This window comes from Streptomyces sp. NPDC017940, assembly GCF_044328435.1.
Taxonomy (GTDB): domain Bacteria; phylum Actinomycetota; class Actinomycetes; order Streptomycetales; family Streptomycetaceae; genus Streptomyces.
On the sequence record NZ_JBIRHJ010000003.1, the window covers coordinates 801,986 to 915,581 of the forward strand.

Annotated in this window: 99 protein-coding genes, 4 tRNA genes and 2 pseudogenes (2 of these 105 cut by a window edge); 26 read left to right on the top strand and 79 right to left on the bottom strand. The window is 71.8% G+C overall.

Going from position 1 to position 113,596, the window contains the following annotated elements; translation table 11 throughout:
• The 8 genes from ACH4DX_RS13610 to ACH4DX_RS13645 all read right to left on the bottom strand — a co-directional run.
• Positions 1-831: the 5' portion of an LppX_LprAFG lipoprotein gene (locus ACH4DX_RS13610; RefSeq protein ID WP_398155139.1), read on the bottom strand. 30 nt of this gene lie to the left of the window's left edge; 831 of the gene's 861 nt are visible here — the first part of the coding sequence; its start codon is at positions 829-831; the stop codon falls past the left edge of the window.
• A gap of 239 nt (positions 832-1,070) precedes the next feature.
• A complete protein-coding gene (locus ACH4DX_RS13615) occupies positions 1,071-1,973 on the bottom strand; it encodes a hypothetical protein (RefSeq protein ID WP_398155140.1) in 903 nt (300 codons plus the stop codon).
• A 199-nt stretch (positions 1,974-2,172) separates the two neighbouring features.
• Positions 2,173-2,895 (bottom strand): 50S ribosomal protein L1, encoded by a 723-nt coding sequence (rplA, locus tag ACH4DX_RS13620; protein WP_398122125.1) that lies wholly within the window; start codon positions 2,893-2,895, stop codon positions 2,173-2,175.
• A 104-nt stretch (positions 2,896-2,999) separates the two neighbouring features.
• On the bottom strand, positions 3,000-3,434 hold the full coding sequence (rplK, locus tag ACH4DX_RS13625) for a 50S ribosomal protein L11 (protein ID WP_016645192.1): 435 nt from the start codon (positions 3,432-3,434) through the stop codon (positions 3,000-3,002).
• A gap of 194 nt (positions 3,435-3,628) precedes the next feature.
• Positions 3,629-4,156 carry a hypothetical protein gene (locus ACH4DX_RS13630; protein ID WP_398155276.1) on the bottom strand — a complete coding sequence of 176 codons (528 nt, stop codon included), beginning with the start codon at positions 4,154-4,156 and terminating at the stop codon, positions 3,629-3,631.
• Positions 4,157-4,464: 308 nt separating this feature from the next.
• The gene (gene nusG, locus ACH4DX_RS13635; protein WP_398155141.1) at positions 4,465-5,415 is read right to left on the bottom strand and encodes a transcription termination/antitermination protein NusG; all 951 of its coding nucleotides are present in this window, start codon (positions 5,413-5,415) and stop codon (positions 4,465-4,467) included.
• A 76-nt stretch (positions 5,416-5,491) separates the two neighbouring features.
• Positions 5,492-5,779 carry a preprotein translocase subunit SecE gene (gene secE, locus ACH4DX_RS13640; protein WP_030567222.1) on the bottom strand — a complete coding sequence of 96 codons (288 nt, stop codon included), beginning with the start codon at positions 5,777-5,779 and terminating at the stop codon, positions 5,492-5,494.
• Between the two features lie 106 nt (positions 5,780-5,885).
• Positions 5,886-5,958 (bottom strand) — tRNA-Trp (locus ACH4DX_RS13645).
• Between the two features lie 202 nt (positions 5,959-6,160).
• Here ACH4DX_RS13645 and ACH4DX_RS13650 point away from each other — a divergent pair.
• Both ACH4DX_RS13650 and ACH4DX_RS13655 read left to right on the top strand, forming a co-directional pair.
• Positions 6,161-7,387 carry a pyridoxal phosphate-dependent aminotransferase gene (locus tag ACH4DX_RS13650; RefSeq protein WP_398122128.1) on the top strand — a complete coding sequence of 409 codons (1,227 nt, stop codon included), beginning with the start codon at positions 6,161-6,163 and terminating at the stop codon, positions 7,385-7,387.
• Between the two features lie 153 nt (positions 7,388-7,540).
• Positions 7,541-8,560 carry an adenosine deaminase gene (locus tag ACH4DX_RS13655; protein WP_398122129.1) on the top strand — a complete coding sequence of 340 codons (1,020 nt, stop codon included), beginning with the start codon at positions 7,541-7,543 and terminating at the stop codon, positions 8,558-8,560.
• A 22-nt stretch (positions 8,561-8,582) separates the two neighbouring features.
• On the opposite strand, the gene ACH4DX_RS13660 is transcribed toward ACH4DX_RS13655, so the two are convergent.
• From ACH4DX_RS13660 to ACH4DX_RS13695, 8 genes and pseudogenes are all read right to left on the bottom strand, one after another.
• The gene (locus tag ACH4DX_RS13660) at positions 8,583-9,638 is read right to left on the bottom strand and encodes a UDP-N-acetylmuramate dehydrogenase (protein WP_398155142.1); all 1,056 of its coding nucleotides are present in this window, start codon (positions 9,636-9,638) and stop codon (positions 8,583-8,585) included.
• A gap of 183 nt (positions 9,639-9,821) precedes the next feature.
• Entirely contained in the window at positions 9,822-11,252 is a 1,431-nt protein-coding gene (locus ACH4DX_RS13665) for an MFS transporter (RefSeq protein WP_398155143.1), read from the bottom strand.
• Between the two features lie 210 nt (positions 11,253-11,462).
• Positions 11,463-12,041, bottom strand: coding sequence for a TetR/AcrR family transcriptional regulator (locus ACH4DX_RS13670; protein WP_398155144.1), 579 nt, complete (start codon positions 12,039-12,041; stop codon positions 11,463-11,465).
• Between the two features lie 159 nt (positions 12,042-12,200).
• Complete coding sequence (locus ACH4DX_RS13675; protein WP_398155145.1) at positions 12,201-12,629, bottom strand: MaoC family dehydratase; 429 nt, start codon at positions 12,627-12,629, stop codon at positions 12,201-12,203.
• A gap of 109 nt (positions 12,630-12,738) precedes the next feature.
• Positions 12,739-13,179, bottom strand: a pseudogene (locus ACH4DX_RS13680) (MaoC family dehydratase N-terminal domain-containing protein); the annotation flags it as partial.
• A 124-nt stretch (positions 13,180-13,303) separates the two neighbouring features.
• A complete protein-coding gene (gene rpmG, locus ACH4DX_RS13685) occupies positions 13,304-13,468 on the bottom strand; it encodes a 50S ribosomal protein L33 (protein ID WP_003956487.1) in 165 nt (54 codons plus the stop codon).
• Between the two features lie 88 nt (positions 13,469-13,556).
• Positions 13,557-13,629 (bottom strand) — tRNA-Met (locus tag ACH4DX_RS13690).
• A 49-nt stretch (positions 13,630-13,678) separates the two neighbouring features.
• A tRNA-Thr gene (locus ACH4DX_RS13695) sits at positions 13,679-13,751 on the bottom strand.
• A gap of 222 nt (positions 13,752-13,973) precedes the next feature.
• Here ACH4DX_RS13695 and ACH4DX_RS13700 point away from each other — a divergent pair.
• Positions 13,974-15,218 carry an amidohydrolase family protein gene (locus tag ACH4DX_RS13700; protein WP_398155146.1) on the top strand — a complete coding sequence of 415 codons (1,245 nt, stop codon included), beginning with the start codon at positions 13,974-13,976 and terminating at the stop codon, positions 15,216-15,218.
• A 148-nt stretch (positions 15,219-15,366) separates the two neighbouring features.
• Positions 15,367-16,023, top strand: coding sequence for an SDR family oxidoreductase (locus ACH4DX_RS13705; RefSeq protein ID WP_398122135.1), 657 nt, complete (start codon positions 15,367-15,369; stop codon positions 16,021-16,023).
• A gap of 34 nt (positions 16,024-16,057) precedes the next feature.
• Here the strand turns inward: ACH4DX_RS13705 and ACH4DX_RS13710 are convergent, their stop codons facing one another.
• The 3 genes from ACH4DX_RS13710 to ACH4DX_RS13720 all read right to left on the bottom strand — a co-directional run bounded on the left by ACH4DX_RS13710 (position 16,058) and on the right by ACH4DX_RS13720 (position 17,563).
• Positions 16,058-16,279, bottom strand: coding sequence for a hypothetical protein (locus ACH4DX_RS13710; RefSeq protein ID WP_398122136.1), 222 nt, complete (start codon positions 16,277-16,279; stop codon positions 16,058-16,060).
• An 87-nt stretch (positions 16,280-16,366) separates the two neighbouring features.
• Positions 16,367-17,140, bottom strand: coding sequence for a polysaccharide deacetylase family protein (locus tag ACH4DX_RS13715; RefSeq protein ID WP_398155147.1), 774 nt, complete (start codon positions 17,138-17,140; stop codon positions 16,367-16,369).
• 341 nt (positions 17,141-17,481) lie between these two features.
• Positions 17,482-17,563: transfer RNA gene (locus ACH4DX_RS13720), tRNA-Tyr, on the bottom strand.
• A 196-nt stretch (positions 17,564-17,759) separates the two neighbouring features.
• Here ACH4DX_RS13720 and ACH4DX_RS13725 point away from each other — a divergent pair.
• Both ACH4DX_RS13725 and ACH4DX_RS13730 read left to right on the top strand, forming a co-directional pair.
• The gene (locus ACH4DX_RS13725) at positions 17,760-18,248 is read left to right on the top strand and encodes a YajQ family cyclic di-GMP-binding protein (RefSeq protein ID WP_398122138.1); all 489 of its coding nucleotides are present in this window, start codon (positions 17,760-17,762) and stop codon (positions 18,246-18,248) included.
• A gap of 182 nt (positions 18,249-18,430) precedes the next feature.
• Positions 18,431-19,729 carry an APC family permease gene (locus ACH4DX_RS13730; protein ID WP_398155148.1) on the top strand — a complete coding sequence of 433 codons (1,299 nt, stop codon included), beginning with the start codon at positions 18,431-18,433 and terminating at the stop codon, positions 19,727-19,729.
• Positions 19,730-20,027: 298 nt separating this feature from the next.
• On the opposite strand, the pseudogene ACH4DX_RS13735 reads toward ACH4DX_RS13730, so the two are convergent.
• The 12 genes and pseudogenes from ACH4DX_RS13735 to ACH4DX_RS13790 all read right to left on the bottom strand — a co-directional run.
• Positions 20,028-20,408, bottom strand: a pseudogene (locus ACH4DX_RS13735) (YccF domain-containing protein); the annotation flags it as partial.
• On the bottom strand, positions 20,405-21,268 hold the full coding sequence (gene htpX / locus ACH4DX_RS13740; protein WP_398155149.1) for a zinc metalloprotease HtpX: 864 nt from the start codon (positions 21,266-21,268) through the stop codon (positions 20,405-20,407). The pseudogene ACH4DX_RS13735 and the gene htpX, both read right to left, overlap by 4 nt.
• Before the next feature lie 216 nt (positions 21,269-21,484).
• Positions 21,485-23,050, bottom strand: a complete 1,566-nt coding sequence (locus ACH4DX_RS13745) for an NADH-quinone oxidoreductase subunit N (protein ID WP_398155150.1) — start codon at positions 23,048-23,050, stop codon at positions 21,485-21,487.
• Positions 23,050-24,855 carry an NADH-quinone oxidoreductase subunit M gene (locus tag ACH4DX_RS13750; protein WP_398155151.1) on the bottom strand — a complete coding sequence of 602 codons (1,806 nt, stop codon included), beginning with the start codon at positions 24,853-24,855 and terminating at the stop codon, positions 23,050-23,052. Before ACH4DX_RS13750 ends, ACH4DX_RS13745 begins: the two co-directional genes overlap by 1 nt.
• 30 nt (positions 24,856-24,885) lie before the next feature.
• Complete coding sequence (locus tag ACH4DX_RS13755; RefSeq protein ID WP_398155152.1) at positions 24,886-26,880, bottom strand: NADH-quinone oxidoreductase subunit L; 1,995 nt, start codon at positions 26,878-26,880, stop codon at positions 24,886-24,888.
• Positions 26,877-27,287, bottom strand: coding sequence for an NADH-quinone oxidoreductase subunit NuoK (gene nuoK / locus ACH4DX_RS13760; protein WP_398155153.1), 411 nt, complete (start codon positions 27,285-27,287; stop codon positions 26,877-26,879). The genes ACH4DX_RS13755 and nuoK (ACH4DX_RS13760) overlap by 4 nt, the downstream gene beginning before the upstream one ends.
• The gene (locus ACH4DX_RS13765; RefSeq protein WP_398155154.1) at positions 27,287-27,916 is read right to left on the bottom strand and encodes an NADH-quinone oxidoreductase subunit J; all 630 of its coding nucleotides are present in this window, start codon (positions 27,914-27,916) and stop codon (positions 27,287-27,289) included. Before ACH4DX_RS13765 ends, nuoK (ACH4DX_RS13760) begins: the two co-directional genes overlap by 1 nt.
• Entirely contained in the window at positions 27,913-28,494 is a 582-nt protein-coding gene (locus ACH4DX_RS13770; RefSeq protein ID WP_398122146.1) for a NuoI/complex I 23 kDa subunit family protein, read from the bottom strand. Before ACH4DX_RS13770 ends, ACH4DX_RS13765 begins: the two co-directional genes overlap by 4 nt.
• Positions 28,494-29,462 carry an NADH-quinone oxidoreductase subunit H gene (locus ACH4DX_RS13775; protein ID WP_398122147.1) on the bottom strand — a complete coding sequence of 323 codons (969 nt, stop codon included), beginning with the start codon at positions 29,460-29,462 and terminating at the stop codon, positions 28,494-28,496. The genes ACH4DX_RS13770 and ACH4DX_RS13775 overlap by 1 nt, the downstream gene beginning before the upstream one ends.
• Positions 29,459-30,730, bottom strand: coding sequence for an NADH-quinone oxidoreductase subunit C (locus ACH4DX_RS13780; protein WP_398155155.1), 1,272 nt, complete (start codon positions 30,728-30,730; stop codon positions 29,459-29,461). The genes ACH4DX_RS13775 and ACH4DX_RS13780 overlap by 4 nt, the downstream gene beginning before the upstream one ends.
• Positions 30,727-31,443, bottom strand: coding sequence for an NADH-quinone oxidoreductase subunit B (locus ACH4DX_RS13785; RefSeq protein ID WP_398122149.1), 717 nt, complete (start codon positions 31,441-31,443; stop codon positions 30,727-30,729). Before ACH4DX_RS13785 ends, ACH4DX_RS13780 begins: the two co-directional genes overlap by 4 nt.
• Positions 31,434-31,829: an NADH-quinone oxidoreductase subunit A gene (locus ACH4DX_RS13790; RefSeq protein ID WP_398122150.1), complete on the bottom strand. Its 396-nt coding sequence runs from the start codon at positions 31,827-31,829 to the stop codon at positions 31,434-31,436. Before ACH4DX_RS13790 ends, ACH4DX_RS13785 begins: the two co-directional genes overlap by 10 nt.
• 415 nt (positions 31,830-32,244) lie before the next feature.
• On the opposite strand from ACH4DX_RS13790, the gene ACH4DX_RS13795 reads away from it, so the two are divergent.
• The 6 genes from ACH4DX_RS13795 (at position 32,245) to rarD (ending at position 40,895) form a co-directional block, all read left to right on the top strand.
• The gene (locus ACH4DX_RS13795) at positions 32,245-33,447 is read left to right on the top strand and encodes a sensor histidine kinase (protein WP_398122151.1); all 1,203 of its coding nucleotides are present in this window, start codon (positions 32,245-32,247) and stop codon (positions 33,445-33,447) included.
• Positions 33,448-33,774: 327 nt separating this feature from the next.
• Complete coding sequence (locus ACH4DX_RS13800) at positions 33,775-35,112, top strand: sensor histidine kinase (protein WP_398155156.1); 1,338 nt, start codon at positions 33,775-33,777, stop codon at positions 35,110-35,112.
• A 496-nt stretch (positions 35,113-35,608) separates the two neighbouring features.
• Positions 35,609-36,268 carry a LuxR C-terminal-related transcriptional regulator gene (locus ACH4DX_RS13805; protein WP_398122270.1) on the top strand — a complete coding sequence of 220 codons (660 nt, stop codon included), beginning with the start codon at positions 35,609-35,611 and terminating at the stop codon, positions 36,266-36,268.
• A gap of 353 nt (positions 36,269-36,621) precedes the next feature.
• Entirely contained in the window at positions 36,622-38,565 is a 1,944-nt protein-coding gene (locus ACH4DX_RS13810; protein ID WP_398155157.1) for a 2-oxoacid:acceptor oxidoreductase subunit alpha, read from the top strand.
• Positions 38,558-39,640 carry a 2-oxoacid:ferredoxin oxidoreductase subunit beta gene (locus tag ACH4DX_RS13815; protein WP_398155158.1) on the top strand — a complete coding sequence of 361 codons (1,083 nt, stop codon included), beginning with the start codon at positions 38,558-38,560 and terminating at the stop codon, positions 39,638-39,640. Before ACH4DX_RS13810 ends, ACH4DX_RS13815 begins: the two co-directional genes overlap by 8 nt.
• 238 nt (positions 39,641-39,878) lie before the next feature.
• Positions 39,879-40,895, top strand: a complete 1,017-nt coding sequence (gene rarD, locus ACH4DX_RS13820) for an EamA family transporter RarD (protein WP_398155159.1) — start codon at positions 39,879-39,881, stop codon at positions 40,893-40,895.
• Between the two features lie 9 nt (positions 40,896-40,904).
• Here the strand turns inward: rarD and ACH4DX_RS13825 are convergent, their stop codons facing one another.
• Complete coding sequence (locus ACH4DX_RS13825; RefSeq protein ID WP_398155160.1) at positions 40,905-41,819, bottom strand: NAD(P)H-binding protein; 915 nt, start codon at positions 41,817-41,819, stop codon at positions 40,905-40,907.
• Positions 41,820-41,899: 80 nt separating this feature from the next.
• Between ACH4DX_RS13825 and ACH4DX_RS13830 the strand changes: the two genes are divergently transcribed.
• Positions 41,900-42,769: an AraC family transcriptional regulator gene (locus tag ACH4DX_RS13830; RefSeq protein WP_398122157.1), complete on the top strand. Its 870-nt coding sequence runs from the start codon at positions 41,900-41,902 to the stop codon at positions 42,767-42,769.
• Here ACH4DX_RS13830 and ACH4DX_RS13835 read toward each other — a convergent pair.
• Complete coding sequence (locus tag ACH4DX_RS13835; protein WP_398155161.1) at positions 42,709-44,364, bottom strand: MFS transporter; 1,656 nt, start codon at positions 44,362-44,364, stop codon at positions 42,709-42,711. The genes ACH4DX_RS13830 and ACH4DX_RS13835 overlap by 61 nt on opposite strands.
• 106 nt (positions 44,365-44,470) lie before the next feature.
• Between ACH4DX_RS13835 and ACH4DX_RS13840 the strand changes: the two genes are divergently transcribed.
• On the top strand, positions 44,471-45,001 hold the full coding sequence (locus ACH4DX_RS13840) for a winged helix-turn-helix transcriptional regulator (protein WP_398155162.1): 531 nt from the start codon (positions 44,471-44,473) through the stop codon (positions 44,999-45,001).
• 51 nt (positions 45,002-45,052) lie between these two features.
• Here the strand turns inward: ACH4DX_RS13840 and ACH4DX_RS13845 are convergent, their stop codons facing one another.
• Entirely contained in the window at positions 45,053-45,622 is a 570-nt protein-coding gene (locus ACH4DX_RS13845; protein ID WP_398155277.1) for a CGNR zinc finger domain-containing protein, read from the bottom strand.
• Positions 45,623-45,733: 111 nt separating this feature from the next.
• Between ACH4DX_RS13845 and ACH4DX_RS13850 the strand changes: the two genes are divergently transcribed.
• Positions 45,734-46,183 (top strand): VOC family protein, encoded by a 450-nt coding sequence (locus ACH4DX_RS13850; protein ID WP_398122160.1) that lies wholly within the window; start codon positions 45,734-45,736, stop codon positions 46,181-46,183.
• A 62-nt stretch (positions 46,184-46,245) separates the two neighbouring features.
• On the opposite strand, the gene ACH4DX_RS13855 is transcribed toward ACH4DX_RS13850, so the two are convergent.
• On the bottom strand, positions 46,246-46,680 hold the full coding sequence (locus ACH4DX_RS13855; RefSeq protein WP_398155278.1) for a cupin domain-containing protein: 435 nt from the start codon (positions 46,678-46,680) through the stop codon (positions 46,246-46,248).
• Positions 46,681-46,749: 69 nt separating this feature from the next.
• Here ACH4DX_RS13855 and ACH4DX_RS13860 point away from each other — a divergent pair, with 69 nt between their 5' ends.
• The 4 genes from ACH4DX_RS13860 to ACH4DX_RS13875 all read left to right on the top strand — a co-directional run bounded on the left by ACH4DX_RS13860 (position 46,750) and on the right by ACH4DX_RS13875 (position 51,202).
• Complete coding sequence (locus tag ACH4DX_RS13860) at positions 46,750-47,724, top strand: helix-turn-helix domain-containing protein (protein ID WP_398155163.1); 975 nt, start codon at positions 46,750-46,752, stop codon at positions 47,722-47,724.
• A 136-nt stretch (positions 47,725-47,860) separates the two neighbouring features.
• The gene (locus ACH4DX_RS13865; protein WP_398155164.1) at positions 47,861-49,327 is read left to right on the top strand and encodes a hypothetical protein; all 1,467 of its coding nucleotides are present in this window, start codon (positions 47,861-47,863) and stop codon (positions 49,325-49,327) included.
• Positions 49,328-49,493: 166 nt separating this feature from the next.
• A complete protein-coding gene (locus tag ACH4DX_RS13870) occupies positions 49,494-50,459 on the top strand; it encodes a M28 family metallopeptidase (protein ID WP_398122163.1) in 966 nt (321 codons plus the stop codon).
• A gap of 128 nt (positions 50,460-50,587) precedes the next feature.
• Positions 50,588-51,202 carry a flavodoxin family protein gene (locus tag ACH4DX_RS13875; protein WP_398155165.1) on the top strand — a complete coding sequence of 205 codons (615 nt, stop codon included), beginning with the start codon at positions 50,588-50,590 and terminating at the stop codon, positions 51,200-51,202.
• A gap of 8 nt (positions 51,203-51,210) precedes the next feature.
• Here ACH4DX_RS13875 and ACH4DX_RS13880 read toward each other — a convergent pair whose 3' ends face one another.
• The 7 genes from ACH4DX_RS13880 to ACH4DX_RS13910 form a co-directional block, all read right to left on the bottom strand.
• Complete coding sequence (locus ACH4DX_RS13880) at positions 51,211-52,224, bottom strand: ABC transporter permease (RefSeq protein ID WP_398155166.1); 1,014 nt, start codon at positions 52,222-52,224, stop codon at positions 51,211-51,213.
• A complete protein-coding gene (locus ACH4DX_RS13885) occupies positions 52,211-53,176 on the bottom strand; it encodes an ABC transporter ATP-binding protein (RefSeq protein ID WP_398155167.1) in 966 nt (321 codons plus the stop codon). The genes ACH4DX_RS13880 and ACH4DX_RS13885 overlap by 14 nt, the downstream gene beginning before the upstream one ends.
• Before the next feature lie 316 nt (positions 53,177-53,492).
• On the bottom strand, positions 53,493-54,752 hold the full coding sequence (locus ACH4DX_RS13890) for an outer membrane lipoprotein carrier protein LolA (RefSeq protein WP_398155168.1): 1,260 nt from the start codon (positions 54,750-54,752) through the stop codon (positions 53,493-53,495).
• A gap of 386 nt (positions 54,753-55,138) precedes the next feature.
• Positions 55,139-55,573 (bottom strand): DUF3455 domain-containing protein, encoded by a 435-nt coding sequence (locus tag ACH4DX_RS13895; protein ID WP_398155169.1) that lies wholly within the window; start codon positions 55,571-55,573, stop codon positions 55,139-55,141.
• A gap of 678 nt (positions 55,574-56,251) precedes the next feature.
• Positions 56,252-57,262 (bottom strand): polyprenyl synthetase family protein, encoded by a 1,011-nt coding sequence (locus ACH4DX_RS13900; protein ID WP_398155170.1) that lies wholly within the window; start codon positions 57,260-57,262, stop codon positions 56,252-56,254.
• Between the two features lie 376 nt (positions 57,263-57,638).
• Positions 57,639-58,451, bottom strand: a complete 813-nt coding sequence (locus tag ACH4DX_RS13905) for an HAD family hydrolase (protein ID WP_398122170.1) — start codon at positions 58,449-58,451, stop codon at positions 57,639-57,641.
• Between the two features lie 407 nt (positions 58,452-58,858).
• The gene (locus ACH4DX_RS13910; RefSeq protein ID WP_398122171.1) at positions 58,859-59,995 is read right to left on the bottom strand and encodes a hypothetical protein; all 1,137 of its coding nucleotides are present in this window, start codon (positions 59,993-59,995) and stop codon (positions 58,859-58,861) included.
• Positions 59,996-60,141: 146 nt separating this feature from the next.
• Between ACH4DX_RS13910 and ACH4DX_RS13915 the strand changes: the two genes are divergently transcribed.
• A complete protein-coding gene (locus ACH4DX_RS13915; RefSeq protein ID WP_398122172.1) occupies positions 60,142-60,648 on the top strand; it encodes a MarR family winged helix-turn-helix transcriptional regulator in 507 nt (168 codons plus the stop codon).
• Positions 60,649-60,672: 24 nt separating this feature from the next.
• On the opposite strand, the gene ACH4DX_RS13920 is transcribed toward ACH4DX_RS13915, so the two are convergent.
• Positions 60,673-61,923 carry an FAD-dependent oxidoreductase gene (locus ACH4DX_RS13920; RefSeq protein WP_398155171.1) on the bottom strand — a complete coding sequence of 417 codons (1,251 nt, stop codon included), beginning with the start codon at positions 61,921-61,923 and terminating at the stop codon, positions 60,673-60,675.
• A 288-nt stretch (positions 61,924-62,211) separates the two neighbouring features.
• Here ACH4DX_RS13920 and fahA point away from each other — a divergent pair, with 288 nt between their 5' ends.
• The gene (gene fahA / locus ACH4DX_RS13925; protein ID WP_398155172.1) at positions 62,212-63,459 is read left to right on the top strand and encodes a fumarylacetoacetase; all 1,248 of its coding nucleotides are present in this window, start codon (positions 62,212-62,214) and stop codon (positions 63,457-63,459) included.
• Positions 63,460-63,661: 202 nt separating this feature from the next.
• On the opposite strand, the gene recQ is transcribed toward fahA, so the two are convergent.
• The 15 genes from recQ to ACH4DX_RS14000 all read right to left on the bottom strand — a co-directional run bounded on the left by recQ (position 63,662) and on the right by ACH4DX_RS14000 (position 82,257).
• The gene (gene recQ, locus ACH4DX_RS13930) at positions 63,662-65,671 is read right to left on the bottom strand and encodes a DNA helicase RecQ (RefSeq protein ID WP_398155173.1); all 2,010 of its coding nucleotides are present in this window, start codon (positions 65,669-65,671) and stop codon (positions 63,662-63,664) included.
• 271 nt (positions 65,672-65,942) lie between these two features.
• Positions 65,943-67,592, bottom strand: coding sequence for an NADH-quinone oxidoreductase subunit NuoN (gene nuoN, locus ACH4DX_RS13935; protein ID WP_398122175.1), 1,650 nt, complete (start codon positions 67,590-67,592; stop codon positions 65,943-65,945).
• The gene (locus ACH4DX_RS13940) at positions 67,589-69,160 is read right to left on the bottom strand and encodes an NADH-quinone oxidoreductase subunit M (protein WP_398155174.1); all 1,572 of its coding nucleotides are present in this window, start codon (positions 69,158-69,160) and stop codon (positions 67,589-67,591) included. The genes nuoN and ACH4DX_RS13940 overlap by 4 nt, the downstream gene beginning before the upstream one ends.
• Before the next feature lie 5 nt (positions 69,161-69,165).
• Positions 69,166-71,118: an NADH-quinone oxidoreductase subunit L gene (gene nuoL, locus ACH4DX_RS13945; protein WP_398155175.1), complete on the bottom strand. Its 1,953-nt coding sequence runs from the start codon at positions 71,116-71,118 to the stop codon at positions 69,166-69,168.
• 15 nt (positions 71,119-71,133) lie between these two features.
• A complete protein-coding gene (nuoK, locus tag ACH4DX_RS13950) occupies positions 71,134-71,433 on the bottom strand; it encodes an NADH-quinone oxidoreductase subunit NuoK (RefSeq protein WP_398122178.1) in 300 nt (99 codons plus the stop codon).
• Positions 71,430-72,323, bottom strand: coding sequence for an NADH-quinone oxidoreductase subunit J (locus ACH4DX_RS13955; protein ID WP_398122179.1), 894 nt, complete (start codon positions 72,321-72,323; stop codon positions 71,430-71,432). The genes nuoK (ACH4DX_RS13950) and ACH4DX_RS13955 overlap by 4 nt, the downstream gene beginning before the upstream one ends.
• A complete protein-coding gene (nuoI, locus tag ACH4DX_RS13960; RefSeq protein ID WP_398155176.1) occupies positions 72,320-73,096 on the bottom strand; it encodes an NADH-quinone oxidoreductase subunit NuoI in 777 nt (258 codons plus the stop codon). Before nuoI ends, ACH4DX_RS13955 begins: the two co-directional genes overlap by 4 nt.
• The gene (gene nuoH / locus ACH4DX_RS13965; protein WP_398122181.1) at positions 73,089-74,477 is read right to left on the bottom strand and encodes an NADH-quinone oxidoreductase subunit NuoH; all 1,389 of its coding nucleotides are present in this window, start codon (positions 74,475-74,477) and stop codon (positions 73,089-73,091) included. Before nuoH ends, nuoI begins: the two co-directional genes overlap by 8 nt.
• Entirely contained in the window at positions 74,477-76,990 is a 2,514-nt protein-coding gene (locus tag ACH4DX_RS13970; RefSeq protein WP_398155177.1) for an NADH-quinone oxidoreductase subunit G, read from the bottom strand. Before ACH4DX_RS13970 ends, nuoH begins: the two co-directional genes overlap by 1 nt.
• Positions 76,987-78,375 (bottom strand): NADH-quinone oxidoreductase subunit NuoF, encoded by a 1,389-nt coding sequence (gene nuoF, locus ACH4DX_RS13975; protein WP_398122183.1) that lies wholly within the window; start codon positions 78,373-78,375, stop codon positions 76,987-76,989. Before nuoF ends, ACH4DX_RS13970 begins: the two co-directional genes overlap by 4 nt.
• A complete protein-coding gene (nuoE, locus tag ACH4DX_RS13980; protein WP_398122184.1) occupies positions 78,375-79,232 on the bottom strand; it encodes an NADH-quinone oxidoreductase subunit NuoE in 858 nt (285 codons plus the stop codon). The genes nuoF and nuoE overlap by 1 nt, the downstream gene beginning before the upstream one ends.
• Positions 79,229-80,563 (bottom strand): NADH-quinone oxidoreductase subunit D, encoded by a 1,335-nt coding sequence (locus ACH4DX_RS13985; RefSeq protein ID WP_398122185.1) that lies wholly within the window; start codon positions 80,561-80,563, stop codon positions 79,229-79,231. Before ACH4DX_RS13985 ends, nuoE begins: the two co-directional genes overlap by 4 nt.
• Positions 80,563-81,315 carry an NADH-quinone oxidoreductase subunit C gene (locus tag ACH4DX_RS13990; protein WP_398122186.1) on the bottom strand — a complete coding sequence of 251 codons (753 nt, stop codon included), beginning with the start codon at positions 81,313-81,315 and terminating at the stop codon, positions 80,563-80,565. The genes ACH4DX_RS13985 and ACH4DX_RS13990 overlap by 1 nt, the downstream gene beginning before the upstream one ends.
• Positions 81,312-81,866: an NADH-quinone oxidoreductase subunit B family protein gene (locus ACH4DX_RS13995; protein ID WP_006133126.1), complete on the bottom strand. Its 555-nt coding sequence runs from the start codon at positions 81,864-81,866 to the stop codon at positions 81,312-81,314. Before ACH4DX_RS13995 ends, ACH4DX_RS13990 begins: the two co-directional genes overlap by 4 nt.
• A 31-nt stretch (positions 81,867-81,897) precedes the next feature.
• Positions 81,898-82,257 (bottom strand): NADH-quinone oxidoreductase subunit A, encoded by a 360-nt coding sequence (locus ACH4DX_RS14000; RefSeq protein WP_003992243.1) that lies wholly within the window; start codon positions 82,255-82,257, stop codon positions 81,898-81,900.
• Positions 82,258-83,097: 840 nt separating this feature from the next.
• On the opposite strand from ACH4DX_RS14000, the gene ACH4DX_RS14005 reads away from it, so the two are divergent.
• Positions 83,098-83,961, top strand: coding sequence for a C40 family peptidase (locus ACH4DX_RS14005; RefSeq protein WP_398155178.1), 864 nt, complete (start codon positions 83,098-83,100; stop codon positions 83,959-83,961).
• Positions 83,962-84,222: 261 nt separating this feature from the next.
• Here ACH4DX_RS14005 and ACH4DX_RS14010 read toward each other — a convergent pair whose 3' ends face one another.
• Positions 84,223-85,506 carry a geranylgeranyl reductase family protein gene (locus ACH4DX_RS14010; protein WP_398155179.1) on the bottom strand — a complete coding sequence of 428 codons (1,284 nt, stop codon included), beginning with the start codon at positions 85,504-85,506 and terminating at the stop codon, positions 84,223-84,225.
• Positions 85,507-85,636: 130 nt separating this feature from the next.
• On the opposite strand from ACH4DX_RS14010, the gene ACH4DX_RS14015 reads away from it, so the two are divergent.
• Complete coding sequence (locus tag ACH4DX_RS14015; protein ID WP_398122189.1) at positions 85,637-86,167, top strand: GNAT family N-acetyltransferase; 531 nt, start codon at positions 85,637-85,639, stop codon at positions 86,165-86,167.
• Positions 86,168-86,267: 100 nt separating this feature from the next.
• On the opposite strand, the gene ACH4DX_RS14020 is transcribed toward ACH4DX_RS14015, so the two are convergent.
• The 15 genes from ACH4DX_RS14020 to ACH4DX_RS14090 form a co-directional block, all read right to left on the bottom strand.
• A complete protein-coding gene (locus ACH4DX_RS14020; protein ID WP_398155180.1) occupies positions 86,268-89,279 on the bottom strand; it encodes a hypothetical protein in 3,012 nt (1,003 codons plus the stop codon).
• Positions 89,280-89,604: 325 nt separating this feature from the next.
• Positions 89,605-90,300: a demethylmenaquinone methyltransferase gene (locus tag ACH4DX_RS14025; RefSeq protein WP_398122191.1), complete on the bottom strand. Its 696-nt coding sequence runs from the start codon at positions 90,298-90,300 to the stop codon at positions 89,605-89,607.
• Positions 90,301-90,483: 183 nt separating this feature from the next.
• Positions 90,484-91,044: a hypothetical protein gene (locus ACH4DX_RS14030; RefSeq protein ID WP_398155181.1), complete on the bottom strand. Its 561-nt coding sequence runs from the start codon at positions 91,042-91,044 to the stop codon at positions 90,484-90,486.
• 15 nt (positions 91,045-91,059) lie between these two features.
• Positions 91,060-92,259 (bottom strand): cyclic dehypoxanthinyl futalosine synthase, encoded by a 1,200-nt coding sequence (mqnC, locus tag ACH4DX_RS14035; protein ID WP_398155182.1) that lies wholly within the window; start codon positions 92,257-92,259, stop codon positions 91,060-91,062.
• 92 nt (positions 92,260-92,351) lie between these two features.
• Positions 92,352-93,080, bottom strand: coding sequence for a prepilin peptidase (locus tag ACH4DX_RS14040; protein WP_398122194.1), 729 nt, complete (start codon positions 93,078-93,080; stop codon positions 92,352-92,354).
• 495 nt (positions 93,081-93,575) lie between these two features.
• Entirely contained in the window at positions 93,576-96,683 is a 3,108-nt protein-coding gene (locus tag ACH4DX_RS14045) for a BTAD domain-containing putative transcriptional regulator (RefSeq protein WP_398155183.1), read from the bottom strand.
• Between the two features lie 233 nt (positions 96,684-96,916).
• Positions 96,917-97,384: a TadE/TadG family type IV pilus assembly protein gene (locus tag ACH4DX_RS14050; RefSeq protein WP_398155184.1), complete on the bottom strand. Its 468-nt coding sequence runs from the start codon at positions 97,382-97,384 to the stop codon at positions 96,917-96,919.
• Positions 97,381-97,911: a TadE/TadG family type IV pilus assembly protein gene (locus ACH4DX_RS14055; RefSeq protein WP_398155185.1), complete on the bottom strand. Its 531-nt coding sequence runs from the start codon at positions 97,909-97,911 to the stop codon at positions 97,381-97,383. The genes ACH4DX_RS14050 and ACH4DX_RS14055 overlap by 4 nt, the downstream gene beginning before the upstream one ends.
• Entirely contained in the window at positions 97,911-98,471 is a 561-nt protein-coding gene (locus ACH4DX_RS14060) for a TadE family protein (protein WP_398155186.1), read from the bottom strand. The genes ACH4DX_RS14055 and ACH4DX_RS14060 overlap by 1 nt, the downstream gene beginning before the upstream one ends.
• A 19-nt stretch (positions 98,472-98,490) precedes the next feature.
• Complete coding sequence (locus tag ACH4DX_RS14065; RefSeq protein ID WP_398155187.1) at positions 98,491-98,742, bottom strand: hypothetical protein; 252 nt, start codon at positions 98,740-98,742, stop codon at positions 98,491-98,493.
• A 75-nt stretch (positions 98,743-98,817) separates the two neighbouring features.
• Positions 98,818-99,747: a type II secretion system F family protein gene (locus tag ACH4DX_RS14070; protein WP_398155188.1), complete on the bottom strand. Its 930-nt coding sequence runs from the start codon at positions 99,745-99,747 to the stop codon at positions 98,818-98,820.
• Entirely contained in the window at positions 99,744-100,706 is a 963-nt protein-coding gene (locus ACH4DX_RS14075) for a type II secretion system F family protein (protein WP_398122201.1), read from the bottom strand. Before ACH4DX_RS14075 ends, ACH4DX_RS14070 begins: the two co-directional genes overlap by 4 nt.
• A gap of 7 nt (positions 100,707-100,713) precedes the next feature.
• Positions 100,714-102,021 carry a CpaF family protein gene (locus tag ACH4DX_RS14080; protein WP_398155189.1) on the bottom strand — a complete coding sequence of 436 codons (1,308 nt, stop codon included), beginning with the start codon at positions 102,019-102,021 and terminating at the stop codon, positions 100,714-100,716.
• A complete protein-coding gene (locus ACH4DX_RS14085) occupies positions 102,018-102,845 on the bottom strand; it encodes a hypothetical protein (RefSeq protein WP_398155190.1) in 828 nt (275 codons plus the stop codon). The genes ACH4DX_RS14080 and ACH4DX_RS14085 overlap by 4 nt, the downstream gene beginning before the upstream one ends.
• Positions 102,846-102,862: 17 nt before the next feature.
• Positions 102,863-103,591, bottom strand: coding sequence for a hypothetical protein (locus ACH4DX_RS14090; protein WP_398155191.1), 729 nt, complete (start codon positions 103,589-103,591; stop codon positions 102,863-102,865).
• A gap of 667 nt (positions 103,592-104,258) precedes the next feature.
• On the opposite strand from ACH4DX_RS14090, the gene ACH4DX_RS14095 reads away from it, so the two are divergent.
• Positions 104,259-105,143 (top strand): S1 family peptidase, encoded by an 885-nt coding sequence (locus ACH4DX_RS14095; RefSeq protein ID WP_398155192.1) that lies wholly within the window; start codon positions 104,259-104,261, stop codon positions 105,141-105,143.
• 78 nt (positions 105,144-105,221) lie between these two features.
• Here ACH4DX_RS14095 and ACH4DX_RS14100 read toward each other — a convergent pair whose 3' ends face one another.
• From ACH4DX_RS14100 to ACH4DX_RS14120, 5 genes are all read right to left on the bottom strand, one after another.
• The gene (locus ACH4DX_RS14100) at positions 105,222-105,743 is read right to left on the bottom strand and encodes a DinB family protein (RefSeq protein WP_398122274.1); all 522 of its coding nucleotides are present in this window, start codon (positions 105,741-105,743) and stop codon (positions 105,222-105,224) included.
• Positions 105,733-106,257: a hypothetical protein gene (locus ACH4DX_RS14105; protein WP_398155193.1), complete on the bottom strand. Its 525-nt coding sequence runs from the start codon at positions 106,255-106,257 to the stop codon at positions 105,733-105,735. The genes ACH4DX_RS14100 and ACH4DX_RS14105 overlap by 11 nt, the downstream gene beginning before the upstream one ends.
• Before the next feature lie 144 nt (positions 106,258-106,401).
• Positions 106,402-106,884, bottom strand: coding sequence for a hypothetical protein (locus ACH4DX_RS14110; RefSeq protein ID WP_398155194.1), 483 nt, complete (start codon positions 106,882-106,884; stop codon positions 106,402-106,404).
• A gap of 135 nt (positions 106,885-107,019) precedes the next feature.
• Positions 107,020-108,258 carry a mucin-2 gene (locus tag ACH4DX_RS14115; RefSeq protein ID WP_398155195.1) on the bottom strand — a complete coding sequence of 413 codons (1,239 nt, stop codon included), beginning with the start codon at positions 108,256-108,258 and terminating at the stop codon, positions 107,020-107,022.
• A 117-nt stretch (positions 108,259-108,375) separates the two neighbouring features.
• Positions 108,376-109,185 (bottom strand): hypothetical protein, encoded by an 810-nt coding sequence (locus ACH4DX_RS14120; protein ID WP_398155196.1) that lies wholly within the window; start codon positions 109,183-109,185, stop codon positions 108,376-108,378.
• A 395-nt stretch (positions 109,186-109,580) separates the two neighbouring features.
• On the opposite strand from ACH4DX_RS14120, the gene ACH4DX_RS14125 reads away from it, so the two are divergent.
• On the top strand, positions 109,581-109,841 hold the full coding sequence (locus tag ACH4DX_RS14125) for a hypothetical protein (RefSeq protein ID WP_398155197.1): 261 nt from the start codon (positions 109,581-109,583) through the stop codon (positions 109,839-109,841).
• Positions 109,842-109,993: 152 nt separating this feature from the next.
• Positions 109,994-113,596, top strand: partial view of an FtsK/SpoIIIE domain-containing protein gene (locus ACH4DX_RS14130; protein ID WP_398155198.1) — the 5' portion only. The gene runs 951 nt beyond the window's last position; the window shows 3,603 of its 4,554 coding nt (coding positions 1-3,603); the start codon lies at positions 109,994-109,996; the stop codon falls past the right edge of the window.

The following is a 113,596-nucleotide window of genomic DNA, read 5'->3' on the forward strand; positions in this document are numbered from 1 at the left end:
GAGGTCCATGACCTGGCTCTTCGGCGGCGCGGTGACCTTCACGGGCTTGTTGTAGTCGAGGAACGTGATGGTCATGTCGAGGGGGCCCTTGTTGCCCTTGCCCTGGGCGCGGAACTGCTTGGTGTGGTCCTCGCCGTCGATCCACATGTCCATCGTGAGCTTCTCGACGCCCATGTCCTCGTACTCCTTGAGGCTCTTCTCGCGGCGCTTCTTGGTGGCCGCGTCCTCGTCCTTCAGGAGCTCACGCATCCGGTCCAGCGTGACCGTGCCCTTGTAGTGGGTGGTCTCGACGCCCTCGATCTTCTCGGTGCCGACCTTCTTCAGGTCGTCGGAGCCGGTCAGGAGCGTGGACTGGTCGGCCGGGTTGTTGTCCGCCTGGGCGGAGAGCGAGCTGCCGTCCTGCTTGGCGGTGCCCTTGCCCTTGGTGTGGGCGAACTTGATCCAGCGCTTGCCGTCCATCTCCTTGGCGGCCTCCTTGCCGCCGCCGAGGTAGATGGCGCCGTCGACGAGGCGGATCTCCGCCTTCTCCGGGCCCTGGGAGGGCGCGCTCATCTTCATGCTCATGGCGAGCGGCTCGGTGCTCATCGCCGCCTCGGCCTGGACCCGGCCGTCGCCCGGGACGCTGCCCCGCATGCGGAAGCTGAACGAGGTCAGCTTCTCGGTCTTGTCCGCGGCCTTCTTCACGGCCGCCGCGGGCGCCATGTCGCCCCCGGCCTTGTCCGCCTTGTCGGACTTCTCCGAACCACAGCTGACAGCGCCCCCGGCGAGCAGCAGGGCGGCCAGCGCGGCGCCTGCGGTTCTCCTGTGTCCCGTACGTACGGAAATGCTCATGACCCCACCCCTGGAACATTTGATCTACTTATTGCGGTGCGCTGACATTACCTGAACGTAAGGGTCTCCTCGACGAGAGGCTGCCCGGAGGGCTGGGGGCGCCCTGTCGGGGGCGCGGGGAACTGCGCGCTCGGCGCGCGACAAGCCGCAGACGCGCCTGCCGAGTCGCTCGGCAGACGCGTCTGCGGGTCCTTCGTGGCTGGTCGCGCCCCTTGGGGGGCCGGAGGTGGGCCCCGGCGTCAGCCGCCGGTGCCGGGCTGCCGGTTCATGAGGTCTTGGAAGTCCGCGGTGTCGCCGGCGGGCGGCTCCTCGGCGGAGACCTCGGTGCCGTAGTCGCTGTAGTACGCGGTGGCGGAGAGCGTGCCGGTCCTCATCTCGCCGCGCTCGGTCTTCTTCACCAGCAGGTTCTCGTCGTCGACCCAGATGTCGACGGTCTCGGTGGTGACCCCGGCCTGCTCCAGCTGCTTCTTCATGTCGGCGAGTTGCGAGGTGCTGAGGGCCGAGCTGCGCTCCGCGAGCTTGGCCACGTCGACGGTGCCCGAGTAGTGCGTGGTGTTCACGCCCCGCACCTTCTCCTCGCCGACCTTCTTCACGTCACCGGAGGCGAGCAACATCTTCACCGACTGGTGCGGCGTGCTGTTCTGCATCGCGTCCTTCATGTACACGCCCGAGCCACCGCCGATCTTCTCCAGGTCGTCGTACGCGTACCGCACCCAGTGCTTGCCGCCTGCCTGGACGGCGAACTGCTCGCCCATCTTCGCGTAGTAGGCGTCGGGCAGATAGCGGGCCTGCATGGTGGTGCTGCCGGCCTGGCGCATGGTCTCCGCCATCTGGCCGCCGGTGTAGGTGATGGTCATGGTGCCGGAGAGGCCATCGGCCCACCCGAGGGTGCCCTCGGCCTTCATGGACATCGCCGAGCCCATGGTGGTCTCGGACGTGACCTTGGCGGAGTCCGCCTTGTCGGTGGTGTTCTCGATGGTGCGCAGTGCGGCTATCGGGTCGGCCTTCAGGGCCTTGCCGCCGTCGCCGGAGCGCTTGGAGCCGCCGGAGTCGTCCGACGAACCGCAGGCCGCCACTCCCCCGGTCAGGGCCGCCGCGGTCGCGATCGCCAGCGCCATGCGTCGCACAGTCGTGCCGTTCATGTCGTCCCACCCCTTGCGTCCATGCGAGCCGGCGCTCCGACGGCGTCCGCTCGTCCGCGTGTCCCGCGCGTGTCCACAACTCCGTACGGGCACGGCCCCTACGTATCTTCGAGCATGTACCCGGAAAACGGGACGGGCCCCGCACCCGGAAAGGTTGCGGGACCCGTCACATACGCGCCAGGCGCGGCTGTCGTCGGTGTCAGACGGCGGCCGGGTCCTCCTCGACGAGGAGGTTGCGGGTGCGGTTGGAGTCCAGCGGGATGCCGGGGCCCATCGTGGTGGTGAGGGCGGCCTTCTTGATGTACCGGCCCTTCGCGGCCGACGGCTTCAGACGGAGGACTTCCTCCAGGGCCGCGGCGTAGTTCTCCACCAGCTTGGTGTCGTCGAAGGACACCTTGCCGATGATGAAGTGCAGGTTCGAGTGCTTGTCGACGCGGAACTCGATCTTGCCGCCCTTGATGTCGTTGACAGCCTTCACGACGTCGGGGGTGACGGTGCCGGTCTTCGGGTTCGGCATCAGACCACGCGGACCGAGCACGCGGCCGAGGCGGCCGACCTTGCCCATGAGGTCCGGGGTGGCGACGACGGCGTCGAAGTCCAGGCGGCCCTTCGCTACCTCGTCGATGAGCTCGTCGGCGCCGACGATGTCGGCTCCAGCGGCTTCCGCGGCCGCAGCACGGTCACCGGTCGCGAAGACCAGGACCCGGGCGGTCTTGCCGGTGCCGTGCGGGAGGTTCACGGTGCCACGGACCATCTGGTCGGCCTTGCGCGGGTCGACACCCAGGCGGAAGGCGACCTCGACGGTGCCGTCGAACTTGGTCGCGGAGGTCTCCTTGGCGAGCCGGACGGCCTCGAGCGGGGCGTAGAGCTTGTCCCGGTCGATCTTGGCGTCCGCAGCGCGGAGAGTCTTGCTGCGCTTCACTTCTACTCCTGTGGTTCAGGTGGGGAGTTCGTGGTCCGGACCAGCGCCTGGCCCTGCCACTTCAGGTCACGGTGCCGACTGCGCGGCTCCGTCGGGAGCTGTGATCAGCCCTCGACCGTGATGCCCATGGAACGGGCGGTGCCGGCGATGATCTTCGACGCGGCGTCCAGGTCGTTCGCGTTGAGGTCGGGCATCTTGGTGGTGGCGATCTCGCGGACCTGCGCCTCGGTGATCTTGGCGACCTTGGTCTTGTGCGGCTCGCCGGAGCCCTTCTCCACGCCCGCGGCCTTGAGGATCATCTTGGCGGCCGGCGGCGTCTTGGTGATGAAGGTGAAGGAACGGTCCTCGTAGACCGTGATCTCCACCGGGATCACCCAGCCACGCTGCGACTCGGTCGCGGCGTTGTACGCCTTGCAGAACTCCATGATGTTCACGCCGTGCTGGCCCAGCGCGGGGCCGACCGGCGGGGCCGGGTTGGCTGCGCCGGCCTGGATCTGGAGCTTGATGAGCCCCGTGACCTTCTTCTTCTTGGGAGGCATAGCTCTCTCCGGGTCCTAGTGAGAGTGTTGAGCCCCATCCGAGACGATGATCGTCGTCGATAGTCGCGATCATTCGGATGGAGGCATACCGCACTACGATAACGGGTATCTCGGCGGGGCCCAAACCGATATCGGCAGGGGCCGCGGCCCCCGGCCTCCCGAGGACCGGGGCCCGCGCCCTTCGGTGGCCGCCGTCAGCAGCGCTTGGACGTCATCGCCTGGCCCGTGAGCGCGTCACCGGGCGCACGCAGCCGGCCGACGGCCGAGGTGCACTCGGCCGCCGTCTTGGCGGGCAGCGACCAGAACTCCTGGCCGTTGGTCTTGTTCCACCAGTCCTGGCCGACGATCTCGTCCCGCGCGTAGCTGTACACGCCGGTGCTGACGTCGTAGTCCTTGACCTTGTCGCGGAAGCTCTTCCACACCCAGACGTAGCCGTAGTTCGCCTTGCACGTCGGGCTGTAGAACTGCTTCACCGACGCGGCGTGGGCGCCGCCCCGGTCGATGTAGGCCGTGGCCCCGATCTGGTAGGCGTCGGAACAGACCCCCGCCGCCCGGGCCCTGACGCTCTTCGGGTTGCCCTCGGCCGAGGGGGCGGTCGACTGGGGAGCCGCCCTTCTGGCGTCGGGCGCGGGCGCGGGGCCGGTTCCCGCGAGGGCGGTGCCGGCCCCGAACAGGACGAAGGCGCAGGCAGAGGCAGCTATCGCGGTGTTGCGGGCACGCATCAGGTGTTCCCCCTTGCTCATCGGTTGAGTGCACCCGCCCCGTACCGCCGCAGAGCACCACAAATCGCCGCGCATGGCGACAGGAGTCTCCATAAGCGTGCTGAAGTGGTGTGGAGGAAGGGACCGGGCGTTTCCGTCTACAAGTGAGACAACCCGAAGCCCGGAATGGTTGTGGCGCAGGACACATTCACTGACCGTGTCCACGGAAAAGCCCCTGAGCTGCGGTTTCCCGCGGCCCAGGGGCTCCGTCCAGAGATCCTGCTGGATCAGTTCTTCTGCATCAGTTTTTCTGCATCAGTTCTTCTGAGTCAGTTCTTCTGGATCTGGTCGAAGCTCAGCTCGACCGGGGTCTCGCGGCCGAAGATCTCGACCAGGCCCTTGACCTTCTTCGAGTCGGCGTTGATCTCGTTGATCGTCGCCTGCAACGTGGCGAACGGGCCGTCGGTGACGGTGACCGAGTCGCCCACCTCGAAGTCCAGGACCTGGACCTCGACCTTGCGGGCCGGAGCCGGCTTGCCCTCGGCCTCCGCGGCCTCGCGGGCGGCCTTCTCCTCGGCCTCCGGGGCGAGCATCTTGACGATCTCGTCCAGGGTCAGCGGGTACGGGTCGTAGGCGTTGCCCACGAAGCCGGTGACGCCGGGGGTGTTGCGGACGACGCCCCAGGACTCGTTCGTCAGGTCCATGCGCACCAGGACGTAGCCGGGGAGCTTGTTCTGGCGAATGGTCTTGCGCTCGCCGTTCTTGATCTGCGCGACCTCTTCCTGCGGCACCTCGGCCTGGAAGATGAAGTCCTCGACGTTCAGCGAGACGGCGCGCTGCTCGAGGTTGGTCTTCACGCGGTTCTCGTAACCGGCGTACGTGTGGATGACGTACCACTCACCGGGCAGGCCGCGCAGCTCGTCGCGCAGGGCCGCGATCGGGTCGACGGGCTCGGCCGCCTCGACGGGGGCCTCGTCCTCGGCGTCCTCGGTCGCGTCGGCGTCGTCCGCTGCTTCGACGTCGTCGGCCGCGTCGGCGTCCTCGGCCGCTTCGGCGTCCTCGTCGGTCTCGGCGACCGGGGCGCCACCGGCGGCGGCCTCCTCGTCGGACTCCACGTGCAGAGCCGCCTCCTCGGCGGGCTCGCCCGCGGCGACGTCCGCAGCCTCGGCCTGGTCCGGCTCCTCGGCGTCCGCCGCCTCGACGATGTCGAGCTGGTCCTCCACGGACTCCGCGTGATCCGCGCGAGGCTCAACGGCGTCGTTCAGGTTCGGGTCAGACACGGTGGCTGCTTCTTCCTGGATACAAGGGGTGGAACACGCGAAAGGGGCGCCGGGTGCGGCGCCCTTCGCTCTCGGCTCAGCCGAAGATGTACTTGATGAGGTTGCTGAACCCATAGTCAATCACGGTCACGAGACCGATCATGATGACTACGAAGATGATCACGACCGTGGTGTACGTCGTGAGCTGGCTGCGCGTCGGCCAGACGACCTTGCGGAGCTCGGCGACAATCTGGCGGTAGAACAGCGCCAGTCGGCCCAGAGGGCCCTTCTTGCCGCGCTTTCCGCCCTTGCGCGCCTTCTTCTTGGAGTCCGGCGCCTCGTCCTGGGCATCAGGCATGTCGATGGAGCCCACGGCGTCCGTCACTCGTCTCACCTGATTCCGGGTCGTGGCCGTGCCGCGCCCGGTTGAGCCGCACGGCGGTGCATTGCAGTACGTACATGCGCACACATCCTGGCGAAGGTGTGTGTAGCAGGGCCGGAGGGACTTGAACCCCCAACCGCTGGTTTTGGAGACCAGTGCTCTACCAATTGAGCTACGACCCTTTGATTTCCCCCAACCTACAGCATCCGACCATGTGCACCGAGTGCGTTTGGCAGGAGCAGCCGTTGAGGGCCAACGACGAGTGAGTGTACGTGGTCCTGGGCGCCCCGTCGAACAGGATGGGGCCCGAGATGATCAGTGCTCGGTCCCCCGGTCCTGCAAACCCGTGTGCCGGGGGCGCTCGGGGTCTGGAACGATGGGCGCATGAGCGCTGTCACCCCTCCCACCGAGCGCCGGGTCTCCGCCCGAGTCGGCGCGATCTCCGAGTCCGCGACCCTCGCCGTCGACGCCAAGGCCAAGGCCCTCAAGGCCGCCGGGCGCCCGGTGATCGGTTTCGGCGCGGGCGAGCCGGACTTCCCGACCCCGGACTACATCGTCGAGGCCGCCGTCGAGGCCTGCAAGAACCCGAAGTTCCACCGCTACACGCCCGCGGGCGGCCTGCCCGAGCTGAAGGCCGCGATCGCCGCGAAGACGCTGCGCGACTCCGGGTACGAGCCCGAGGTCTCCGAGATCCTGGTGACCAACGGCGGCAAGCAGGCCATCTACGAGGCCTTCGCCGCGATCCTCGACCCGGGCGACGAGGTCATCGTCCCGGCGCCGTACTGGACGACGTACCCCGAGTCGATCCGCCTCGCCGGCGGTGTCCCCGTCGAGGTCGTCGCCGACGAGACCACCGGCTACCGCGTCTCCGTGGAGCAGCTGGAGGCCGCGCGCACGGAGCAGACCAAGGTCGTGCTCTTCGTGTCGCCGTCGAACCCGACGGGCGCCGTCTACAGCCGCGAGGACGCGGAGGCCATCGGCCGCTGGGCCCTGGAGCACGGCCTGTGGGTCATGACGGACGAGATCTACGAGCACCTCGTCTACGGAGACGCGCAGTTCACGTCCCTGCCCGCCCTGCTGCCCGAGCTCCGCGACAAGTGCGTCGTGGTCAACGGCGTCGCGAAGACGTACGCCATGACCGGCTGGCGGGTCGGGTGGGTCATCGGCCCGAAGGACGTGGTGAAGGCCGCGACGAACCTCCAGTCGCACGCCACGTCGAACGTCTCCAACGTCGCCCAGGCCGCCGCCCTCGCCGCCGTCTCCGGCGACCTGACGGCCGTCGACGCGATGCGTGCGGCCTTCGACCGGCGCCGCCGCACGATCGTGCGGATGCTGAACGAGATCGACGGCGTCCTGTGCCCGGAGCCCGAGGGCGCGTTCTACGTCTACCCCTCGGTGAAGGCTCTCGTCGGCAAGGAGATCCGCGGCAGCCGTCCGCGGAACACCGTCGAGCTCGCCGCGCTCATCCTGGAGGAGGCCGAGGTCGCGGTGGTCCCGGGTGAGGCCTTCGGCACCCCGGGGTACCTGCGGCTCTCGTACGCACTCGGCGACGAGGACCTGGTCGAGGGCGTCGCGCGCATCCAGAAGCTGCTGGCCGAGGCCCGCGACTGACGCACGTCTTGTTTCCGCGCCCCACGCGCGCGTGGACGGGCACCTACGAGTTTTCGTAGGTGCCCGTCTGTCCGTTCGGGGACGTACCCCTTGAAGGACTTCTTGGGGAGAAGCGGCTACCGGGACGGGCCGTCCGTACGGCAAGATCCTGGAATGGAGCGTGTACGAGACGTAAGAGAGCTGCCGAAGGCCCATCTGCACCTGCACTTCACCGGGTCGATGCGGCCCTCGACGCTGCTCGAGCTGGCCGACAAGCACGGGGTCCACCTGCCGGAGGCGCTGACGGGCGGTACGCCGCCGAAGCTGCGTGCCACCGACGAGCGGGGCTGGTTCCGCTTCCAGCGGCTCTACGACATGGCACGGTCCTGCCTGCGGGATCCCGAGGACATCCAGCGCCTGGTGCGGGAGGCGGCCGAGGAGGACATCAAGGACGGCTCGGGGTGGCTGGAGATCCAGGTCGACCCGACGTCGTACGCGCCCCGGCTCGGGGGCCTCATCCCGGCCCTGGAGATCATCCTGGACGCCGTGGAGAGCGCCTCGCGGGAGACCGGCCTGGGGATGCGCGTCCTGGTCGCGGCGAACCGCATGAAGCACCCCCTGGACGCGCGCACACTGGCCAGGCTCGCGGTGCGCTACGCCGACCGCGGGGTCGTCGGCTTCGGGCTCTCCAACGACGAGCGGCGCGGCATGGCGCGGGACTTCGACCGCGCCTTCGCCATCGCCCGGGAGGGCGGCCTGCTCGCTGCCCCGCACGGCGGCGAGCTGACCGGGCCCGCTTCGGTGCGGGACTGCCTCGACGACCTGCACGCGCGGCGCATCGGGCACGGGGTGCGGGCGGCGGAGGACCCGCGGCTGCTCAGGCAGCTCGCGGAGCGGGGCGTGACGTGCGAGGTGTGCCCGGCGTCCAACGTGGCGCTCGGGGTCTACGAGAAGCCCGAGGACGTGCCCCTGCGGACGCTGTTCGACGCCGGGGTGCCGATGGCGCTCGGCGCCGACGACCCGCTGCTCTTCGGCTCGCGCCTGGCCGCGCAGTACGAGATCGCGCGGCACGACCACGGCTTCGACGACTCCGAGCTGGCCGAGCTCGCACGGCAGTCGGTCCGCGCCTCGGCGGCGCCCACCGGTGTGCGGGAGAAGCTGCTCGCGGGCGTGGACCAGTGGCTGGCCGCCTGAGCGCGGGCGCCGGACGGGCCGCCTAGAGGCTGACGCCCACCGTCACCGGCTCGTTGACCAGCGTGACGCCGAAGGCCTCCCGCACGCCCGCGACCACCTCGCGGGCGAGGGCGAGCAGGTCCTCGGTGGTGGCGCCGCCGCGGTTGGTCAGGGCCAGCGTGTGCTTGGTGGAGATGCGGGCCGGGCCCTCGCCGTAGCCCTTGGTGAAGCCCGCCCTGTCGATGAGCCAGGCCGCGGAGGTCTTCACGCGGCCGTCCCCCGCGGGGAACGCGGGCGGTGCGGTGTCCGGGCCGAGCCGCTGCGCCACGCGCGCGCGGAAGGCGGCGAACTCCTCGGCCGTGAGGATCGGGTTGGTGAAGAACGACCCCGCCGACCAGCTGTCGTGGTCCTCGGGGTCGAGCACCATGCCCTTGCCCGCGCGCAGCTTCAGGACGGTCTCCCTGGCCGTGGCGGCGGGCACCCGCTCACCGGCCTCGACGCCGAGCGTGCGCGCGGTCTCCGGGTAGGCGATGGGGGCGCTCATCCCCGCCGCGTCCTCCAGCAGGAACCGTACCCGCAGGACCACGAACCGCTCGGGCTCGGCCTTGAAACGACTGTGGCGGTACGAGAAGTCGCACTCGGCGTTCGGAATCGTGACCGTCTCCCCGGCCTTCCGGTCGTACGCGACCACCTCGGTGATCGTCGAGGAGACCTCCTGGCCGTAGGCGCCCACGTTCTGGATGGGCGTCGCGCCCGCGGAGCCCGGGATCCCGGCCAGGCACTCGATGCCCGCGAGCCCCGCCTCGACGGTGCGCGCCACGGCGTCCGTCCACACCTCACCGGCCGCGAGCTCCAGCTCCGTGCCGTCGAGCTCGAAGCCGGTGGTGGCGATGCGCAGCGCGGTGCCGTCGAAGCCCTTGTCCCCGATGACCAGGTTCGACCCGCCGCCGATGATCAGCAGCGGGGTCCCGGCGTCGTCGGCCTCCCGGACGGCGGCGATCACCTCGCCGTCGGTCGTCGCGGTGACCAGGCGGGTCGCGGGCCCACCGAGCCGGAAGGTGGTCAGCGGGGCGAGGGGAGCGTCTTGGAGTACCTGCACACGCACCAGGGTACGGGCCGGTCCGCGGGCCCCCGGGCCGACCGCCTCGCCGCGCGCCCGACGAGCCGCACTCAGCTCGCCAACCGCAGGACGGGCCGCAATCAGCCCGTCCGGCGCCCGAGGACGAGGCCCGAAGGGCCGGAAAGCGGGGGAGAGGGGGCGCACCCCCAGATGAACCCCCAGTCACACGGAGGCAGGCACCCGCTTCTCGGCCGAGGCTTCGACACCCCCCGAGGCACCCCCGCGCCCGGGCAGAAGCGAGGCAGCAACGGCCGCAAGGCCGACGACCCCCGTGCCTACCCACAGCGCGGGCACGAGCCCGTCCACGAACGCCCGCGGCGCCCCGTATCCGCCCTGCGCGGAGAAGACCGAGGCCAGGACGGCGATGCCGAGCGCCCCGCCCACCTCGCGCAGCGCGTTGTTGGCGCCGGAAGCGATGCCCTGCTCGGCGGGCCGGACGCTGGCCATGACGAGGCTGGCGGCGGGCGCGAAGTACAGGGCCATGCCGATCCCGCTGAGGATCAGGGCGGGCAGCTGGGCGGCGTACGACACGTCGGGCGACAGGACGACGGCGAACCAGCCGAGTCCCACGGCCTGGAGCGCGAGCCCGACGGTGACGACCGGACGGCCGCCGACGCGGTCGGAGAGGTAGCCCGCGATCGGCGCGACGATCATCGGCATCCCGGTCCACGGGAGCATGCGCAGCCCCGCCTCGGTCGGCGAGTAGCCGAGCACCCCTTGCAGGAACTGGCTGAGCAGGAAGATCGAGCCGAACATCCCGACGAACATCAGCAGGCTGGCCGCGTTGATCGCCGAGAAGGCCCGGTTCCGGAAGAGCCGCATCGGGAGCATCGGGTTCTTGCTGCGGGCACCGTGGAGCACGAAGCCCGCGAGCAGCGCGCCGCCCGCGATCAGACCGGTGAGGACGGGGGTGCTGGACCAGCCGTCGATGTTGCCGCGGATCAGCGCGTAGACGATGCCGAACAGGCCGCCGCTGGCGAGGAGCGTGCCGGTGACGTCGAGCGGGCCGCCCGTGCCGTGGGACTCGGTGAGACGCGTCCGGGCGAGCGGCAGCAGCGCGAGGCCGAGCGGGACGTTCAGCCAGAAGATCCACTGCCAGGAGGCGTGTTCGGTGAGCGCGCCGCCGATGAGCGGCCCGCTGGCGACGGCGAGGCCGTTGACGGCACCCCAGATCCCGTACGCCATCCCGCGCTTGTGTGCCGGTACGGCGGCGGTGAGCAGGGTCAGGGTGAGCGGCATCATGATCGCGGCGCCGACGCCCTGGACCGCGCGGGCGGCGATCAGCTCCTCGATGCCGGACGCGAGAGCCGCCGCGGCGGAGGAGACGGTGAAGACGGCGAGGCCGATGCCGAAGAGCTTGCGCCGTCCGAACCTGTCCCCCAGGGCCGCGCCGAACATCAGCAGCACGGCGAAGGTGAGGGTGTAGGCGCTCACCGTCCACTCGAGGTCCTCCAGGCCACCGCCCAGGTCCTCGCGGATGGAGGGCAGCGCGGTGGTGACGACCAGGTTGTCGAGGGCCGCCATGAAACCGGCGACGCTCGTGATGACGAGGGCCCAGACGACTCCCCCGCGGTGTGCTGCTTGTTGTGACATCGCTCCCCCAGAGACTGCTTGTCAGGTTAGTAATTGATGACTAACTTTACTGGACACGCCGAACCGCCCGGCGAGACCCTTGCGCCACGGCAGCACCCTTTCCGAGCGGCGCGCCACCCTTGCGGGCGGCAACACTCTTTCCGGGCGGCACCGCCTATACGGACGGCAACACCCTTGCATCCGGCACCGCACTCGCGGACGGCACCGCACTCACTCGCGCGTCGGCCCGGACTCCCCCGCAGGCCGGTCGGGCAGATACAGCCCCTCCCAGACCCGGTGCTCGGCGGGGTAGCCCATGGCCGCCAGGACGTTGATCAGCATTCCGAACGCCATGAAGGTCGTCGTCTCCCGCACGTCGGCCCCGAGCGGCAGATGCGCGGCCTCCCAGATCTCCAGCCACCCGGCGCGCACCATCTCGCCGAACTCGTGGTCCCCGGCGGCCTCGGCGGCCGCCACGGCGACGTACGTCTGGAGCTGCATCTGGAGCTTGTCGGGATCGTCCGCGATGAGCTGCGAGTACGCGGTGGCCATGGCTTGCAGGGCCTCTTCGCCCGCCAGCCCTTCGCTCGCCCTCTCGAAGACCTTCCGGGTGTCCTCCAGGCAGCGCGCCGACGCCGCCAGGAAGATCGCTTTCTTGCTGGGGAAGAGCCGGAAGAGATACGGCTGCGAGACTCCGACGCGCTTGGCGATCGCCTCGGTCGACGTCCCGTAGTACCCACCGCGGGCGAACTCGCTCATCGCCGCGCGGATGACGCTCTCACGCCTCTCCTCTGCGCTCATCCTGACCATACGGCTAAGTTAGTACTCAGTCACTAACCAGGTCAAGGCCGAGTAAAGGGCGTCCGCCATGGCTGACGCCCCTTACTTCGGGTCTGTCCACCCGGTTGCTCCCACCGGCCCGGCTTTCACCGGCCCGGCTTCCACCGGCCCACCGGGGGCTTCCACCGGTCAGGCCAGGCGGACGATCGCCCGGGACATGCCGAGCACCTTCTGGTCGTCACTCTTCGCGAGAAGGTCGACGCGGACCTGCTTGTCGTCGAGTTTCGCCGTGACCTTGGCGCTGACCTCGATCGTCGCGCCCTTGTCGTCGTTCGGGACGACGACCGGCCTGGTGAAGCGCACCCCGTACTCGACGACGGCGCCGGGGTCACCCGTCCAGTCCGTGACCACGCGGATCGCCTCGGCCATGGTGAACATGCCGTGCGCGATGACGTCGGGCAGGCCGACTTCGAGGGCGAACTTCTCGTTCCAGTGGATCGGGTTGAAGTCGCCGGACGCGCCCGCGTACTGCACCAGCGTCGCCCGCGTCACGGGGAAGGACCGGGCCGGCAGTTCGGTGCCGACCTCGATGTCGTCGTATGCGATCTTCGCCGCCATCGTCTCAGGCCCCCTCTGCCGCGGTGTCGGACGTCTTGGCCGTGGCGTCGGCCGTCTTGGCCGTGGCGTCCGACGTCTTGGCCGTGGCGTCCGCCGCGGCCTTGCTGCCTGCCGCGCGGGCGACGAGCTTGGTCCAGGCGGTCACGACGTGCTCGCCCGCGGCGTCGTGGACCTCGCCGCGGATGTCCAGGATGTCGTTGCCCGCCATGGACTTGATGTTCTCGATGGTGGACGTCACCGTGAGCCGGTCGCCCGCGTGCACGGGACGCGTGTAGGCGAACTTCTGGTCGCCGTGCACGACCCGGCTGTAGTCGAGGCCGAGCTGGGGGTCGGAGATGACGAGACCCGCGGCCCGGTAGGTGATCGAGAACACGAAGGTCGGCGGGGCGACCACATCGGGGTGACCGAGGGCCTTGGCGGCCTGCGGGTCGGTGTACGCGGGATTGTCGTCCCCCACCGCGACCGCGAACTCGCGGATCTTCTCGCGGCCGACCTCATAGGGGTCGGTGGGCGGGTAGGACCGCCCCACGAAGGACTGGTCGAGCGCCATGGATCAGCACCTCCTGGCAGCTGTGTGGACAGGATGGACAGGCAGGATGGACAGGATGGACAGCGTGGAGAAACGACACGAGGCCGCCCCCGAGTGAACGGGGACGGCCTCGAGTACGAGCCTTTTATCGCGTTTCGCGGTGCGCGGTGTGCGAGTTGCAGCGCGGGCAGTGCTTCTTCATCTCAAGACGGTCCGGGTTGTTACGCCGGTTCTTCTTGGTGATGTAGTTCCGCTCCTTGCACTCCACGCAGGCCAGCGTGATCTTCGGGCGGACGTCTGTGGCAGCCACGTGAGTGCTCCTTGACGGACGGGTGGACGGATGAACGCATAAAAGAGTAGCCGATCGGAGGACCGACCCCACAATCGGCTACTGAGGGTAGCGGTGACCGGACTTGAACCGGTGACACAGCGATTATGAGCCGCTTGCTCTACCGACTGAGCTACACCGCTGCGATGCGCGTCCGCTCCTCGCCCGAGGGCGAGGAACCTGGCACATCAGAGCCCCAATGCGGAATCGAACCGCAGACCTTCTCCTTACCATGGAGACGCTCTACCGACTGAGCTATTGGGGCGAGCGATGAAGACATTACACGGTTGCCCGCCGATCGCCCAAATCCGTTTCGCCCGGGCCCTCCCTGGGGAACACACGGGCCCGGTTCGCGCCGCCTCACGCGTCTCACCAGCGATCATCCGGCACTCGCACCACACCGGTACGACTATTGCGTTCCTCCGCGGAGCGGGCCTGCCGCCGCCCTAGGCTCGATCCTGCCCCGCCCCCGAGCCCCAGGAGCACGATGCCTGACAGCCGGCCGGAGCAGCCTTCGTCGCCCGGCCCCCAGGAGGCGGACTCGCTGCTGCTCTGCGGGGCGCGGCTGACGGACGGCAGGACCGTGGACGTGCGGCTCGGTGGCGGCAGGATCGAGGCCGTCGGCACCGCGGGCAGCCTCACCGCCCAGGGCGCGCGCGTGGACCTGGCAGGACATCTCCTGCTGCCGGCCCCGGCGGAGCCGCACGCGCACAGCGACACCGCGCTGACCGCGCTCTGCGAGGGCCCGGTGCCGTATGGCGTCGCGGACGTGCAGCGGCGCGTCACCGAGGCCGCGCTGTTGCAGCTCGGGCACGGCGCGACGGCGCTGCGCTCGCATGTGCTGATCGGCGGCGTGCAGGGGCTCGACTCCCTGGAGGCGGTCCTCCAGGCCCGGCGTTCGCTGCGGGGGCTCGTCGACCTGTCCGTGGTGGCGGTGCCGCGGCTGCTGACCGGGGCGGCGGGCGCGGACGGTCTCGCGATGCTGCGGGACGCGGTGCAGATGGGCTCCTCCGTAGTGGGCGGTTGTCCCGACCTGGACCCCGATCCGACGGGGTACGTGGAGACGGTGCTCGATCTGGCCGCGGAGCACGGCTGCGCGGTGGATCTGCATACGGACGGCGGGGATCCGGCCCGTCTGGCGCGGCTCGCGGCGATGGCTGGCGGGTTGCGGCGGGTCGCGATCGGGCCGGGCGGCGGCCTCGGCCGGCTCCCGGCCGACGTGGCCGCGCGGACGGCGGAGCGCCTCGCGGCGGCCGGCGTGACCGTGGTGTGCCTGCCGCAGGGCGGCTGCGGGTGCGTGGAGGGCCGGGAGACGGCGCCCGCGGAGCTTCTGCGCCGGGCGGGGGTACGCCTCGCGGCGGGCAGCGGGGCGCTGCGGGACGTGGCGAACCCGGTGGGCCGGGGGGATCCGCTGGAGGCGGCGTTCCTGCTGGCGTCCCGTCACGGGCTGCGCCCCGAGGAGGCGTACGCGGCGGTCAGCACGGCGGCGCGGGCGGCACTCCACCTGCCGGAGGTCAGGGTGGAGGCGGGCTTCCCCGCCGAACTCCTCGCGGTGCGCGGCGACACACTCGCCGGTGCCCTCTCCCTGGCGTACAGCCGCATCGTCGTACACCGGGGGCGCGTGGTGGCACGGACGAGCGCGGTACGGGAGTACTGCGACTCCGCGGCGGCGGTGGCTCTCGAACTGCCGCGGCAGGGGGCGCTGGGGCGGCAGCCCGGGAGGGGGGCTTGAGGGGGTGGGCGGCGCCCCTCGGGGGCGCCTGGGGTTGCGTCCTCCGCCCGGGGCTGGGTGCCCTCCCAGCGGCCGATGCTTGCTGCATGTGGCCCGGTACGGGGCGTCCCTGCCGCGATCCCGCGCGGGCTGCCGTACGGTCGGGAGCATGCGCATTGTCATCGCTGGAGGTCATGGTCAGATCGCGCTGCGGCTCGAGCGTCTGCTCGCCGCGCGCGGTGACGAAGCCGCCGGGATCATCCGCAACTCCGCGCACGAGGCCGATCTGCGGGACGCGGGCGCCGAACCGGTGCTGTGCGACCTCGAGTCGGCGTCCGTGGACGAGGTGGCCCGGCACCTGGAGGGAGCCGACGCGGTCGTGTTCGCGGCGGGGGCTGGACCCGGTAGCGGGGTCGGCCGCAAGAACACCGTGGACCGGGACGCGGCCGTCCTGTTCGCGGACGCCGCTGAGCGGGCCGGGGTCCGCAGGTACGTCGTGGTGTCGTCGATGGGCTCGAACCCGGACCACCCCGGCGACGAGGTCTTCGACGCCTATCTGCGGGCCAAGGGCGAGGCCGACGCGTACGTACGCGGCCGGGCCGCCCTGGACTGGACGATCCTGCGGCCCGGCATGCTGACGGACGACGCGGGCACGGGCCTCGTGCGCCTGGAGGCCTCGACCGGCCGCGGCCCGGTCCCGCGCGACGACGTGGCGGCGGTGCTCGCCGAGCTCGTCGAGACCCCGGCGACGGCGGGCCTGACCCTGGAGCTGGTCAGCGGGTCGACACCGGTGTCGGTGGCGGTGAAGTCGGTGGCCGGGAACTGAGGCCGCCCGCGGCGTGGCGGGCGCCGGACGGCGCTCAGAACAGCGGCAATTGCCCCGGGAACTCCGGCACCACGTACCCGGCGAGCGTGGGCTGGACGCCGTCGAGCTGGGCGTGCTGGCGGGACCCCGGGCACGAGACGAGGTCGCCCGCGCCGCGGGGCCCGGGCGGATCGTGCCGGGCGAACCGCCCGCCCACGACCGCGATTTCACGACGGCACATGGGGCAGTGCCTGCGACGCGCTGAACTGGACGACATGAGCACAGTGTGCCCACACGCTCCGCGCGCAGCCGCGAAGGGCTCGTGATCGGCCCGGTGTCTCCCGTCCCGAGGCGGGGCCCGCGCTCAGCGCACCGGGAAGCCGAAGGAGTACCCCTGCTGCTTGAGCCGCGGGAGGATCCGGCGCAGGGCCTCGACGGTCTGGGTGCGGTCTCCGCCCGCGTCGTGGAAGAGAAGGGTCGGTCCGTTGGGCAGTTCCCGCTCGACGGTGGCGACGATGGCTTCCGTACCCGGCCGTTCGAAGTCCTTGGTGTCGACGTTCCAGCCGAGCGGGCGCATGCCGCGGGAAGCGGCGAGGTTGCGGCTGTACGGGGTGAAGGCTCCGCCGGGTGCCCGGTAGTACATCGGCCTGACGCCCCCGGACGCCTTCGTGATCATGCGTTCGGCGTCGAGTATCTGCCGGGACTGGTAGGCCTGGGAGTCCTTGTCCATGGCGGTGTTGTGCGACACGGAGTGGTCGCACAGCCGGTGCCCGGCCGCGACCACCTTCTTCACGATGTCCGGGTGGGCCTCGGCCTGCGTCCCCACCATGCAGAAGGTGGCCTTCACGTCGTACTGCCGCAGCAGGTCGAGCATGTGGGGGGTCCACTTGGGGTCGGGGCCGTCGTCGATGGTGATGTTGACGCCCCGCTTGCCGTTCTCCGAGGCGTGCGCGATGGTCGCAGAGACCGGCTCGGTGTCGTTGCCCGGCCCGGCCGGCGCGGTGGCCTCCGGCGAGGGTTCGTCCACGTCACCGGCCTGCGCGGTCCACACGGAGGCACCGGTGGCGAGCATCATCACCCCGAGCGCCGCCCCGATCACCTTGCCGTACCAGCCCCGCCCGCCACCGTGCCGTGCCATGTCCGCCCCTCTCATGCTGTCCCTCGCCCGTCCCCGGCCGCGTCACGGCCACCCGGCAGGACGGGGCACACGGGCCGGGGGATCCGCCCGTTACAGATCACGGACACATCCGGGAGCGTTCACGGACAACACCGGGCGGGCGGCGGCCGAAACCGTGCTGTTTGGCTCGTTCCCGAGCCGAGGAAACTGCACCGGAACTGCTCCGGAACCGCTCCGGGGTCCGGGCGTCACGGAGTGAGTCAGATCACCCGTTTTCGATTCCATCGAGAGATCGCCTCAGGGCACGCAAAGACCCCCTCCGCGCCTGCTTACTCACAGGTCGGAGGGGGTCTTTCTCAGCGTGGCGGCGCCAGGATTCGAACCTGGGAAGGCTGAGCCGGCAGATTTACAGTCTGCTCCCTTTGGCCGCTCGGGCACACCGCCGGGTTTGCTGCCCCACTCCGCTCGCGCGGCGCTCCGTGGCAACGACGTAAACGATACCTGATGCCCGGGGGTGCTTCGCCACCCGATTGACCCGCACCCCGCACGGGGGCAGTGGCTAGGCTTTGCGGATGCGGTCGGCGACTGAAGGCCGTGTACCCGCTGAGTACGCAGACACCGATACAAGGAGCCACAGGACATGGCCGACTCCAGTTTCGACATCGTCTCGAAGGTCGAGCGGCAGGAGGTCGACAACGCCCTCAACCAGACGGCCAAGGAGATCTCGCAGCGCTACGACTTCAAGAACGTCGGCGCCTCGATCTCCTGGTCGGGCGAGAAGATCTTGATGGAGGCGAACTCGGAGGACCGGGTCGGCGCGATCCTCGACGTCTTCCAGTCCAAGCTGATCAAGCGGGGCATCTCGCTGAAGGCGCTGGACGCGGGCGAGCCGCAGCTGTCGGGCAAGGAGTACAAGATCTTCGCGTCCATCGAGGAGGGCATCTCCCAGGAGAACGCGAAGAAGGTCGCGAAGATCATCCGCGACGAGGGGCCCAAGGGCGTCAAGGCGCAGGTCCAGGGCGAGGAGCTGCGCGTCAGCTCGAAGAGCCGTGACGACCTCCAGGCCGTGCAGGCCCTCCTCAAGGGGCAGGACTTCGACTTCGCCCTACAGTTCGTGAACTACCGGTAGGCGTTCGGTAGGCCGCCGGCCGGGCCTGCGCAGGCAACGGCACGTACGCGTGCGGACCGTCGCGGAGGGCGGGCACCCCCCGTCGGGTGCCCGCCCTTGCTGCTGGCCGCAGCGTGTGTTGTTCCCCTGAGGGACGTCGGGCGGGGCGCGGGCGGTTCCCCGGCGTCAGTAGGGTGCGGCGCATGACACAGCGGGAGGTGTCCGGGGGCGTCCCTGGGGCGGTCGGGTTGCGGCGGACCCTGGGGGTCTTCGACGCGGTGGTGATCGGGCTCGGCGCGATGGTCGGCGCCGGGGTCTTCGCCGTGCTCGGGCCCGCCGCGGAAGCGGCCGGTCCGGGGCTGCTGCTCGGGCTCGGTGTCGCGGCCGTCGTCGCGTACTGCAACGCCCTGGCGTCGGCCCGCCTCGCGGCGCGCTTCCCGGCGTCCGGCGGGACGTATGTGTACGGGCGTGAGCGGCTCGGGGAGTTCTGGGGCTACCTGGCCGGGTGGGCGTTCGTCGTGGGCAAGACGGCCTCGTGCGCGGCCATGGCGCTGACCGTGGGCACGTACGCGTGGCCGGAGCACGCGCACGCCGTCGCCGTGGCCGCCGTCCTGGGACTCACCGCCGTGAACTACGTGGGCGTGCGGAAGTCCCTCTGGCTGACGCGGGGCATCGTGGCGGTGGTGCTCGTGGTTCTTGCGGGGGTCGTCGGGGTCTGTCTGGGCGCCGACGGTTCGGGGACGTCCGGGGCCGACGGCGGGCTCTTCGATGTGGGCCTTCCGGACGGCGGCATCGGTGGCGTCCTCCAGGCCGCGGGGCTGCTCTTCTTCGCTTTCGCCGGGTACGCGCGCGTGGCGACGCTCGGCGAGGAGGTACGGGACCCGGCGCGCACCATTCCGCGGGCGGTGCCGCTGGCGCTCGGCATCGTCCTGTGCGTGTACGCGGCGGTGGCGGTGGCTGCGCTCTCGGTGCTCGGCGCGGACGGCCTGGCGGAGGCGTCGGCTCCGTTGGCGGACGCGGTGCGGGCGGCCGGGGCGCCGGGCCTCGTGCCCGTGGTGCGGGTGGGCGCGGCCGTGGCGGCGCTCGGCTCGCTGCTCGCGCTGATCCTGGGGGTGTCGCGTACGACGCTCGCGATGGCGCGGGACCGTCATCTGCCGGGCGCGCTCGCCGCCGTGCACCCGCGGTTCCGCGTGCCGTACCGGGCGGAGCTCGCGGTGGGCGCGGTGGTCGCGGTGCTCGTGGCGACGGTGGATGTGCGGGGCGCCATCGGCTTCTCGTCCTTCGGCGTCCTCGTGTACTACGCCGTCGCCAACGCTGCGGCGTGGACGCTCAGTTCCGCGCCCCTCGCGCGCGTGGGCCCGGTCGTGGGCCTCGTCGGCTGCGTGACGCTGGCGTTCGCCCTGCCGGGGGCCTCGGTGGTGGCGGGAGCGGCGGTGCTGGCGGTGGGGGTCGCGGCGTACGGGGTGCGGAAAGGGGTTGCGGGGCGGCGCCCTCCGGCCTGAAAGCGGGGTCGCGGGGCGCCGTCCTCCGGCCTGGAGCCGGGGCTTCGGGGCGCCGGTCCCCCGGCCTGAAGGCGCGGCTTCGGGGCGCCGATCCCCCGGCCTGAAGGCGCGGCTTCGGGGCGGCGCCCTTGCGCAGCCGGAAGCACTGCCCCTGCGGCGTGCGCGTGCGGGACTACCAGCCCCGCCCGTCCCCCGCGGGCCCCTGCGGCGGGTGCTGGCCGCCGTGCGGAGCCGGGCCGCCGGGCGCGGGTGCCGGGCCGCCCGGTGCGGTGGCGGGAGGGCCGAGCGGGCCCGCCGTGAACGGCTGGTCCGTGGGCACGATCTCGCGGCCGAGCGGCAGCAGCGAGATGGGGATCATCTTGAAGTTGGCGAGGCCCAGCGGGATGCCGATGATCGTGAGGCACAGCAACAGGCCGGTGAAGACATGGGCGAGGGCCAGCCACCAGCCCGCGAGGATCACCCACAGGACGTTGCCGATCAGCGACGCGGCGCCCGCGTCACGGCGCTCGACCGCCATCCGGCCGAAGGGCCACAGCGCGAACAGACCAATGCGGAAGGCGGCGAGGCCGAACGGGATGCCGATGATCGTGACGCAGAGCAGCACCCCGGCGAACAGGTAGAAGAGGCACATCCAGAGGCCGCTGAGGATGAGCCAGATGATGTTCAGAACTGTCTTCACTGCTGGCGACCTGCCATCTGCTCGAGCCGGGCGATGCGCTCCGCCATCGGCGGGTGGGTTGAGAACATCTTCGCCATACCCTGACCCGGCCGGAAGGGATTCGCAATCATCATGTGGCTCGCCGTCTCCAGGCGTGGCTCGGGGGGCAGCGGCAACTGCTTGGTCCCGGCGTCGAGTTTGCGCAGGGCGCTGGCGAGGGCCAGTGGGTCTCCGGTGAGCTGTGCTCCGGAGGCGTCGGCCTCGTACTCCCTGGAACGGCTGATGGCGAGCTGGATGATGGAGGCGGCGAGCGGGCCGAGCAGCATGATCAGCAGCATGCCGAAGATGCCGGGGCCCTCGTTGTCGTTCGAGCGGCCGACCGGAATCAGCCAGGCGAAGTTGACCAGAAACATGATGACGGAGGCGAGCGCGCCGGCGACCGACGAGATCAGGATGTCCCGGTTGTAGACGTGGCTCAGCTCGTGGCCGATGACTCCGCGCAGTTCGCGCGGGGTGAGCAGGCGCAGGATGCCGTCGGTGCAGCAGACCGCGGCGTTGCGCGGGTTGCGGCCGGTCGCGAAGGCGTTCGGGGCCTCGGTCGGCGAGATGTAGAGGCGGGGCATGGGCTGGCGGGCCTGGGTGGAGAGCTCGCGCACCATGCGGTAGAGCTCGGGGGCCTCGAACTCGCTCACCGGGCGGGCCCGCATCGCGCGCAGGGCCAGCTTGTCGCTGTTCCAGTACGCGTACGCGTTGGTGCCCAGGGCTACGACGAGCGCGACGAGCAGGCCCGTACGCCCGAAGAAGCTGCCGATGACGAGGATGAGTGCCGACAGTCCCCCGAGGAGTACGGCGGTCTTCAACCCGTTGGTCCGGCGGTGCACGGTACGCCCTCCTGGTGGTGCGCGGGGGAACCCTCTGCTTGCTGGTGCTTCCACTGTTCAGTGGACCCTCCCTCACTGGTCAACGCCAGGCGGGGGGTGCTAGTTCCCTTGTGCTCCCAGGAGCGGTGTGGGCCACCCGGGTGACGGCCACGCCGTACGCCGTGCGGCGTGTCGACAAGCCGTGCTCCGTGTGGGCCGGTGCCGCGGCGCGCGGGGTCAGCGCACGCCCTGCTCCGCGAACTGGAGCACCAGCTGCGGTGCTCCGGAGAGGGCGACGCCGAGCACGGCCGTCACGGCGATCGCCGCGGTGATCGGGACCGGGATCCGGTGCCGTACGGGTTCGCCCTCGGGGGCGCGGAAGAGGAGCGCCGTCCACTGGAGGTAGTAGTAGAGGGCGATCACCACGTTCACCGCCATGACGACGGCGAGCCAGCCGAGGCCCGCGTCGACCGCCGCCGAGAAGACGGTGACCTTCGCGAAGAGGCCGATGACGCCCGGCGGAAGACCGGCGAGGCACAGCAGGAAGAAGGCGAGGACCAGGGCCGACAGCGGGCTCCTCGCGTACAGGCCGCGGTAGTCGCTGACGCGGTTCAGCGCCTGCGTGCGGCCCACCAGGGCGGCCACGGCGAACGCTCCGAGGTTCACGGCGGCGTACATCAGGGCGTACGCGACGGTGGCGCCGGTGCTCTCCAGGACGTCGGTGCGGCGCTCGGCGTACCCGGCCGCCGCGATCGGCACCAGGAGGTAGCCCGCCTGTCCGACGGAGGACCAGGCGAGCAGCCGGACCGCGCTGTACGCGCGCGTGGACCGCTGGCGCAGGGCGGCGACGTTGCCTGCCGTCATCGTGAGGGCGGCGAGTGCGGCGAGTGCGGGGCCCCAGACGTCCGCGTACTCGGGGAAGGCGACGACGGTGACGAGGATCAGGCCGGTGAAGCCCACCGCCTTGCCGACGACCGAGAGGTACGCGGCTACGGGCAGGGGCGCGCCTACGTAGGTGTCGGGTACCCAGAAGTGGAACGGGACGGCGGCCACCTTGAAGGCGAAGCCGACGAGGGTGAGGACCACTCCCGTCCGGGCGAGGGTGTCCAGCTGTCCGTCGACGTTCCCGAGCTTCTCACCGAGTTCGGTGAGGTGCATGGTGCCGGTCGCGGCGTACACGAAGCTGACGCCGAGGAGGGTGACGGCTGTCGCCGTGACCGAGGAGAGGAAGAACTTCAGGGCCGCCTCGGAGGAGCGCTTGTCGCCGTGTTTGAGGCCGACGAGCGCGAAGGCGGGCAGGGAGGCGACCTCCAGGGCGACGACGAGGGTGGTCAGGTCGCGGGAGGCGGGCAGCAGGGCGGCGCCCGCCGCCGAGGAGAGCAGCAGGAACCAGTACTCCCCTTCGGGGAGTCCCTTCTCGGCGCTCCGCGCGTCCTTGAGGGTGGTCATCGACAGCAGGGCGGTCAGCAGTGCGCCGCCGATGACCAGGAGCTGGATGACGAGCGTGAACTCATCGACGGTGTAGCTGCACGCCGTGTCGCGCGGCCCGCTGAGGCAGAACGTCGAACGGGCCGCGCGGTCCGCGCCGGTCAGCGGCAGCAGGGAGAGGCCCGCCGCGGCGAGGCCCGCCAGCGAGAACCAGCCGAGCAGGTGCTTGTTGCGCTCGTGCAGGAACAGGTCGGCCACGAGCACGGCGAGGCCGAGGACCGCCACGATCGTCGGCGGCGCGACCGCGACCCAGTCGACGGACTGAATGACGCTCGCGGTGCTCTCGCTCGCGCTCGCGGTGCTTGCGGCGGTCACTACTTGCCTCCTGCGAGGAGCTGCTGGACGGCCGGGTCGGTGAGGCCGAGGAGGGCCGCGGGCCAGAGGCCGGCGAGGACGGTGAGGGCGACGAGCGGGGTCCAGGCGGCGAACTCGTACCCGTGGACGTCGGCGAGGCCGGGCGCGCGCTCGGCTGCGGGCGTCGTTCCCACGCTTCCGGGCGCCGCTTCAGTGCCTACCGGTGCCGCTCCCGCGCCTCCGGGTGCCGCTCCCGTGCCTGCGGGTGCCGCTCCCGTGCCTGCGGGTGCCGCTCCCACGCCTCCGGGTGCCGCTCCAGTGCTTGCGGGCGCCGAACTCGCGGTCCCGGTCGCGGAACTCGCGCCTGCGGGCACCGAACTCGCGCCCCCGGTCGCGGAACTCGCGGTCCCGGATGCCACCCCCGCGCTCCCAGGCGCGGGGCCCATGCAGACGCGGCGTACGACGATGAGCATGTACGCGGCCGTCAGCAGGGTGCCGAAGGCGGCGATCGCCATGAACGTGAGGAACGCGGGGCGGCTGAGGTCGCTCGCGGGCTTGAACGCGCCGAACAGCGCGAGCATCTCGCCCCAGAACCCGGCGAGCCCCGGCAGGCCGAGCGAGGCGACGGCGCCGAAGGCGAGCAGGCCGCCGAGGCGCGGAGCCCTGCCGTAGAGGGCGGCGCCCGAGCCCCCCGCGAGGGTGTCGAGGTCGCTGGTGCCCGTACGGTCCTTGAGCGCGCCGACCAGGAAGAACAGCAGGCCGGTGATGAGGCCGTGGGCGATGTTGGCGAACAGCGCGCCGTTCACGCCGGTCGGGCTCATCGTGGCGATGCCGAGCAGTACGAAGCCCATGTGGCCCACGGACGAGTACGCGATGAGGCGCTTGAGGTCGCCCTTGGCGCCGGGCCTGGCGAGGGCGAGGCAGGCCAGTGATCCGTAGATGATCCCGACGACGGCCAACGCGGCGAGGTAGGGCGCGAAGGTCTCCATGCCGTCCGGCGCGATCGGCAGCAGGATCCGGACGAACCCGTACGTACCCATCTTCAGCAGGACCCCGGCAAGCAGGACGGAGCCGACGGTCGGGGCGGCGGTGTGGGCGTCGGGCAGCCAGCTGTGCAGCGGCCACATCGGGGTCTTCACCGCGAGCCCGATCCCGATCGCCAGAACGGCGATGACCTGCACGGACGTGCTCAGCCGAGGGCCGTTGTCAGTGGTGAGTGCCACCATGTCGAATGTGTCGGCCCGCAGCCCGATGAGGAGCAGGCCGAGCAGCATCACGACGGAGCCGAGGAGGGTGTAGAGGATGAACTTCCAAGCCGCCTGCGTGCGTTCGGCGCCGCCCCAGCGGGCGATGAGGAAGTACATCGGGATGAGCACCATCTCGAACGCCAGGAAGAAAAGCAGCAGATCGAGGACGGCGAAGGTCGCGAGGGTGCCGGACTCGAGGACGAGGATCAGCGCGACGAATGCCTTGGGGGAAGGACCCTGCGGCATCTTGAAGTAGGAGTACAGCGCGCAGAGGAAGGTCAGCAGCGCGGTCAGGACCAGCAGGGGGAGGGAGATGCCGTCGATGCCGAGGTGGATGCGCACGTCGAGTGCGGGGATCCAGCTGATGTCGGTCGTGGCCTGCATCTTCGACGGATGGTCGTGGTCGAAGCCGAGCGCGAGGACGATCACGGCGACGAGGACGGCGCCGGTCACGGTCACACCGTGGCGGAGCACGGCCTGGTCGGGGGACTTCCCCTTCAGCCCGGGCGGAGCCGGGAGGAGAGCGGCCACGGCGCCGAGGAGCGGGCCGACGACGACCAACGCGAGAAGGAACTGCATCACTGACTCACTGATACCGATCACTGCTGCTCACGCTCCGGCGGTGGCGACGAGGACGGCGGCGACCGCCAGGACGACGGTGCCCGCGAGCAGCGCGCTCAGATAGGTCTGCACGTTGCCGGTCTGCGCGCGGCGGACGGCCACGCCGAGCCAGCGGGGTGCGGCGCCGGCGCCGCGGACGTACGTCTCGACGACCTCGCGGTCGAGGAAGCGCACCAGGCGGGCGCCCGCCTGGACGGGGCGGACGAACAGGGCCGCGTAGACCGCGTCGAGGCGGAAGCCTGCGGCGGCGTGGCGGTGCAGCGGGCCGAGCAGGAGCCGCCCGGGATCCGCCGGGTCGGGTGCGGCGGCAACGTCCCCGTAGGCGGAACTGCGGGTGGCGATGGCCTCGGCCTCGACCAGACCGGCGTCGCCGTCCCGGTGGGCGGCGACGGCGCCGATCGGGACCCGGGCGGCGAGCGAAGTGGTCTGCCGCCACGCGCCGTAGGTGACCAGGGCCCCCACGAGGGCGAAGCCGGTGCCGAGGACGGAGGTGGTGAGCGTAGGGGCGAGCTTGTGGCCGTCGAACCAGTCCGGGAGGACGCCGACGGTCACGCCGAAGGCGAGCGACGGCACGGCGAGCACCCACAGCACGGCGGTCATGGCGACGGGCTGCCTGCCGTGGTCGGGGGCCTCGGCTCCCCTGCCGTTGAACGCGAGGAGCCAGAGGCGGGTCGCGTAGGCGGCGGTGAGCAGGGCCGTGACCAGGCCGGCGACCAGGACGATCCAGCCTGCCGCGCCGGGGGGGGAACCGCTGTGCCCGGTGGCCGTGTGCTCGGCGGCGCCGAGGACGGCCTCCTTGGAGAAGAAGCCGCTGAAGGGCGGTACGGCGGCGAGCGCGAGGAGCGCCACGGTCATCGTCCAGTAGGCGTCGGGGACGCGGGCGCGCAGGTCCTTCATGCGGGACATCGCGGCCAGCGAGTTGGTGCCCGCGGCGTGGATGATCACGCCCGCGGCGAGGAACAGGAGCGCCTTGAAGGCGCCGTGCGCGAGGAGGTGGAAGACGGCGGCACCGCGGTCGCCGACGGCCAGGGCGCCGGTCATGTAGCCGAGCTGCCCGATCGTCGAGTACGCGAGGACGCGCTTGATGTCGTCCTGGGCGAGCGCGGCGAGCGCCGAGCCCGCCATGGTCACGGCGGCCATGACGGCGAGGACGACCAGGGCCGCCGCGGAGGCGGCGAAGACGGGGAGGAGCCGGGCGACGAAGTAGACACCGGCGGCGACCATCGTCGCGGCGTGGATGAGCGCGGAGACGGGCGTCGGGCCCGCCATCGCGTCGGGCAGCCAGGTGTGCAGCGGGAACTGGGCGGACTTGCCCGCGACGCCGGCGAGGAGCAGCAGCGCGATCAGCGTGGGGTGGTCCAGGCCGCCGTGCGCGACGGTGTCGAGGATGCGGGTGATCCGGAACGAGCCCGCGTCCGCGGCGAGGGCGAAGAGACCGATCAGGAAGGGGACGTCGCCGAGCTTGGTGACAAGGAAGGCCTTCAGGGAGGCGGCGCGCGCCTCGGGTGTCTCCCAGTAGTGGCCGACGAGGAAGTACGAGCAGATGCCCATGATCTCCCAGCCGACCAGGAGCACCATCAGGTCGCCGGAGTAGACGACGAGCAGCATCGCGGAGGTGAAGAGCGAGACGAGCGCGGCGTACGAGGGGTAGCGCGGGTCGTCGTGGAGGTAGGCCGTGGAGTAGATCTGCACGCAGGACGCGACGAGGCCGACGAGGACGGCGGCGAGGGCCGCGAAGCCGTCGATGTGCAGGGCGAGGTCGATGGGGACCGAGCCCGTGGGCGTGAGCTGGGTGGCCGCGTCGACGCCGGCGTCACCGCCCTGGCGCGCGGCCACGACGGCGGCGAGTGCGAGGGAGGTCAGCGCGGGCAGCACCGCGAGAGGCCGGGCGAGACCGGGGGCCGTACGGCCGAGCAGCAGGCCCGCGACCGCGCCGAGGAACGGCAGCAGGGGGACGAGGACGGCGAGGGTGGTCGTGGTCACGCGGTGGCCTCAGCCTTCTGCGACGCGTCGGTCCGCGCGGGCTCGTCGGCGGTGGCGCCCGCGGGACCGGGCATGTCGTCGGGGCCGGTGCCGTCGCCGGGGCGTTCGGCGGTGTCGCGGAGGTCGTCGACGGCGGAGGTGCCGCGGTTGCGGTACACGGCGAGGACGATCGCGAGGCCGATGCCGATCTCGGCGGCGGCGATGGCGATGGTGAACAGGGTCAGGGCCTGCCCGGCGTGCAGGGAGTCGCGGAGCCAGACGTCGAAGGCGACGAGGTTGAGGTTGACGGCGTTGAGCATCAGCTCGACGGACATCAGGACCAGGATCGCGTTGCGCCGGGCGAGCACTCCGTACAGGCCGACGCAGAACAGGAGGACGGCGAGGACGGCGGGATAGGCGAGGTGCATCAGCGCTGCTCCTTGTCGTCGGCGTCACGGGAACCGGCGGCCCGGGTCCCGACGTCACGGGAACCGGCGTCGGGGGATCCGGTGTCGGGGCGGGCCGCGTTCCTGCGGGACAGGACGATGGCGCCGACCAGTGCCGCGAGGAGCAGGACCGAGAGTGCCTCGAAGGGCAGGACCCAGTGCCGGAAGAGGATCGAGCCGGTGACGTCGGTGGTGCCCTGCGGCCGGTCGAGGTCGATCCACTGGGTGCGGAAGGCGTCCACGACGACCCAGACCAGGGCGGCGGCGGCTGCGAGCGCCACGGCGACGGCGACGGGCCTGTTGCCCGAGTCGGCGTCCGGGGAGCGGCCGATGGGCGCCCGGGTGAGCATCAGGCCGAAGAGGAGGAGGACGACGACGGAACCCACGTAGATGAGGACCTGGACCCAGGCGATGAACTCGGCGGTCAGGAGCAGGTACTCGACGGCGAGTCCGCCGAGCGCCACCACGAGCCAGAGCGCGGCGTGCACGAGCTGGCGGGTGGTGACGGTGACGACGGCGGCGCCGAGGGTGACGAGGCCGACGAGGACGAAGGCGATCTCGACGCCCGTCGGGGAGAGGAAGCCCTGGGGGGCGGTTGCGGCGACGTTCACGCGTCCCCCTCGGGGGCGGGCCCGGATTCCGGTCCGGGGGCTGCGGGTGCCTCCTGCGCTGCGGCCAGCTTCTCGGCGGCCTTGCGGGCGGCGGCGAGTTCCTTGGGTTCCTCGGCGGCGGGGTCGAGGGCGGGCGGGGCGGGGACGGTCCACATCCAGTCGCGGAGCTTGTCGCGCTCGTGGGTGAGTTCGCGGATGTCGGTCTCGGCGTACTCGAACTCCGGTGACCAGAACAGCGCGTCGAAGGGGCACACCTCGATGCAGATGCCGCAGTACATGCACAGGGAGAAGTCGATGGCGAAGCGGTCGAGGACGTTGCGGCTGCGCTCGCGGCCACCGGGCGCGGCGGCCGGGACCGTCTCCTTGTGGGAGTCGATGTAGATGCACCAGTCCGGGCACTCGCGGGCGCAGAGCATGCAGACCGTGCAGTTCTCCTCGAACAGGCCGATGACGCCGCGGGTGCGGGGCGGCAGTTCGGGCTGGACGTCGGGGTACTGCTCGGTGACGGTCTTCTTCGTCATGGTGCGCAGGGTGACGGCCAGGCCCTTGGCGAGGCCGCTCCCTGGGATCGGGGGCACTAGTCGATCGCCACCTTCACGATTCCGGTCAGCGCGATCTGCGCGAGGGCGAGCGGGACGAGGAGGGTCCAGGCGAGCTTCTGCAACTGGTCCTCGCGGAGCCGGGGGTAGCTGACGCGCAGCCAGATCACGACGAACGCGAGGACGGCGGTCTTCAGCAGGGTCCACACCCAGCCGAGCCCGTCGGCGCCCCAGGGACCGTGCCAGCCGCCCAGGAACAGGACGGTGGTCAGTCCGCACAGGACGACGATCCCGGCGTACTCGGCGAGCAGGAAGAGGGCGAAGCGCAGACCCGTGTACTCGGTGTACGCACCGAAGATGATCTCGGAGTCGGCGACCGGCATGTCGAAGGGCGGGCGCTGGAGTTCGGCGAGGCCCGCGACGAAGAAGACGAGGGCGCCGACGATCTGCCAGGGCAGCCACCACCACTCGAAGGCGTGCACGATGCCGGGCAGCGAGACCGTGCCCGCGGCCATCGCCACGGAGGCGGCGGCGAGGAGCATCGGGAGTTCGTAGGCGAGCAGTTGCGCGGCCGTGCGCAGGCCGCCGAGCAGGGAGAACTTGTTGGCCGACGCCCAGCCCGCCATCAGTGAGCCGAGGACCGATACGCCCATGACGGCGAGGACGAAGAAGATGCCCGCGTCGACGACCTCGCCGACGGCGCCCTCGCCCGGGCCGATCGGGATGGCGAGCAGGACGAGCAGATACGGCAGGAGCGCCACGGCCGGGGCGAGCTGGAAGATCCGCCGGTCGGCGCCGGCCGGGACGATGTCCTCCTTCTGGGCGAACTTGACGCCGTCGGCGACGAGCTGGGCCCAGCCGTGGAAACCGCCCGCGTACATGGGGCCGAGGCGGCCCTGCATGTGCGCCATGACCTTGTGCTCGGTCTGGCCGATGACCAGGGGCAGGGCGAGGAAGACGACGAAGACGACGAGGAGTCGCAGGGCGACGTCGAGGGCGTCGTTCACTGCGGGTCTCCTTGGCGGTTTTCGGGGGTTCCAGGGTTTTTGCGGGCTTCGGAGGCTTCCGGGGCTTCGGAGTCCTTGGGGTTCTCGGGGTTTCTGGGGTCTGTGGAGTTCTTGGGGCCCGTGGGGGCTTCCGGCTCGGGGGCGGAGTCGACCGCGGGCTCCGGGGCGGCCTCGGGCTCCGGGGCCGCCGCGGGACCGGACCCGGCAGGCGTCGTGCCCGTCGTGCCCGTCGTGCCCGTCGTGCCCGTCGTGTCGTCGAAGGCCGGGCGGGCGTGGTGCCACGGGGCGTCGGAGCTGCCGGAAGGGCGCTGCGGCTTGCCCGGTGCCGGGGTGGCCGGTGCCGGGGCCTCCGGTGCCGGGGGGGCCGTCGCGGGGGGCTCGCCCGTGCCCCGCTGCGAGGCGGAACCCGCGCTCGCGCTGCGCGCACGCCGTGGCCCGGCCGGGGCTGCGGGCGTCTCGGGGGCGGCGTCCGGGGCGGCGGGTGTCTCCGGGACGGCAGGTGTTTCCGGGACGGCGGGTGTTGTGGACGCCGGACCCGTAGGGGCGGAGCTGGTCTGGCTGGCCGACCCCTCGCTCGCGGAACGGGTACGCCGAGCCGGGCGCTCCCCGGCGGGACCCGCACCGGCGGCGCGTCCGGCACCCGCGGCGCGTCCAGCCCCCGCCGCACGGGCGGCGCCCCGCGCGGGCCGCGCCGGAGCAGCCGGGAGCTGTCCCTTCAGGGGGCCCCACTCGTTCGGGTCGGGCACACCGGGCGGCAGCATCTGGCGGCGCTTCGGGCCGCCGTGTTCGGACTCCCCCGGCTCCTTCGCACCGGGCCACGCCTTGGCGACCCGCGCGGCGAGCACGAAGTCCTTGCGCAGCGGGTGGCCTTCGAAGCCCTCGGGAAGGAGCAGCGGTACGAGGTGGGGGTGGCCGTCGAAGCGGACGCCGAACATCTCGTGGGTCTCGCGCTCGTGCCAGGCGGTGCCCGCGTACACGTCGACGGCGGTCGGCAGCACCGGGGCCTCGTGCGGCACCGTCGTGCGGACGAGCAGGCGCCGTACCGGGGCGAGGGCCACGACGTGGGCGGACACCCGGAATCCGGTGCCGGGTTCGTCGACGGCGCTGAGCCAGTCGAAGTAGGTGCAGCCGAGCGTGTCGCGGGCGGTGCGCAGGGCGTCGAGCCAGGAGGCCGCGGGGACGTCCACGGTCAGGACCTCGTACGCCTCCTCGACGGTCGCCTCCGCGCCGAACAAGTCCTCGACGGGAGCGGGCAGCCAGCCGGTCATCCGGCGTCCACCCCCGAAGCTCCAGGGGCTCCGGGGATCCCCGGGGCTCCCCCGGCGCCCGGGGCGGGCGGTGCGACGAGCCCGCTGCGCAGGGCCGCCGTCGACGGCCGGGAGCCGCCCCCCGCGTACCGCTCGCCGAGCGACTCCCGCGCGATCTTCTCCTGGAGCTTGATGATGCCCTGGAGCAGGGCTTCGGGGCGGGGCGGGCACCCGGGCACGTACACGTCGACGGGGATGATCTGGTCCACGCCCTTGGTGACGGAGTACGAGTCCCAGTAGGGGCCGCCGCAGTTGGAGCAGGCGCCGAAGGAGATGACGTACTTCGGTTCGGGCATCTGCTCGTAGAGACGCTTCACGGCGGGTGCCATCTTGTCGGTGACGGTGCCGGAGACGATCATCAGGTCGGCCTGGCGCGGCCCCGGCGCGAACGGGATCACGCCGAGGCGGATGAAGTCGTGCCGGGCCATGGAGGCGGCGATGAACTCGATGGCGCAGCAGGCGAGCCCGAAGTTGAACACCCACAGGCTGTAGCGACGGCCCCAGTTGAGGACGACCTTCATCGGCTCGGGGGCGAGGCGGGAGAGTACGCCGAGGCGCTTCGGCTCCGGCAGCAGCACGGGCTCGGCCGCGGCCGTCGCAGCCACCGCGGACTCCGTCACCGCCGGCGCCCCCGCGGGGTCCGCCGCCGGCGCGGGCTCCTGGTTCACGCCCATGTGAGGACGCCCTTCTTGTATGCGTACAGCAGGCCCACGGCGAGGAAGCCGAGGAAGATGAACATCTCGACGAGGGTCGCCGCGCCGTAGCCGGGCGCGGCGAAGACCGTCGCCCACGGGAAGAGGAAGATCGAGTCGACGGCGAAGATGACGTAGAGGAACGCGTAGACGTAGTAGCGGACCTGGGTGTGTGCCCAGCCCTCGCCGACCGGGTCGACGCCGCACTCGTAGGTGAGCAGCTTCTCCGGGGTCGGCACGACGGGCCGCAGCAGATGGCTCGCGCCGAAGGAGACGGCGACGAACAGCACCCCCACGACGGCGAGCAGCCCGACGACGGAGTACGACTCGAAGTAGCTCGCCGCGACGTCCGTGCGGTACGTCGTCACTGGCTCGTCACTGGCACGTCGGCCCCTCACTCCCGAAACTTCCGGCACTTACGGAACTCGCGATGCCGGGTGGTCCGGCTCACCCGGCTCACTCGGCTCGTCCGGCTCGTCCGTTCGACGCCCTGTACGGACGATCTGTACGCACGGGAGTCTAGGGCCTGCTAAAGGTGAGGTAAGCAGTCTGTCGGGGACGATGGCGCACAACCGTGGGTGAGCGGCCCGCCCGGCCCGGCGTCCGCGGGCCCGAGCGGCGCCGGACGGGGATCCGCGGGCCGCCGACGGGTTTGCGCGGGCACCGGACGGGATCCCGCAGGCGCCGGACGGGATTCCACAGGCGTCGGGTGGGGTTATCCCCAGTGCGATCGGGCGGCCCCCCTCATGGCGCCGACCCGGCGCGCCGGGCACTCTGTCCCGTATGACCGCAAGCACCACGCGCGCCCACGACGCGCCGCAGGGCCCGCCGCCTGCCCGTTTCGCCTTCGACGCGCACACCTGGAAGGAGATCGCGCACCTCCTGGTGAACCTGCCGATCGCCCTCGTCGGGTTCGTCTATGTGGTGACGGCGCTGTCCGTCGGCGCCCTCCTGTCCGTCACGGCGGTCGGTCTGCCGCTGCTCGCGCTCGGGCTCTTCGGGGCGCGGCTGCTCGGCAGGGGGGAGCGGGCGCGGGCGCGCGGGCTGCTCGGGGTGCGGATCGACGAGCCGAGCCCGATGCCGGGCCCGTCGAAGCGGTCCGGGAGCTTCCTCACCTGGCTGTGGTCGAGCCTCAAGGACCCGGTCGGCTGGCGGACGATGCTCTACTTCTTCATCCGACTGCCGTGGGGCGTGGTGACGTTCACGGTGATGGCCGTGGGTCTCTTCGTGCTGTGGCCGGTTCTTCCGTTCATCGCGCGGGGCCTCGCCAACGCCGACCGGGCGATGGTGCGCGGTCTGCTGTCGCGCTCGGACGAGCTGGAGCGCCGCATCGCGGAACTGGAGTCGGACCGGGGCGTGGTCGTGGACACCGCGGCGGCCGACCTGCGGCGCATCGAGCGGGACCTGCACGACGGCGCGCAGGCACGGCTCGTCGCCCTCGCCATGGGCCTCGGCCTCGCCAAGGAGAAGCTCCTGGAGGATCCGGACGCGGCGGCGGCGATGGTCGACGAGGCGCACGGCGAGGTGAAGCTGGCGCTTCAGGAGCTGCGGGACCTGGCGCGCGGCATCCATCCGGCGGTGCTCACCGACCGGGGGCTCGACGCGGCGCTCTCGTCGGTCGCCTCGCGCTGCACGGTGCCGGTGAAGGTGACCGCCGACCTGACGACCCGCCCGGCGGCCGCGATCGAGGGCATCGCCTACTTCACCGTCTCCGAGCTCTTGCAGAACGTGAGCAAGCACAGCGGTGCCCGGACGGCGAGCGTCGAGGTGTGGCGCTCCGACCAGCGGCTGCTCATACAGGTGTGGGACGACGGTCACGGCGGCGCGAGCCTGGACGGCGGCACGGGCATGGCGGGCCTCGCGGACCGGCTCGGCGCGGTGGACGGCCTGTTCGTCATCGACTCCCCGCAGGGTGGTCCGACGACCATCACGGCCGAGCTGCCGTGGCGGGACCGCGAGCCGGAGCAGGCCCGCGCGGGGGCCTGACGGGCCCCGCGCCAGGGGCGCGGGGAACTGCGCGCGCAACCAGGTGAAGGCCGCAGACGCGTCTGCGGGGCGACGCGGCAGGCGCGTCTGCGGGGCAACGCGGCGGGCGCGTCTGCGGGGCAACGCGTCAGACGTGTCTGCGGCTCTTCGTGTCTTCGTGCGCTGAGCGCGCAGTTCCCCGCGCCCCTTCCGGGGCCGCTCAGGCCCCCGCGCGAGGTAGGGAAAACCCCCGGTCGAAGAGGCCGACGTGCTCCATGGTCCCGGTGGCCGGGGGCGCGCATCCTGGACGTACAGGGTGATCAGCACGAGGAGAAACGGACGGCAGCGATGGCCACGGATTACGGACAGGGATATGCCCTCGGGGGCGGCGAGCGCGGTCGCGGGGCATTGCAGCGCCTGCCCGCCGCACTGCGGGCGCCCCTGGAGGGACGTACGTGGCGTGAGTTCCTGTACGTGCTGCTCTCGCTGCCGATCAGCATCGTCGGCTTCGTGTTCGCGGTGACGATGCTGTCGGTCGGCGCGGGCCTGCTGATCACGTTCGTGGGTGTCCCGGTGCTCGCCCTCGGCCTGGCCGCGCTGCGCGGCTTCGGCGCGCTGGAGCGGATCCGGGCGCGGACGCTGCTCGGTGTGGACGTCAGGACTCCGCACCCGTTGCAGGCCCGCGGCGGCTTCATGGCGTGGATGGGGGCGGTCCTCAAGAGCGGCGTCTCCTGGCGGCACGTCGTGTACGCGGTCCTGCACATGCCCTGGGCGGTCTTCTCGTTCGGGGTGACGGTGGTCTTCTGGACGTACGGCTGGGCGATGCTGACGTACCCGCTGTGGTTCTGGGTCTTCCCGATGCACGCGGGGCAGGACGGCATCCAGATCTACGGCGACGAGAGCCACCGGGTCTACCTGGACAACCCCTTCGAGATCGGGCTCACCTCGGCCACGGGCCTGCTCGTCACGCTGGCCACGCCCTGGATCATCCGCGCCCTGACGACGGTCGACCGGGTCATGGTCTTCGGTCTGCTCGGCCCTTCCCGGCTGGTGTCACGTGTCGTCGAGCTGGAGTCGGACCGGGGCGTGGTCGTGGACACCGCGGCGGCCGACCTGCGGCGCATCGAGCGGGACCTGCACGACGGCGCGCAGGCCCGGCTCGTCGCCCTCGCCATGGACCTCGGGCTCGCCAAGGAGAAGCTGGCCGAGGACCCGGAGGCGGCGGCCCGCATGGTCGACGAGGCGCACGGCGAGGTGAAGGTGGCCCTCCAGGAGCTGCGGGACCTGGCACGGGGCATCCATCCGGCCGTGCTCACCGACCGCGGGCTCGATGCCGCGCTCTCCGCGTTGTCCGCGCGGTGCACGGTGCCGGTGGACGTCGAGGTGGATCTGCCCGCGCGGCCCGCGGCGGCCATCGAGGGGATCGCCTACTTCACCGTGTCCGAACTGCTCCAGAACATCAGCAAGCACAGTGGGGCGCGGCGGGCCTCGGTGGATGTGTGGAAGGTCGACGGGCGGTTGATGCTTCAGGTCTTCGACGATGGGCGGGGTGGGGCTGATGCCTCGGTCGGGTCGGGGCTTGCCGGGCTCGGGGAGCGGCTCGATGCCGTGGACGGGATTCTGGTCGTCGAGTCGCCCGTGGGTGGGCCCACCCTGGTCACCGCCGAGTTGCCCTGGCGGGGCTGAGGTGGCGCGGGGGCGCGGGTGCGGTGCCCTTGTGCGGGTCGGCCCTCGCGGGGCGCCCCAGGCCCGCCCCTTTCCCGTAACCAGGGGCGCTGCGCCCCCTGGACCCCAGCCCTTTGTCGGCGCTCCGCGCCTCGTCCTCAAACGCCGGACGGGCTGAAAGATCCTCGTCGCACCGCCCGTCCGGAAGCTCGCCCCACAGGCTGAAAGAACCTCGCCGCGCTGCCCGTCCGGAAGGTCGCCCCACAGGCTGAAAGATCGTCGCCGCACCGCCCGCCTGGCAGCTCGCCCCACGGGCTGAGATCTCGCCACGCCACCCGCATGGGCCCCCACCCCGCAGGCCGAAACATGGCCGCTCAGGCTGAAAATGTTCGTGCGCCCCTGGGCGCACACCACTGTTCACGTCACCACGGCGCGGCCTCGTCCGAATGCTGGGATGCTGGTTCCTGTCAACGGGGCGGGAACAGGGCATGGGGGCCGGAACATCGTGGAGGACAAGGTGCGGGTGGTCATCGCCGAGGATTCAGTGCTGCTCAGGGAGGGCCTGACCCGGCTGCTGACCGACCGGGGGCATGATGTCGTCGCGGGGGTGGGCGACGCCGACGCGCTGATGAAGACGATCACCGAGCTCGCGGCGCAGGAGCTGCTGCCGGACGTGGTGGTCGCCGATGTGCGGATGCCGCCGACGCACACGGACGAGGGGGTGCGGGCGGCCGTGAAGCTGCGGGCGCGACATCCGGGGCTCGGGGTGCTCGTGCTGTCCCAGTACGTGGAGGAGCAGTACGCGACGGAGCTGCTCGCCGGGTCCAGCCGCGGCGTGGGGTATCTGCTGAAGGACCGGGTCGCCGAGGTGCGGGAGTTCGTGGACGCGGTGGTGCGGGTCGCGCGGGGCGGCACCGCGCTCGACCCGGAGGTCGTGGCCCAGCTGCTCGGCCGCAGCCGCAAGCAGGACGTCCTCGCGAACCTCACGCCGCGCGAGCGCGAGGTCCTGGGGCTGATGGCCGAGGGGCGCACGAACTCGGCGATCGCGCGGCAGCTGGTGGTCAGCGACGGCGCCGTGGAGAAGCACGTCAGCAACATCTTCCTGAAACTCGGCCTCTCGCCGAGCGACGGGGACCATCGACGGGTACTCGCGGTCCTGCGGTACCTCAACTCCTGACCGGAACCGAGGCCGGGACCGGGCGGGCCCGGCCGGGTCCGCCCCCGGCGCCGCGCCCGCCCCGGCCGGCCCGGACCCGGTCGGCCGCCGTCCCGCCACCGGGACACGACACCGCACCGCAGCAAGGTTCTAGGAGGACTCAGTCCCTCAACTAAAGGATGAGCGGAGAGCGTCTTCATGGAAGGCCGGGGGGCGAGGCACAGCATGACAAATCGGGGCATCCAGCTGTCTCAGAGGGACGTCCACCATACGAGCGGCCCTAAGAACGTGACCCTTACAGACGTAGGGTGGACCTTGGGAGCGCAGGGCGGCCTGCCGCTCCCGAGTCGCCGCCTCCAGGGAGGTCCAGTTCAGTGACCAGCCAGGTCAGTAGCCCGGCCGAGCAGGCCGACGAAGCCGACGGAGCAGTCGTCGGAGGGCAGCGCAGGCCCGCGGCAGGCGGGAAGGACGTGCGCCGCGTCGACCGGGTGATCATCCGGTTCGCGGGTGACTCCGGTGACGGCATGCAGCTCACGGGTGACCGTTTCACCTCCGAGACGGCGACCTTCGGCAACGACCTGTCGACGCTGCCGAACTTCCCCGCCGAGATCCGCGCGCCCGCCGGCACCCTGCCGGGCGTCTCCTCCTTCCAGCTGCACTTCGCCGACCACGACATCCTGACCCCGGGCGACGCGCCGAACGTCCTCGTCGCGATGAACCCCGCGGCCCTGAAGGCGAACATCGGGGACGTGCCGCGCGGTGCCGAGGTGATCGTCAACACGGACGAGTTCACCAAGCGCGCGATGCAGAAGGTGGGCTACGAGACCTCACCCCTGGAGGACGGCTCCCTGGACGGGTTCCAGGTGCACCCGGTGCCGCTGACGACGCTGACGGTCGAGGCGCTGAAGGAGTTCGACCTGTCGCGCAAGGACGCGGGCCGGTCGAAGAACATGTTCGCGCTCGGCCTCCTGTCGTGGATGTACCACCGGCCGACCGAGGGCACCGAGCGGTTCCTGAACACGAAGTTCGCCAAGAAGCCGGAGATCGCGGCGGCGAACATCGCGGCGTTCCGCGCGGGCTGGAACTTCGGCGAGACCACCGAGGACTTCGCGGTCAGCTACGAGGTGGCCCCGGCCGCCAGCGCGTTCCCCCCGGGCACGTACCGCAACATCTCCGGCAACCTCGCCCTGTCGTACGGCCTGATCGCCGCCGCGCGCCAGGCCGACCTGCCGCTCTACCTGGGCTCGTACCCGATCACACCGGCCTCGGACATCCTGCACGAGCTGTCCAAGCACAAGAACTTCGGTGTGCGCACCTTCCAGGCCGAGGACGAGATCGCCGGGATCGGCGCGGCCCTCGGCGCCGCCTTCGGCGGTTCGCTCGCGGTCACGACCACCTCGGGCCCCGGCGTGGCACTGAAATCGGAGACGATCGGGCTCGCGGTGTCCCTGGAGCTGCCGCTCCTGGTCGTCGACATCCAGCGCGGCGGCCCCTCCACGGGCCTGCCGACCAAGACCGAGCAGGCGGACCTGCTACAGGCGATGTACGGCCGCAACGGCGAGGCCCCGGTGCCGATCGTCGCGCCGCGCACCCCGGCGGACTGCTTCGACGCGGCCCTGGAGGCGGCCCGGATCGCGGTCACGTACCGCACGCCGGTCTTCCTGCTGTCCGACGGCTATCTGGCCAACGGCTCCGAGCCGTGGCGGATCCCGGAGACCGACGAACTGCCCGACCTGCGCACGCAGTTCGCCACCGGCACCAACCACACGCTCGAGGACGGCACCGAGGTCTTCTGGCCGTTCAAGCGTGACCCGCAGACCCTGGCCCGGCCCTGGGCGGTCCCCGGCACGCCGGGCCTCGAACACCGCATCGGCGGCATCGAGAAGCAGGACGGCACGGGCAACATCTCCTACGACCCGGCCAACCACGACTTCATGGTCCGCACCCGCCAGGCCAAGGTCGACGGCATCGAGGTGCCCGATCTCGAGGTCGGCGACGCGAGCGGCGACGCCCGTCTCCTCGTCCTCGGCTGGGGCTCGACGTACGGGCCGATCACGGCGGCGGTGCGGCGGCTGCGGGCCGCCGGGCAGAGCATCGCGCAGGCGCATCTGCGCCACCTCAACCCGTTCCCGCGGAATCTGGGCGAGGTCCTGAAGCGTTACGACAAGGTGGTGATCCCCGAGATGAACCTCGGTCAGCTCGCCACGCTGATCCGCGCCGAACACCTTGTGGACGCGGTCTCGTACAACCAGGTCAACGGCATGCCGTTCAAGGCCGAGCAGCTCGCCACGGCTCTCAAGGAGGCCATCGATGGCTGACACCACGCTCGAAGGGCCCACCGGCTCCGACACGCTCCTGAAGCTCGTGCCGAGGGCCGAGGGCAAGCAGTCGATGAAGGACTTCAAGTCCGACCAGGAAGTGCGCTGGTGCCCCGGCTGCGGCGACTACGCGGTCCTGGCCGCCGTGCAGGGCTTCATGCCCGAACTCGGCCTGGCCAAGGAGAACATCGTCTTCGTCTCCGGCATCGGCTGCTCCTCGCGCTTCCCGTACTACATGAACACGTACGGGATGCACTCCATCCACGGCCGCGCCCCGGCCATCGCCACCGGCCTGGCCTCCAGCAGGCGCGATCTGAGCGTCTGGGTGGTCACCGGTGACGGCGACGCGCTCTCCATCGGCGGCAACCACCTCATCCACGCCCTGCGCCGCAACGTGAACCTGAAGATCCTGCTGTTCAACAACCGGATCTACGGCCTCACCAAGGGCCAGTACTCCCCGACGTCCGAGGTCGGCAAGATCACGAAGTCGACGCCGATGGGCTCCCTGGACGCGCCCTTCAACCCGGTGTCCCTCGCGATCGGCGCGGAGGCCTCGTTCGTGGCCCGCACGGTCGACTCCGACCGCAAGCACCTCACGGAGGTCCTGCGCCAGGCCGCCGACCACAACGGCACGGCCCTGGTGGAGATCTACCAGAACTGCAACATCTTCAACGACGGCGCCTTCGAGGTCCTCAAGGACAAGCAGCAGGCCGAGGAGGCCGTGATCCGCCTGGAGCACGGCGCGCCGATCCGCTTCGGCACCGACGGTTCCAAGGGCGTCGTCCGCGACCCGGCCACCGGCGACCTGAAGGTCGTCGCGGTCACGCCCCAGAACGAGGCGGACCTCCTCGTCCACGACTCCCGCGCCGCGTCCCCGACGACGGCCTTCGCCCTGTCCCGGCTCGCCGACCCCGACACGCTGCACCACACGCCCATCGGCGTCTTCCGCGACGTGGACCGGCCCGTGTACGACACGCTGATGGCCGACCAGCTGGACACGGCCATCGAGCAGCACGGCAAGGGCGACCTCGCGGCGCTCCTCGCGGGCGGCGACACCTGGACGGTCGTCGGCTAGCCGCCGCCCGCCCCGTCTCGCGTCCGAGGCCCGGTCCTGCTCCGTCAGGGCCGGGCCTCGCCGTATGTGCGGGGCGGGCCCCCGGCGTACGTCCGGGCCGAGCCGCCGCCGTACGTCCGGGCCGCCGCGATCAGCGGGGGTGTCATGACCGTATGGCGATACGGACATGACAGCGGCCGTGCGGGGGCGCTACCTTCGTGCTCGGCAGCGTCGGGCGGCCGAGTACCGAGGAGGAGCCGTGACCCCAGCGCAGACGAGGGCGGAGGCACGCACAGGACTCCTGAACGGTTTCGCGGCGTACGGCATGTGGGGGCTCGTCCCCCTGTTCTGGCCGCTCCTCAAGCCGGCGAGCGCGGGCGAGATCCTGGCGCACCGGATGGCCTGGTCCCTGGTGGTGGTCGGCATCGCGCTGCTCGTCGTACGGCGCTGGGCGTGGGCGGGCGAGCTGCTGCGCCAGCCGCGCAAGCTGGGCCTGGTGACGATCGCCGCCGTGGTGATCACCATCAACTGGGGCGTCTACATCTGGGCCGTGAACGCGGGCCACGTCGTCGAGGCGTCCCTCGGCTACTTCATCAACCCGCTGGTCACCATCGCGATCGGCGTCCTGCTGCTCGGCGAGCGGCTGCGCCCCGTGCAGTGGGCCGCGGTCGGCGTCGGCGCCGCCTCCGTCCTCGTCCTCACCGTCGGCTACGGCCGCCCGCCCTGGATCTCCCTCTGCCTCGCCTTCTCCTTCGCGACGTACGGCCTGGTCAAGAAGAAGGTGAACCTCGGCGGCCTGGAGTCGCTCGCCGCCGAGACCGCCGTGCAGTTCCTGCCCGCCGTCGCCTTCCTGCTGTGGCTCGGCACCCAGGGGCAGGGGACCTTCGCCACCGAGGGGTTCGGGCACGGTGCGCTGCTCGCCGCGACCGGCGTGGTGACGGCGGCGCCGATGGTCTGCTTCGGTGCCGCCGCGATCCGGGTGCCGCTGTCGACGCTGGGGCTGCTCCAGTACCTGGCGCCCGTCTTCCAGTTCCTGTGCGGGATCCTGTACTTCCACGAGGAGATGCCGCCCGAGCGGTGGGCCGGGTTCGCCCTCGTGTGGCTGGCGCTCGCGCTGCTCACCTGGGACGCGCTGCGCACGGCCCGGCGGAACGCGGTGAAGCTGGCTGCCGCGCGGGTGGCGGCGGCCGCTGCCGCAGAGGACGCCGCGGCGGCCGTCGCCGCCGCGCAGGACGCCTCGCCGTCCGCGCGCGGCAAGCGGGAGCCCGCGGCCTGACGGCCGACCTCACGACCAGATTCCCGCCGCCACCGACTTCACGTACTCCGAGAAGTCACGGGGCTCGCGGCCGAGGATGTACCGGACGTCCGTCGTGGGCTCGGTGTTGTGCCCCTCGGAGAGGAAGACGTGGCCGTGGGCGAGCGAGCGGGCGGCCTCCTCCGGCATGCCGCCCGCGGTCAGGTCCGCCACGTACCGCTCCGCCGTGACCGCCTCGAAGCGCATCGGCCGCCCGGACACCGCCGATATCTCCGCCGTCACCTCGGCGAAGGTGAGCGCGCGGGGCCCGGAGAGCTCGTACGTACGGTAGGTGTGGCCCTCCTCGGTGAGCAGCGCGGCCATCACGTCCGCGACGTCCTCCACGTCGATGAACGGCTCCGCGACGGCACCCACCGGCAGGGTCAGCAGGCCCGCGCGCAGGGGCACCGCGTAGAGGTCCTCGGCGAAGTTCTGCGCGAAGCTGTTAGGCCTGATCAGCGTCCAGTCGACGTCGGCCTCGCGGACCGCGCGCTCCGCCTCGGCCAGGGACGGCTCGAACGCCATGCCGTACCGGTGGACGCCGCGGCCCGAGAGGACCACGAAGCGCCGCACGCCCGCCGCCTCGGCCTCCGCGACGAAGTCGGCGATCGGTTCCGGATCGGGCGGTGCGACCAGACCAAGGGCCCGCATGCCGTCCAGGGCGGACGCCCACGTGGCGCGGTCCATCCAGTCGAAGTGGGTCTCGGCGCTCCGGGACGCGGCGCGCACGATGCGCCCCGCGTCCCGGAGCCTTGCCACCACGCGGCGCCCCGTCTTGCCGGTGGCTCCGAGGACGAGCACGGGAGCGGCGGCGTTCTGCTCCCTCGTCCGTCCTGCGATCTGCTCCCTCGTCCGTCCTGCGGTCTGCTCCCTCGTCCGTCCTGCGGTCTGCTCTGCGGTCGTCATGGAGCAAGCCAACGTCCTTTGCCGCACGGGATACATGGGCATCCGTCTCCGGCGGATGGGTGTCCGTCTACCGTGGGGGGATGGACGCTCTGGGGGATCTGCTGCGAGGGGTACGCGCGGACGGCGCGCTGTTCGAACGGGCCGTCCAGGTCGGTCCGTGGGAGGTGGCGTGCGCCGGTGGTGCGGCGCTCGAACTGGTGGTGGTGGTGCGCGGCACGGCGCGCATCGTGATGTCGTCGGGTGAGTCGCGGGTCCTGCGCGGGCGTGACGCCGCGGTCGTCTGTACCACCGCGCCGTTCACGGTGTGCGCCGCCGACCCGGCCGCGGCCGAGAGCGAGCTGATCGCCGGGGCCTACCGGCTGGACGGCTCCGTCGGCCGACGGCTGATCGGCGCGCTGCCGCCGCTGCTCGTCGTACCGACCGGCGCGGAGAACGTGCCGGTGGTGGAGCTGATCGCCGCCGAGGTGGCCTCCGGCAAGCCGGGGCGCCAGTTCGTGCGGGACCGGATGTTCGACTGGATGCTGGCCTGCACCCTGAGCGGGTGGTTCGACCTGCCCGACGCCCGGCCGCCCGCCTGGTACTGCGCGCTCGGTGACGAGGTGGTGGGTCCCGCCCTGCGGGCCATGCACGACGAGCCGGCCAGGCCCTGGACGGTGGCGGCGCTCGCCGCGCGCGCCCAGATCTCGCGCGCGGCGTTCGCCAGGCAGTTCAGCGAACTGGTCGGCAGGCCCCCGATGGCGTACCTCACCGAGTGGCGCATGGCGCTCGCCGCCGAGCTGCTCGCCGAGCCGGGGGCGACAGTCGCCGCGGTGGCGGGGCAGGTGGGGTACGCCGACGGGTACGGCTTCAGCGACGCCTTCAAACGGATCCGGGGCATCGCGCCGAGCGCCTACCGCGCCTCGCTGGCCGCCGCGCGCACGTCCTCCGACTCGCTCGGGGCGGTGGGCTGACCGCCGCCCACGCCCGGCAGCGAGCCCCCGCCGCCCACGCCCGGCAGCGAGCCCCCGCCGCCCGCGACCGGCAGGGAAGCCCCGCTGCCCGTACCCGCCTCGGCCGTACCCGCCCCGGCCGCGCCCGTTGCGCCCCCGCCGGAACCGCCCCTGCCCGTCCCGCCGCGTACGCCGACCGCCGCGACGATCACGCCGAGGGCCGCCATGACCACCGGGACGACAAGGGCCCAGCGGAACGCCGACAGGTCCGTCCCGGCGCCCGGACCCGCGGCCGTGTGCGCGGCCCCCGGGTGCGAGTTCGCCGAGACCAGGCCCATGACGGCCGTCACCGCGGAGATCCCGATCGCGGCGCCGAACTGGGTGGCCGTCTGCAACAGACCGCTCGCCAGGCCCTGTTCGTGTTCGGCCACGCCGTCCGTCGCGGCGATCATCTGTGGCCCGAGCGTGAGCGCGAAGCCGATGCCCGCCAGGAGCAGCGTCGGGAACATCAGCAGGTACGGCCAGTCCATGCCGACCGGCAGGAACATGAGGTACGCCAGGAGCGCCAGGACGAAGCCGCCGAGGATCACGCGCGTGTTGCCGTACCGCCGCACGAGGCGTGGTGTGAGCGTCGGCGACAGGAACACGTCGCAGCCGAGGACGATCATCGCGACGGCGGCCTGCCAGGACGACCAGCCGCGCAGGTCCTGGAGGTAGAGCGTCAGGACGAGCTGGAAGCCCATGAAGGCCCCGAGGTACAGCAGCGACCCGAGCCCGGCCCGCACCACCGACCCCGTACGGAATATCCCGAGCCGTACGAGTGGCTGTGCCGCGCGCCGCTCGATCCCGACGAAGGCGGCCACGAGCAGCAGGCCCGCACTCAGGACGGCGACCGTGAACGGCCAGTCGTCGAGGCCGTGTTCGAGCCGGACGATGCCGAGGGCCAGGAGCAGCATGGCGCCCGCGGCCGCGGCCGATCCCGGCAGGTCGAAGCCCTTGAGCACGCTCACCGCCGGCGCCTGCGGTGCCTCCCCCGCCGTCGCTCCCGGCGCCTTCGCCTTCGCCTTCGGGATGAGGCGGAGCGCCCCCGCGAGGATCACGGCCGCGGCGAGCACCGGTGCGAAGAACACCCACTGCCAGCCGAGTGCGGTGAGCAGCCCGCCGACGACGAGGCCGAGCGAGAAGCCGCCCGCGGACGTCCCCGCGAAGATCAGCAGCGCCCGGTCGCGCTCGGGCCCCTCCGCGTACGAGGTGGTGATGATCGACATCGCGGCCGGTGTCATGAACGCCGCGGACACCCCCGTCATGAACCGGGCCACGAGCAGCATCCAGCCCTCGGTGGCGAACCCGCCGAGCCCGGAGAAGGCGATGAAGACCCCGAGCCAGGTGAGGAACATGCGCCGCCTGCCGAGGAGGTCGGCGGCGCGGCCGCCGAGCAGCGTGAAGCCCGCGTACCCGAGGACGTAGGCGCTGATCACCCAGGCCGATGTGCCGGTCGACAGGCCCAGGTCGGACCGGATGCTGGGGATCGCCACGGCGAGCATGGCGATGTCGGCGCCCTCCAGGAAGACCGTTCCGCAGAGGACCAGCAGCAATGCCCTGGCGCGGGCGCCCATGACGACTCCTTCGGCTGGGGTGGTGGGGTTACTCCGACGACGGCCGGTTCCTTCTTGTAACCATTGGCATCCTGCGGCAGCATCGGCAGCGGCGGAAGAAGGCACTTTGAAGTCACCGAGGCACTGCGAGGGCACCGTGGAGACCGAGGACACCGTGGAGAACGGGGGCGCTGTGGGGACCGGGGATCCCGGGGAGTACGGGGACACCGAGGAGTACGGGGACACCGAGGAGTACGGGGACAGCGATCCCTTTCAGTGGGACACCCGTGAGGACTGCCAGGTGCGGCAGATCCTGGACCGCGTGGCCGACAAGTGGTCGCTGCTCGTCATCGCGCTCCTGGAGCGGCGGTGTCTGCGCTTCACGGAGCTGCGGCGCGAGATCGACGGCATCAGCCAGCGCATGCTGACGGTCACGCTGCGCCAGCTGGAGCGGGACGGCCTCGTGCGGCGCACGGTGCACCCGGTGGTGCCGCCGCGCGTCGACTACGAACTCACGCCGCTCGGCGGCACGTTGCACCACACCATCCGGGCCCTGGTGACCTGGACGGAGGAGCACCAGTACGAGGTGGCGGCGGCGCGCTCGGCGTACGACGCGCGGGTCGCCGCCGGGGAAGCGGCGTCCGGGACACAGGCGTAGGGGCAGCCTCCGAGCGGGCAGGCCCGGGGAGGGCGCCCGGGGCCGGGGAGGCTAGGCCTTGGTGGCCCGGTGTGTCCGGGCCTTCGCCCTGTTCCCGCAGCGCTCCATCGCGCACCACCGCCGCCGGCCGGGGCGCGAGGTGTCCACGAAGAGCAGGAAGCAGTCGTGCGCGGCGCACTCGCGTACGCGGGAGGCGTGCGGGCCGGTGAAGAGGTCGACGGCGTCGCGGGCGACCGTCGAGAGGAGCCCGGTGGCGGTGGCGCCCGGCGCCCAGGCGCGGCTGCCGTCCGCCTCGATGCGGGCGGTGAGCGGAGGAGCGGCCGCGGCGTCGTTGAGCAGTTCCAGGTGCTGGGGGTCCCAGGGGCGGCCGTGGGCGTGGTCGGCCGTGAACAGGAACAGGGCGTCACGCAGCTCCCGCGCGCACGCCAGCTCCCCCTCGGTGACGGTCATTCCGGGGCAGGGCCCGACGCGGCTCCGGGCCGTCCACTCCAGCAGGTCCGCCGGAGCGTGCAGCGTCTCGAAGCGGGCGAAGGCGCCGGGGCCGCCCGTGGTGAGCAGCTCCAGACACAGCGCACCCGGATCGAACCGGTAGACCTGCCCGTCCGGCGGACGCATGACCATGCCCACGCCCGCACCCAAGTCCGCGCCCACGTCCGCACCGGCACCGGCCTTCGCCGCGTAGTCCGCTCCTCCTGTTGCCACGTAACCACTATAACCGGTTACGATGGCGCCATGACCCTGCACTGGAAACTCGTCATCGACGCGCAGGACCCGCACGCCCAGGCCGCCTTCTGGGGCGAGGCGCTGGGGTACGAGGTCGAGGACAACAGCGCCCTGATCGAGCGGCTGCTCGGCTTCGGCGCCGTCAGCGAGGCCGAGACCGTCGACTTCCGGGGGCGGCGCAGCTTCCGCGACCTCATCGCCGTACGGCATCCCGACGATCCGTACGACGAGGAGAACGGCACGGGCCTCGGTCGGCGGCTGCTCTTCCAGCGCGTACCGGAGCCGAAGGCCGGCAAGAACCGGCTGCACATCGACGTGCACTCCACGCCCGGCACCCGCGCGGAGGAACTGGCCCGCCTGGAGGCACTCGGTGCGACCGCGCTGCGCCACGTGGAGGAGGCGGGCACGGGCTGGGTGGTCCTCGCGGACCCGGAGGGGAACGAGTTCTGCCTGCACTGACGGAGTTCCGCCTGCTGCGCTGACGGAGTTCTGCCCGCACCGACGGGCGGGGGCCCGGTGCCTCAGAGGTCCAGGGCGTGGCCCGTCGTCGCGTCCACGCGGTCCGGGACCTCGTCGTGCCGGTCCCCGACCGTCAGCGTCCCGGTGGGCTCGAAGAGCAGGGCCGAGGCGCCGGAGCGCGCGATCGGCTTGTGCTCGGTGCCGCGCGGCACCGTGAAGACGGAGCCCTTCGACAGCGTGACGGTGCGCTCGCCCGAGGCATCGCGCAGGGCGATGTCCAGCTCGCCGTCCAGGACGAGGAAGAACTCGTCGGTGTCGTCGTGGACGTGCCAGATGTACTCGCCCTCCAACTTGGCGACGCGGACGTCGTAGTCGTTGACGTGGGTGACGATGCGGGGGCTCCACACGGCGTCGAAGGAGGCCAGGGCCTCGCTCAGGTCGACGGGGGCATGCCTGGGGGCGGGGGCGCTGTCGGTCACGGGTTCCTCGGGGGTCATGGGTTCATGGCGGGACATGGGCTCATCGTGGCCCTTGGCCCGGCACGCCACGAGTGCTAGAAATCGCATATGGCGCAAGAAAACTCGCACGGGGAGCGACCCCACCGCGTCGTCGCCCTGGTCGACGCGAACTCCAACCCCTTCGAGCTCGGCTGCGCCATCGAGGTCTTCGGTCTGCGCAGGCCCGAACTCGGCAGGGACCTCTACGACTTCACGCTGTGCTCGCCCGAGCCGCGCATCCTGATGCGGGACGGCTTCTTCACCCTCACCGGGGTCGCGCCGCTGGCGGCGGCCGAGACCGCGGACACCCTGATCGTGCCGAACCGGCCCGACACGGAGGTCCCACGCCGCCGGGCCGTCCTCGACGCGGTACGCCGGGCCCATGCGCGCGGCGCCCGGCTCGTCGGCTTTTGCAGCGGCGCGTTCACGCTGGCCGAGGCGGGGGTGCTCGACGGGCGCAGGGCGACCGCGCACTGGCAGTGGGCGGACGACTTCCGGCGCCGCTTTCCCGCCGTCCGCCTCGAAACGGACGTCCTCTTCGTCGACGACGGCGACATCCTCACCGCCGCGGGGAGCGCCGCCGCGCTCGACCTCGGGCTGCACATCGTGCGCCGTGACTTCGGGGCGGAGGTGGCCAACTCGGTCTCGCGGCGGCTCGTGTTCGCCGCGCACCGGGACGGCGGGCAGCGGCAGTTCGTGGAACGCCCCGTGCCCGAGGTGCGGGACGAGTCGCTCGGGCCGCTGCTCGCCTGGGCGCTCGAACGGCTCGGGGAGCCGCTCACGGTCGCGGGGCTCGCCGCGCGGGCGGCGGTCAGCCCGGCGACACTGCACCGGCGGTTCCGCGCGCAGCTCGGTACGACGCCGTTGGCGTGGTTGAACGGGGAGCGCACCGCGTTGGCCTGCCGCCTGATCGAGCGCGGCGAGGAGCGGCTCGACGTCGTCGCGCGCCGCAGTGGCCTCGGCACCGCGGCCAACCTCCGGGCCCGGCTCCGCCGTGAAACCGGCCTCACCCCTTCGGCCTACCGCCACCGCTTCGCCCTGTGAGCCCGGCGCCTCCCCCACCGCTTCGCCCTGTGACCCCGGCGCCTCCCCCACCGCGGCGCACCGGGCCGACCGGGCGCCACGCCCACGCCCCGGGGCCTGCCACCCTCCCGGACCCGAGATTTCCTACCGTGGACCCGTGACCGCCGTCGAGGACCGCACCCCGCCGAGGACAGAACGCACACGTCGCGACCGCGAACGGCGGGCGCGGCAGCTGCTCCTCGGCGTGTGCGCCCTGTTCGCCCTGGTGTCGGTGGCCCTCGTGCCCCTGGACCTGCGGCTCGGCTGGGACGAGATCGTCTACGCGAGCCGCTTCGGGCCCCACGAGCCCGGCGGGGCCCCGGGGAGCGTCCCGTTCAGCGCGCCCCGCACCCGGGGCGTACCCGTACTGATCGCGCCGGTGGCCGCGTGGAGCGACTCCGTGGTGCTGCTCCGGGTGTGGCTGACGGCACTCGCGACAGCCGCGCTGTACCTCGGCTTCGCACCCTGGCGGCGAGCCCTGCCCCGGTTCCCGGAGGCCGCGGGCGTCGCCGCCGCGCTGTACGGCAGCCTGTGGATCACGCTGTTCTACGCGGGCGCGGCGATGCCGAACCACTACACCGCCATGGGCGCGGCCGCCGCCGTGGGGCTGTTCCTGCGCCCGGGCCCTTCGCGCCCGCGTACGTACGCGGGCATCGCCGCCGGCCTCGCGCTCGCCGCCCTGATGCGGCCGAACGACGGCGTCGCCGTGGCCCTTCCGCTGCTCGCCGCCGCCGTCCTCGTGCCGCTGTGGCGCTCGCGCGGCCGGGCGCTCGCCGTGGCCGCGGGGGCCGCGGCCGGACTGCTGCCATGGGTGGTCGAGGCGTACGTTCGCTTCGGTGGCGTACGCGAACGCCTCGACGACGCCAGTGAGGTGCAGGGCGGGCTGCGGTTCACGGACTCCGCGCTGCACCAGTTCACCGCCATCGACGGGCCGCTGCTGTGCCGTCCGTGCACCGGCGACGGGGTGCGGGTGCCCGCGCTGTCGTGGTGGGTGCTGCTCGCCGTGTTCGTGCCCCTCGGTCTGTGGTCGGCGCGGCGGCTGCGGCGGACGGGGGCGGACGCGCTCCTCGCCGTGGCCGTGGGACTGTGCGCCGCGCTGCCGTACGTCCTCCTCGTGCCGTACACGACACCCCGGTTCCTGCTGCCCACGCACGCGCTGCTCGCGGTGCCCGCCGCGCTCGGGGTGCTCGCCGCGGTGCGGTGGGCCCGGCGGGTACGCGGACCGGTGCTCGCCGGGGGCGTGCTCGCGGTGGTGCTCGCGGGACACCTCGCCGTGCAGATCACCCTCACCTCCGGCAACACCCGTATCCAGGCGGCCGCGCGGCAGGACTGGCAGCGGGTGGCGGAGGTGCTGCACCGGCACGGCGTGCGGCCGCCCTGTGTGCTGCGGGGCAACACGACCGTGATCCCGCTGGCGTACGCGGCCGGATGCGAGGCCGCGCCGCGCGGCGACGGACGGCCGCCCTCCGCCCTCGTCCTGCGCGGGCACGCGCCGCCCGCCTGGGCTCGGGACTGGATCAGGGTCCCGGTGCCCGACACCTACTCGCCGGGCTGGGAAGTCCACGTGCCGCCCGGCTCACCCTGAACCAGCGATTCCGGCGCGGCGGCCACGTACCCAAATGTCCAGGGCGAACCGGTATGCGGAACAGCGCGTCCGGATCCCGCTCTTGACGTGAACTCAACACGTCGCCACCATCGGGCACTCCAGGCTCATTCGGGATTCAAACTCAACGGAAGCCGGAGCCCCCCACATGAGATTCTCCATGTCCGGACGCAGTGCGGCAGCGGCCGTCATAGCCGCCACCGCCCTCCTGACGACCAGTGCGATATCCACCGCGGCGACCGGGTCCCCCGGCACCGCCGCACCCCAGCGAGCGGCCGCCGCCCCGGACATCCCGGTGGCCAACGTGCGGGCGCACCTCTCGCAGTTCCAGTCCATCGCCTCCGCCAACGGCGGCAACCGCGCCCACGGCAGCGCGGGCTACAAGGCCTCCCTCGACTACGTCAAGGGCAAGCTGGACGCCGCCGGATTCACCACCACCGTGCAGCAGTTCACCAGCAGCGGCCGGACCGGCTACAACCTCATCGCCGACTGGCCCGGCGGCGACGCGAACCAGGTCATCATGGCCGGCGCCCACCTGGACAGCGTCAGCCGCGGCGCGGGCATCAACGACAACGCGTCGGGCTCCGCCGCCGTCCTCGAGACCGCCCTCGCGGTGTCCCGTGAGCAGTACAAGCCCACCAAGCACCTGCGGTTCGCCTGGTGGGGCGCCGAGGAGCTCGGCCTGGTCGGATCCACGTACCACGTCCGCAACCTGCCGGCCGCCGAGCGCACGAAGATCAAGGGCTATCTGAACTTCGACATGATCGGCTCGCCGAACCCGGGCTACTTCGTCTACGACGACGACCCCACCATCGAGCGGACCTTCAAGGCCTACTACTCCGGCCTGAACATCGGCACCGAGCCGGAGCGCGAGGGCGACGGCCGCTCCGACCACGCGCCGTTCAAGAACGCGGGCGTCCCGGTCGGCGGCGTCTTCACCGGCGCGAGCAACACCAAGACCTCCGCGCAGGCACAGAAGTGGGGCGGCACGGCGGGCCAGGCGTTCGACCGCTGCTACCACGCGTCGTGCGACACGACGGCGAACATCAACAGCACGGCGCTCGACCGCAACAGCGACGCGGTGGCATACGCGGTGTGGGGGCTGTCCTCCTAACCCCCGGGCCCGCCCTCCGGGTCCGCCCCGCGGGACCGCCCCCCGGGTGCCCTGGACGAGAATGCTTGCGCGTGCATATAGTGCAGACGCAAGCATTCGTCGTACGCAAGCACCCAGGGGGCATCACCATGACTCGCTCGTTCCTCTTCGTCCACGGCAGCGCCCGCCCGCGGGGCAACACCGAGATCCTGGCCCGCAAGGCGGCCGAGCAGCTGCCCCCCGACGTCGAGCAGCGCTGGATCGACCTGGCCGACCACCCGCTCCCGGACTTCCAGGACCTGCGGCACGACGACACCCGCCCCCGCGCCCGCCCCCGGCCCGACGGCGACACCGAGGCGCTGCTCCTGGACGCCACGCTCGCCGCGACGGACATCGTCATCGCCTCGCCGCTGTACTGGTACTCGGTGTCGGCCACCGTCAAGCGCTACCTCGACTACTGGGACGCCTGGCTCGAGGTGCCGGAGCTCGACTTCAAGAACACCCTCGCGGGCCGCACCCTGTGGGGCGTGACGGCCCTCGCGGACCGCAACGAGGCCGCCGCGGACCCGCTGGTCGGCACGTTGCGCAACACCGCCGCCTTCTTCCCCATGCGCTTCGGCGGCGTCCTGCTCGGCAACGGCACCCGGCCCGGCCACGTCCTGAACGACACCGAGGCCCTGGCCCGCGCCAAGACGTTCTTCGCCCGCGAGGACGTCCCGCTCGCCCGCTTCCCGTTCGGCGAGTCCTCGTACGAGGAGGAGTGAGCCGTGCGCTACGAGGCGATGTCCTTCGCCCCGAACCGCGCCCAGGCCGCCGAACCGAACACCCCTGCGTACAGCGCCTGGAGGCCGAGGTTCTTCACCAGGTCGTCCCAGTAGACGGGTTCGCGCATCAGGTCGGCGAAGGACAGCCAGTAGTGCGAGAACAGATACGGGTGGACCGCGTGCAGCTGGGGGATCTGGTCGACGATCTGGACGGTGATGAGCAGGCCGACGGTGGTCGCCATGGCGGCGATGCCGCTGCTCGTGAGCGTCGACACGAACAGGCCGAGGGCCGCCACGCCGATCAGTGAGGCGGCCACGACCAGGGCGATCAGCAGGGCGCGCAGCAGTCCGTCCGTGAAGCCGATCCGGGTTCCGGAGATCGTGGTGACCTCGCCGAGCGGGAAGAGCAGCGCTCCCACCGCGAGCGCGGATGTCGCCACGACCAGCGTCGCGACCAGGCAGAACGCCAGCGTGCTCGCGTACTTGGCGAGCAGGAGGCGGGTGCGGCCCGCGGGTGCGACGAGGAGGTAGCGCAGTGTTCCCGCGCTCGCCTCGCCCGCGATCGCGTCCCCGGAGACGACGCCGATCGCCATCGGCAGGAAGAACGGCAGCGTCGCGGCCAGCGCCGTGAAGACGAGGAAGAGGCCGTTGTTGGTGACCTGCGCGATGAACGCGGGGCCGCCTCCGCCGTCGGGTCCCCCGCCGCCCACCGAACCGCCGTCGCTCGTCTCGATCCTGACCGCGACGCCGACGAGCACGGGCACGGCGGCGAGCACCGCGAGCAGCGCGAGGGTGCGCCAGCGGCGGAAGGTGAGGGACAGCTCGCTGCGGAGCAGGCCGAAGGTCCAGGCGAGACGCACGGGCCGTCCACCGCTTCCCGGCGCGCTTCCCGGCCCTGTGCCCGGTTCTGGGCCGGGCCTTGTGCCCGGTCCTGTGCCCGCGCCCGCCGCCGCCCGCCCGTCCGGCCCGTCCGTCTCGGCGCCTGCCCGCCCGTCCGGCCCGGCCACCTCAGCCCGCGACATCGAAACCCTCTCCCGTCAGGGCGACGAACGCGTCCTCCAAGGAGGCCCGTTCGACGCCGAAGCCGCGGACGCGCACGCCCGCCTCGACCAGTGCGGCGTTCACATCGGCGAGTTCCGTGCCGGGTGGCTCGCCCGTGACCCGGTCGTCGGCGACCACCAGGTCGGCCACGCCGAGTTCCTTGAGCACACGGGCCGCGTCCCCGGTGTCCGGAGTCGCCACGACGAGCCGCCCGCGCGCGCCCGCGGCGAGCTCCGCGACGGGACCCTGGGTGATCAGCCGGCCCCGGGTCATCACGGCCGCGTGCGAGCAGACCTGCTCGATCTCGTCGAGGAGGTGCGAGGACAGGAAGACGGTGGTGCCGTCCGACGCCAGCTCCCGCACGAGGGAGCGGATCTCCCGCATGCCCTGCGGGTCGAGGCCGTTGGTGGGCTCGTCAAGGACGAGCAGCTCACGCGGCTGCAACAGGGCGGCGGCGAGGCCGAGGCGCTGCTTCATGCCCAGGGAGTACGCCTTGGCCTTCTTGCCCGCGGCGGCGGTCAGGCCGACCCGGTCGAGAGCGGCCCCGGCGCGGGCGCGCCGGGTGCGGGGGTCGGCGGTCGGGTCGGCGGAGTCGTAGCGCAGGAGGTTGTCGCGGCCCGACAGGAAGCCGTAGAGCGCCGGGCCCTCGATGAGCGCGCCCACGCGCGGCAGGACCTTGCGGCCGTCGTGCGGCATGGGGCGGCCGAGGACCTTGGCCCGTCCGGAAGTCGGCTCGATCAGGCCCATCAGCATGCGGATCGTCGTGGTCTTGCCGGAGCCGTTGGGGCCGAGGAAACCGAAGACGCTGCCGCGGGGCACGGTGAGGTCGAGGTGGTCCACGGCCAGGTGCTTGCCGTAGCGCTTGGTGAGCCCGGACGTCTCGATCACGTCGGCCGTGCGGTCCCCCGTGCGGTCCCCGCTGGTGCTCGGCACCCGTACCTCCCGTCGGCCCGGCTGCCCGAGGCCCGCCGTTCCCTGTGTGTGTTCCGCGTTCGCTCTGCTCTGTTCGTTCCCGCGTGCGTCTCCGCGTCCGTCTCCGCGTTCGTTCCCGCGTCCGTTTCAGCGTTCGTTCCCGCGTTCGTTCCCGCGTCCGTTCCCGCGTCCGTCTCCGCGTTCGTACTGTTCCTTCTTCCCCGTCTGTCCGCCTGTTCCCGTCGGACGGCGGCTGATCGCCGTACGGCGGATCCGGGGTGCCCTGCTGCTCGGCACCCCGGATCCGCCGCCGGTCCGTCACCGCTCGCGTCCGGCGCTACCGCGCCGCGTTCGCCGCCTTCACCAGCGCGTCCTTGGTGACCGCGCCCACGTACGCCGTGCCGTCGTCGGTGATCAGCGCGTTGACCAGGCGGGTCTTGAAGACCGTGCCCGAGCCGAAGTCGCCCTTCACCTTGTCGCCGAGGGAGTCGAGGAACTTCGCGGCCTCCTGCGGTACGTCGTCGGACGCCGAGGTGGGCAGGCCCCGGCCGCCGGGCAGCTTCAGCTCGGCAATCGACGTCCAGCCCTCGCCGATGACGTTCACGCCGGGCTCCGCGCCCTTGAAGTCCCTGGAGTCCTTGCCGCCCTCGTGCAGGGACGTGTCGTTGCCGTCGCCCTCCTCGGTGACCTTCGTGCCCTTCGCGGGCTCGAAGTCGAAGGTGGACGCGGCGGGCTTGCCGAAGTCGACCTTCGTGAAGCCCGCGTCGACGACGGCGGAGCCGCCTCCGGCCGGGGACAGCGTGAACTTCAGCGGCGTCCCCGTCTTCGCGTCCACCGCGACGGTGATCCGGCCGACCGTCGAACCGGCGGCCTTCGGCTCGATGACCAGGCGGTAGGCGTCACGGCCCGCCACCTGCGCGCTGCCGTCGACCTTCACCGACGTCGACTTGTCGACGGCCTTCAGCGCCTGCTCGGCGAAGTCCTCGGGCGTGGCGGGAACGCGCTTCGGCAGGTCCTTGCCGCCGTGCCCGCCGGCGCCCTCGCCCGCCTTGCCGCCGTCCTTGGAGTGGTACGCCTCGTTCGACGCGCTGTCGTAGGCCCACACGTCGTCGCCGTTGTGGATCAGGCTGTACTCGGCGGCGTCGTCGAGGATCGACAGCTTCTGCCGGTCCGGGCCGTCGGCCGCGACCCGCAGCGTGTGCGTGCCGGTGGCCAGTTCCATCAGCTTGGCCGAGGGGTCGGCGGCCGAGCCCTTGCCGTCGCCACCGTCCTCGTCGCCGCCCCCGGCACCCCCGGCGCCCGGCGCGAAGGAGCCGGTCATGCCCGAGGCGAACGACGGCAGGCCCAGGTCCGTGCTGATCTTCACCGTGCCGGAGAGCTGCTGCGTGTCCGACGCGGCTATCTTCTCGATGAGTTCCTGGGCGGTGATGTCCGGCAGGTCCGGGTCACCCGACGTGGCGAGCGCCGGGACGAGCCCGATGGTCGCCGCGGCCACCCCGGCCACCGCGAGCGGGACGACATAGCGCACCGCCTTGCGGCGACCCGCCCTGAGCTCCCCTGCCTCATTGGAGTCCTGCTCCGGTTCGTACGGTGCCATTGTCTGCCTTACCTCCGTGGTCGGCGGCGGCGTTCTTTCCTCGCGTGCACTCGTCCACCCCGCGCCGCCATTCTCACCCGAATTGGTCAGGAGTGGTTGTCCGCGCCTGTCTTCGGCTGTCTCCATCCGACCAAATCGGCCAGCGGGAAGCGTCAGACCCCGGGAGCAACTGCGCCTACTGCTCAGGGATGACAAGAAGAGGCGGCGCCTCCCCCGTCCCGTAAGGGGAGGCGCCGCCCGGGATGGTGACGATCGGTGCGTTACGGGGGAGGTACGCACGTACGTCACGTGGTCTCATGCCTGGCACGGGGCTCGGCTCAGCGCCGGCTCGGGGCCCGGCTCAGCGCTGGCTCGGGGGCCGGTTCAGCGCTGGCTCGGGGGCCGGTTCAGCGGCTGACGAACACGTAGTCCGCGTCGTACGGCACCGACACGATGCCGCTCGGCTTCCCCGGCTTCCCGGGCTTCCCCGGCTTCCCGGGCTTTCCCGGCTTGCAGGTGCCCGAAGGCTGCACTCCGCCGACGGTGTTGAGCCGCAGGATCTCGGCCGTGTCCGCGAGCAGGCCGCGCCCCCGGCCCACCTGCTCCGCCTTCAGGTCCAGTTCGGCGATGTTCTCTTTGCCGTGGTCCGTCCTGGAGATCAGGGTCCCGGTGACGCCGCTACGGTCGGGCGCGACCCAGCGCGGCGTACCGGAGTTCGGCGTGACGAAGTCGTGGACGACGCGGACGCCGAGCGTCGCCCGGACGTCGCGCTGCTGGAAGGTGAAGCGACCGGAGCCGTCCGTGGCCTTCCTGCACTGGTAGATCTGCCTGCCCTCGACCACGGACGCCTGAAAGCCCGTCCTTGTCGCCGACGGCCGGGCCGCCGGGTACGGGCACCTCGTTGGCACCGTTCAGACTCGCCGCGAAGAGGGCGCTGCGGGCGCTGCCTGCCGCTCCTGCCGTTGCCGTGCTGCCGCTGTCCGCCGACGCGGGCAGGGTGACGGCGGCGACACCGGCGGCAGCGGCGACCGCGCGGGTGCCCATGCCTGCGAGGAGCCGCGTCCGGCTACGGCGGCCGCGCGCGGCGGAGGTGCTCGACGAGTTCGTCGCGGTGGCCGTGGCGGTGGCCGTGACCGAGTCGGTCACGGTGGTGGCGTCAGCGGTGGCGGAGTCGGTCACGGTGGTCGTGGCGGTGGCCGCTGAGTCGGTCGTGCCCATGATCGACGTCTCCCCGTTCGACGCCGACGCCCCTGCGTCGGCTTACGAGCAGAGGTACGGAACGGATCCGAGTCTGGACTCAATCCAGTCCCGAACTCCGCTTGTGACATGCGTCACGCCTGCCCGCTCGGCGCGTCCCACGCTCGGCGCGTCCCACGCTTCGCATCCCGCGCTCCGCGTCCCGTCGGGAGCCGCAGTGGCCGCGCGACGGCGTCGAGGGCGGCGAGAGCACCAATGGCGGCGAGGGCGCCGCTGACTACGAGGGCACCGCCGATCGAGAGGCCGTCGATGGCGCCGAGGGCTCAGCCGGCCCGGTGCACGACGAGGTCGCACAGCTCCACGAGGGACGCCTTGGCGTCGCACTCGGGCAGCGGGGCCAGCGCGGCCCGCGCCTCCTCGGCGTAGCGCACCGTGTCCCTGCGGGCCTGTTCGAGGGCCGGGTGCGCCCGCAGCCGGGTCAGCGCCTCCGCGTGCCGCGCGTCGTCCGTGAGGTCGGAGTCGAGCAGCTCGCAGAGCGCGACGTCCTCCGCGAGCCCGAGGCGCGCCACGCGCTCCCGCAGCCGCAGGACCGGCAGCGTGGGAATGCCCTCGCGCAGGTCGGTGCCCGGCGTCTTGCCGGACTCGGTCGACTCGGACGCGATGTCCAGTACGTCGTCGGCGAGCTGGAAGGCGACCCCGAGCCGCTCCCCGTACTGCGTGAGCACGTCCACGACGGCCTCGTCGGCGCCCGACATCATCGCGCCGAACCGGCAGGCGACGGCGACCAGTGAACCGGTCTTCCCGGCGAGCACTTCCAGGTAGTGGTCGACGGGGTCGCGCCCGTCGGAGGGGCCCGCCGTCTCCAGGATCTGCCCGGTGACGAGCCGCTCGAACGCCTCGGCCTGGACGCGGACGGCCTCGGGGCCGAGGTCGGCGAGCGTGTGGGACGCGCGCGCGAACAGGAAGTCGCCGGTGAGGACCGCCACGGAGTTGCCCCAGCGCTGGTTGGCGCTCGCCACGCCCCGGCGCACATCGGCCTCGTCCATCACGTCGTCGTGGTACAGCGTCGCGAGGTGCGTCAGCTCCACGACCACGGCGGACGGCACCACTCCGGGCGCGTACGGGTCACCGAACTGGGCCGTGAGCATCACCAGGAGTGGCCGAAAACGTTTGCCGCCGGCCCGCACGAGGTGCTGCGCGGCCTCGGTGATGAAGGGGACCTCGCTCTTGGTGGCCTCGAGCAGGCCCTCCTCGACAGCCGTCAACCCGGCCTGGACATCGGCTTCGAGAGCCTGGTCCCGCACGCTCAGCCCGAAGGGCCCGACGACGGTCACGAGGGGTTCTCCTGTCTGCTGACGATCACAAGTCGATCACTCGGTCGATCATTCGCCGATGACACGGTTTGTCGATGTGTCGCTGCCATCACTCAAGTCAGCGTATCCGGTCGCCTTTCGATCACAGCCAGCGCCTGCCCGGGCAGAGGAGACCAGCCTGACCGATAGACATGGAATGACCGAAATGGTCCACCATGGATGATGTGCCCCACATGGCGGGAGTGACGCGCCCCTTCCGGGTGGGGTTCCCGACGGGCCGCTGGACGCCGCGGGACCGGTCGGTGGTACGGCTTCCCGCGACGGCATCCGCTCAGACACCCGTTCCGCGCCTGTTTCCGGCCAGGATTCCCATGCGGCACACGGGCCGCGGACCGCATCATCCGTACGCCAGCAGCCGTTCGAGCACCACCGCGATGCCGTCCTCCTCGTTGGAGGCCGTCAACTCGTCCGCCACCGCCTTGAGTTCCTGATGAGCGTTGGCCATGGCCACACCGTGCGCGGCCCAGGCGAACATCGGGATGTCGTTCGGCATGTCCCCGAAGGCGATCGTCCGGGCGGCCCCGATCCCCATCCGCTCCGCCGCGAGCGCGAGGCCGGTCGCCTTCGTCACGCCGCACGGCTGGAGCTCCACCGTGCCTGGACCGGACATCGTCACGGTCGCGAGGGACTCCACCGCGCCCCGGGCCACCGCCGCCAACTCGTCGTCCGCGAGTGCGGGGTGCCGCAGCAGCACCTTGCTGATCGGCTCCTCCCACAGCACCTCGCGCCGGGGCACCCGTACCGCGGGCAGCGTCGGGTGCGGCATCTCGTACCCGGGCTCGATCAGCGTCAGACCGTCGACGCCGTCCTGGTCGACCGCGGCGAACACCTGCCCGACCTCGGCCTCGATCTTCCCGAGCGCGACCTCCGCGAGCTCCCGCTCCAGGGTCACCGACCACACCATGCGGCCGCTGCCCACGTCGTACAGCTGCGCTCCCTGCCCGCACACCGCGAGGCCGTCGTAGTCGAGCTCTTCCAGGAGCGGGCGCACGCGGGGCGCGGGGCGTCCGGTCACGACGAGGTGCCGTGCTCCGCCCTCGCTCGCGGCGGCCAACGCCCTGCGCGACCGGTCGGAAACCGTGTCGTCACAGCGCAGCAGGGTTCCGTCCAGGTCAGTGGCGATGAGGGCATATGCGAGGGGAGCGGCCATGATCCGAAGAATACGGATCTGAGGCCGCACGGTAAGCCGTGTGACAGGAGCTGTGACGGTTGGGGCGCGCCCGGCGCACTCCGGCAGACAGCGGGTTGCGGGCCCTCATACGTACGGGGACGCGCGCCCAGGGCGCACAAGGGCGCCGCGCGTGAGGGCACGCTCCTGTTTCACCGGAACGAGGCGGTCCCGGACCGGGTGGGAACGGACGGGCTCCGCGCGCCCCCGCACTCCCGGCCGTGCCCGTGCCGCCCCGACACGCGTCGGCCGGGTCCGCGCCACCGCGGGCAGCGCAGGCACCGCGGGCACCGCGGGCAGCGCGGCAGCGCAGGCACCGCAGGCACCGCAGGCAGCGCGGGCACCACGGCTACCGCGGACACCGAACCCCGGACGCCACGGGACGAGCCCTAGTCCGTGGCTCCCGCCGCCACGACCCCCACCCCGCCGCCCTCCGCCAGCCGCGGAATGCGGCACTGCGCGGCGTACGCGGCCGCCGGGTAGCGGGGGTCGGGGCGCAGCGCGTACTCCCGCAGGCAGGCCTCCGTGAACTTGATGACGTGTTCGTCGCCGTGCTCGACGGCGCGGGCGCCGAGTTCGTCGAGCGGTGGCGTCCCGTCCGTCTCGGCCCGCCAGGCCGTCGTGCCCTCGTCCCGGCGGTCCGCGGTGAAGGCGAGCAGGAAGGCCGACTGCACCTGCCACAGCCGGGCGAGCGTCGGCTCGTACAACTCCGGGGGCAGGTGCGGCAGGACCAGGCGCGCGGCGGCGGGTGCGGTGACGCCGTGGACGAGCGGGACCGGGAAGACCTCGGGGTGCCCCAGGTAGACGTCGGCGAACTGCAACGTCATGTCGCCCAGCAGCCGCGCCGCCGGGCGCGGCGCCAGCCACTCCAACGAGTCGGTGTAGCCGGGGAGTCGGTCGAGGCTGTCCAGGCGGCCGCGGGCGGCGGCCGGGCCGCGCGGACCGTCCAGGGGCACGCGCGGCAGCGCGGCGACGGCCGCGGGCACGGCGTGGGGGCCGCGCAGGGCGGGGGCGCCGGGCAGCTCGTGGTGGCGCGCGGCCCAGTACGCGAGCCCCCTGGCCAGCTCGTCGAGCTGCAACCGGGTCGGGGCGTCCCCGGCCGCGTCCAGACCGCGCACCGCGTGCGCCGTCCGGATCAGGCCGTGCGTGAGACCGGCGAACAGGCCGGGGATCAGCCGCGGCCACCAGCGCGCGAGGACGTCGCGCCAGGCGGCGTCGGCGAGTTCGCGCGCGAACAACTCCTCCCAGTCACCGGCGCGGCCGAAGTCCCCGAGGGCGGGCCGCCACGACGTCTCGTCGGCGGGGTCGAGGGCGAAGCGCGCCGCAGGGGGCTCGTGGTGGTCGAGCGCGCGCCGGTAGCGGCGGACCCAGCGGGCGACCTCGTCGCCGTGCCCGAGCACCGCGACCGCCTCGGCCCCCATCGGGCCGTGATTGGCGAGGTCGACACCGACTCCACGTTCGTAGCCGAGGTCTTCGAGTCGTTCCAACGCGTCGTTGACGGCGTCGTGGTAGCTGATCGACGGCATGCCGCACACACCTTCCGTACGAGAACACTTACGGGAACAGGTCCGGGAACGCGCCCGAGGGCGGTTCCGAGAACTCGCCCGATGACACTTCATGACACTTCACTGAACCAAACAGTTTGGAACTCCAAACAAACTACACTCGCGGCATGCAGAGCGCGCAAGAGCCAGGACGGTCGCCCGAGCACCTCGGGGGGAGCCCCACCGCCGACGAGATCCGGATCGTGGGACTCGTGCCGCTGCTCGAGCCCTACTTCCGCGGGGCGGTGGTGAGCGGGCTGATGCCCGAGCGGCTGCGTACGGCGATGGAGAGCGAGGGCCTCACCCCGCGCCACGGCGCCGTGCTGCCCCAGCTCCTCGCGGCCGACGCACCGCTGACGGTCGGCGGCATCGCCACCCGGCTCCACGTCTCCCTGCCCACCGCGAGCGAGCTGGTCGGCGGCCTGGCACGGGCCGGCATCGTCACCCGCACCCCGGACGAGACCAACCGCCGCCGGGTCCTCGTGTCCCTGGTCGAGGAGTACCGCCCGCTGCTCGAAGCGTTCGTCGTCCGCCGGGGCGAGCCGCTCCTGCGCGCCCTCGCGGGGCTGCCCGCCGAGCACCGGGAGGGGTTCGTGGCGGGGCTCAGGGCGTGGGTGCGGGAGGTCCAGGGCTGAGGGCCGGGGGCGGCTGCCCGCCCCTCACGTCCCGTGTGCCGCCGCCAAGTGCCCCGCGAGCCGCGGTGAGGCGAACTCCGTGCCGCACACGAACCGCATCACCGGGCCGTACGAGGACCCGGCCAGCACACCCGTGAAGTACAGGCCCGGCATCGAGGAGGCACAGCCCGCGCCCAGCTCGGGCGTGCCGCGGCTGACGGCGAGGCGGGCGCGCAGACCGTGGCCGAGGAAGCTGAGGGCGGCGAGGTCGACGCGGTACCCCGTCGCGGCGACGACGTGGTCGGCGGCGAGCATCTGCGGTCGGCGGTCCAGGGTCTCGACGGTGAGGACGGGGCGGCCGCCGCGCGTCTCCGCCGTGACGACGCGCCGCACCTCGTGGGTCTCGACCTTCCCCTCGTACCGCTCCTGGAGCCACCAGGCGCCGACCGGGCCGAGGACGCGGCGGTCGAGGGAGTGCCGTGCCGCGGCGGGCAGATGGCGGTAGCCCTCGGCGTACCGGCTCAGCGCGTACAGCGACCACGCCCGGCCGAAGGGCGACGCCGGGCGCAGCCGGGGCTGGTTCCACGGCGTCCCGCCGAACGCCACGGAACCCCGGCCGCGGGCGACGACCCGCACGCGCGCGCCCGCCTCCGCCGTGAGCACCGCGGTCTCCAGCGCGGACTGCCCCGCGCCGACGACGAGCAGTTCGCAGCCCGCGTAGCGCGTGAGGTCGCGGTGCTGCGCGCTGTGCGACATGGGTCCCGCGGGCGAGGGCCCGTCCGGCACGGCCGCGGCCAGCTCGAACGGCAGCCACTCCAGTCCTGTCAGGCCGGTGGCGACCACGACCGCGCGGGCCGCGAGCTGCTCCCCGGAGTCCAGCTTCACCTCGAAGCCCCCGCCGGGACGCTGGTCGACGGACACCACCCGCACCTGCTCCAGGTCCGGCACGAGCTGCTCCTGGAACCACTGCCCGTACCCGGCGAACGTCTCGGCCGGGACGATGTCCTCGTCCGTGGCGGGCCGCGGCAGGCCCGCGGCGTCGCAGTAGTCGAGGAGGGTGTGGCCACGCTGCGGCGCGTCGATGTTCGACGCGGCGGGCGTCGACGTGAGGAGCAGGCCCGCGGGCATGTGCTCGCGCCAGCTCACCATGGATTCCCCGAACACGCGCACCGGCAGACCCCGGGCCCGCAGATGCGCGGCGGCGGACAGACCGTACGGCCCGGCACCTATGACGACCACCGGCCCGTTGCCGACCACCGGCCTGTTGCCGTCCACCCGCTTGTTCGGTCGATGCACGCGGTCCTCCCCCTCCCCCCGGGACGTCATGTATGCCGTACCCACGCACGGCGCACCGTCACTTCGTACTCCTGCTCGTATCCGTGCTCGTGCTCGTGCTCGTGCCTGTGCTCATGTCCGTGCTCGCGCTCGCGCCGCCGCGACGGTCGCCCCGCCGTGGACGCCGGCAGGAGCGGGACGTTCCACCCGAGCTCCGCCCGGACATAACGAACTCTTCAGGCACTGCCCCAACCGCGGCTTCCCACGTAACGTGTGCTGCACCCAGATTGGAAAGCGAGGCAGGCACGCATGTCCGAGCAGAACCCGCTCGACCTCTCCGAGGGCGACCCCTTCGGCCCGCACAACCTTCCCTACGGGGTCTTCACCCCGGCCGGGTCCGCCGCCTCGGAAGGACGGCGGGTCGGTGTCCGGCTCGGCTCGTACGTCCTCGACGCGGGAGCGGCCGCCGCCGCCCTCGGCTCGCCCTACGTCTCGCTGCTCGCCCAGCCCACCCTGGGCCCGCTGCTCGCCGCGGGACGCCGCACCTGGAGCGACGTCCGCCGGGCCCTCACCGCCTGGGTGACGGTCCCCGCGCACCGCGACGTCGTCCGCCCGCTGCTCCACCCCCTGTCCGACGTCACCCTGCACCTGCCCTTCGAGGTCGCGGACTACGTCGACTTCTACGCCTCCGAGCACCACGCGTCGAACCTCGGCCGGATGTTCCGCCCGGACGCGCCGACCCCGCTCACCCCCAACTGGAAGCACCTGCCCATCGGTTACCACGGCCGCTCCGGCACCGTCGTGGTCTCCGGCACGGACGTGGTGCGCCCCGCCGGTCAGCGCAAGGCGCCCACGGACACGGAGCCCGTCTTCGGCCCCTCGGTCAAGCTCGACATCGAGGCAGAGGTCGGCTTCGTCGTCGGCGCTCCCTCCACGCTCGGCACCCCCGTACCGCTCGCCGACTTCCGCGAGCACGTCTTCGGTCTCTGCCTCCTCAACGACTGGTCGGCCCGCGACCTCCAGGCCTGGGAGTACGTCCCGCTCGGCCCGTTCCTCGGCAAGTCCTTCGCCACCTCCGTCTCTGCCTGGGTCACCCCGCTCGAGGCCCTGGACGCCGCCCGCGTCACCCCGCCCGCGCGCACCGAGCCCCTGCTCCCCTACCTCGACGACTCCGCCGAGTCCGTCGCGGACGAGCCCGGCGGCTACGACCTCCGCATCACCGTCTCCCTCAACGGGCACGTCATCTCCGAACCCCCCTTCTCCACCGTCTACTGGACCGCCGCGCAGCAGCTCGCCCACATGACCGCCAACGGCGCCTCGCTCCGCACCGGTGACCTCTACGGCTCCGGCACCGTCAGCGGCCCCTCCCCCGAGCAGTTCGGCTCCCTCATCGAGCTGACCTGGAACGGGCGCGATCCGCTCGAACTCCCCGACGGCAAGCGCACGTTCCTGGAGGACGGCGATGTCGTCACGATGACCGCGTGGGCCCCCGGCCCCAGCGGGACCCGGGTGGGCCTCGGCGAGGTCACGGGCCGGATCGCGGCTACGCGGGGCTGAGGATTGGGGCTCCGCTCCCGGACCCCCGCTCCTGGATCGCCGGAGGGGCTGTCTCCAACCCGTCCGGCGATCCAGGACAAGGCGCGGAGCGCCGAAGGCAAGGGACCAGGGAGCGGGGGACCAAGGGGCGGCAGCCCCCGGTTGCGGAGAAGGGGCGGGACCAGAGCGCAGGAGGGGCGGGGCCGGGGCGCACCGCGAGGCCCTACTCCCCCGTCCCCGCGACCACCTCCAGCACACCCTCCCCGTACGTGACCAACTTCTTCTCGCCGACCCCGCCGATGCCCCCCAGCTCCCCGACGGAGGCGGGCCGCGCCGTCGCGATCTCCCGCAGCGTCGCGTCATGGAAGATGACGTAGGCCGGAACCCCCTGCTCCCGCGCCTGCGCGGCCCGCCACGCCCGCAGCGCCTCGAACACCGGCACGGCCTCCTCGGGCAGCTCCGCCACCGCCGCGGCCGCCCGCGCCTTGCGCTCGCCCTTCGCCCCGGACCGCGCGACCGCCGCCTTCTTGGGCTCCTTGCGCAGCGGCACCTCGCGCCGGCGGCCGAGGACGGTGCCGCTCGCCTCGGTGAGCACCAGCGTGCCGTACTCCCCCTCGACGGCGAGGAGCCCCTGGGCGAGCAGCTGCCGCACCACGCCCCGCCATTCGCCCTCTCCCAGCTCCTCGCCGATGCCGAAGACCGACAGCTGGTCGTGGTCGAACTGGATGATCTTGGCGGTTCTGCGGCCGAGCAGGATGTCGATGATCTGGCCCGCGCCGAACTTCTGGCCGCGCTCCCGCTGCAACCGCACGATCGTCGACAGGACCTTCTGCGCGGCCACCGTGCCGTCCCAGGTCTCCGGCGGGGTGAGGCAGGTGTCGCAGTTGCCGCAGGAGTCGGCCGTGGGGTCCTGGCCGAAGTAGGTCAGGAGCTGGGCGCGGCGGCACTGGACGGTCTCGCAGAGCGCCAGCATGGCGTCCAGGTGGGCGGCGGCTCTGCGCCGGAACGCCTCGTCGCCCTCGCTGCCCTGGATCAGCTTGCGCTGCTGGACCACGTCCTGGAGGCCGTACGCCATCCAGGCCGTGGAGGGCATGCCGTCGCGGCCGGCGCGACCCGTCTCCTGGTAGTACCCCTCGACCGACTTGGGCAGGTCGAGGTGGGCGACGAAGCGGACGTCGGGCTTGTCGATGCCCATGCCGAAGGCGATCGTGGCGACCACCACCAGGCCGTCCTCCCGCAGGAACCGCGACTGGTGCAGCGCGCGCGTCCCGCTGTCGAGGCCCGCGTGATACGGCACGGCCTCGATGCCCTGGGCACAGAGGAACTCGGCGGTCCGCTCCACGGCGTTGCGCGAGAGGCAGTAGACGATGCCCGCGTCGCCCTCGTGCTCCTCCTTCAGGAAGGCGAGGAGCTGCTTCTTGGGGTCCGCCTTCGGCACGATGCGGTACTGGATGTTCGGCCGGTCGAAGCTCGCCACGAACTGCTTGGCGTCCGGCATGGCCAGGCGCTGGGTGATCTCCCGGTGCGTGGCGTCCGTCGCCGTCGCCGTCAGGGCGATGCGCGGCACGTCCGGCCAGCGCTCGCCGAGGACGGACAGGGTCAGATAGTCGGGGCGGAAGTCATGGCCCCACTGCGCCACGCAGTGGGCCTCGTCGATGGCGAAGACGGAGATCCTGGCCCGCGAGAGCAGGTCGAGCGTGGTGCCGAGGCGCAGCCGCTCCGGTGCCAGATAGAGCACGTCGAGCTCGCCCGCGAGCAGCTCGGCCTCCACGACCCGGCGCTCGTCGAAGTCCTGCGTGGAGTTCATGAACCCGGCGCGCACGCCCAGGGCCCGCAGTGCGTCCACCTGGTCCTGCATGAGGGCGATGAGAGGGGAGACCACGACGCCCGTACCCGGCCTGACCAGGGCGGGGATCTGATAGCACAGGGACTTTCCGCCGCCGGTCGGCATGAGGACCACGGCGTCACCGCCCGAGACCACATGGTCGATGATCGCTTCCTGCTCGCCGCGGAACGAGTCATAGCCGAACACGCGGTGCAGGGTCTCGAGGGCGGTGCCGCTCGCCGCGGCGACGCCGGGAGCCGCCCGGCCGCCCGGGCCGGCCGCCGGGGACGACTGCCCGCCCGTGAACGGGTCCTCGCCCGCGAACGGATCCTCTTCCCCGAAGGGCTCCCCGAACGGGTCCTCGAAAGGATCCGCGAACGGACGCGCGCCCTCATCCATGTCAGTCATGCCACCGATCCCCTGCCTCGCCCGGCCCCGTACGTCACGCCTCGACCACCGCGTGCTTCCACCACTGCGTCCACGATAGGGGTCCGCGCCGACAGGCCCCGAAGTTATCCACAGGCTCACCCCTGCGGTGTGACGAATGCGCCGTCGCGGCCCCGGGCACGGGGGCGGTTTCCGGACGCGCCACCGCCCGGCACCCCGGGGAGCCGGGGTGCCGGGCGGCACCGTACGCGGACAGGACCCGCGAGGCCTGGGCCCCGGGCCGAGGCCCTGCCTACCGGACGAAGACTCCGGCGTCTCCCGCCAGGTCGAGGAAGTACTGCGGCGCCACCCCGAGCACCAGGGTCACCGCCACCCCCACGCCGATCGCCGCCATGGTCAGCGGCGACGGGACGGCGACCGTGGGGCCGTCCGCCTTCGGCTCGCTGAAGAACATCAGGACGATCACGCGGATGTAGAAGAACGCGGCGATCGCGGACGAGACCACACCGACCACGACCAGGGCGCCCGCACCGCCGTCGGCCGCCGCCTTGAACACGGCGAACTTCCCGGAGAACCCGGAGGTCAGCGGGATGCCCGCGAAGGCGAGCAGGAACACGGCGAACACCGCGGCGACCAGTGGGGAGCGGCGGCCGAGCCCCGCCCACTTGGACAGGTGCGTCGCCTCGCCGCCCGCGTCCCGCACCAGGGTGACCACCGCGAAGGCGCCGATCGTCACGAAGGAGTACGCGGCCAGGTAGAACAGCACCGACGAGATGCCCTCCTCCGTGGTCGCGATGACACCGGCGAGGATGAAGCCCGCGTGGGCGATCGAGGAGTAGGCGAGGAGCCGCTTGATGTCGGTCTGGGTGATGGCGACGATCGCGCCGCCCAGCATCGTGACCACGGCGACGCCGATCATCACCGGCCGCCAGTCCCAGCGCAGGCCCGGCAGGACCACGTACAGCAGGCGCAGGAGGGCGCCGAACGCGGCCACCTTCGTCGCCGCCGCCATGAAGCCCGTGACCGGTGTGGGCGCGCCCTGGTAGACGTCGGGCGTCCACATGTGGAACGGCACGGCGCCCACCTTGAAGAGCAGGCCCATGACGATCATCGCGGCGCCGATCAGGAGCAGCGCGTCGTTGCCCATGGTGCCCGCGAGGGCCGGGTCGACGCTGGTGATCGTGCCGTCGACGACCTTGGCGACCGTGCCGTACGACACGGAGCCCGCGTAGCCGTAGATCAGCGCGATGCCGAACAGCGTGAACGCGGAGGCGAAGGCGCCGAGGAGGAAGTACTTCACGGCCGCTTCCTGCGACATGAGCCGCTTGCGGCGCGCCAGGGCGCACAGCAGGTACAGCGGCAGCGAGAAGACCTCCAGGGCGATGAAGAGGGTCAGGAGGTCGTTCGCCGCGGGAAAGACCAGCATGCCGCCGATGGCGAACAGCGCCAGCGGGAACACCTCGGTGGTGGTGAACCCGGCCTTGGTGGCGGCCTGTTCACCGGCGCTGCCGGGGACGGCTCCGGCCTGCGCGACGAAGGAGTCGACGCGGTTGCCGTGCGCCACCGGGTCGAGCCTGCGCTCGGCGAAGGTGAAGATCGCGACCAGGCCCGTGAGCAGAATGGTGCCCTGGAGGAACAGGGCGGGGCCGTCGACCGCGATCGCGCCCATCGCCGCGATCCTGGCCTTCGTGGTGCCGTAGTCACCGGCCGCGAGGGCGACGACCGCGGCGAAGGCGGCGGTCAGCGCGACGACGGACACGAAGAGCTGGACGTAGTAGCGGAACTTGCGCGGCACGAAGGCTTCGATGAGCACTCCGAGCACGGCGGCGCCGATGACGATCAGGGTCGGCGCCAGCTGGCCGTACTCGATCTTCGGCGCGTCGATCTTGTCGATCGGGTCGGCCGCCGTTGTCCACAGGCTGTGGACGGCTGTCGCACTCACTTGGCGGCCTCCACCTCGGGCTTGGGGTCCTTCTTCTGGACGTCGGACATGGTGTGCTCGACCGCCGGGTTCACCAGGTCGGTCACCGGCTTCGGGTAGACACCGAGGACGATCAGGAGCGCGATCAGCGGGGCCACCACGGCCAGTTCGCGCACCTTCAGGTCGGGCATCGAGGCGACCTCCGGCTTCACGGGCCCGGTCATCGTCCGCTGGTAGAGGACGAGGGTGTAGAGCGCGGCGAGCACGATGCCGAGGGTCGCGATGATCCCGACCGCCGGATAGCGCGCGAACGTGCCCACCAGGACCAGGAACTCACTCACGAACGGCGCGAGCCCCGGCAGCGACAGCGTGGCGAGGCCGCCGATCAGGAAGGTGCCCGCGAGTACCGGTGCCACCTTCTGCACCCCTCCGTAGTCCGCGATCAGGCGCGAACCCCGGCGCGAGATGAGGAAGCCCGCGACCAGCATCAGGGCGGCCGTGGAGATGCCGTGGTTGACCATGTACAGCGTGGCGCCGGACTGCCCCTGGGACGTCATCGCGAAGATGCCGAGGATGATGAACCCGAAGTGCGAGATCGACGCGTACGCCACCAGGCGCTTGATGTCGCGCTGGCCCACCGCGAGCAGCGCGCCGTAGATGATGCTGATCAGGGCGAGCACCAGGATCGCCGGTGTCGCCCACTTGCTGGCCTCGGGGAAGAGGCCGAGGCAGAACCGCAGCATCGCGAACGTGCCGACCTTGTCGACGACCGCCGTGATCAGTACGGCGACCGGGGCCGTGGCCTCGCCCATGGCGTTCGGCAGCCAGGTGTGCAGCGGCCACAGCGGGGCCTTCACCGCGAAGGCGAAGAAGAAGCCGAGGAACAGCCAGCGCTCGGTGTTGGTCGCCATGTCCAGCGAACCGTCGGCCCGCGCTTCGGCGATCTCCTGGAGCGAGAAGTTCCCTGCGACCACATGGAGCCCGATCACGGCCGCCAGCATGATGAGGCCGCCGGCCAGGTTGTAGAGCAGGAACTTCACGGCCGCGTACGAGCGCTGCGCCGAGGCGTTCTCGTCGCTGCCCGCGTGGGCGCGGTCCCCGAAGCCGCCGATGAGGAAGTACATCGGGATGAGCATGGCTTCGAAGAAGATGTAGAAGAGGAAGACGTCGGTGGCCTCGAAGGAGATGATCACCATCGCCTCGACGGCCAGGATCAGGGCGAAGAACCCCTGGGTCGGCCGCCAGCGCGACGACTTGGTCTCCAGGACGTCGGCGTCGTGCCAGCCCGCCAGGATGATGAAGGGGATCAGCAGGGCGGTGAGTGCGATCAGGGCGACGCCGATGCCGTCGACGCCGAGTTCGTACCGCACTCCGAAGTCCGCGATCCAGGACCGCGACTCGGTCAGTTGGTAGCGCTCGCCGTCCGGGTCGAACCGGACGGCGACCACGACGGCCAGCACGAGCGTGGCCAGTGAGAAGAGCAGCGCGAGCCATTTGGCGGCGGTCCGCCGGGCGGCCGGGACGGCCGCCGTGACGATCGCGCCGACCGCGGGGAGCGCGGCCGTCGCTGTGAGCAGAGGAAAGGACATCGGTATCAGACCGCCCTCATCAGCAGCGTCGCGACGATGAGGACCGCCGCGCCGCCGAACATCGAGACCGCGTAACTGCGTGCGTAGCCGTTCTGCAACTTCCGCAGCCGCCCGGAGAGCCCGCCGACCGAGGCCGCCGTGCCGTTGACGACGCCGTCCACCAGGGTGTGGTCGACGTACACCAGGGAGCGCGTGAGGTGCTCGCCGCCGCGCACGAGGACCACGTGGTTGAAGTCGTCCTGGAGCAGGTCCCTGCGGGCCGCGCGGGTGAGCAGCGAGCCGCGCGGGGCGACGACGGGGACCGGGCGGCGGCCGTACTGGAACCAGGCCAGGGTCACACCGACGACCAGGACCACCATGGTGGCGCCCGTGACCGTGGTGGCGCTCAGCGGGGAGTCGCCGTGGTCGTGGTGCGTGACGGGCTCCAGCCAGTGCGTGAAGCGGTCGCCGATGCTGAAGAAGCCGCCCGCGAACACCGATCCCACGGCGAGCAGGATCATCGGGATCGTCATGGACCTGGGCGACTCGTGCGGATGCGGTTCGGAGTGCGCGCCGCGCGTCTCGGCGGCGGGCTCGGCGCTCGGCTGCTCCGGGGACGCCGTCGCGCGGTGCCGCCAACGCTCCTCTCCGAAGAAGGTCAGGAGCATCACACGCGTCATGTAGTACGCCGTGATCGCCGCGCCGAGGAGCGCCACCGAGCCGAGGATCCAGCCCTCCGTGCCGCCCTTGGCGAAGGCCGCCTCGATGATCTTGTCCTTGGAGAAGAAGCCGGACAGGCCGGGGAAGCCGATGATCGCGAGATAGCCGAGACCGAAGGTCACGAACGTCACCGGCATGTACTTCCTGAGGCCGCCGTACTTGCGCATGTCGACCTCGTCGTTCATGCCGTGCATGACCGAACCCGCGCCGAGGAAGAGCCCGGCCTTGAAGAAGCCGTGCGTCACCAGGTGCATGATCGCGAAGACGTAGCCGATCGGGCCGAGGCCGGCGGCCAGGATCATGTAGCCGATCTGCGACATGGTCGAACCGGCGAGCGCCTTCTTGATGTCGTCCTTCGCGCAACCGACGATCGCACCGAACAGGAGCGTCACGGCGCCCACCACGGTGACGGCAAGCTGCGCGTCCGGGGCGCCGTTGAAGATCGCTCCGGAGCGGACGATGAGATAGACACCGGCGGTGACCATCGTCGCCGCGTGGATCAGGGCCGAGACCGGGGTCGGGCCCTCCATCGCGTCCCCGAGCCAGGACTGCAACGGCACCTGTGCGGACTTGCCGCATGCCGCGAGCAGCAGCATCAGGCCGATCGCCGTGAGCTTGCCCTCGCTCGTGCCCTCGGAGGCCTCCAGGACGGGCCCGAAGGCGAACGTCCCGAAGGTGGTGAACATCAGCATGATGGCGATGGAGAGACCGACGTCGCCGACCCGGTTGACCAGGAAGGCCTTCTTGGCCGCGGTGGCCGCGCTGGGCTTGTGCTGCCAGAAGCCGATCAGGAGATACGAGGCGAGGCCGACGCCCTCCCAGCCGACGTACAGGAGCAGGTAGTTGTCGGCGAGGACCAGCAGGAGCATCGCCGCGAGGAAGAGGTTCAGATAGCCGAAGAAGCGGCGGCGGCGCTCGTCGTGCTCCATGTACCCGATCGAGTACAGGTGGATGAGCGTGCCGACGCCGGAGATCAGCAGGACGAACGTCATCGACAGCTGGTCCAGCTGGAAGGCCACGTCCGCCTGGAAGCCCTCGACGGGGATCCAGCTGAACAGGTGCTGGTGCAGCGAGCGGTCCTCGGCGCCCTCGCCGAGCATGTCGGCGAAGAGGACCAGGCCGATCACGAAGGACAGGGCCGAGAGCAGCGTGCCGATCCAGTGCCCCACCCGGTCGAGGCGCCGGCCGCCGCACAGCAGGACGGCCGCTCCGAGCAGAGGCGCCGCCACGAGCAGCGCAATCAGGTTCTCTGTGTTCACGGTGCTAACGACCCCTTACAGCTTCATCAGGCTGGCGTCGTCGACCGAGGCCGAGTGACGGGAGCGGAACAGCGACACGATGATCGCGAGCCCGACGACGACTTCGGCGGCGGCGACGACCATCGTGAAGAAGGCGATGATCTGGCCGTCCAGATTGCCGTGCAGCCGGGAGAACGCGACGAACGCCAAGTTGCAGGCGTTCAGCATCAGCTCGACGCACATGAAGACGACGATCGCGTTCCGCCTGATCAGTACGCCACTGGCGCCTATGGCGAACAGCAGAGCCGCCAGGTACAGGTAGTTGACCGGATTCACTTCGACGCCTCCTCGGTCTGCTCGCCCGCGGTGGCGGCGGCGTGTTCGGTCCCGGAGCCGCCGTCGCCGTTCCTGCCGGGGTCCGTACGCCGCAGGTCCGGACGCTCCAGGCGGTCCGTGGCGCGCTGCTCCAGGGCCCGCAGGTCGTTCAGCGCCTCGGTGGACACGTCGCGGATCTGGCCGCGCTCGCGCAGCGTCCTGCTGACCGTGAGCTCCGACGGCGTGCCGTCGGGGAGCAGGCCCGCGATGTCCACCGCGTTGTGCCGGGCGTACACGCCCGGGGCGGGCAGCGGCGGCAGGTGCTTGCCCTCGCGCACGCGCTCCTCGGCCAGTTCGCGCTGGGTCTTGGCGCGCTCCGTGCGCTCGCGGTGGGTGAGGACCATCGCGCCGACCGTCGCCGTGATGAGCAGCGCGCCGGTGATCTCGAAGGCGAAGACGTACTTCGTGAAGATGAGGGTCGCGAGGCCCTCCACGTTGCCGCCCTCGTTGGCCTTGGCCAGGCCTTCGAAGTCGTTCAGGGAGGCGTTGCCGATGCCCGCGAACAGCAGCAGGGCGAAGCCGAAGCCGCACACCGCGGCCAGCCAGCGCTGGCCCTTGATGGTCTCCTTCAGCGAGTCGGCGGCGGTGACGCCGACGAGCATGACCACGAAGAGGAACAGCATCATGATCGCGCCGGTGTAGACCACGATCTGCACGACGCCGAGGAAGTAGGCGCCGTTGGCCAGGTAGAACACCGCGAGGATGATCATGGTCCCGGCCAGGCAGAGCGCGCTGTGCACCGCCTTCCGCATCAGGATCGTGCACAGCGCGCCGATCACGGCGACCGTGCCGAGCACCCAGAACTGGAAGGCCTCGCCCGTGGAGGTGGTGTAGGCCGCGAGGGCGGTCATGCGTCCACCCCCCGGTCCCGTGCGGGCCCCTCGCCCGCGCTCCCCGAGGCCGCCCTCGCGGGCCCGGCCTGCGCGGCGGCGGTCGGCTCGGGGCCGACGCCCTCGGGGACGGTCACTTCGGAGGCGGGCTTCTCGCCGCGGGAGAGGGCGGGCTGCGGGGTCGTGCCGGGGGCGGCCTCGGTGACGAGGCCTCGGTAGTAGTCGCCCTCGTCCATGCCCGGGTAGATCGCGTGCGGCGATTCGACCATGCCTTCTTCGAGGCCGGCGAGCAGCTGTTCCTTGGTGTAGATGAGGTTCGCCCGGCTGCTGTCGGCGAGCTCGAACTCGTTCGTCATCGTCAACGCGCGCGTGGGGCACGCCTCGATGCACAGTCCGCAGAAGATGCAGCGGGCGTAGTTGATCTGATAGACGCGGCCGTACCGCTCGCCCGGGGAGTAGCGCTCCTCCTCGGTGTTGTCCGCGCCCTCCACATAGATGGCGTCCGCGGGACAGGCCCAGGCGCACAGCTCGCAGCCGACGCACTTCTCCAGGCCGTCCGGATGGCGGTTGAGCTGGTGCCGGCCGTGGAAGCGGGGAGCCGTGGTCTTCTGCTGCTCCGGATACTGCTCGGTCAGCCGCTTCTTGAACATGGCCTTGAAGGTCACGCCGAAGCCCGCGACGGGGTTCTGGAACCCCTGATCCGACTGGTTCGACTGCTGCGGGTCGACCGCCTGCTGTTGCTCGGGCAGCTGTGCGTGCTTCGGCCGGTCCGGCATGTTCGGCTGCTCAGCCATCGGACGCCTCCTTTCCGTCACTTTGAGTATCGGGCCCACCACTGACAATCAACTCCCGCTCCTGGCGCGGACGTCGACGCGGCACGGGCGGCAGGGTCTGTCCGGGCAGCGGCGGCACCGGGAAGCCGCCGGCCATCGGGTCGAAGGCACCGGCTTCCGCGGGCGGGGCGGCCGCGGCCGCGTCCTTCTCGCGTTTGTCGCGGAAGACGTCCACGAGCACGGAGAGCAGCAGCAGGGCGAGTACGCCGCCGCCCACGTAGAGCGCGATCTCGCTGAAGTCGTAATCCTCGTTGCGCAGTGCCCGGACGGTGGCGACGAGCATCAGCCAGACCAAGGAAACGGGAATGAGGACCTTCCAGCCGAGCTTCATCAGCTGGTCGTAGCGGACGCGCGGCAGGGTGCCGCGCAGCCAGATGAAGAAGAACAGGAGCAGCTGCACCTTGAGGGTGAACCAGGCCATCGGCCACCATCCGTGGTTCGCGCCCTCCCAGAAGGTGCTCACCGGCCACGGGGCCCGCCAGCCGCCGAGGAACAGCGTCACGGAGACGGCCGAGACGGTCACCATGTTGACGTACTCGGCGAGCATGAACATCGCGAACTTGATCGAGGAGTACTCGGTGTTGAAGCCGCCCACGAGGTCGCCCTCGGACTCCGGCATGTCGAACGGCGCCCGGTTGGTCTCCCCGATCATCGTCACGACGTAGATCAGGAACGACACCGGAAGCAGCAGGACGTACCAGCGGCCCTCCTGCGCCTCGACGATCCGCGACGTCGACATCGATCCGGAGTACAGGAACACCGAGGCGAACGCGGCGCCCATGGCGATCTCGTACGAGATCATCTGCGCGCACGAGCGCAGTCCGCCGAGCAGCGGGTACGTCGAACCGGAGCTCCAGCCCGCGAGGACGATGCCGTAGATGCCGACGGAGGCGACCGCGAGGATGTAGAGCATCGCGATCGGCAGGTCGGTGAGCTGCATCGTGGTGCGGTGTCCGAAGATCGACACTTCGTTGCCCGCGGGCCCGAAGGGGATCACCGCGATCGCCATGAACGCCGGGATGGCGGCGACGATCGGCGCGAGGACGTAGACGACCTTGTCCGCGCGCTTGACGATCAGGTCCTCCTTGAGCATCAGCTTGATGCCGTCCGCGAGGGACTGGAGCATGCCCCAGGGGCCGTGCCGGTTGGGGCCGATGCGCAACTGCATCCAGGCGACGACCTTGCGCTCCCACACGATGGAGAACAGCACGGTGATCATCAGGAACGCGAAGCAGAAGACGGCCTTGACGACGACGAGCCACCAGGGGTCCCTGCCGAACATCGACAGGTCTTCGGCCGCCAGGGGAACCGCGGTCTGCGCGGTGTGCACTGCCTGAAGCATCACGACGTCACCTCCGTGGCCCCGGCGGGGCCCGGCAGGACGGCCGGGCCGATGCGGACGAGGTCGCCGGGGCGGGCGCCGGTGTCCGACGTGACGCCTCCCCCGGACGAGTTCAGGGGGAGCCAGACCACGCGGTCGGGCATCGGGGTGACGAGCAGCGGCAGCGTGGTTGCGCCCGTGAGGCCGGTGACGGCGAGCAGGTCGCCGTCCTTGACGCCCGCCTCGGCCGCGGTGGCCGCGGACAGCCGGGCCACCGCCGGGTGCCGGGTCCCGGCGAGCGCGTCGTCGCCCTCCTGGAGGCGGCCCTGGTCGAGCAGCAGCCGGTGGCCCGCGAGGACGGCCTCACCTGCGGCGGGCCGCGGCGGGTGCACCGGCGTCTCCAGGGGCTCCGTCGCGTGCGGTCCGTCCCAGCCGCCGAGGCGGTCCAGCTCCCGCCGGATCGTCAGGAGGTCGGGCAGGCCGAGGTGGACGTCGCCCGCGTCGGCCAGCATGTGCAGGACGCGGGCGTCGCTCGGGGCGAGCCTGCGGGTCATCTGGTCCGGCTTGAGCGCCGCGTCGAAGAGCCGGGCCCGGCCTTCCCAGTTGAGGAAGGTGCCCGGCTTCTCGGCGACGGCGGCCACCGGGAGCACCACGTCGGCGCGTTCCGTCACCTCGCTCGGCCGCAGCTCCAGGGAGACCAGGAAGCCGACCTCGTCGAGCGCGGCACGCGCGCGTGCCGGGTCGGGCAGGTCGGCGACCTCCACTCCCGCGACGAGCAGGGCGCTCAGTTCGCCGGTCGCGGCGGCCTCGATGATCTGTCCGGTGTCGCGGCCGTAGCGGTGCGGGAGTTCGGCCACCGACCAGGCGGTGGCGACCTGCTCCCGCGCGCGCGGGTCGGTCGCGGGCCGGCCGCCGGGCAGCAGCGACGGCATCGCTCCGGCCTCGATCGCCGCGCGTTCACCCGCTCGGCGCGGGATCCACACGAGCCGGGCCCCGGTCGCGGTAGCCGTCCGCACGACGGCCGTCAGCGCGCCGGGGACGGCCGCGAGCCGCTCACCGACGACGATCACGGCGCCCTCGGAGCGCAGCGCCTCGGCGGCCCCGGCGCCCTCGTCCCCCAGGCCGACGTTGGCCGCGAGCGCGTCCAGCCACTCCGTCTCGGTGCCGGGAGCGGCGGCGAGCAGCGTGCCGCCGGCCTTCTCCAGGCCGCGGGTCGCGTACGGCGCGAGGGCGTAGGTGCGCTGGCCGTGCTTGCGCCAGGCCTTGCGCAGGCGCAGGAAGACGCCGGGGGCCTCCTCCTCCGCCTCGACACCGGCGAGCAGCACGGCGGGGGCCCGCTCGACGGCGGCGTACGTGACGCCGTGGCCGTCGAGGTCACGGCCGCGTCCCGCGACGCGTGCCGCGAGGAAGTCGGCCTCCTCGCTGGAGTGCACGCGCGCGCGGAAGTCGATGTCGTTGGTGTCGAGCGCCACGCGCGCGTACTTGCTGTACGCGTAGGCGTCCTCCAGGGTGAGGCGCCCGCCGGTCAGCACACCGGCGCGCCCGCGCGCGGCACCGAGCCCCTTGGCCGCCGCCTCCAGGGCCTCGGGCCAGGAGGCAGGGACCAGCTCACCGGAGTCGGCGTCGCGCACCAGCGGGGTGGTGAGCCGGTCCGGCTTCTGCGCGTACCGGAAGCCGAAGCGCCCCTTGTCGCAGATCCACTCCTCGTTGACCTCGGGGTCGTTCTGCGCGAGCCGCCGCATGACTTTGCCGCGCCTGTGGTCCGTACGCGTGGCGCAGCCGCCCGCGCAGTGCTCGCACACCGAGGGCGACGACACCAGGTCGAAGGGGCGCGAACGGAACCGGTACGCCGCCGAGGTGAGGGCGCCCACCGGGCAGATCTGGATGGTGTTGCCGGAGAAGTACGACTCGAAGGGTTCGCCGTCGCCCGTGCCGACCTGCTGGAGCGCGCCGCGCTCGAGCAGCTCGATCATAGGGTCGCCCGCGATCTGGTTGGAGAAGCGGGTGCAGCGCGCGCACAGCACGCACCGCTCGCGGTCGAGCAGCACCTGTGTGGAGATCGGCACCGGCTTCTCGAACGTGCGCTTCCTGCCATCGAAACGGGTGTCCGAGTCGCCGACCTGCATCGCCTGGTTCTGGAGCGGGCACTCGCCGCCCTTGTCGCAGACCGGGCAGTCCAACGGGTGGTTGATGAGGAGCAGCTCCATCACGCCCCGCTGCGACTTCTCCGCGACCGGCGACGTGAGCTGCGACTTCACCACCATGCCGTCCGTGCACGTGATGGTGCAGGAGGCCATCGGCTTGCGCTGGCCCTCGACCTCCACGATGCACTGCCGGCAGGCGCCCGCGGGGTCGAGGAGCGGGTGGTCGCAGAAGCGCGGGATCTCGATGCCGAGGAGTTCGGCGGCGCGGATCACCAGCGTGCCCTTGGGGACGCTGATCCCGATGCCGTCGATCGTCAGGGAGACCAGGTCCTCCGGCACAGCCGCCGCGTCCCCGCCTCCGGAGGGAGCGCTACTGGTGGACACTGTCATGCGTTCACCTCCGTGTACGTGTCGGTCCTGCCGCTGTGGTCGGCCCAGAGCGTGGACTTGGCGGGGTCGAAGGGGCAGCCCCTGCCGGTGATGTGCTGCTCGTACTCCTCGCGGAAGTACTGGAGCGAGGAGAAGATCGGTGAGGCGGCGCCGTCACCGAGGGCGCAGAAGGACTTGCCGTTGATGTTGTCGGCGATGTCGTTCAGCTTGTCGAGGTCGGACATGACGCCCTTGCCCGCCTCGATGTCGCGCAGCAACTGCACGAGCCAGTAGGTCCCTTCGCGGCAGGGCGTGCACTTGCCGCAGGACTCGTGGGCGTAGAACTCGGTCCAGCGGGTCACGGCCCGCACCACGCAGGTCGTCTCGTCGAAGCACTGGAGCGCCTTGGTGCCGAGCATCGACCCGGCGGCGCCCACGCCCTCGTAGTCGAGTGGCACGTCGAGGTGCTCGTCGGTGAACATCGGCGTGGAGGAGCCGCCCGGCGTCCAGAACTTCAGCCGGTGCCCGGCCCGCATGCCGCCGCTCAGGTCGAGCAGTTGGCGCAGCGTGATGCCGAGGGGTGCCTCGTACTGTCCTGGCGAGGTCACGTGCCCGCTGAGCGAGTACAGCGTGAAGCCGGGCGACTTCTCGCTGCCCATCGACTTGAACCAGTCCTTCCCCCGGTTCAGGATCGCGGGAACCGACGCGATGGACTCGACGTTGTTCACCACAGTGGGGCACGCGTAGAGGCCCGCGACCGCAGGGAAGGGGGGACGGAGTCGCGGCTGACCACGGCGGCCCTCGAGCGAGTCGAGCAGCGCGGTCTCCTCACCGCAGATGTACGCGCCCGCGCCCGCGTGCACGGTGAGTTCCAGATCGAGTCCGGTGTCCAGGCCGTGCTCGCGACGGTGCCCGGCCTTGCCGAGGTAGCCCGCCGCGTACGCCTCACGTACGGCCTCGTGCAGCCGCCGGAGCACAGGCACGACTTCACCACGCAGGTAGATGAAGGCATGTTCGGACCTGATCGCGTGACAAGCGATCGCGATGCCCTCGATGAGGCTGTGCGGGTTCGCGAAGAGGAGCGGGATGTCCTTGCAGGTCCCTGGCTCCGACTCGTCGGCGTTGACAACAAGATAGTGCGGTTTGCCGTCGCCCTGGGGGATGAACTGCCACTTCATCCCGGTCGGGAAGCCCGCGCCGCCGCGGCCGCGCAGGCCCGAGTCCTTCACATAGGCGATCAGGTCGTCGGGCGCCATGGCGAGGGCCTTGCGCAGCCCCTCGTAGCCGTCGTGGCGGCGGTAGGTGTCGAGGGTCCAGGACTTCTCGTCGTCCCAGAAGGCCGAGAGCACCGGCGCGAGGAGCTTTTCCGGGCTGGTCTCGTTGTCGATCTCGGCGGCCAACGTCATCACTCCCCCTCCTCGGCGGACGGACCGGCCGGGTGGGCCGGGTCGGAAGCCGAGGTCTGCTGCGGCGCGTCGTGCGAGCTGAGGTGCTCACCGGGTGACGGGTCGTGCGGCTGGCTCTCCTCGGGTCCGCCCGCGCGCGGGTGGACCACGCGTGCGGGCGCCGTCTCGCCCTTGGCGAGGCGCAGCCCGATCAGCGAGGCGGGGCCCGCGCCGCCGCTCGCCTCTACGGCGCCCGCGCGCTCGTCGGGGAAGCCCGCGAGGATCCGGGCGGTCTCCTTGAAGGTGCACAGGGGGGCGCCGCGGGTCGGTTCGACCGGTGCTCCCGCGCGTAGGTCGTCGACGAGGCGCTTGGCGCTGCCGGGCGTCTGGTTGTCGAAGAACTCCCAGTTGACCATCACCACGGGAGCGAAGTCGCAGGCGGCGTTGCACTCGATGTGCTCCAGCGTCACCTTGCCGTCCTCGGTGGTGCCGCCGTTGCCGACACCCAGGTGCTCCTGGAGTGCCTCGAAGATGGCGTCGCCGCCCATGACGGCGCACAGCGTGTTGGTGCAGACGCCGACCTGGTAGTCGCCGGAGGGCTTCCGGCGGTACATGGTGTAGAAGGTCGCGACCGCCGTCACCTCCGCGGTGGTCAGGCCGAGCACCTCCGCGCAGAACTGCATGCCGGTGCGCGTCACGTGGCCCTCCTCCGACTGCACCAGGTGCAGCAGCGGCAGGAGCGCCGAGCGGGAGTCGGGGTAGCGGGCGACGACCTCGCGCGCGTCGGCCTCCAGGCGGGCGCGGACGTCGGCCGGATAGGCCTGCGGGGGCAGTTGGGGCATGCCCAGGCTGACGCCCTCGGGGGAACTGGTGGTCACCGGTCGACGCCTCCCATCACGGGGTCGATGGACGCGACGGCGACGATGACGTCGGCGACCTGGCCGCCCTCGCACATCGCCGCCATGGCCTGAAGGTTGGTGAAGGACGGATCGCGGAAGTGGACCCGGTAGGGGCGGGTGCCGCCATCGGAGACGACGTGCACGCCCAGTTCGCCCTTGGGCGACTCCACGGCGGCGTAGGCCTGGCCCGGCGGCACCCGGAAGCCCTCCGTCACCAGCTTGAAGTGGTGGATCAGGGCCTCCATGGAGGTGCCCATGATCTTCTTGATGTGGTCGAGCGAGTTGCCGAGGCCGTCGGGGCCGAGGGACAGCTGGGCGGGCCAGGCGATCTTCTTGTCGGCGACCATGACGGGACCGGGCTCGAGGCGGTCGAGGCACTGCTCGACGATGCGCAGCGACTGCCGCATCTCCTCCAGGCGGATCAGGAACCGTCCGTAGGAGTCACAGGTGTCGGCCGTGGGGACGTCGAAGTCGTACGTCTCGTAGCCGCAGTAGGGCTGTGCCTTGCGCAGGTCGTGCGGGAGTCCCGCGGAGCGGAGCACGGGGCCGGTGGCGCCGAGGGCCATGCAGCCGGCCAGGTCGAGGTGGCCGACGTCCTGCATGCGGGCCTTGAAGATGGGGTTCCCGGTGGCGAGCTTGTCGTACTCCGGGAGGTTCTTGTGCATCTTCTTCACGAACTCGCGGATCTGGTCCACGGCGCCCGGGGGCAGGTCCTGGGCGAGTCCGCCGGGCCGGACGTACGCGTGGTTCATGCGCAGGCCGGTGATCAGCTCGTAGATGTCGAGGATCAGTTCACGGTCACGGAAGCCGTAGATCATGATCGTCGTCGCGCCGAGCTCCATGCCGCCGGTGGCGATGCACACCAGGTGCGAGGACATCCGGTTCAGCTCCATCAGGAGCACGCGCAGGATCGTGGCGCGGTCGGGGATCTGGTCCTCGATGCCGAGCAGCTTCTCCACGCCGAGGCAGTACGCCGTCTCGTTGAAGAACGGCGTCAGGTAGTCCATGCGCGTGACGAACGTGGTGCCCTGGGTCCAGGTGCGGTACTCGAGGTTCTTCTCGATGCCCGTGTGCAGATAGCCGATGCCGCAGCGGGCCTCGGAGACCGTCTCGCCCTCGATCTCCAGGATGAGCCGGAGCACGCCGTGCGTGGAGGGGTGCTGGGGGCCCATGTTGACGATGATGCGCTCGTCGTCGGCTTTGGCCGCGGACTGGACGACCTCGTCCCAGTCGCCGCCGGTGACCGTGTAGACGGTCCCTTCGGTGGTCTCGCGTGCCGAGGCAGAGGCGGAGGCAGAAGGAGTGCTCATCAGCTGTACGACCTCCGCTGGTCCGGAGCCGGGATCTGGGCGCCCTTGTACTCGACGGGGATGCCGCCGAGGGGGTAGTCCTTGCGCTGCGGGAAGCCCTGCCAGTCGTCCGGCATCATGATCCGCGTGAGCGCCGGGTGGCCGTCGAAGACCAGGCCGAAGAAGTCGTACGTCTCGCGCTCGTGCCAGTCGTTCGTCGGGTAGACGGCGACCAGGGAGGGGACGTGCGGGTCGGCGTCCGGGGCGCCGACCTCCAGGCGGATCAGGCGGTTGTGGGTGATCGAGCGCAGGTGGTAGACGGCGTGCAGCTCGCGGCCCTTGTCGTTGGGGAAGTGCACTCCGCTGACGCCGGTGCACAGCTCGAAGCGCAGCGCCGGGTCGTCGCGCAGGGTGCGGGCGACCCGGACGAGGTGCTCGCGCGCGATGTGGAAGGTGAGCTCGTCGCGGTCGACGACGGTCTTCTCGATGGCGTTCTCGGGGACGAGTCCCTGTTCCTCCAGGGCCCCTTCGAGTTCGTCGGCGACCTCGTCGAACCAGCCGCCGTAGGGGCGCGAGGAGGCGCCGGGCAGCGTGATGGTGCGGACGAGCCCGCCGTAGCCGGAGGTGTCGCCGCCGTTGTTCGCGCCGAACATGCCCCTGCGTACGCCGATGACCTCGCCCGAGGTGTCGCGCGGCGACGGCACGCCGGTGCCGTTCAGGGGCTCGCCCCCGCCGCCCGGGTGCTTGTCGCCGTTCGGGTGCTTCTCGGTCACCGCAGCAGCCCCTTCATCTCGATGGTGGGGAGCGCCTTGAGGGCCGCTTCCTCCGCCTCCCGGGCCGCTTCTTCCGCGTTCACGCCGAGCTTGGAGGACTGGATCTTCTGGTGCAGCTTGAGGATCGCGTCCATCAGCATCTCGGGCCGGGGCGGGCAACCGGGCAGATAGATGTCGACCGGGACGACATGGTCCACGCCCTGCACGATCGCGTAGTTGTTGAACATCCCGCCCGACGATGCGCAGACCCCCATGGAGATGACCCACTTGGGGTTGGGCATCTGGTCGTAGACCTGGCGCAGGACGGGCGCCATCTTCTGACTCACCCGTCCGGCGACGATCATCAGGTCGGCCTGTCGCGGCGAGCCGCGGAAGACCTCCATGCCGAAGCGCGCCAGGTCGTAGCGTCCGGCGCCGGTCGTCATCATCTCGATGGCGCAGCACGCGAGTCCGAACGTGGCGGGAAAGACGGATGACTTGCGCACCCACCCGGCGGCCTGCTCGACGGTGGTCAGCAGGAATCCGCTCGGCAGTTTCTCTTCGAGTCCCATGCTCAGTGGCTCCTCTGTCCCCTTCCGGGGGTCAGTCCCATTCCAGGCCGCCGCGCCGCCACACGTACGCGTAGGCGACGAAGACGGTGAGCACGAAGAGCAGCATCTCCACGAGCCCGAAAATCCCGAGGGCGTCGAAGGTGACGGCCCAGGGGTAGAGAAAGACGATCTCGATGTCGAAGACGATGAAGAGCATCGCCGTCAGGTAGTACTTGATGGGGAAGCGCCCGCCGCCGGCCGGCGTGGGGGTCGGCTCGATACCGCACTCGTAGGCCTCGAGCTTCGCGCGGTTGTACCGCTTCGGCCCGATAAGCGTGGCCATGACCACGGAGAAGATCGCAAAGCCTGCCCCGAGGGCTCCCAGTACGAGGATGGGCGCATAGGCGTTCACCGCTCCTCGCTCCTCTCAGTCGGCGCTGACTGCTGGCGGTTGCGTGGGTCCCGCGCCCGCCTCCCCCTGGGCGATCCCGCGCCGTCCGGAGCCGTGGAGCCGCCGGAGGCCTTGAAGATCGCTTACATGTGAAGCAGGTCACAAGCCCAACTGCCCCGCATCTTATGCCTGCCGGTCTGTGATCTGCGACACGGGGTACGACAACGGCTTTGTGATCTCCACCACCTGACGAAGGATCATGAAGTCGGATGAGCGGTGATCTTCACACGCGAAGCACCTGAGTGATCACCAGAGGTGACATCCTGACCCATCGGGCCTGGTCGGGGCGCGGTTGCACTATCAAGAGTTGGCAGCTACAGGCAAATTGGCGCTGGACCGGATCACTTGATAGAGCCGCGCGTTCACACTTTGGCGGGAGGGATGTGGACGGATGTGGACGTGTGCATCGATTCACGAGGCCCCCGCCACCGACGCACCGTCACCCCCGCCTCCGTCACGAGTCCGCCGCCGAACCGCCACGCCGCACAACCGGAAGATCTCGGACTGATCTCGGTCAGGTCTCGGCGAGATCCAGACGGTTCGCCCGAGTGACCTGCACCACACCCGAACAGTCGGCCGAACAACCGGGCTTGGCCAACCGCCTCACCGGGTGGTATTCCAGGGGCAATTCGGACGTAAAGCGGAAAACCCATGATCACAGGTGTGATCATGACTGTCCGCATTGCCCGTTACGGCGTCAATAAGAAGCGACACGCCCGGGATTCAGCCGCCGGTGGGGTGACTGTGGCGCAGCACACGTTTCTTGAAGGGAACCGTGTGTCCCTGATAGCGGTTGTTCTCATGTCCCACACCGCTCACATACCCAGCCACCGGAAGCCCCGCCGCAGCGCGTCGAAGATGGCTCTGCGCGCCGGAGTTGCCGGTGGCGTCCTCAGCACCCTGGCAGTGGCAGGCGCCGCCGGCACGGCGACCGCCGCCGAGCCGGTGACCGAGACCGTCGAGCTGCCCACTTTGACGGCCGACCTGTCCGCGCAGATCGCCCAGTCCGCGGACGCCACCGCGCAGGCGGCCGACAGCTACGAGGCGCGCGCCCAGCAGGACGCCGCTGCCACGAAGGCGGCCAAGCAGGCCGCCAAGGACCAGGTCGAGGCCGCGAAGAAGGCGGAGGCCAAGAAGAAGGCCGCCGCCAAGGCCGAGGCCGAGCGGGAGGCCGCGGCGAAGCGCGCCGCGCGCGACGCCGAGCGCACCCAGCTCAGCACGCAGTCCGCGCCCTCCGGCGGCGGCTCCGCCACCACCGCATCGAACTCCTCGAACTCCTCCGACTCCTCGAACGTCTCGACGCCTTCGAGCGGCAGCGTCGCGGGTGTCATCAGCTTCCTCAAGGCGCAGGTCGGCGACGCCTACGTCATGGGCGGCACGGGCCCCAACTCGTGGGACTGCTCGGGTCTCGTGCAGGCGGCGTTCAAGCAGGCGGGCGTCGACCTGCCGCGCACCTCGCAGGCGCAGTCGACGGCGGGCACGCCCGTCTCACTGTCCAACCTCCAGGTGGGCGACATCGTCTACTGGGGTGGCGCCGGGTCCGCGTACCACGTGGGCGTGTACATCGGCGGCGGCCAGTACCTGGACGCCGCGAACCCCAGCAAGGGCGTCGTGATCCAGGACCTCTCCGGCTACCCGGCGTCGGGCGCCGTGCGCGTCCTCTGACAGCGACCGACAGCTTCGGACGTCTTCTGAGGGCTTCTGACGTGTCCTGACGTCTCCTGACGGTTTCGCGTACGTTCCACACGTACGCGGGAAGGGCCGGAACCCCGTTCGGGGTTCCGGCCCTTCGTCGTGGGCCCCGGCGGGCCCCGCAGTGGGCCCGGAGGACCTCGGGCGGCCCCGCGGCCCCCCACGGGCCTCGTGCGGCCTCTGTGAGCGGCCGCGGGGTCCACCCCCGGCCCCGCACGAGGCCGAGGGGCCGCATCAGGCCTTCGGGGCCACCTTGCTGAGGCCGTTGATGATGCGGTCCATCGCGTCGCCGCCCCGCGGGTCCGTGAGGTTCGCCAGCATCTTCAGGGTGAACTTCATCAGCATCGGGTGGGTGAGGCCCCGCTGCGCGGCGATCTGCATGACCTTCGGGTTGCCGATGAGCTTCACGAAGGCGCGGCCGAGCGTGTAGTAGCCGCCGTAGACCTCCTTGAGCGTCTTCGGGTAGTCGTGGAGGGCCAGTTCGCGCTGGGCGGGCGTGGCGCGGGCGTGTGCCTGGACGATGACGTCGGCCGCGATCTGGCCCGACTCCATGGCGTACGCGATGCCCTCGCCGTTGAACGGGTTGACGAGGCCGCCCGCGTCGCCGACGAGCAGCAGCCCGCGGGTGTAGTGCGGCTGGCGGTTGAAGGCCATCGGCAGGGCGGCGCCGCGGATGGGCATGGTCATGTTCTCGGGCGTGTAGCCCCAGTCCTCGGGCATCGAGGCGCACCAGGCCTTGAGGATCTCGCGCCAGTCGAGCTCCTTGAAGGCGGCGGAGGTGTTCAGGACGCCGAGGCCGACGTTCGACGTACCGTCACCCATGCCGAAGATCCAGCCGTAGCCGGGAAGCAGGCGGTCCTCGGCGCCGCGGCGGTCCCACAGCTCGAGCCAGGACTCCAGGTAGTCGTCGTCGTGGCGCGGCGACGTGAAGTACGTACGCACCGCGACACCCATCGGGCGGTCCTCGCGGCGGTGCAGGCCCATCGCGAGCGAGAGGCGCGTGGAGTTGCCGTCCGCGGCCACCACCAGGGGCGCGTGGAAGGTCACCGGCGTCTTCTCCTCGCCGATCTTTGCGTGCACACCGGTGATGCGGCCGGTGCGGTCGTCGACGACCGGGGCGCCCACGTTGCAGCGCTCGTGCAGCCGCGCGCCCGCCTTCTGGGCCTGGCGGGCCAGCTGCTCGTCGAAGTCGTCGCGCTTGCGTACGAGTCCGTAGTCGGGGAAAGAGGCGAGTTCCGGCCAATCCAGTTGCAGCCGTACGCCGCCCCCGATGATGCGGAGGCCTTTGTTCCGCAGCCAGCCCGCCTCTTCGGAGATGTCGATTCCCATCGACACGAGCTGCTTGGTGGCGCGGGGCGTGAGCCCGTCGCCGCAGACCTTCTCCCGTGGGAACGCGGTCTTCTCAAGGAGGAGTACGTCGAGTCCGGCCTTCGCCAGGTAGTACGCCGTGGTCGAACCGGCTGGCCCGGCCCCCACGACGATGACGTCAGCGGTGTTTTCGGAGAGGGGCTCGGTCACGGCGGGTTCTCCCCAAGGCTCGAAATATGTGTGCCGACGGGCACGGGATATGGGCAGTCTATGAGGCGGTACCGATCAACCAGGCGAAGGGCCACTTGTGAGCGATGTGAGCGACGTAAGCCCCGTTACCGTGGCCGGCACCGTGGTGGCCCCCGTCGGCGTCGCGCCGCCCGCCGTGCGGCTGCGCGTGCCCACGCACGAGGACGCCTTCGTCTGGCACCGGCTCTTCGACGACCCGGAGGTCATGGAGTTCTTCGGCGGAAGGTCGGCGGAGCTGTCCGCGTACGAGGAGCTGACCGCCCGGCAGCGCCGCCACGACGCCGAACACGGCTTCTGCCTGTGGACCCTGCTCGACCCCGCGGGCGACCCCATCGGCTTCACCGGCGCCCAGCCGTGGCCGCACCCGTGGGGGCCGGTGGGCGACATAGAGATCGGCTGGCGCCTCGCGCGGACTGCGTGGGGCCGTGGCTACGCGAGCGCGGCGGCCCGCGCCACCGTCGAGCGGTTGCGGGCGGCAGGTGTGCCCGCGGTGGTGGCGGTGGTCGACGTACGCAACACGCGTTCGATCGCGGTGGCCGAAGGCCTCGGCATGGAACGCACGGAGACGTTCGCCTCGCCCCGGCCGGGGCAGCGGGCGCACTCCTTCCGGCTTGTGCTCTGACGGAGGCCGGGCAGGCCCGGTCCCCCGGCTCCTCGTGGAGCACGACGTCCGCGCGGCACCCCTGACCGGAGCCGGAGTGCCGCGCGGAGCGTCGTGACCGCTAGCCGGTGAGGCGCCAGGTGTTCAGTGCCGTCCGGTGCGTCGCCGCGCCGTGCCCGGCCGGCCAGAAGTCCTCGCGCCAGGACAGCTGGAGGGCGTACTCGGTGCCGTTGTCCGCGATGTAGCTGTGGTCGATGGCGCGGATCGTCCGGCCCGCCCGGTCCTCGTAGGTGTACTCCCACACCGCGGCCGGTCGCCCCCTGAAGGTCGTGTCCACGAGGCGGATGCGACGGTAGTCCGACTTGTCCGGGTCCTTCTTGGCGTGCTCCTCGATGGTCCTGAGGTTCCCGTACGAGGTGTAGTCGGCGTTGTCGATGACGCCGATCTGGAAGTTCTCCGGCCCCGTCACGCCCGCGTACGTGATCTGGGTCGGGTTGTCGCCGATCTCGCGGCTCCAGCCGTCCGGGACCGCGAAGGAGAAGCCCATCGTGTCGGTGATCCGCTGCGACCCCGCGGGCACCTCGGCACCGCCCGCCCTGTCGGCGGACCCGCCGTCCACCCCTTCGTCCGTGCCGTCGTCCGTGCTGCCGTCCACTCCTTCGTCCGTATCGCTGTCCGTATCGCTGTCCGTGCCGCCGTCCGTGCCGCCGTTCGCGCCTACGGTGTCCGAGGGCGAGCCGGAGGGCGTGGGCTGGGCGGCGTCCGCGGTCGACGCGTCCGACGTGGGTGCCCCGGACGGCTCCTCGCTGCCGCTGACGGAGGGGCTGCCGTTCTTGCCCTCGGCGTCCGTGTCGTCGTCCGACTGCTGCCAGAGCAGGACGCCCGCCGCGACACCGCCGCCGATGACCAGGGCGCCGACGAGCGTGCCCACCCAGATGCCCGCACGGCCCCGTGTCCCGCCGGGAGCGGGGCGCGGCGCCTGGGGGCGGCCGAGCTGGAAGGCGGGCGCCGACGGGTGCGTGTCGGGGGCAGCGGTGTACGGCGGGGGTGCGGGGAGTGGTGAGGGTGCCTGGAGCGGCGAAGATGCCGGGAGCGGTGCGGGTGCCGGGAGCGGCGGGGGTGCGGGGAGCGGCAGGGCGCTCTGCGTCGGCACTGCGTGTACGTCCGCGGCCGGGTCCGGTGCATGCGCCTGTGAGGGCGACGGAGCCTGCGCCTGCGCCTGCGACGGCATCTGAGCCTGCGCCTGCGACGGCGCCCGGGCCGCGACACCGGCCGAACCGGGAACGCCGCCGGAAGCGGACGCACCACCCGAACCAAGGACCCCTCCCTGCCCGGGCGCCCCGCCCGAACCGGACGGTCCCTGCGGTCCCGGCGGCATGGGTGGTCCGCCCACCCCGCCCCGCTGTCCGGCCGCCCGCGCCACGAACGGTCCCGCGACCACCGCTCCGGCCACCCACAGCAGCCCGAAGAGGAGCGCGTCCGGCAGGCTCACACCGCCCTCGACGGTGGCCCTGGCCGAATCGCCGCCGAACCCGACCTCGCTCGCCGAGGTCTCGACGCTGAAACCGCCGACCGCCGCGAGCAGCAGGAACATCCCGAAGAACAGGCCCGCGGCCAGGACCTGCTCGCCGCGGCCCGCGCACCGGCGCGCGGCGAGCACTCCGATGGTCAGCGCGCACACCAGGCCGAGCGCCAAGGCACCGACCACGGCACCGGAGTTGAACAGGTCACCGAGTTCGGAGAGCCCGAACGACTGGCTCTCGCGCTCTCCGCCGTACGACGACGAACGCCGCCCGGACGCCTCCGCCTCCAGGGGCGCGCCCCAGCCGACCCCGAGGGCGGCGAGGCCCAGGTTCGGGAGGACGAGCAGCGCGACGACGTACGGCGACACCCCGGCGTCCTCCGTGTCGGCCGCGTCGGACAGCTCGTCGAGTTGCGTGAGGGTGAGGTAGCCGACCGCGGACGCGACGACCAGCACGACGGCGAGGGCGCGCAGCGCCACCCCGACGGCGCGCAGGAACGCCTGCGCGCCGGGGCGCCCGGCAGGCCAGGGCGCCGGGCTCCCGGGGTGCGGCACGCCTTCGCGGTACAGCACGCCGCCCGCTACGGCGAGGGCGAGCAGCAGCGCGCCGAGCGTGGCGAACCACGGCCCCGACGACACTTCGACGCCCTCGATCTCCGGCTGCGCGAAGAGGCCGAGCGCCAGTACGCCCGCGGCGGTCAACAGGGCCACGCGCAGGGCGGCTTCGAGCCCCGCCGTCGGTCCCGTGTGCTGGGCGCCGTATGCGGCGGCACGGTCGCGCAGCCGGTTCCTGAGGACGCGTACGCCGATGAACAGCGCCCCGACGAACAGGGCGGTGACCGTCAGCGGCACCAGGTGTATCGACATGGCGCCGTCGATCGCGGACTCCGTGGTGGAGCCGGTGAAGTCGCGCTCCTCGCGGCCGCTGAGCTCCAGGTCTCCGCCCACCGCCTGTAGCGCGACGGCCAGCGCGAGCCGCAGCCGCCCGACGAAGCCGACGGCGTCCTCCTCGTCCTGCCCGTACTCGGGAAGGGCGCACCCCACGGCCGTGACCAGCAGCAGAGCGAGCGGCCACAGCGCCGCCTGCACCGACCCGGCCCAGTCGCCCCGCGACGCCCGCCCCAGGAAGGCACCCAGGGGTGAGGGCCCTGGTGGCGGGGGCAGCCTGCCGGGGGGTGGTGGGGTGGCGGGCGGCACCGGGTTCGCGGGCGCCGCGGGCGCCTCGGGGGCGGGTGCGATCACCGGGGGTGGGGGTGCGGCGGGGGGTGCCGGAGCGGGGGGTGGTGCGGGCGGCGGGGTGGCGGCTGGGGGGACCACCAAGGTCGCGGGGTGGGACGGGACTTCGGAGCCGGTCGGAACCTCGCGCCCTGCCTCGTCCCGGGGCTCGGCGGCGGGGCCGACGGCGGGTTCGGCAACCGGTTCGGCGGCGGGTTCGGCGGCCGGTCGGGCGGCGGGTTCGGCGGCGGGTTCGGCGGCGTTCCCGGCGGCCGGTCCGGGCGGCACCACCTTGTCCTGGGGTTCCGCCTTGTCCTCGGGTTCCGCCTTGTCCTCGGGTTCCGCCTCGTTCAGCGGCACCCCCTTGTGCAGCGGCACCGCCTTGTCCCGCGGCACCGCCTTGTCCTGAGGTTCCGCCTGGTCCCGCGGTTCCGCGGGAGGACTGGGCGCCGCCCCGTCATCGACGGGTGCGCGTTCGCGCCCGCATCTCATGCAGAAGCGGGCCTCGTCGGGAGCTGGAGCCCCGCAGCCGGGGCAGTTCGACGCCATCGGGCAGCTCCGATATGGGGAGTATGAGGGATGTGGGAAGAAGAGTGTGGGGACGTGGCCGGCGTACGCCGACCGTCACATCCCGGCCACAGCACGTGGCCGGGATGTAGGAACTGACACATCTTCTCCGCCGTACGGTTCCCGTCAACTCCCTTGCGGAAAGCCGGTGCCGCTATCCCTGCTTGAATCCCCGGTGCAGCGCGACGACTCCGCCCGTCAGATTGCGGTAGGCCACCTTCGACCAGCCGGCGTCCTGGAGCCGCGCGGCGAGCTGGGGCTGGTTGGGCCAGGAGCGGATGGACTCGGCGAGATAGACGTACGCGTCCGGGTTGGAGCAGACCGTGCGCGCGACGGGCGGCAGCGCGCGCATCAGGTACTCGATGTAGACCGTGCGGAACGGCCCCCACGTGGGCTCGGAGAACTCGCAGATGACGACGCGTCCGCCGGGCCGGGTCACGCGGTACATCTCGCGCAGCGCGGCGTCGGTGTCCTGGACGTTGCGCAGGCCGAAGGAGATCGTGACGGCGTCGAAGGTGTCGTCCTTGAACGGCAGCTTCATCGCGTCGCCCGCAGTGAACGGCATCCACGGGTGCCGCTGCTTGCCGACGCGGAGCATGCCGAGCGAGAAGTCGCACGGGACGACGTACGCGCCCGCCTGTGCGAAGGGGCCCGACGAGGTGGCCGTACCGGCGGCGAGGTCGAGGACCTTCTGCGCGGGGCGGGCGTCGACGGCGCGGGCGACCTCCTTGCGCCAGAGCCTGGCCTGCCCGAGCGAGATCACGTCGTTGGTCAGGTCGTACCGTTCCGCCACGTCGTCGAACATCGAGGCGACTTCGTGCGGCTGCTTGTCCAAGGAGGCTCGGGTCACCCGGCCCATTGTGTCAGGCCGGTCTTCTGTCCTGGCGGTGGCCTTCGCCTGCGGCGGGCCTCTGCGCGGGGGCGTCTGCCGGGTTCGGAGTCCTGGCGGGTGCGGGGTCGTCCTGGTTGCTCGCGCCGTTCCCCGCCCCCCTCTGGGGCCCGCCTTGCCCCGCGCCCCGGGTCGACCCGTGGCTCAGCGGCGGCGGTACACCAGACGGCCGCCGATGGCCGTCGCCAGGCAGGTGCCGTCCTGGGTCAGGACGGTGAAGTCCGCTTCCCCGCCGGCCCGGGGCGGGGCCACCGGGCGGTCGCGGAGGCCCGAGCGTGCTACCGCCGTGCGGACCGCGGGGCGCGTGAACGGGCCCGCCAGGGCAGTGGTGCCCGCCGCCAGGAGGCGCTGGACGCCGCGTCTCGCGCTCGCGCCCCAACGCGTGTCCGTCATGTCCAGGGCGGCGAGGGCGGGGCCGGTCAGGGGCTCGGTGCCGAGGGCGTCGGCCTCGCGGGGGTCGGGCCAGTACGCGGACTCCAGGAGGGCGACCGCGTCCCGCTCGTACCTGCCGGGGGTGAGAACTCCGTCCCACTCCCGGACGCGGGCCCGCTCCCCGTACGCGGCGAACAACTCCTCGTACGGGCCGACGGCCGCGAAGCGGGAGCCGTCGACGACGACGGCGTGCCCGGGACCGGCCTCGGTCCCGGACGGGACGGCCCCGTCCCCGGACGCCTCGACTCCGCGTACCCGGTGCAGCGTCAGCAAGGCGGCGCCGGTCCGCTAGTTCGCGGCCAGGAGCTTCAGCTCCGGGTGTGCCGTGCCGCCCTCGATGGCCGTGGAGGAGATGTGCGAGGCGACCCGCTCGTCGACGGGGTCGTCCGCCGGGTCGTCGTGCACGACGAGGTGCTCGTACGTCGTGGCGCGCTGGGCCGGGACCCGGTCCGCGGTGCGGATCATGTCGATCATCTCGCGCAGGTTGGAGCGGTGCTTGGCACCGGCGGAGGAGACCACGTTCTCCTCCAGCATCACCGAGCCGAGGTCGTCCGCTCCGTAGTGCAGCGTCAGCTGGCCCGCCTCCTTGCCGGTGGTCAGCCAGGAGCCCTGGATGTGGGCGACGTTGTCGAGGAAGATCCGGGCGATCGCGATCATGCGCAGGTACTCGAAGACGGAGGCCTGCGTGCGCCCCTTGAGGTGGTTGTTCTCGGGCTGGTACGTGTACGGGATGAAGGCGCGGAAGCCGCCGGTCCGGTCCTGTACGTCGCGGATCATGCGCAGGTGCTCGATGCGCTCGGCGTTCGTCTCACCGGTGCCCATGAGCATCGTGGAGGTGGACTCCACGCCCAGGTTGTGCGCCGTCTCCATGATCTCGAGCCAGCGCTCGCCGGACTCCTTGAGCGGGGCGATGGCCTTGCGCGGCCGCTCGGGCAGCAGCTCGGCGCCCGCGCCCGCGAAGGAGTCGAGCCCGGCGGTGTTGATCCGCTGGATCGCCTCCTCCACCGAGACCTTGGAGATGCGGGCCATGTGCTCGACCTCGGACGCGCCGAGGGAGTGGATGACCAGCTGCGGGAAGTTCTTCTTGATCGCCGAGAAGTGTTCCTCGTAGTACTCGACGCCGAAGTCGGGGTGGTGCCCGCCCTGGAACATGATCTGCGTGCCGCCGAGCTCGACCGTCTCCGCGCAGCGGCGCAGGATGTCGTCGAGGTCGCGCGTCCAGCCCTTCTTGGTGTCCTTCGGGGCCGCGTAGAAGGCACAGAACTTGCACGCCGTCACGCAGACGTTCGTGTAGTTGATATTGCGCTCGATGATGTACGTCGCGATGTGCTCCGTGCCGGCGTAGCGGCGGCGGCGTACGGCGTCGGCGGCGGCGCCCAGCGCGTGCAGCGGGGCGTCGCGGTACAGGTCGAGCGCCTCCTCGGCGCTGATACGTCCGCCTGCTGCGGCGCGGTCGAGGACGGACTTGAGGTCGGCCTTCTCGGTCACCGGGGCGTCCCTTTCGTCAGGGGGCGGACAGATCTTCTTCAGCGTACGCCAGGCCCCCGGGCCCCCCGCGGTGGGGAGCGCGGGACCCCGCCTCACGCCGCGTACGCGCCGAGCAGGACTCCCGCGAGCGCCCCGGCGAGGAGGAAGGGGCCGAAGGCGATCGCCGTTCTGCGGCCCGCCTTGCGCACCGCGACGAGCCAGCCGCCGTACACCGCCGCGAGCACGAAACCCGTGAACGTGCCGAGCAGCAGGACGCCCCAGCCGTACCAGCCGAGTGCGGCACCGAGCGCCAGCGCCAGCTTGACGTCGCCGAACGCCATGCCGTCGGGGTTGATCAGGAAGAGGACGAAGTAGCCGCCGCTGAGGATGACCGTGCCGAGCGCCGCCGTCGTCCAGGAGCCGCCGTGCTCCGGCAGGGCCGCGGCCCCGCCGAGGAGGCCGAGGGCCGCCACCGCCATCGGCAGCGTCAGGACGTCCGGCAGGCGCATCACGGCGAAGTCGACGATCGCGAGGACGACGCCGGGCGGGGTGAGCAGCAGCCACACGAGCAGCTCCGGGCGCGGGCCCGTGGCCGCGGCGAGGGCCGCGCAGGCCGCGGCGGTGACCAGGGTGGTCAGTAGGGCCCGGGTGCGGGCCGCTCTCGCGTCCCCGCACTCGTCCGGGGCCGGGCCGAGCCAGCCCTCCAGCTGGTGCTCGCCGCTCGGGCAGCGATCCCGCCAGGGCTCCTCCGGGGGGACCGCGAAGCGGTAGGCCGCGCGGGGCAGCAGGTAGCCCGTGGCCGCGCCCCAGAGGACGGCCCCGATGACGATCAGGGTCTGCATGGCGCTCCGCTTCGGTCGGTGGGACGGTCTGTCGGTCTGTCGGTCTGTCGGTCGATCGGTCTGCCGGTCGATCGGTCTGCCGGTCAGTCGGTCTGCCGGTCAGTCGGTCTGCCGGTCTGCCGGTCTGCCGGTCTGCCGGTCAGTCGTTCTACCGGTCTGCCGGTCAGTCGGTCTGCCGGTCAGTCGGTCTGCCGGTCTGCCGGTCTGCCGGTCTGCCGGTCAGTCGTTCTACCGGTCTGCCGGTCAGTCGGTCTGCCGGTCAGTCGGTCGGGTCTTCGGGTGCGGGTCGTGGGTGGTGCTGCCGCTGCCGCGGCGGGTCTCCCGCCCACCCGTCACCGCCCGGCCGTGGGGTGGGCCTGCGGAAGCAGGGCGCCGGGGGCCGACAGTCACCGGACGGTCGGCCGGACCCGGGCGACGGTGCCGGCGGTGAGGGGTGGGCGCGTGGGGAAAGCCGCCGCGCGGCGGCGGACGGTCGCCGCCTGCTGGGCCGGACCCCTACGCCGCCCCCGTCCGCCACCCCGGCGACAACTCGTCGAGCAACGCCTCCGTACGCGGAGGCAACCCCCGCGCCCCGCTCCGGCCGACCAGGTCCGAGGCGAGGGCCCGCAGCCTGGCCGGGTCGCCCAGGGCGTGGGTGGCCCGCAGCAGCTCGTTCCACAGGCGCTCGTCCGCGGGCGCGGACCCCAGAGCGGCGTTCAGTGCCTCGATGGCCTTCTCGGCGCGGTCCTTCTCCAGGTGGAACTCCGACAGCGCGAGCCCGATGTCCGCGACGAGGAGCGGCAGCTGGGCGTCGACTATCTCGTGGGTGAGCCAGCCGTACCGCCCCTGCGGCCGGTCGGCGAGGAGCGGCCCGCGCACCAGGACGAGCGCGTCGGTGAGCATCCGCCCGCGCACGGCCCGGTTGCCCGACCCGCGGCCCTGCGTCGCCTCGTGGTACAGCGACCGCAGGACGTCCAGGTCGGAGACGACGGACTCGGCGAGCTCGAGACGGCCGTCGGCGTCGGCGGTCAGCCGGGGTGAGCCGTCGGGATCGCTGCCGAGCCAGCCCCGCAGCCGGTCCACCAGGGCGTCGCGGACGTCGTCGGTGACCCCGCGCGGCCACAGCGCGGAGGCGAGGACCCGCGGGTGCACGCCCTCGCGGTGCAGCAGCAGGAGCGCGAGGGCCTCGTGCAGGAGCGGGCTGCGCTCGCCGTCCGGGGTGTCGAGGCCGATGATCTCGTAACTGCCGACGAGCCGTGCGTACACCGCGGGGCGGCCCTGCTCGCTGACGTCGACGAGGAACGGCGGCGCGACCGCGGCCCCGCCGTCGGAGTCGTCACCGCCCCCGGGCCGGGGGTCGGCGTCGACGAACAGCTCGACCACGGCGCGCCGCAGCGGCTCCGGCAGTTGCTGTGCCACCAGTTCGAGGCCGAGCAGCGGGGCGCGCAGCGTGCCCTCGCCGGTGATCTGCATCTCCCAGGCGGCGCCGGGCAGCTCTCCGGTGTCGGAGCCGACCACATAGCCGATGCCGAGGCGGCTCGCGTCGGCGGCCAGCTCGGCCAGGGCCACGGCGTCCTCGGGGCCCGGCCGGTCCGCGAGCAGCACCAGGTGCGGTGCCCAGCGGGTGTGCCGCGCGGGTCCCGTGCGGCCGGTGAGCACCGAGTCGTGCCCGGCCGCGCCGAGTGCGCCGCGGCGCTGCCGGGTCTCGGCGTCCATCGTCTCGATGAGCGCCTCGACGTCCTCCAGGTGCCGCAGCCGGTTCGGCGCGAGCGGGGTCAGGTCCTCGCCGAAGCCGACGAGGGTGATGGTCATGCGGTCCGACCAGCCGTTGGTGGCCAGCTCCGCCGCCACGGACGCGAACACCGCCGCCCGGTCGGCCGCCGTGCCGGCGAGCGACACGATGCCGGGCACGGCCTCCAGGTTGAGCAGCAGCCGCGAGTCGTCCATGGTGCCGAGGCAGACGAGGCCCGGGTAGGGAGCGGCGGCGTCCACGTCGCCGTACCGCTCGGCGTCGGCGCGGGTGAGCGTCCAGAACGTCTCGTCCTGCCCCGGCCGCCAGGGCGCGGGCGGCCGCCCCGAGGCCTGCGCCAGCTGGAGGTGCAGGTCGCCGCCGGTGAGCCAGGCCGCGTACACCGTGGGCAGGGGGCGGGACTCCTCGGTGAGGGCGGCGGCGAGGCCGCGCAGCGAGCGGTCGAGGATCCGCACGCCCTCGGGGTCGGCGCCGATGAGGAGGGCGTCCTGGGCATCGGCCGCGGAGCCGGTGGGCGTGGGCGGTTCCATGCCGCGGCGCAGGCCGACGGCGCCCATCGCCGACTGCCACAGTGCGTGCCGTCGGCGGCGGCCGAGGGCGCCGAGCAGTCCGGCGGCGAGCAGCGGCGCCCCGATGAGCGCCTCGGGCAGCCCGAAGGAGGAGTCCTCGGAGGCGGCCTTGGATCCAACCTCGGACCCGGACCCGGACCCGGACTCCGACCCGGACTCGGACTCCGACCCGGACTCCGACCCGGACTCGGCGGGGGCGGGCTCTCCCGTGTCCTTGCCGCCGTCGGCGCCGTGCCCATCACCGCGCCCGTCGCCGTGCCCATCACCGCGCCCGTCGCCGCGCCCGTCGCCGCGCTCGCTGCCGCCGGGACGCTGCTCGGGGAGCGCGATGTGGGCCGTGTCGCGGTCGATGGACCCGCCGCCCTCGCGGTCGCCGCCCGGCTCCCGGGCGCCGCCGCCCTGCCGCTGGCCCCCGGACTTGGCGTAGTCGGCGATCTGTTCGCGGACCTCCTTCGACACCTCGGGGGCCTCGTCGGGCATCTCCACCAGGTCGCCGCCGTGCGCGTCGGCGGGCATCTCCATGATCCAGCCCGGCCGGATCAGGCTGGCCTCGGAGAGCCGCGAACCGTCGGGCTGCTCGCGGTCCTTGTTGAGCTGGTAGATCTCCTTGTACCGCCGCCCGTCGCCGAGGTGGCGCTCCGCTATCTCCCACAGGGAGTCGTGGTGGCGGCCCTCGGGGGGCTGGATGCGGTAGAACTTCGTGCCCCCCTCCTTGTCCGCCCGAGCCGCGGCGTGACCGGCCTGCTCGGCGAGGGCGTCCGCCGCGCTCGCCGCGGCATGCCGCTGGTCCTGGCCGAGGACGCCCGGCGTCTGCTGGGCGGTGGCGGCGGTCGGCCCGTGGTTGTCCTCCGCGGACTGCCCGAAGCTCGACAGGCCCGGCGCGAAGCTTGCCGCCGTCGCGCCGACGAGCAGCACCGCCGCGACGAGCTGCCGGGCGAGCACCTGGCTCGGTCCCGCCCCCGGCACCCGTCCCGGCATGCCCACACCGGAGAGCGCGGCCTTGATCTCCACGAGCACGCAGGCGGTGAACTGGGCCCAGGCCAGCCAGACCACCACGGTCAGCACGTTGATGAACGTGGTGACCGTGATCTCCTCCCTGAGCCAGTCCAGGGACGGCGACCCGTCGGGCAGCGGCCACCCCACGAAGTACGCGAGAGCTCCGGGCACGCCGACGAGCAGCGCGGCGAGGGCGACGAAGGCGAAGAACGCCTTGACGAAGTCCCCTGCCGAGCGCTGGCGCCCCGGCAGGGGCTGAGGCGTCCGGTTCCTCGGACCCGTCGAGCTTGGGGTGGTACGTCGCGCCATGGCGGGTTTCCTGGTCCTGATCCTTGGTGGGCTCGTGTGCGGGGGCGGTTCGGGGATGCGGATGGGCGGTTCGGGGATGCGTACGGGCGGTTCGGGGATGCGTACGGGTGATCAGTAGGTGCGTACTCGGTGGTGCGGGTGGTGCCCGCTCGGCGAAGCAGGCTCCCTCTCGGCGATGTTACGGAAGTGCCCGTGACCCAGCGGGGGCCTGTGGACAACTCCCCGGCCGTCGGCTACCCGACCTCGTTCTCCGCCGCCGCCCGGCCCCGCACCGTCACGTCGCCGCCGAAGAACATCCCGGTGAACACGGGGCTGTACGTCATCTGCACCTCGACCTCGACCTGTTCGGCGGTGGCGGTGACACAGTGCGTGGCCGCCACGTCGGGGCCGGTGAGCCCCATCTCCCGGGCGAACTTCCGGACCCGGGCGCCGCAGTTCTCGTAGTTGATGGGAGCACCCTCCGCGCCCTCGTACAGGCCCTCCGTGTCGAGGTCCTGGGCGGCGTAGCGTGCGGCTTGTTCGGCGATGTCGGCGGCGCGTTCGCGCTTGGAGATGGACAGGCCGCCGTCGATGATGAACGCGGACAGGGTGAGGAAGACGAGCGCGAAGACGATGACGGCGCCCGCGCCCGAGCCCCGGTCGTCCAGGCGGGTGCGGCGGGCATGGGCCCACGCGCGCACCCGCGTCACTGCCGTGCTCACGCCGACCTCCGGTAGGGGTCGAGCGGTGAGCTGAAGCTCGCCTCCAGCGTCGTCGGGATGTCGAGGCCGAGCATCGCGAGGCCCCGTACCTCGCAGCTCACCTCGACCGTGAAGAGCGTGTCCGGCTCGAAGCCCGCGCTCTTCTGGACGACGTGCACCGGGCCGGAGCAGACGTCCTCCAGGTCTGCCTCGGCGGCCTTGCGCGCCTCGGCCATCGCCGTGCCCTGGTCCTTCTGGATCGACCCGGCGCGGGCGGCGTCGCGCGCCGCCCCGTCGACGGCGCCCCGGCCCTCGACGAGCTGCCCGAAGGCCACGAGGACCAGGATGAACAGGATCATCACCGGCGCCAGGATGACCACTTCGACGGTCGAGAGCCCCCGGTCCGCAGCGAGCCCCCGGCCCGCCGAAAGCTCCCGGCCCGCAGCGAACCCCCGGCCCGCCGACGGCCTCTGGTCCGCCGGAAGCCCCCGGTCCGCCGAAGGCTCCCGGCCCGCGGCAAGCCCCCGCACCCCCCGTGTCGGTCTCATCAACCGCCCTCCTCGACGAACCGTTCCACCGGCCCCGACGACCGCGCGTGCACCGTGAAGTCGAGCCCGGGGAACACCGTGGGCACATCGGCCGTGATCTCCACGCCGACCGTGTTGCGCTCCGGCTGGACGGTCCGCACGTCCGGGCCGAGCACCAGCTTCGGGCCGAGCTGGCGGATGTAGGCGTCGGCGACGTCGGTCGCCTCGCCCCGCCAGCCGCCCGGGTTCTCGTCCGCCGTGGCGCGGGCCTTGCGCGCGCCGGCCTGGGCCGCGGCCTGGGCGACGTGGTCCGCGAAGAAGTACAGCGCGAACTGCACGGTGGCGAAGATCAGGAAGAAGAGCACCGGGGTGAGCAGCACGAACTCGATCGCGGTCAGACCGGACTCGCCGCGGGCGGAGGCGGCCTCCACCCTCCGGCGCACGAACCCGGGCGTCCGACCACGGCACACACCGCCACCGCGGCACACGCCGCCGCCAGGGCGCACACCCCCGCCACGGCACACATCCTGGCCGCTGCACCCGCCCGGGCCGCCCCCGCTCCCGCCCCCGTAGTCCCTCATGACGTCGACAGCCGCCCGGTCAGCAGGTCTTGCTGGCGTCGGCGCCCTCGATGCAGTCGCTGACCTTGTCGGCGCCGCCCTTGAGCGCGTTGTTGATGATCGCCGCGACCACCCCGACGATCGCCACCACGACCGCCGAGATGATCACCCACTCGACGGCGGAGGCGCCGCGGTCGAGCTCGCCGGAGCGCGCTCGCCGCACCCGGGTCCTGAGGAAGGTCACGAGGAAGTCGACTGCCGGTATGCCGGAGCTGAGGTTCCGTCCGTTCATGGTGCGTTGTCCCTTCGAAAGTGAAGCCGTGGGGGGCGGGTACGGGTCTGTGGAGCTACGTCCGCGTCGGAAGGTTCAGGCCTGGAACACGCGCATCGCCGCCGGGAAGATGAGGAACACCAGGAACCCCGCGCACAGCAACAGCTGTGCCACCAGCATCGACTGCGACTTCTCGCCCGCGCTGCCCTCGATCTCGGCGAGCTCGCGGTGGCGCATCGTCTCCGCGCGGGACGCGAGCGACTCGCGTACCTTCGCGCCGTCGTCCGCGACGAGCGCCAGGGACGCGGAGAGGTCCTTGAGCTCCTCGACGCCGAGGGCCTCGCCGAGCGCGCCGAGCGCCTGCCACTGGCTGATGCCGGTGATCCTGGCGTCCGCGAGGGCGTTGCGGATCCGCTGTGTCGCCCAGCCGTCGGAGACCTCGGCGGCCGCCATCAGGGCCTCGGGCAGACCGCGGCCGCCCGCGAGGCTCATGGAGACCAGGTCCAGATAGGCGCCGATGACGCGGCGCAGGTCCCGCCGCTTGTCCTGGGCGTCCCGCCGCACCTCGAGGTCCGGCAGGAAGAAGAAGAGCACCCCGAACATCAGGGCGAGCCACACCGGGATGACGGGGCTGCGGCCGAAGTTGAGGGTGTGGATGACGACGAAGAGGAACGGGCCGAAGAAGACGCCGACGGCCGCGAGCAGCACCTTCGTGGCGAGGAACTTCTCCCAGCTCCGGTCGAGCACTGCCAGGTCGGCGCGGAGCGGGCGCAGCTCCCAGCCCTGCTGGAGGTAGAACTCGGCGACCCGCGCGCCCACCCGGGACCGCACCGCGCCGAGCCGCCCCGTGTCCGCGGTGTCGGTGGTGCGGTGCGCGGACTCGTACGCCGCCCCGCGGGCCCGCAGGGCGTCGATGCGGGCGACCGTGGCGACCGCGCTGCGCCTGGTCGGCATCAGTGCCCGTACGAGGGCGAAGACGCCGAGGCCCAGCGTGGCGCCGATGACGATCGGCAGGGTCAGGTTCATCGGTGTACCCCTTCGGTGGCGCCCTGCACCGCGGCGCCGCCCGGACCCCGGGGGCGTACGAACTGGACCCCGGGCTCGTCGCGTACGAGGAAACGGTCCGGCGTCTCGACCGTGGACAGCTTGCGCAGCCACCAGAAGCCGAGCGCGAACAGGGCGCACACACAGGCGAGCACGAGCTGCCCGACGGGCGTGCTGTACGGCGAGACGAACTCGCGGTTGAAGATGGCGAGGCCGAGCACGAAGGCGATGGAGACGGCGACCACGATCTGCACCGAGCGCCGGGTCGAGGCGCGCTGTGCCATGACGCGCTGGCGCATGTCGACCTCTTCGCGCGCCGACTTGGCGAGCGCGCCGAGGACCTGGCGCAGCCCCGGCCCGCGCAGCTTGGCGTTGAGGATCAGCGCGGCGACGATGATGTCGGCGGAGGCGTCGTCGATCTCGTCGGCGAGCACCTGGAGGGCCTCGGGCAGCGGCGTACGGGCCCGCAGCCGGTCGACGAGGGCGTCGAGGTGCGGCCGCAGGACGGGGGCCGCGGCGCGCGCGGATGCCGGGATGGCCTGTTCCAGGCCGACGGCGCCCGCGATGGTGTCGCGCAGCGACTCGGTCCAGGCGGCGAGCGCCTCGACGCGCTTCATCTGGAGGCGCTCCTCGGCGGCGCCGCCGAAGAGCTTGTCCCAGAAGAAGACGAGGACGCCGGAGGCGAGGCCCGCCACCGCCCACCGCGTGAGGAGCAGGACGACCAGGCCGACGCCGATGGCGATCGAGCCGCGCCGGCCGACGAACCGGACGAGTTCGCTCATCCGCTCGCCGGCGCGCTGCTTCTCGTGGGCGGGCCGCACGGGAAGACCGCGCACCGCGACAGCGAGCAGTGCGAGCCCGCCGCCGACGGCGACACCGCAGGCGAGTGCGTAGAGCACGGGCAGCGAGAACAGGCCGCCCATGGAGTCCAGTGCGTTCATGTCGTGCTCACCCCCATGGTCCGGCGGGCCGGTAGCCGAAGGCGGCGAGGTCGTCCATGCAGGCGATCGGGGCGTGCGCGACGACGCTGCCGTCCGGCGCCTCGGCGAACACCTCGCTGGACAGGACGCGGCCGTCCACGCCGTTGACCTCGCGGACGGAGGTCACTCTGCGCTGGAGCCTGCCGCCCGACTGGTAGTCGTTGCGCCGCTGGATGAAGACGACGAAGTTCACCGCGCCCGCGACCAGCATCTGGCTGGCCTCGATGGGCAGCCGTTCGGCGGCCTGGAGCGCGTAGGTCGAGATCCTGTTGAAGACCTCGCTGGAGCTGTTGGCGTGGATCGTGGACAGCGAGCCGTCGTTGCCCTGCGACATCGCGTTCAGCATGGTCACGATCTCGTCGCCGAGCACCTCGCCGACGATGACGCGGGAGGGGTTCATGCGCAGGGAGCGGCGCACCAGTTCCGCCATGGAGATGGCGCCCTGCCCCTCGGAGTTGGGCAGCCGCTCCTCGAACGCCACCACGTTGGGGTGCAGGTCGGCGAAGGTGTCGAGGCCCAGTTCCAGGGCGCGCTCGACGGTGATGAGGCGTTCGTGCGGCGGGATCTCGTTGGCGAGTGCCCGAAGGAGCGTGGTCTTTCCCGCGTTGGTGGCGCCCGCGATCATGATGTTCTTGCGGGCGCGTACGGCGCAGGCGAGGAAGTGGGCGACGTCCGGGGTGAGGGTGCCGTTGCCGACCAGGTCGGACATGAACACCTTGCCCATGCGCGCGCGGCGGATGGACAGGGCGGGCCGCCGGGCCACGTCCATCACGGCGGAGAGCCGGGAGCCGTCCGGCAGGCGCAGGTCGAGCTGGGGGTTGGCGGAGTCGAAGGGCCGGGACGACAGGCCGGAGTAGGCGCCGAGGATCTGGATGAGCTCGATCAGCTCCTCGTCGGTCTCGGCGACCGGCTCGGCCTTGGCCTCCCGTCCGTCGGCGTAGCCCACGAAGACCTGGTCGCAGCCGTTGATGTCGATGTTCTCGACCTCGGGGTCGTCCAGGAGCGGCTGGAGGCGGCCGACGCCGAAGAGCGCGGCGTGCACGGCGGCCGCGTACTGCTCCTCGGTCTCGGCGTCCAGCGGGGTGCGCCCGGAGTTGATCTCCGTACGGGCGTACTCCTCCAGGATCTGGGCGATGACGGCGCGGGCGTACTGCCGTTCGTCCTCGCTGGTCATCGGCGTGACACCGGAGACCTGGTCGAGGCGGCGCTGTTCGGCGATGCGGTCACCGGCGTCCTGCCGGAACCGCTTCACCAGCTGGTGGTCGACGGCGCTCATCGCCCGGCCCCCGCCGTCGGGCTCGCCCAGGCCGCGCCGTACTGCTGGTACAGGTCGGCGGTGACCTTGCGGGCGGAGCGGATGAGCATCGACTTGTCGAGGCGTCCGCGCTTGCGGCCCGCGAGCTGGTCGGCGCCCGTCGGGTCGTCGGCGAGCGTGCCGACGACGCGGGCTCCGGTCCGCGCGGCCATGAGCATCTCGTCGACCTGGTGGACCAGCTTGCCGGAGTTCGCCGGGTCGGCGATCAGGACGACGCCGACGAGCGGTGTGGCGAGCGCGGCGGCACCGCGCGGCCCGCCGTGCAGCCTGGTCGCGAGTGCCGCGGCGCGGTCCCGTACCCGGGCGATGGCCTCGGGCTCCGTACGCGAGAGCAGCAGGACGAGGGCCGCGTGCGGGAACAGTTCCACGGCGGGGCTCTCCCCCGCTATCCGGCCGCAGTCGGCTATGACGTCGGCCGGCGCGTGCGGCGACTCGGCGAGTTGGGCGAAGGCCCGGCCGAGCGTGGGCCAGATCCCGGCGAGGCCGGCGGCCTGCTCGGACATGCCGAGGCCGACGAGCACCTCGAGGCCGCCGGACAGCGGCTGGGTGTGGTCCCACAGTTGGTCCGGTACGAGGCCGCGGCGCGCGGTCGCGGCGATGGACAGCATGCCGGTGTTCGGGTTGAGCGGGCCGCCGTGCGCGGCGGCGCTGCGGTAGACGAGGTCGCCGCCCGCGGCGTCGGTCTCCGCGACGAGCACGCGCCGGGGCCACACCGCGGCGAGCGCGACGGCGGCGGTGGTGACGCCGGGGGAGCCTTTGTCGGCGGCGAGAGCGATGAGGGCCATGTCTCCTCTGCTCGCCTCTAGTCGCCGTTGCCGGGAACGACCGCCACGGCGACCTCGCCGAGCGACGCCGCGCTGGTGACAGCGGCGACGTCGGCACTGTCGACGAGCACGGTGATGCTCAGGTTGCCGGTGCTGATGGTGGCGTCCGACTTGCTGTTCACCAGGCCTACGCGGGCGTCCGCGACCAGCGGGGTCCGCCCGGACGAGCTGCCGCCACTGCCGCCCCTGTCGTTGCCGGAGCCGGAGGAGCCGTTGGCGGCGACGCGGTAGAGGGCGACCGTGTCGCCCTGCTTCAGCGTGGAGGGGTACTGGCCCTCCTTCAGGGCGAGGCCCACGGAGGCCTTGCCGGTGGGCAGGCCGCCCTTGTCGTCGAACATCTCGCCGACGATGACCGTGCCCGGGTAGAGGCTGCTCTTGGCCTTGAGCTTCTTCAGCGCGCCGAACTGTGATTCCTTGATGTAGTGCAGGCCGGAGTCCTCGTTGACCATGACCGTGCCGACCTTGTCACGCGTGACCGACTCACCGGCCGAGATCTTCTCCTCGACCTTCAGGACCTCGATGCGGTCCCCCGCGCGCAGCACAAGCACGGTGGCGCCGAGCGCCCCGACCAGGATGAGCAGCACGGCAAGCGCCGCCAGCGCGGGTTTGCGCTCGCGAGGTGCTGAGGGAAGGCGTTCACCGACCCCGGCCTGAGCCGGCACGGCGGAACGGTTGCCGCCCACCCCCGTACGCTCTTGGATCTTCACGCAACTGCTCCCCGTACGACCATGAAAAATCCGTCATTTGAGACACTTCGCGTCCGCCTCGGCCGGGGTTCCATCGGCCCGTCAGCCCCAGGCGCGGTGTCAAGCCATCGCACCGTATCAGCAGCACATAAGGCCCTCAAGGCACGTTATGGAACGCGAAGCGCAGGTGCTTCCTCGTTACTCACGCGCAAGACGTGACCCTTGGTTCCCACGTCACCGAGAACAGCCACTCCCACCCATGCATGTGCACTAGCGAACCAACTGCCATTGCGTACGCGGTGCCACACGGCGACTTCACGCCAACCGCTCCCTCCGACCCCTTCCGCGCCACGCCCCCGTACGAAGATCCATCGGACATCAGGACGACGTCAGACGGGGCGCGAGCGGTTCCCGTGACGGCGGTGATGCCACGGGGCCGGCGAGGGGGGAGGGGCCCGTGCGGGGCGAGGTGCACCGGGGGAGCGCCACACCTTCGCAGGATCTCCGCACAAATTTGCGGCTTCACTCGGGCCCCGGGGCCCTGGAGTACGAGGGCACGACCGCCCCGCTCACCGATCCGCGACAAGGAGTGAACCAGCCGTGAAGCGTGGATGAACCCCCGTGCCAGGCACGTCGTCTGACAGCACGCCGGAAATCTCCCGCAAGACGAAAGAGAAATTCGACCCCCATGAGACTTTCCTTTCCCTACCGCCGCCCCCGCGCGGTGCGCGCCGTGCTCGCCGCCGCGACGGCCACCACGGCGCTCGCCCTCGTGGCCGCCAACGCCCCCGCCGCCAACGCCGTCATCGGCGGCACCGAAGTGCCCAACGACGCCTACCCGTTCACGGTGGCCGTCCTGGACAAGGGGCCCGGCAGCGTCAAGGACCGCCAGTTCTGCGGCGGCAGCCTGGTCGCGCCGGACACGGTGATGACGGCCGCGCACTGCCTGGTCGACGACCACCGCAAGCCGGTGAAGCCGAAGGCGGTCCAGACGGCCGTCGGCCGCACGGTCCTGTCCAGGGCGGGCCAGGGCCGGATACGCGACGTCGCCGAGGACGGCATCCTGGTCCACCCCCGCTACCTCCGGGGCAAGGACGCCTACGACCTCGCCTTCATCAAGCTCAGCAAGCCGGTGCGGGGCATCAGCGCCGTGCGGCTCCCCACCCGGGGCACCGACTCCCTGCTCCGCCCCGGCCAGAAGGCCACCGTCGTGGGCTGGGGCAACACGGACACCGAGCTGACGCACCAGCCGGACCGCATGCGCCAGGTGCGCGTGCCGATCCTGTCGCACGCCGAGTGCCGGACGAGCTACGCCGACTACGACGCGAAGGTCAACTTCTGCGCGGGCGTCGAGGGCAAGGACTCCTGCCAGGGCGACAGCGGCGGCCCCGTCTTCCGCGAGGTCCCCGGCCGTGAGGCGCCCATCCTGATCGGTGTGGTGTCGTACGGCGAGGGCTGTGGCGACCAGGGCGCGCCCGGCGTCTACACGTCCACCAGCTCGTCGAAGCTGTGGCAGACGCTGGGGGGTTCGGCGGAGGCGAAGCGGATCAAGCGGGCCCTGGCGCGCCGCTGACACGTCTGGACCCCGGCCCCCGGCGCGCGCGGGCCGCTCGCGCGCCGGGGGCCGTAGCCCACCGGCCCCGTCGCCCCGCTACTCCCCCGTCACCCCGTCGATCCGCTCCCGCAGCAGATCGGCGTGCCCGTTGTGGCGGGCGTACTCCTCGATCATGTGCGTGAGGATGTGCCGCAGGGAGTACGGCCTGCCGTCGTGGGACCCGGCGGCGTCCAGGGAGGCGGTGGCCGCGACGGTCGCCCGAGAGCGGTCGCACTCCGCCCGCCACACCCGGAACGCCTCCTCCACGTCGGCGTCGTCGACGTCCCACTGCGCGTCCGCCTCCCCCTTCGGCCCCGCCCAGTGCGGCTTGTCCGCCTCCCCGAGCAGCACGCACCGGAACCAGCCCCGCTCGACCTCGGCGAGGTGCCTGACCAGGCCGAGCAGGCTCAGCGACGAGGGCGGCACCGCCCACTGCCTGAGCTGCACCGGCGTCAGCCCCGCGCACTTGAGGGCGAGCGTCTCGCGCTGGAAGTCGAGGAAGGCAGTGAGCATGGTGCGCTCGTCGGCCTCACCCGGCGGCTCCCCCCGGGGATCCCTGTGGACGTCATCACTCGGCATCGGCATCGCCCCATGATGCCGACGGCACAGCCGCCCCACCAGTACGGGAACGCGCCTTCGTGCAGCATGCCCGCCCGGAGGCCCGCCACCGGGGCAGGGCGTCGTGGGCGCGTTCGAAGAGGTGACGGTCGAAGCCGAGCGCCGCAAGGGATTGTCCCCGGCGCCCCACGCGGTGATCGTGCGCCAAGTGGAGTCGAGGTTCAGCGTCAGGTCGACGAGCGCGGTCAGTTCGGGCTCGGCGAGGTCGCTCGCCCCGGCGCAGCTTGACCTTGCGGGCCATCTCCCACACCAGGGTCCCCGGCTCGATCGGCACGTACTCCGACTCCTCCTCCCCCGGCCACGCGTCGTGGGAGAACACGGCGTCCTGGGCCACGACCACCCCGTGGGCGAGGGAGCCGTGCTGCCCGGTCACCTCCGCCTGGACCAGCACCAGCGGACGCGCGAGCGCGGTCAGGAACTCCCGGAGCAGCGGAGACAGCTCGCCCTCGGGCCCCACCAGACCGATCTGCTGCAACTCGGCGAGCGAGTGGCGCAGTTCGGCGGGCGGGGTCTCCTTGTCCAGGAGGTGAGCGAAGACGGTGAGGTGGCGCGTGGAGCGGCCGTTCCCGCGGTGGGCGCCCGGCCCGCGCGCGGCCTCCGTCGCCGTCGGCTCCCGGCGTTACGACAACCGGTCCATGAACCGTCCCGGGGCGGAGAGCAACGCGCCGCGCAGGGACAGGTCCCGTGCGTACACCCCCTCGAACAGGATGGCGATGCTGATGTCGACCGAGTCCGCCGCGCCCTGGACGCTGCCCGAGATCACCTCCGGCTCCCGCCAGCTGGAGCGCTCCATCTCGACCGCGGCTCCCTCGCGCACCAGAGCGTGTTGCCGCTTGTCCTGCTTCTCCCCATAGGTGTACTCGCGCCCGACGGCCCAGATGCGAAGCGCCCGCTCTTCCTTGCCCGTCCTCCAGGAACTCCTGGAGAAGGCGGCGTCACGTCCGGCGACGCTCAACTTCCCGCGGGCGAGCCGCGGCCTCCCGGAGTAGGGCCAGCCGACGAAGGACGACGGTGGAATGCTGTCGCCCGTCACCAGCGCGCCGATGTGCGTCGTCCGATCCTGGACGGGTACGAGTTCCAGGGCCGGGAGCACGAGTTCCACGGTTCCGAGGCCACTCACCTCACCGCCCCAGAAGGAAATGCGCTCCCGCGGACTCGCATGTCCCGTGGAATGCCTGTGCCGAAGTTCGAACGATGATGCGCCCATGCCTGCCTGCTCGCCTTTCCCGTACCGCGGTCAGTCGAAGGGGTTCAGTCCGCTCACCAGTTTCTTGCCGCCCTCCTTGAGCTTGTCCACGCCCTCCCCGACCTTCTTGCCCGCCCAGCGCCCGGCGTCGGCGACCTTACCCGGGAACTCCTTGACCTTGTCCCAGTTGTCGATGACGGAGGAAACCCCGTACACGGCACCTGTGATCGCGGCCGCTCCGAGGGTCCACGGCGTGGGGGCGACCATCGCCGCGGTCAGGGAGGCGTTGAAGAGGGTGCCGGAGACGTCGGAGACGTACCCGGCCTTGTCCCGCTTGAAGGCGTCGACGGGATTTCCCTGCTGGACGACGTCGAACGCGCTAGCGGCCGTCGCCACCACACCGCCGCCGACACCGGCGACCCGCCAGAAGCCACCCGTACGCAGAGCGGTACCGGCACCGGTCGTGAAGGCGGCGAGCTTTCCGGCGCCGCCGGCCCGCTGGAGGCCGGCGGCGTTCTTCCCCACTTTGATGAGGTTGGCCTCCCAGGCCCACCGCTTGCCGTTCAGGATCGCGAGGCTGTTCTTCCCCGCGAGCGCGTCGAGAACGGGGGCGGGAATCCTCGCCCCGATCCTCGCCCCCATCCTGACGACGCTCTGCGGCGTGAACTTGGACGGCGACTGTCCGCGCAGAAGCTGTGAGAGCGTGGTGCCCGGCGCCTTGAGGAATTCCCCGTGCCTGAAATGCTTGATGAGTTTCATCGTGCCGAGGACGGACATCTTGAACACCTGCGGCATCGTCGAGGCCAGGGCCGTCAACTCGATGTAGTCGCTGACTACTTCGCCCGCGTTCTTGTTGTCCGTGACCTTGGCGACGGCCTCACCCTTGATCCTGGTCAGCCAGTCGTTGAGCGTCTCGCCGTCCTGCCTCTTCAGCCAGCCGGGGTCGAACTTGTCACCGTTGGCCACGGAGGCGTTCGCGATGAGCATCGTGTCGGGCGGCAGTTCCACGCCCTTCAACTGCTCGGGCGTGAAACCCGCGTACAGCGCTGCGGCCATCGGGTCGCCGTCGCCCGCCCTGATGATCGCGGCCCGCTTGCGCAGGTCGGGCGCCGTCTTCGTCACCCATGACGTCATCGGGCCGATGGGTGCGAGCTTGTCCCGCACGCCCAGGTTCGAGGCGCGTGTGAACGCCTCGTCCAGGCGGTCCTGGAGATTGCCCCTGCCGTCGATCAGCTTGGCGAGCTGCTCCAGGTCCGATGGCTTGGCGAGGCGCATGGAGTCGTCGGTCACTTGTCCCCCTGAGTCCGACTTCGGGTCCGGCCTGTCTGGATCGCGGTCGCCGGTGCGGCTTCCGCTCGGATAGACTGCCCGGCCCTGCCGGGCGGGCGTGGTGAGTGCCCGGTCCCGCTAGGCAGGCGTGGGCGCGTCGACGAGGAGCTGGTCCTGGTCGGGCAGGAGGTCCGTGATCCGCTGCCAGATCTCCTTGGCCGTGACGCGGCGCACCTTGAGTTCGCTGCTCACCTCGACCTGGCCCTCGTGGATCGGCTCCGCCGGGGCCTCCCGCACCCAGTAGCCCTCGATGCCGCAGTCCCAGACGGCGAGGCCGGCCAGGCCGAGACCGTCCGGATGCCCCTCGCCGCCGGGCCGGGCCACGGTCATCCGCCACATGCAGTTGAGCTGCGCCAAGATCTCCGTCAGACGGGCCGGGGCGTTCACGGCCTCGGTGATGGCAGCGGGCTCGTCGGCGCCATCGGACTCCATGCGTTCCACGATCGCGTCGAGGACACCCATCGTCGAGACGATCTCCTCGCCGATGTCCTCGGCGTCGGTGTCGTCCTGATGCAGGTCCACCATCCGGGACAGCTCGAAGACCAGCATCGCGGGGTGCACCGGGACGTACTCCGACTCCGGCTCCCCCGGCCACGCCTCGTGGGCGAAGACGAAGTCGTTACCGACGACCACGCCGCTGGTGGAGGTGCCCTGCGGCCCCGTCAGCTCGACGCGGGCGATGACGTGCGGTTCCAGCAGGGTGGAGACCAGGGGGAAGAGTTCGGACGCGATCTTGTCGTCGTCGTCGAGGATGCCCGCGGCCCGCAGTTCGGAGTGCGCACGCGCCAGCTCCTGCGGCACCTCCCCCTCCTCGACGAGCAGTCCGAGCACACTGATGTGCGCGTCCGACAGCCGCAGCCGTCGCCGGGTCGAATCCATGGCAGGCATCTACTACTCCCTTTACGGGTTCGCTGCCCGGTGATGGGCTCGCTGCTGTTATGGGGCGCGTCCGAGCTGTTATGGGGCGCCACCGACTGGTTGACGCTATCCACGGGGCCCGCAGTTCCGCCAATGGTGATATGCGGTCAAGTACCCCAAAGCAGGCAACTTGCCGGACCGTTCGGCGTGCGAATGCCGAACCGATACCGGCGCACCGGGCATTGCGGGAGCAATTGAATCGACGCCGGGGGGGAATTCCTTCTTCCGCCGTCCCGCACTTCGACACCCCCGAGGGCCCCTGAGTACCCTCGCTCCAGGACCGGCCACGAACGCGGGCGTCCCGGGGGCGGCCCCCGCCGCGCCCGGCGGGCCGGTATCGACAGTTCAACGGGGAGGTAGTCGAGGTGGCGGATCCAGAGCTCGCCGAGCAGACGAAAAGGGCTTCCCAGTTGCGGAGCCTCGCGGACCACATCGAGGATCTGCCGAAGGCCACGCGTGACTTCTCCACGACGCAGATGAAGTCCTGGGCCGGACCCCACGCCGACGATGTGCGGGGCGACCTGAAGAGCTGGAAGACCAAGTGCGAGAACGTCGCGGAGGCGCTGCGCGACGTCGCCCGCAGTTGCGACCAGGCGATCAGGGACGCGAAGAAGGACAAGAAGTAGGCGAGCGGGCCGCAAGGGCTCGGGGGCCCGGGGGCCCGGAGCCCGAGGGCCCCGGGGCCCGAAGGTCCCGTGAGCGCTGCGTCGAGGGCCTGCGTCAGGCCGTGCCCAAGGCCGGGACGAGGCCTGATCGAAGGCCGGGAGGAAGCATCAGCATGCAGGTCATGGTGACCGCCGTACGGGAGGGCGCCGCCCCGCAGGACGTCCTGCTGACCGTGGACGACGACGCGACGGTCGCCGACGCGGCGGCCTGTCTCACCGTCGCGGCCGACACGGGCAACGTGGTCACGGGACGCTTCCCCGCCTCCCTCGCCGTGCGGGGCGCCACCGCGGTGAAGGGCGCCACCGCCGCCCAGGGCGCCGACGCCGTGCGGGGCGCCACCGCCACCCAGGGCGCCGACGCCGTGCGGGGCGCCACCGCCGTCGAGGGCTCCGGTGGCGCCGCGGGCGCCCGGGCCGCGGGACTGTGGGTGGACGGGACCCGGTACGACGCCGCGGCCCCCGCGTCCTCGGCGCTCCGCGACGGCGCGCGCGTCACCGCCGACGACTCCATCGGGCCCTTCCTGCGCGCGGGCGAACCCGTCGGCCGCTTCGAACTGCGCGTGTGCGGCGGCCCGGACACCGGCCGCGTCACCCGCGTCCAGGCGGGCACCGCGAGCGTCGGCGCCGACGCCTCCTGCACGCTGCCCGTGGCCGACCCGACCGTCCCCGGCCTCGCCTTCCGGGTCGCCGTGGGCGTCGACGGCAGTGTCACGCTGCGCCCGCAGGACGGCGTGCCCCTGACCCTGGACGACGCACCCGTGACCGCCGACTGCCCCTGGCCCGAGGGCCTGCTGCTCGCGGTCGGCGACACCCGGGTGGTCCTGACCGGGACCGAGGCGCCCGACGCCCACCTCGCCCCCACCGACGACGGCGGCTACGCCTACAACCGCCCGCCCCGGTTCACCCCGCCGCCACGGCGCCCGCGGGTGACGGTGCCCGCGGAGCCCGTGAAGGGCGAGGGCCCGCGGCTCCAGCTCATCACCTCGTTCATACCGGCCCTCTTCGGCCTGAGCATGTACTTCATGACCCGGCAGGTCTACACGCTGCTCTTCTGCGCGATGAGCCCGCTGATGATGCTCGGGTACTGGTTCAGCGAGGCCCGCCACCAGCGCAAGAAGTACAAGCAGGACGTCAAGGAGTACAGGCGGGCCTGCGCCGCGTACGAGGCGCGGGTCACCGAGTTGGGCAAGGCCGACCAGAAGGCCCGCCGCGCCGCCCACCCCGACCCCGCCGAACTCCTGCTGTACGCGACCGGGCCGCGCCGGCGCCTGTGGGAGCGCAGGATCGTCGACCCCGACGTGCTCCAGCTGCGGGTGGGCCTCGCCGCGCTGCCCGCCGGGATCGAGCTGAGGGCTGCGAGCAGCAGCAGCTTCGACGAGCCGCCGGAGCCCCCCGTCGTCGCCGACGTCCCGGTCACCCTGGCCCTGCCCGAACTGGGCGTCATCGGTGTGGCGGGACCGCGCGACCTCGGCCTCGCCGTGTCCCGCTGGCTGCTCGCCCAGGCCACGGGGCTGCACAGCCCGCGTGACCTCTCCCTCGTCGTGCTCTCCGCCGCGGCCGACGCCAGGGCCGCCTGGGAGTGGGCGCACTGGCTGCCGCACACCGCGCCGCAGCAGGGCCAGGACTGCGTGTCCCTGGTCGGCTCGGAGCCCGAGGTCGTGGGCCGCCGCATCCAGGAGCTGCTCGCCGAGCTGGCGCGCAGGAAGGCCGCCGCGAACGACTTCGGGGCCGCGAACCGGCTGCGCCCGGACCCGTTCGTCCTCGTCCTGCTCGACGGCGCACGGCTGCTGCGGCGCATGCCGGGCGTACCGCAGCTGCTTCAGGAGGGGCCGCGGCACGGCATCCTCGCCGTGTGCGTCGACGAGGACGACCGGCTCCTGCCCGAGGAGTGCAAGGCCGCCGTCATCGGCCTGCACGAGCAGCCCCACCACGTACGCGTCAGCGGCGGCGGCCTCGAACACGTCGGGGACGTACTCGCCGACCAGGTGTCCGGCGGCTGGTGCGAGCTCCTCGCGCGCTCCCTCGCCCCGGTGCGCGACGTCAGCCAGGACGACGCCGACGCCGCCCTGCCGACGGCGGCCCGGCTGCTCTCGCTGCTCGGCATGCCGGACCCCACGGGCGCCGACGTCGCGGACATCTGGCGCCGTGGCGGTGCCACCACGGCCGCGCCCATCGGCGTCGCGGCCGACGGCCCCTTCGTCCTGGACATCCGCAGGGACGGGCCGCACGCCCTGGTCGCGGGCACCACCGGCGCGGGCAAGTCCGAGCTGCTCCAGACGATCATCGCCTCGCTGGCCCTCGCCAACCGCCCGGACGCCCTGAACTTCGTCCTCATCGACTACAAGGGCGGCAGCGCCTTCCAGGACTGCGCCCGACTGCCCCACACCGTGGGCATGGTCAGCGACCTCGACGCCCATCTGACGGAGCGCGCGCTCGCCTCGCTGGCCGCGGAGCTGAAGCGGCGCGAGGAGATCCTCTTCGACACGGGCACCAAGGACCTGGAGGACTACGACGACACCCGCAGGATCCGCCCCGACCTCGCACCGATGCCCCGGCTCGTCCTGATCATCGACGAGTTCGCCTCGCTGGTCGCCGAACTCCCCGACTTCATCGCGGGACTCGTCGACATCGCACGCCGCGGCCGGTCCCTCGGCGTCCACCTCGTCCTCGCCACCCAGCGGCCCGCCGGTGTCGTGAGCGCCGACATCCGCGCCAACACCAACCTGCGCATCGCGCTGCGCGTGACCGACGGCGGCGAGTCCTCCGACGTGATCGACGCGCCGGACGCCGGTGCCATCGCCAAGTCCACGCCCGGACGCGCCTACGTACGCTCCGGCGCCCAGTCGCTCGTGGCCGTGCAGTCGGCCCGCATCGGTGGCCGCAGGCCCAGCAACGACGCCGACCGGCCGAAGGCGACCGCGTTCCCCGTGGACTGGGCCGCGTTCGGCCGCCCCGCCCCGCGCGTCGCCGCGAACGACGACGACGGGACGCTGGTCACCGACCTGAGCGTCCTGGTCGGCGCCATCCGTGCGGGCGCCGCTCTCCTGGGCTTCGGTGAGCAGCACAGCCCTTGGCTCCCGCCGCTGCCGGACCTGCTGTGGCTCGGCGAGCTCCCCGACGTGACCGAGGAGCGGCCGCGCGCCGCCGACGAGGTGCCGCCCATCAGGATCGGCCTCACCGACCTGCCCGCGCAGCAGCGCCGGGCACCGCTCGCGCTCGACCTGGTGCACGGCGAGCACATCATGCTGGCAGGCGGCGCCCGCTCGGGCCGCTCCACCGCCCTGCGCAGCCTCGCCGGTTCCCTCGCGGCCACCGCCTCACCGGCCGACGTGCATCTGTACGGCATCGACTGCGGCGCGAACGCCCTGCTGCCGCTCGCCCAGCTGCCGCACTGCGGTGCCGTCGTCACGCGCGACCAGCCCGACCGCGTACGCAGACTGCTCGACCGGCTCTCCGGCGAGATCGCCCGGCGGCAGCAGTACCTGGCCATGGAGGGCCTCTCCAGCGCGGCGGAGCAGCGGGCCACGGCGGCGCCCGAGGACCGGATGCCGTGGATGGTGCTGCTCATCGACAACTGGGAGGGCTATGTCGCCGCCCTGGAGAACGTCGACTACGGCAAGCTCATCGACATGGCCACCAAGATCTTCCGGGAGGGCGCGGCGGTCGGCGTGAAGGTCGTGATGACCGCGGACCGCAGCGGCTTCAGCGGTCAGGTC

Bases quoted from the DNA above. Each gene is read 5' to 3' on its own strand.
- ACH4DX_RS13970 (WP_398155177.1), bottom strand. From the start codon at position 76,990: ATGACAGTGTCCACCAGTAGCGCTCCCTCCGGAGGCGGGGACGCGGCG.
- ACH4DX_RS14095 (WP_398155192.1), top strand. From the start codon at position 104,259: ATGAGACTTTCCTTTCCCTACCGCCGCCCCCGCGCGGTGCGCGCCGTG.
- ACH4DX_RS14065 (WP_398155187.1), bottom strand. From the start codon at position 98,742: ATGAACGGACGGAACCTCAGCTCCGGCATACCGGCAGTCGACTTCCTC.
- ACH4DX_RS14005 (WP_398155178.1), top strand. From the start codon at position 83,098: ATGTCCCACACCGCTCACATACCCAGCCACCGGAAGCCCCGCCGCAGC.
- ACH4DX_RS13855 (WP_398155278.1), bottom strand. From the start codon at position 46,680: ATGACCCCCGAGGAACCCGTGACCGACAGCGCCCCCGCCCCCAGGCAT.
- ACH4DX_RS13700 (WP_398155146.1), top strand. From the start codon at position 13,974: ATGCCTGACAGCCGGCCGGAGCAGCCTTCGTCGCCCGGCCCCCAGGAG.
- ACH4DX_RS13785 (WP_398122149.1), bottom strand. From the start codon at position 31,443: ATGGGCGTGAACCAGGAGCCCGCGCCGGCGGCGGACCCCGCGGGGGCG.
- ACH4DX_RS13905 (WP_398122170.1), bottom strand. From the start codon at position 58,451: ATGGCCGCTCCCCTCGCATATGCCCTCATCGCCACTGACCTGGACGGA.
- ACH4DX_RS13705 (WP_398122135.1), top strand. From the start codon at position 15,367: ATGCGCATTGTCATCGCTGGAGGTCATGGTCAGATCGCGCTGCGGCTC.
- nuoH (WP_398122181.1), bottom strand. From the start codon at position 74,477: ATGCTTCAGGCAGTGCACACCGCGCAGACCGCGGTTCCCCTGGCGGCC.
- ACH4DX_RS14085 (WP_398155190.1), bottom strand. From the start codon at position 102,845: ATGGCCCTCATCGCTCTCGCCGCCGACAAAGGCTCCCCCGGCGTCACC.
- ACH4DX_RS13815 (WP_398155158.1), top strand. From the start codon at position 38,558: ATGGCTGACACCACGCTCGAAGGGCCCACCGGCTCCGACACGCTCCTG.
- ACH4DX_RS14100 (WP_398122274.1), bottom strand. From the start codon at position 105,743: ATGCCGAGTGATGACGTCCACAGGGATCCCCGGGGGGAGCCGCCGGGT.
- ACH4DX_RS14070 (WP_398155188.1), bottom strand. From the start codon at position 99,747: ATGAACCTGACCCTGCCGATCGTCATCGGCGCCACGCTGGGCCTCGGC.
- ACH4DX_RS13665 (WP_398155143.1), bottom strand. From the start codon at position 11,252: ATGTCACAACAAGCAGCACACCGCGGGGGAGTCGTCTGGGCCCTCGTC.
- ACH4DX_RS13995 (WP_006133126.1), bottom strand. From the start codon at position 81,866: ATGGGACTCGAAGAGAAACTGCCGAGCGGATTCCTGCTGACCACCGTC.
- ACH4DX_RS13845 (WP_398155277.1), bottom strand. From the start codon at position 45,622: ATGGTCATGCGTCCGCCGGACGGGCAGGTCTACCGGTTCGATCCGGGT.
- ACH4DX_RS14055 (WP_398155185.1), bottom strand. From the start codon at position 97,911: ATGAGACCGACACGGGGGGTGCGGGGGCTTGCCGCGGGCCGGGAGCCT.
- ACH4DX_RS13615 (WP_398155140.1), bottom strand. From the start codon at position 1,973: ATGAACGGCACGACTGTGCGACGCATGGCGCTGGCGATCGCGACCGCG.
- ACH4DX_RS14060 (WP_398155186.1), bottom strand. From the start codon at position 98,471: ATGAGGGACTACGGGGGCGGGAGCGGGGGCGGCCCGGGCGGGTGCAGC.
- ACH4DX_RS13955 (WP_398122179.1), bottom strand. From the start codon at position 72,323: ATGACCGCCCTCGCGGCCTACACCACCTCCACGGGCGAGGCCTTCCAG.
- ACH4DX_RS13825 (WP_398155160.1), bottom strand. From the start codon at position 41,819: ATGACGACCGCAGAGCAGACCGCAGGACGGACGAGGGAGCAGACCGCA.
- ACH4DX_RS13910 (WP_398122171.1), bottom strand. From the start codon at position 59,995: ATGCCGTCGATCAGCTACCACGACGCCGTCAACGACGCGTTGGAACGA.
- ACH4DX_RS13835 (WP_398155161.1), bottom strand. From the start codon at position 44,364: ATGGGCGCCCGCGCCAGGGCATTGCTGCTGGTCCTCTGCGGAACGGTC.
- fahA (WP_398155172.1), top strand. From the start codon at position 62,212: ATGTCCGAGCAGAACCCGCTCGACCTCTCCGAGGGCGACCCCTTCGGC.
- ACH4DX_RS13985 (WP_398122185.1), bottom strand. From the start codon at position 80,563: ATGAGCACTCCTTCTGCCTCCGCCTCTGCCTCGGCACGCGAGACCACC.
- ACH4DX_RS13715 (WP_398155147.1), bottom strand. From the start codon at position 17,140: ATGGCACGGCACGGTGGCGGGCGGGGCTGGTACGGCAAGGTGATCGGG.
- ACH4DX_RS13670 (WP_398155144.1), bottom strand. From the start codon at position 12,041: ATGGTCAGGATGAGCGCAGAGGAGAGGCGTGAGAGCGTCATCCGCGCG.
- ACH4DX_RS13780 (WP_398155155.1), bottom strand. From the start codon at position 30,730: ATGACCGGCTGGCTGCCCGCTCCCGTCGAGGACTTGTTCGGCGCGGAG.
- nuoI (WP_398155176.1), bottom strand. From the start codon at position 73,096: ATGGCTGAGCAGCCGAACATGCCGGACCGGCCGAAGCACGCACAGCTG.
- ACH4DX_RS13750 (WP_398155151.1), bottom strand. From the start codon at position 24,855: ATGCAGTTCCTTCTCGCGTTGGTCGTCGTCGGCCCGCTCCTCGGCGCC.
- ACH4DX_RS13725 (WP_398122138.1), top strand. From the start codon at position 17,760: ATGGCCGACTCCAGTTTCGACATCGTCTCGAAGGTCGAGCGGCAGGAG.
- ACH4DX_RS13800 (WP_398155156.1), top strand. From the start codon at position 33,775: ATGGCCACGGATTACGGACAGGGATATGCCCTCGGGGGCGGCGAGCGC.
- ACH4DX_RS13630 (WP_398155276.1), bottom strand. From the start codon at position 4,156: ATGCGTGCCCGCAACACCGCGATAGCTGCCTCTGCCTGCGCCTTCGTC.
- rplK (WP_016645192.1), bottom strand. From the start codon at position 3,434: ATGCCTCCCAAGAAGAAGAAGGTCACGGGGCTCATCAAGCTCCAGATC.
- ACH4DX_RS14120 (WP_398155196.1), bottom strand. From the start codon at position 109,185: ATGCCTGCCATGGATTCGACCCGGCGACGGCTGCGGCTGTCGGACGCG.
- recQ (WP_398155173.1), bottom strand. From the start codon at position 65,671: ATGACTGACATGGATGAGGGCGCGCGTCCGTTCGCGGATCCTTTCGAG.
- ACH4DX_RS13870 (WP_398122163.1), top strand. From the start codon at position 49,494: ATGAGATTCTCCATGTCCGGACGCAGTGCGGCAGCGGCCGTCATAGCC.
- ACH4DX_RS14075 (WP_398122201.1), bottom strand. From the start codon at position 100,706: ATGAACGCACTGGACTCCATGGGCGGCCTGTTCTCGCTGCCCGTGCTC.
- ACH4DX_RS13860 (WP_398155163.1), top strand. From the start codon at position 46,750: ATGGCGCAAGAAAACTCGCACGGGGAGCGACCCCACCGCGTCGTCGCC.
- ACH4DX_RS13915 (WP_398122172.1), top strand. From the start codon at position 60,142: ATGCAGAGCGCGCAAGAGCCAGGACGGTCGCCCGAGCACCTCGGGGGG.
- ACH4DX_RS14080 (WP_398155189.1), bottom strand. From the start codon at position 102,021: ATGAGCGCCGTCGACCACCAGCTGGTGAAGCGGTTCCGGCAGGACGCC.
- ACH4DX_RS13875 (WP_398155165.1), top strand. From the start codon at position 50,588: ATGACTCGCTCGTTCCTCTTCGTCCACGGCAGCGCCCGCCCGCGGGGC.
- ACH4DX_RS13650 (WP_398122128.1), top strand. From the start codon at position 6,161: ATGAGCGCTGTCACCCCTCCCACCGAGCGCCGGGTCTCCGCCCGAGTC.
- ACH4DX_RS13730 (WP_398155148.1), top strand. From the start codon at position 18,431: ATGACACAGCGGGAGGTGTCCGGGGGCGTCCCTGGGGCGGTCGGGTTG.
- ACH4DX_RS13710 (WP_398122136.1), bottom strand. From the start codon at position 16,279: ATGTCGTCCAGTTCAGCGCGTCGCAGGCACTGCCCCATGTGCCGTCGT.
- ACH4DX_RS13890 (WP_398155168.1), bottom strand. From the start codon at position 54,752: ATGGCACCGTACGAACCGGAGCAGGACTCCAATGAGGCAGGGGAGCTC.
- ACH4DX_RS13880 (WP_398155166.1), bottom strand. From the start codon at position 52,224: ATGTCGCGGGCTGAGGTGGCCGGGCCGGACGGGCGGGCAGGCGCCGAG.
- ACH4DX_RS14040 (WP_398122194.1), bottom strand. From the start codon at position 93,080: ATGCAGACCCTGATCGTCATCGGGGCCGTCCTCTGGGGCGCGGCCACG.
- ACH4DX_RS13850 (WP_398122160.1), top strand. From the start codon at position 45,734: ATGACCCTGCACTGGAAACTCGTCATCGACGCGCAGGACCCGCACGCC.
- ACH4DX_RS13830 (WP_398122157.1), top strand. From the start codon at position 41,900: ATGGACGCTCTGGGGGATCTGCTGCGAGGGGTACGCGCGGACGGCGCG.
- ACH4DX_RS13795 (WP_398122151.1), top strand. From the start codon at position 32,245: ATGACCGCAAGCACCACGCGCGCCCACGACGCGCCGCAGGGCCCGCCG.
- ACH4DX_RS13655 (WP_398122129.1), top strand. From the start codon at position 7,541: ATGGAGCGTGTACGAGACGTAAGAGAGCTGCCGAAGGCCCATCTGCAC.
- ACH4DX_RS13940 (WP_398155174.1), bottom strand. From the start codon at position 69,160: ATGTCCTTTCCTCTGCTCACAGCGACGGCCGCGCTCCCCGCGGTCGGC.
- nuoF (WP_398122183.1), bottom strand. From the start codon at position 78,375: ATGACGTTGGCCGCCGAGATCGACAACGAGACCAGCCCGGAAAAGCTC.
- nuoK (WP_398155153.1), bottom strand. From the start codon at position 27,287: ATGCACCTCGCCTATCCCGCCGTCCTCGCCGTCCTCCTGTTCTGCGTC.
- ACH4DX_RS14045 (WP_398155183.1), bottom strand. From the start codon at position 96,683: ATGGCGCGACGTACCACCCCAAGCTCGACGGGTCCGAGGAACCGGACG.
- ACH4DX_RS13675 (WP_398155145.1), bottom strand. From the start codon at position 12,629: ATGGCGGCGAAGATCGCATACGACGACATCGAGGTCGGCACCGAACTG.